Source organism: Aeromonas sp. ASNIH5 (assembly GCF_002902865.1).
Taxonomy (GTDB): domain Bacteria; phylum Pseudomonadota; class Gammaproteobacteria; order Enterobacterales; family Aeromonadaceae; genus Aeromonas; species Aeromonas caviae.
This window is the reverse complement of record NZ_CP026122.1, coordinates 3,825,001-3,937,996: the sequence shown is the minus strand read 5'-3', so window position 1 is coordinate 3,937,996 and position 112,996 is coordinate 3,825,001. Positions and strand designations below refer to the sequence as shown.

Genomic DNA, 112,996 nt, shown 5'->3' with positions numbered 1-112,996 from the left:
ACGGCACCGGCCTGTGCATCTGGCAGAACCATGTGCCCACCGGCAAACTCATCATCTTCAACCGCCGCTGGGGCTCCATGCTCGGTTACCAGCCCAAGGAGCTGTCGGCCCACTTCGACGTCTGGCGCGCCCACCTGCACCCGGAGGACAGGGAGCAGGTGCTGCAGTCCTTCTTCGACCATCTGGAGGGCAAGAGCCCGTTTTATCAGGCGATGCACCGCATGATCGGCAAGGATGGCAAGACCACCTGGGTGCTGGACCGGGGCCGGGTGGTGGAGCGGGATGAGCAGGGCAACCCCGTCCGGGTGATGGGCACCCACATCGACATCACCCACGAGAAGGAGTACGAGCAGCAGCTCGCCCAGCTTGCCCACCGGGATCCCCTCACCGGCCTGTTCAACCGCACCGCGCTGCACCGCCACTTTCCCGGGGAGTACCAGGCCATCTGTTTCATCGATCTCGATGACTTCAAGCTGGTGAACGACAACCTGGGCCACCGGGCAGGTGACGAACTGCTGGTCTCCCTCGCCCAGCGCCTTCGCCACTGCTGCGGCGAGGAGGTACGGCTGGGGCGCATCGGCGGGGACGAGTTCGTACTGCTGCTGCCCTGGGCGTGCGACGATCCCCGCACCAGCCACCTCGCCCGCCAGTGCATCGATGCCATCGCCACCCCCTTCGAGCTGCCCAACGGGGACGCCTCGGTGGGACTGAGCATGGGGATTGCGGCCATCCGGCCCCAGGACGATTTCGGCGCGGCGCTGGCCCGGGCGGATCAGGCCATGTACAGGGTCAAGCGCAGCGGCAAGCGGGGTTTTTATATTGCCCAGCCAAGCGGTCAACCGCTGCTGGATCAGGAGCAGGTCAACGAACGGGGCCTCTACCACAGGCCCACTCTCTGAGCCTGAGCACCCTCAATGGCGCTGCCAGCGCCGCAGCAGGCGTCCACGCAGGCCGCAATCGAGCAGCCAGCTGTTGTCGAACACCCGCAAAATGGCCGCCTTGGCGTGACGGGACATGGCGACCGCATGGAAGCGTGTCTGCTGCGCCCGTCGCCGGTTCATCCGCTCGAGCAGGGGGTGGGGCAGGTTCTGGGCGATGAAGTCGGAGATCACCAGCACGTCGGCCTTGGCAAAGGCGGGTTGTTCGAGCTGGGTCAGGGCCTGCTCCAGGCAGGGCACCAGATCGGTCCCCCCGTGAAAACTCATGGAGAGAAAGCGCTCCGCCTTCTCAAGCCCGGTGTCGGCGGTGATCTCCAGGGTCGCCACCTCGGTGGAGAAGAGCATCAGATAGCAGCCCCGCTTCTCCTCCATCGCCCCCTTGAGCAGGGCGAGAAACAGCGCCTTGGCACACTCCTCCGGATAGCCCCCCATGGAACCTGACGTATCGACGCAGACGATGAAAGGGCCACGCGGCTGCACCTCCTGCCCTCCCTGCTCGGGGGAGCGCAGCATCAGACGCTGGCGCGGCAGGGTGCCCCGCGACTGGTAGCTCAGCAGGCGCCGCTCCAGATAACGGCGATAGAACTCCAGCTCCAGCTCCGGCAGCGCCAGCATCACCGCCTCGCTCGGCAGGAGGCGCATCAGATCGCTGGCCGGGTGCACCCCCACCAGATCGTCGGGCACATCGTCACTTTGCACCTCCTCCAGCTCGTGCACAGGCACCGGCGGCAGCGTCCTGTCCTCGCTGCGCCGCTCCCGCTCGCTGCGCCCAAGCAGGGCGGCGATCTCCGCGAGCAGAGGCTCCTGCTGCAACATGCGGGCGTACTGCTTCACCAGCGCCAGGCTGCGCTTGTGCCAGCTCCCCTGGGCCAGATCCCAGAGCCCCCCGGCGGAGATCTGGTGCGGATCCAGGGCATCGGCCAGGGTCCGGTTGGCCAGCAGTTGATCCTCTATCTCCTGGCGCTGCTTCTCCCGCTCCGCCTCCGCTATCTGCTGCTGCAACTGCAACAGGCTGCCCACCAGGCTGGCACGCCACTTCTCGATGAAGAGCTGGCGCAACCCCTCGGTGGGCTGGGCCACTATCTGGCGCACCAGGCTGCGGGCATCCCCCGCAAAAGGGCTGTGCTGCTCAAGGGCTTCCAGCAGGGCGGGCAGGCGCCCCACCAGCTCCGGCAGGGGCAGTTGCCGATGGGCCTGATAGAGCAGGTATTCCCGCTCGAGAGCCACCGGCACCGGCTTGTGACGCATCTCCTCCCCAAGCTGTTCGCTCCAGGTCTGGATGCGCTTTCTGAGCAGCTTGCCCTGCAGGGGCGAGCGCTTGAGGAACTCGGAGATCTTGGGGGTGGAGGCAAGCAGCAGCGCCATCTCCCCCGCCAGCTCCCCCTCCCCCATGAGCAGCCCCAGGTCCATCATGCCGATCTCTAGCATGGGCCACCCCGGATGTTGAGATGTGATGGAATATCATGCTGACGAAACATGTTTTTCATCCTGTTTATTTCACCAACCCCACGTCAGACGCGACGTCACCCCTGTGCATCGAGAAGAGGCAGACGATCCCGCCACTGCTGCAGCTCGGCCCCCAGCCGCTCCAGGTCCCGGCTCAGCACGAAGAAGCTGTCCTCCACCTGACGCAACCAGTTGTCCCCCACGAACAGATGGGGCTGGTGACGGTCGAACAGGTTGCGCTGACCCTTGAGATTTTGCAGCACCCGGTTCACCTGGCCCGTCAGGTCGTCCAGGGCCGACAGCCAGGGGGCCATCACCACCTCGGGGATGGGGGTGCGCTCCACCAGCATCAGGGGCACGGGCTGGCGCTGGATATCCAGCACGTGCAGCCGCAACTGCTCGTCCAGCACCAGCTCGTAGTGCCCCTCCTTGGGGTTGCCGAGGGGCCAGCCCACCAGCGCCTCCCCGGTGGGGTGCCAATGAGAGAGCAGGGTGCGATCGAAGGTGAGGGTGCCGGTGAGGCGCTCGGGATCGCTGCCATCCAGGGGCGCCGGGGTGAGCAGCTGGAAGTGCACCAGCTTGCCGAACAGCCTGGCGTTGGCCAGCGGCAGTTCGGTGCCGCGGGCGCGGCGGCCGAACCACTGCTTGCGCTTGACCGCCTTGCAGCCGATGCGCAGGGCGACCGCCCCCTGCAACTGCTTGAACTGCTCGCGCAGGGAGAGCAGCTCCCGGGTCAGCGCCAGTTGCTGGTAGCCGTAGAGGCGGGAAAACTCGCCGATCATCTCCAGCAGCGCGGTGCGGGAAGCCTCGTCGTGCCAGAGGCAATCCTTGAACAGCAGCAGATCCAGGGGAGCCACCTCGTCGCGGCCATTGAAGAAGGCGCTCGCCTTGATGAGCCGCACCGCCTTCTTCCAGCGCCGATCCGAGACATAGCAGCCGTGCCCGAGCTGACTGTCGAGCTGCTGGCGCAGCTGGTAGATGAGTTCGAAACAGGCGTCCGGCAGGCGCACCTGCTCGATGGCATCCTGCCAGGCGTCGTACTCTTCCCCCCGAATCTGCACCGAGGGGGTCAGGTTCTGATGGGATTGGCCATCGCTCGCCAGCATGGCCTGGAAGTTGGATTTCTCCTGCACCCTGTCCATCCAGACCCGCACCAGCATGCGGTCGTAGAGCGCCTCCAGCCCGCTGTCCGGGGCCGGCAGCTCGTTCGAGGCGGTGACCAGCAGCCGCATGGGAATGGGGTGCTGGCTGTCGCCGTTGCGAAACTGCCGCTCGTTGATGGCGGTGAGCAGGGTGTTGAGGATGGCGGGGCCCGCCTTCCAGATCTCGTCGAGGAAGACCACCTCGGCCTCCGGCAGGTAGCCGCTGGTCAACCGCAGGTACTTGCCATCCTCCTTGAGCGCCTGGATGGAGAGGGGGCCGAACACCTCCTCCGGCGTACTGAAACGGGTCATCAGGTATTCGAAATGGCGGGCATCCTGAAACGCCAGCTTGAGGCGCCGCGCGATCAGGCTCTTGGCGATGCCCGGGGGGCCCAGCAGAAAGACGCTCTCGCCACTCAGGGCCGCCAGCAGGCCGAGCCGCAGGGCATCCTGGCGCTCATACAGTCCCTCACCAAGGGCGGAAAGGAGCCGTGGCAGACGCTCATGAATGGGGGTGGCACGAACAGTATTCTGGGCTAAAGGCGGCATAGGCACAGTTCCGAAGCTAATAGGTCATCCGTGGTGACGGGGTCCGGCCTCTGGCCCCGCCCCACTCTCATTGTCTGTCATCTCTGCCCCCGGGGAGGCGCTCGTTTGCCATCGCCACAGGGCGAAAAGCGCACGTCCGGGGTGCAGCAAATCCCGCGAGAGTGTACTCTGCGCATCATTATTTACCCCAACGCAGATCAAGAGTGAGCCTTCGCCATGCAAGATCCCCTGCTGGACCCGCTGCGCCAGCGCATCCTGGCCCGCATGGGCATCCCCCTCTGGCAACAGAGAGGCCGACTCCTGGCGGGAGGCACCAGCCCCGACGGCGCCGCGCAGCCGGCAAACACGCCCGCCGACGAGGTGCTGGCCCCGCAGGAGACTGCCCCTCTGCCGACCGGCAAGCTCTGGCTGCTGGCAGAGACGCTGCCCGCGCCCTCCCTGCTCGGGGACATCTGCCGCTGGCTCGGCCTTGGCACCGACGAGGTCTCCCTGCTGTCCGAGATGCCTTCCCTGCCCGCGGGGGCCACTTCGCCCCTGCTCTGGCTGACGGCGCCGGACCCTCGCTGGCCCGATGCCCTGGTCTGCCCGCTCAAGCCCGATGGGGCGCACAAGCGCGCCCTCTGGCAGCAGTGCCGGCAGCGCCACACCCCTTGATGCTCACGACCATGGCACGGCCATGGTGTCCATCGCAAGCCTGAATCCCGTCCGGAGTGACCATGTCTGACCTCTTGCCCCACTTTCGCCCCCTGCTCGAATCGGACTTCGAAGCCATCTACCCCATCGAGCAGGCCGCCCACCAGGAGCCCTGGAGCCAGGCCAACCTGCTCTCCTGCTTCGGGCCGCGCTATCTCAACGGCCTGATGCTGGTGGACGGACGACCGGCCGGTTTCTACATCTCGGATCTGGTGGCGGGAGACAGCTCCCTGATGAATCTCTGCGTGCACCCCGATTTTCAGGGCAAGGGGCTGGGGCGAGTGCTGCTCAGGGAGTACCTGGCCCGCAGCAAGGCCGGCAAGGCCGAGGCCTGGTTCCTGGAGGTCAGGGCCGGCAACCGCACCGCCATCAACCTCTACGAGAGCGAGGGGTTTGCCGAGTATTGCCGCCGCGCCGACTACTATGGCACCGGGCAGGAGAGGGAGGATGCCGTGCTGATGTCCCGTCTGTTCGACTTCGGCTGACAACCCGCAGCAGACCGCCGTCAGCGGGCGCCCCCCTCTGACCTCCCAGACTCCCCCGCTTCGCTTCCCCCTCAGGGCAGGGGCGCATTGTCGATGGAGGGGTCTTCCAGGCTCAGGGTCACCCTCAGCACGGCCTCGAAGGCGGCTCCCGAGAGGGGCATGAAGAAGCCGCGGCCGTAGGTGACGCCGGGCATCCAGATCTGTTCGATATCCACCGCGATCTTGATGGGGCGAAGCGGCTCACCCGGTCGCTGGACATAGATGCCAGGGGCCGTCGCAACCTGGGGGAAGCGGCGCAGAATGTGCTCGCTGCCATCCCCCGCATCCGGGTTGAGTCGCACCTTCACCAGCCCCGCCAGGGCGGATTGCATCTCGGGGGCACGCCACAGCCTGGTATTCAGCGCCTTGCAGCGTCGGCACTTGGCGCGCTCGATCACGTAGAGCAAGGGGTATCCTTCCCTCAGCGCCAGCCGCTGCGCCTGCTCATAGCCCTCGGCGCCACTCAGCCAGGGATTATCCTGCTCCCCCGCGCCCCCCAGCAGATACCAGAGGGCGCCTGCCCCCGCCAACAGCAGCAACACGCCGGTGAACAGGCTCTTGATCCCGATATTCATGGTGCAACTCCCTGAATGAATCCGATCCCTGCCCCCTATCATGCCTCACTCTCATCTGGTTGACGACTTTGTGATCCAGGACAAATGGCGCACACTTGTAAGCTGTAATGTTAGAGTTTAAACTCCAGCCCCGATTTTGGTGCCCCTGCGGGCGCACAACTGTTACTTGAGGATGCGTGAGATGTCGCAGTTTCATCTGGTTAGAGTGATGCGCGAGCGTATTGCCCGCCTTGGCAACAAGGCCGCCCTGCGCGTCCAGCAGGATGGCCAGTGGCGCGCCATCGGCTGGCGAACCCTGGGTCAGGCCATGGATTATTGCGCCCAGGGACTGATCCGGGCGGGCCACCAGTCCGGCGAGATGGTCGGCATCTATGCCCGCAACATGCCCGAGTGGACCCAGGCCGACCTCGGCATCCTGGCCGCCCGCGGCGTCAGCGTGCCCATCTACCCCACCAGCACCCTCGATCAGCTGCGCTACATCGTCAAGGATGCCGGCATCAGGATGCTGTTCGTGGGGGAGCAGCCCCAGTTCGATCAGGCGCTGCACCTCATCGACAGCGGCGAGATAAGCCACATCGTCGCCCTGGACGGCACCGTCGATCTGCGCGGCTGCGCCTCGGCCAGCCACTTCCAGACCTTCCTCGTCTCCGGCAACCACCAACCCAGCGAGCAGGTGCTGCGCGAGCGCGAGCGCCACTACCGCATGGACGACCTGCTGACCCTCATCTACACCTCGGGCACCACGGGCGAACCCAAGGGGGTCATGCTCGATTTCGCCAACATGGCCGCCTGCTTCGAGATGCATGACGCTCGCCTCGACCTCAGCGAGCAGGATGTCTCCCTCTGCATGCTGCCGCTGAGTCATGTGTTCGAGCGTGCCTGGAGCTACTACGTGCTCTATTGCGGCGCCGAGAACGTCTACATTCGCGACCCGCAGAAGGTGATGGATGTCATCGGCGAGGTGAAGCCCACCGTGATGTGCGCCGTGCCCCGCCTCTACGAGAAGGCCTACGCCATGATCCAGGCCAAGGTCGCCCAGGCGCCGCGCCTGCGCCGCGCCCTGTTCGGCTGGGCCACCCGGGTGGGCAAGCAGATGGTCGCCACCCGTCAGGCGGGCAAGTCCGCCTCTCCCCTGCTCTATGGCCAGCTCTGGCTTGCCGAGCGCCTGGTGTTTCGCAAGCTGCGCGCCCGTTTCGGCGGCCGCACCCGCTTCCTGCCGGTTGCGGGCGCCCGTCTCGCGGACGAGGTGAATCTCTTCTTCCAGGCCATGGGGCTCAACCTCAAGTACGGCTACGGCATGACCGAGACCACCGCCACCGTTTGCTGCTATGAAGACACCCAGTTCAGGCTGGGCTCCATCGGCACGGCGCTAAACGGCATCGAGGTGAAACTCGGCGAGAACAATGAACTGCTGGTGCGCGCCCCCACCGTGATGCGTGGCTACTACAACAAGCCGGAGGCCACCGCCGAGGTGATGACCGAGGATGGCTTCCTGCGCACCGGCGATGCAGGCGAGCTGGATGACGAGGGCAACATCTACTTCACCGAGCGCTTGAAGGAGCTGATGAAGACCTCCAACGGCAAGTACGTGGCGCCGCAACTGGTGGAGGGGACCCTCGGCAAGGATCGTTTCATCGAGCAGATTGCCATCGTCGCCGATGCCCGCCACTTCGTGTCGGCGCTCATCGTGCCCTGCTTCGAGTCCCTGGAGGAGTACGCCCGCTCCATCAACCTGCAGTACCAGTGCAAGACCGAGCTGCTGCGCCACTCCCGGGTAATGGAGTTCTTCGAGGCCCGCATTCAGGATCTGCAAAAGGAGCTGGCCAAGTTCGAGCAGGTGAAGAAGTTCACCCTGCTGCCGAGCGCCTTCTCCATGGAGCTCGGGGAGATCACCCCCACCATGAAGCTGCGCCGCAAGATCATCGAGGCCAAATACCAGCGCGAGATAGAAGCCATGTACAGCCACGTCTGATCGACGGGCCTGATATGAAAAAGCCGCTCATGGAGCGGCTTTTTGCTGGGCGTCTCTCCCTTATGGCAGCTTGACCAGGGGTTGCTCGCGCAGCTCGGTGGCCCGACCGCCCTGGATCTTCTCCACCTGGGCCAGGGCCTGCTTCACCTCGTCGGCATTTTGCAGCAGGCGATAGGTCAGATCGAAGGTCTTGGTCTCCCCCGGCTGGATCTTGGGGACCAGCCCGAGCGGGCGCTGGTACTTGGTGCTGTAGGCATAGCTGGTACCGGGTTCGATGCCGGTCACATAGCCCTGGGCCCGGGTGTCGGTGTTCTTCCACAGGGTCAGCACCGGCAGCTGTCGGGTGTTGTAGCCCACCGCCACTCCGGCGTTGCCGGCCCGGTTGTTCAGCACTGCCAGGGTATTGCCGTCGGCGTCGCTGTAGGGCACCAGGTTGAACACCATCTCGTCGAAGCCCTTGGTGGGCCCCAGATAGGTTTGCCAGCCCTTGAGTCCGGCCTTGGCGTAGTCATTGAACGGGGAGATCTGCTTCACCGGCGTGCTCACCCTGGCTCCCTCCTCCAGAATGGGGGCCCCGAAGTTGCCGTGATAGATGATCTGGTACTCGTTCTCGTAGTCCGCGTGGTTGGTCAGCTTGTCCTGCAGGGCAAACTCCGCCTGACCGGGCACCACGCTCAGCTGGGTCCAGGTGACCAGTTCGCTCATCTTGAAGGTGCGCTCGTCCACCCGGCCCAGCACGTGGATGGCATAGGGCGGCTCGTCGTCCACGGTCACGCTGACCACAGAGGCGGGAATGTTCTGCACCCGGCCATGCAGGCTCTTGAGGCGGCCGTCGTCATCCACTCCGGGATGACCCGTCCACTCGTAGCCGCAGCGCACCAGCATCTCGTTGAAGCCGTCGAGCCAGCCGAGGCCGCCACGGCTCTCGAGATCAATGAAGGCGGGATTGACCACCTCCTTGACCGGTGAATCCCAGCCTAGGCGCAGATCCGCCGCCTTGACCTCCTTGATCCCCATGCCGCGGGTCGGCACCAGGGTGATCTTCATGACGCCGTTGTCGACGATGAGCAGATCCACCCCTTCCTGGCGGCCGCCGTGCAGGCGTTTCTTCTCGATGGTGAAGGGAACCGGACTCTTGATGCCGAGCTTCTCGCTGGTGATCTTCCAGTCGCCCACATCCAGCCCTTGCTGGGAGTCGGTCAGCAGAAATTCAGCGGCGTGACCCGCGGTGGCGCCCAGGGCGAGCAGCACGGCAATGGAGAGTTTCTTCAACATGGATTTATCCTCGTGTCTCTTGTTTTTGTGAAAGCTGAATCGTTTCAGTGATCGAAAACTAGGCGTCTGACGCCCCGGACTCAAGAGACAAAAAGAGGAAATGTGAGCCGATTGACAATAAAAACGGCTTCAGCCCTGCTGAAATGAAGGCTGACTCACAGTTATGAAAGGAGGAAAAAACAGGCGGGCGCCGAGAGGGGCGCCCCCCTCACCCCGCCCGCACCACATCAGGCAAGTGCCAGCGTCACCGCGGCTTCGGCGTGGATGGCGGTGGTGTCATAGAGAGGCACGGCGGCCTGGCACGCCCCCACCAGCAGGGCGATTTCGGTGCAACCCAGGATCACCGCCTGGGCACCGGCCTGTGCCAGATCGGCGATGATGGCCAGATACTCGGCCTGAGACGACTCGCGAATATCGCCGAGGCAGAGCTCGTCATAGATGATGCGGTGCACCCGCTCCCGTGCAGCGTCATCAGGCACCAGCACCTCCAGCCCGAAGCGCTCCTGGAGCCGCCCCTTGTAGAAATCCTGCTCCATGGTGAAGCGGGTGCCGAGCAAGCCTACCCGGGTCACCCCGTCGGCCTGGAGGCGATGGGCCGTGGCATCGGCGATGTGGAGCAGGGGAATGTCGATGGCGGCCTCGATCTCCGGCGCCACCTTGTGCATGGTGTTGGTCCCGATCAGCAGAAAATCGGCGCCACCGGCCTGGATGGCCCTGGCCTCGGCTGCCAGCAGACGGGCGGTGGCGGGCCAGTCACCGGCGTGCTGCAACCGCTCTATCCCGGCAAAATCCACGCTGCTCAGCAGCACCCGCGCCGAGTGCAGACCGCCGAGCCGCTCGCGTACCCCCCGGTTGAGGGCCTGGTAATAGCTGACGGTGGACTCCCAGCTCATGCCACCCAGCAGACCGATACATTTCATGGGATCTCCTTATGTAACCCGATGGTGCAAACCAATGCTGCAATCCCTCAGGGGGCGCGTTTGATCGCACCGCCCCGGCAATAAAAAAGGCCCCGAAGGGCCAACAAGACAGCCGGTAAAGGCTCAGGCCGAGGCCTAAACCCAGATCATCAGCACGCAGGCCGCCGTGGCGAGCCCCATGCCCAGATTGAAACGACGCCAGCCGGTGGCGGTGCGGATGAGGCGGCGCACCTGGGCACCGAACAGCACCCAGAAGGCACCGGTATAGAGGCCGGTCACGAAGAAAATGCCGAGCACCCAGCCCGCGGACGGCCAGTAAGCCTCCCCCGCCAGGGTGAAGCCGCTGATGGCGGAGAGCGCCATCATCCAGGCTTTGGGATTGAGCAGTTGCAGCATGGCCCCCTGATGGGCCGGGATGAGCGGCCGGTTCCCCTCCGCCGGGCCACTGGCGTTGGCCACCTTCCAGGCCAGCCAGAGCAGGTAGGCCGACCCCACCAGCTTGAGGCCGTCGTGCAGCAGGGGCAGACGCTCGAACACCACCCCAAGCCCCAGGGCCGTGGCCAGGATCATCAGGTTGATGCCCCCCACCACCCCCACCAGCAGAGGCACGGAGCGGCGAAACCCCTGGGCGGCCCCGGCACTGGTGAGCAGCATGTTGTTGGGGCCCGGCGTGCCACAGGTGATAAGGGCAAAGCCCGCCAGGGGGAGCAACCAGTTCAGATCCATCTCAACCTCGTTCAGATACGGCAAGCCTCCTAATATGCAGAGCCGACGCCCTGACGACAAGGTCAGCAATGCATTTTCTTTGCATGAATAATCAAGACGCTGTTAATACCAGAGCATCACCACGCACAGGGCGGTCAAGGCACCCAGGCTGCCGTTGAGACGACGCCACCCCTTGTCCGAGTTGATCCAGCGGCTGAGCTGATGGCCAAACATCACCCAGGCGAAGCAGACCGGGAACCCCGCCATGGGGAAGACACTCATGATGCCCCACATACTCGGCCAGTAGTCGCTCCCCGGCAGGCTGAACAGACTGATGGCCGAGATCCCCATCATCCACGCCTTGGGATTGAGGAACTGGAAGCCCAGCCCTTCAAGCAGGGTCAAGGGGCGGGCACGGCTGGCGGGATCTCCGGGGGCGCCTGCCACCGCGATGCGCCACGCCAGCCACAGCAGGTAAAGGCTGCCCAGCACCTGCAGGCTCAGCTTGAGCAGGGGCCAGCGCTCGAACAGCGGATAAAAGCCGAGCGCCAGCACCAGTTGCAACACAGGCTGGCCCACCGCCACCCCGATGAGATGGGGCAGGGTGCGCCGCACGCCGAAGTTGGCGCCGGACGCCGTCAACATCAGGTTGTTCGGCCCTGGCGTGCCGCAGGTGAGCAGGGCGAAGCCAAACAGGGTGGCATACCATTCGATGGTCATGGGGAGACTCCTTTCTCGCCACATTGTACCGATACAATGTGTGCTTGTTGGTTGTTTAAAGACTGATAATCACGCTATATTGCGGACAATCTTGGATCAATGGATTTATTGTCACCATGACAATCTGGACGCCCGACCTCACCCCTTTCGAGGGGCCCCTCTACCTCAAACTGGTCAAGGCCATCGAGCAGGCCATCGCCACCGGCATCCTCTCACCCGAGACCCGGCTGCCGACCCACAGGGCCCTGGCAGATAAGCTGGGGGTCACCGTGGGCACCGTCACCCGCGCCTACACCGAGGCGGAGCGACGGGGCCTGCTGGCGGCCCGGGTCGGGCACGGCACCTGGGTCAGGGGAGCGGCGGATCCCGCCAACGAATGGGTGATCCGCAATGAAGACAGCCAGCGCATCGAGCTGTGGCAGAACCTCCCGGTCCAGCTGGACAGGGGCGCCATCATCAGGCCCCTGCTCACCGAGCTGGCGCAGGGGGATCTCAACGGCCTGCTCGGCTATGACAAGGAGGCCGGACGCCCCGCACAACGCCAGCTGTTCGTCGACTGGCTCGCCGAGCAGGGCATCACGGCGAGCGAAGATCGCCTGCTATTCAGCCATGGGGCCCAGCACGGCATCATGCTGGCCCTGCTGGCCACCGGCTGCGTGGGAGAGACCCTGTTTTGCGAGGGCCTGAGCTACCCCGGCATGCTGGGCAATGCACGCCAGCTCAAGAATCAGGTGGTGGGACTGGCGATGGATGAGGAGGGACTGCTGCCGGAGGCGCTGGATGCCGCGTGCCGTACCCGCCGGGCCAAGCTGCTCTACCTCACCCCCACCCTGCAAAACCCCACCACGGCCACCATGAGCCTGGCGCGGCGCGACGCCATCGTCGCCATCGCCCGTCGCCACGATCTGCTGATCGTCGAGGATGACGTCAACGGCCTGCTGCCCGAAAGTGCGATCCCTCCCCTGGTCAACCTGGCACCGGAGCGGGTCATCTACCTTGGCAGTCTCGCCAAGATCGCCTGCGGCGGCCTGCGGGTCGGCTTCGTGTTGTCCCCTCCCGCCCTTCGCAGCGGCTTCGCCCAGGCGATGCGGCTGTCGAGCTGGATGGTGAGTCCGCTGCTCATCGAACTGGCCTGCAAGCTGGTGAGCCAGCGCCAAATCATGCCGCTCATCGAACACCAGCGAAAAATCCTGGCGCGCCGGGGTGAGCTACTGCGCCACCTGCTGCCGGGAGCGCGCTGGCAGGCGGGGTCCATGCACGCCTGGCTGCCGCTGCCCGAGCCCTGGCGCAGCCAGGAGTTTGCGGAGGCCGCCAACGCCCTTGACGTGGGGGTCGCCAGCGGAGAACACTTCGCCGCCGGCCAGTTTGCCGCCCCGCAGGGAGTACGCCTCAGCCTGAGCCAGCCCGCCACCGACGCCCGCGTCGCCGAAGGGCTGGAGCGCCTCGCCGGGCTGCTGAGGGGCTCGCCGCCCACCAATCCCCTGCTATAGTCATTGACCCTGGCACCCGAGGAGCCTTCATGTCTGCCGTCCGTCCCGCCCTGCTGATCGCAACCCTGCTGCTGGGAGGCTGCGCCTCCCCGGCCCATCAACAGCTTGGCGCCGCCCTGAGCGGACTGGAGGGGGAGCTGACGCGGCTGGAGGAGGAGTTGGCAGCCATGAACGGCCTTCACTATCAAAAAGCCATCGACGCCCCGGTGGCGCTGCGCCGCTATCTCAAGGCCCCCGCACCGACGGCGGAGGGACTGGTGCCCGTGCAGAGCCGGCTGCAAGATGGCCCCCTGCTGCGCTACGACTACCGGCTGCCCGCCGGAATGACGCAGCTGCCCACCGACAACCCCTGCCTGCGCTACGAGTTCGAGCTGCGCCGCCTCGGGCGCCTGGGCCAGCTCGAGCTCGCCTGGCAGGGAGAGTCGGGAGCCGGGGAGCTGCGTGTCCCCGAGCGGGACTGCCCCTTCTCGGCCAGGGGGCCCGGCCTTCAGTGATGCTATCTTTGCCCCGCCCAAGGCTGGCACTGAGCCATTCCTGACCCAGGTGGGGTATTGACCCCCTCTGGTTCTCGCGGGAGAGTGGAGGCTAACTTTGAATCCAACCTCGCCCCCCCCGACCGGCGAAGGAGCGTCAAAGATGCAGATCCTCCTCATCGAAGACGATGCCATGATGGGCTCGACCCTCACCCAGGGACTGAGTGATCTGGGGCTGCCCCCCACCGAGCTGTTCCACTGCAAAGAGATTGCAAGCCTGCCCGCCCTGCTGCGCCAGCACGCCTTCGATGCCATTCTTTGCCGCCAGTATCACCACCAGGCCCACGAGGGAGTCAGGCTGCTGCATGAAGCACACCACCTGGGCCTGCTCGCGCCCGGCTGCGTGCTCCTGCTGCTGGAGCAGGACGAGGACACCGGTCAGTTCCCCCCCTCCGACCTCTATTTCGCCCTGCGTCTGGCCGTGCCCTTCACCACGGAGCAGCTGGCGCACAGCCTGCAAGCGCTGCTGGCACTGACCACGGTGACCCGCCCCCTGGCCACCCCCATGGCGCTCAGGGAGTGGCGCAGCGCCTGCGCCCAGTGCGAGGATCTGCTTTACCGGCACGCCAGCCACAAGGGGCTGGAAGCACAGATGGACAGGGTAAAGGGCTACATGCTGCTGCAAGCCGGGGAACGGGTGCAGGCCGCCCAGCACTACGCCATCTGCACCACGGAGCACGATGCCTGGTGGCCACGCCAGGGACTGAACCAGGCTCTGCTCGGGCTGAACCGGGTGGAGAGCGCCCACAAGGATCTGGCCCGCAACCGGGAGCGACTGCCCCCCGTCATCCATCAGGCGCTGGTTCTCGCCTGCCAACTGCACGAGGCGCAGTGGGATCCTGCCTGGGAAACCTTGTCAGGCTTGCTCCAACGCTGCCCCTGGCAGCCGCAGTGGCGCCAGGTGGCCATTTTGCTGGCCTTGCTGCGAAGGGATGAAGGTCAGGTGCTGGCGCAGGCCACCGATTTCATCCTGCGCTACTTCCCCAAACAGACGTTTCGCCACTCCGTCGAACGCTGCCTGCTGGATGCGACCCTGGCGGTGCTCTGGCATCCACCGGGAGAGGCCAGAGTTCATGGGCTGCAGCAAGCGCTGGAGGAGCTCGGCCAGCAGGCAGTGACCCTGCGAGCCCACGAGGAGGGGCTGCTGCGCGCCCTGATGCTGGGTCTGGATTATCGATTCGATGACGCCTTGATGCTGCTGGCCAAGCACCCGCCGGAGGCGGCGCGGGACAATCACCTCAACCAGTTGCTCGGGGTGGCCGTCAGCCAGTTCTGCGGGCTTCCCCACCATGCCCAGCGTTATCTGGCCCAGCTCGGCCAGTATCAGGGGCCGGTGGCACAGACCCCGCTGTTGCAGGGGCTCATTTTGCAGGTGGTCGACGATCTGGCGCGGCAACTGGCGCAGCGGGAGCAGCAGCTGACCCAGCTGCGCGAGGAGCGGCAACGGGCCATGACCACGGGTCAGCTCCAGCTCGCCGTGCAGAGTGCTCTGACCCTGCAGGAGCGATTCCCGGCCCAGGCGGGGGATGCCTGGCAACTGCTGGTATTGCTGACCCAGTGCTGGCCCGCCGGCATGGCGGCCCCGGCGGTGGCCCGCCTGGTGGACAGGCTGGAGCAGCGTCTCAACCACAGTGCCGCCTTCCTGGAACACCATGGGAACGCCTATCGGGAGACCCTGCAACAGGTGAGATCCCACCTGGCCCCCAAACTGCCGCCCCTCGGTCCCCATCAGGGCCTATAGCCATCCAGGGCGGTGCATGCCGCCCTGGCAGGTGCGTTACAATAAGCCCCGCACCAGGATCCCCGCGATCAGCAGGGGGGCGACCAGCCGCCAGCACCAGAGCAGCGCACCACGCATCAGCGGCGAGAGATCCGCAGGCACAATACTGTCCCCCAGCTTCCAGCCAAGCAGCAGGGTCAGCACCAGACCGAACAGGGGCATCATCAGGTTGGAGGTGAGGTAATCCAGCAGATCGAACAGGGTCTTGCCAAACAGGGTGTAGTCCGCCCAGGGCCCGAATGACAGACTGACCGGAATGCCGCAGGCCATGATGAGCAGGGTCAGGACCCGGCAGGCATTGCGGCGCGACCAGCCCCACTCCTCGGTGGTGAAGCGCACCAGGTGCTCCAGCATGGAGATGGAGGAGGAGAGCGCCGCCACCAGCAGCAGCAGGAAGAAGATCACCGCCAGCCCCTGACCGAACGGCAGGTGGTTGAACACCGCCGGCATGGTCATGAAGGTGAGGCCGGGGCCGGCGGCAGGATCGATGCCGGTGGAGGCCAGCACCGGGAAGATCATCAGCCCCGCCAGCACCGAGATGCAGCTCGCCAGGGTGACCACCCAGACCCCGGAGCGCAGCGCCCCGTCACTGCTCGGCAGGTAGGCGCCATAGGTGGTGTGTACCCCGAGGCCAATGGAGAGGGAGAAGAACGCCAGCCCCAGGGCGTCGAGCACCCCCTGCCCCGTCAGGTGGGAGAAGTCGGGCATCAGGAACTGGCGTACCCCGGCCATGGCCCCCGGCATGGAGAGCCCGGTCACCACCAGGAGCAGCATCATCACGAACAGGGCCGGCATCATCCAGCGCAGCGCCCGCTCCACCCCCTGTTGCAGCCCTCCCTGCACGAACCACCAGGTGAGCCCGGCGAAGACGAGATGGGTGAGGGCCGGCCAAAGGGGATCGCTCACATAACCGGTAAAGAGTGCGGTGAGGGTGCTCGCCTCACTCAGGTTGAGCTCGCCGCCCACGGCCAGGGCTGCATAGCCCACGGTCCAGCCCCCCACCACGCTGTAGAAGCTGTAGATGAAGAAGCCACACAGGATCCCCATGTAACCCATCCAGCGCCAGTTCGGCCCCACCAGCTTGTGGAAGGCGCCGAGCACGCCGCGCTGGCTGCGGCTGCCGAGCAGGGTCTCCCCCACCAGCACCGCGACCCCCAGGGTGAAGCTGAAGAGCAGGAACACCAGCAGGAAGGCACCGCCCCCGTTGGTGGCTGTCACATAGGGGAATTTCCAGATGGCGCCAAGGCCGATCGCCGAGCCGGCGGCCGCCAGCACATGACCAATACGGGAAGACCACTGAACCTGGCTCATACAACCTCCGGGCAAGACAACATCAGTTCGATACTCCATGGCTAGACGCGGTGTGCGCCGCAACAAAAAAGGCCGCCTGAGGGCGACCTTTGCAATGAACAGTCAGACAAACGACACCTGCAAGGTCACCTCTCCAGGAAGGGGCTAAATCGGCCACAGAGAGCGATAAGGGGTGACATGGGAGGGCGACGCCTGCACGGTAAAAAGGAGCCACAGCCTAAACCATGGCAAGAGAAGTTGACAGGAAATAGTCTAAAACAGAACCAAAAACAGATTTAACCAAAACAAAATATCGAAATTGCAGACCGTTACTCTATTTATTTTTAATTAACAGATTTTTATAAAGAGTCAATCCTGCCACACCACTCCCCGGCCAGCCCGGCCGGGGAGTGGCAGAGATGACCAAGCCTCCCTACACCAGGCCGCGCACCAGAATGCCACCAATGAGCAGGGGAGCCAGCCAGCGCCAGCAGCCCATCAGCAGGGCCCGCCAGTGGGGAGCCAGCCCTTCGGGCAGCGCCTGGCGACCGAGCCGCCAGCCCAGCAGCAGCGTCAGGGCCAGCCCGAACAGGGGCATCATCAGGTTGGAGGTGATGAAGTCCAGCAACTCGAAGATGTTCTTGCCAAACAGGGTCAGGGTGGCCCAGGGTCCGAACGACAGGCTCACCGGGATGCCACCCGCCATCACCAGGGCAATGACCAGGTTGCACGCCGCGCGGCGGGACCAGCCCAGGCTCTCGGACAGGAAGCACTGCAAATGCTCCAGCAGGGAGATGGAGGAGGAGAGCGCCGCCACCACCAGCAGAGAGAAGAACACCACCGCCAGCCCCTGGCCGAAGGGCAGTTGCTGGAACACCGCTGGCATGGTCATGAAGGTGAGGCCCGGGCCCGAGGCCGGGTCAATACCGGTCGCCGCCAGTACCGGGAAGATCATCAGGCCCGCCAGCACGGCGATGACGCTCGCCAGCAGCACCACCCAGAGGCTGGAGCGGCCGACCCCTTCGCTGGAAGGCAGGTAGGCGCCATAGGTGGTGTGGATGCCAAGGCCGATGGAGAGGGAGAAAAAGGCCAGCCCCATGGCGTCCAGCACACCCGACATGCCGAGCTTGCTGAAATCGGGCATCAGGAAGTGGCGCACCCCGGCCATGGCGCCCGGCAGGGTGAGGCCGAAGGCCACCAGCAGCAGGATCATGATGAAGAGGGCCGGCATCATCCAGCGCAGGGTGCGCTCCACCCCTTGTTGCACACCGCCCCGCACGAACCACCAGGTCAAGCCGGCAAACAGCAGGTGGGTCAGCACCGGCCAGAGCGGATCACCGACGTAGTCGTTGAAACGGGCGGTCAGTGCCGCGCCGTCCCCCTGTTGCAGCTCCCCCGCCAGGGCCATGCCCGTGTACCCCAGGGTCCAGCCGCCCACCACGCTGTAGAAACAGAAGATGAGCAGGCTGCACAGCAAACCCATGGCACCGACCCAGCGCCAGCGCCTGCCCATCAGTTCACCAAAGGCTCCCACCACCCCGCGCCGGGTCAGGCTGCCGATCAGGGTCTCCCCCATCAGCACCGCCACCCCCAGGGTGAAGCTGAACAGCAGAAAGACCAGCAGGAAGGCGCCGCCACCGTTGGCGGCGGTGACATAGGGGAACTTCCAGATGGCGCCGAGACCGACCGCGGAACCTGCGGCGGCCAGGATGTAACCGAGCCGGGATGACCATTGGGACTGCTTCATAAGAACTCCACGCGAAGGGCCTGCCAGCGAGGCCCGAAATGGCGCTCAGAGTACGCCCGCGGGCGCGCAATCACTCGGCGTATATCCGATATAAAACTCAGTTTTTAGCATCATTAACCAATAAAATTCGGATAACCAATCAATCGTGCCACAAAATAAAAACCGGAGCGGGGATGCTCCGGTTTGTTGTCTGCCCGGGTCTGGCGGGATTAGATGACCCCCAGCTCCCGCAACCGCTCCATCAGATAGCTGTGGGCGGTGTGACGCTCCGAGAGCACCACGTCCGGACGGGGGTGCAGGAAGAGCGGCAAGGAGATGCGGGACTTGGCGGCACTGCCCCCGGTCGGGTTGATGACCCTGTGGGTGGTGGAGGGGTAGTAGCCGCGGGAGGCCTCCTGCAGCATGTCACCGATGTTGATGATGAGGGTGCCGAAATCGCAGGGCACATCCATCCACTCCCCGTCTGAACCTTTCACCTGCAGGCCCGGCTCGTTGGAGGCGGGCAGAATGGTCAGCAGGTTGATGTCTTCATGGGCGGCGGCGCGGATGGCACCCGGCTCCTCGGTGCCGTCGAAGGGCGGGTAGTGCAGCACCCGCAGCAAGGTCTTGTGGCTCTCTTCAATCATGGAGGAGAGCGGGCAGCTGTAGTGGGCGGCGATGTCCCCCGGGGTGTGTTGCTCCACCCAGCCCAGCAGCTCGGCGGCCAGATCGTTGGCGAGGCGGTAGTACTCCATCGCCTGCTCTTTCAGCTCTGCCGGCATCTGGCCCCAGGGATAGATGTGGAAGTACTCCTTGATGTCCTTCTGGCTGTGGCCCTTGGCCACCTCGGACACCGAGGGCGGGAAATAGCCGTCCTGGGTCTCGCGATTGAACAGGAAATCCTGCTTCTGTTCGCTCATGAAGAAGCGATACCAGTTGTCATAGATGGACTGCACCAGCTCCTTCGGGATGGGGTGGTGAGTCAGCACCCCGAAGCCGGTGGTGCGCAGGGATTCGGTGAAGCGCTCGGCCGCATCGGGGGAGCGATAATCGACGGTCAGGACTTTCATTGTTTTTATGTTACATGCCAGTTAAAAGTAGGCGCAGTTTACCCTGCCTCCCCCGGCAAGAAAAGGCTGCCGGAAGCCCGTCTACAATGGCTTGAAAATACTGATAAAAACATCATGATACGGCCCCCTCGCCCGGTGCTTGTCCCGGACGGGCCTCCTCTTCTAGAATGCCCCACCCCCTTTGCTGTCGGAGCCCCCTCATGTCCCCCAAGATCCTGTTGTTGACCCTTCCCTTCCTGCTCGCCGGGTGCAGTTCCCTCTCGGAGGAGGAGTGCCGTGCCATGAGCTGGTACAACCAGGGCTATCAGGACGGGGAGCAGGGCAAGACCCGGAGCGCCACCCGCGACTATCAGAAGACCTGCGGGGAGTACGGCCTCAAGGTGGATGAGGCGGAGTGGCAGCGCGGCTACGCCAAGGGGCTGGAGCTCTATTGCATCCCCGAGCTTGCCTACAGCAAGGGACGGGAGGGGAGCGAATACCTGGGGGTCTGCCCCAACGACACCAGCTTCCTCACCCAGTTCGAGCGCGGCCGCAAGGAGTACCTGCTGGAGCAGCGCCTCGGCGAATTGCAGCAGGAGCTGGAGCGCACCGAGCGGAGCATCCACCAGCTGGATCAGCAGATCCGGGGCGAGAGCGACAGCCGCCAGCGCGACTACTACCGTGCCCAGCGCGAGCGCGCCATCCGTCACTACGAAGGAGTATACCGGGACTACAACCGGCTGCGCTTCCCGGATCGGGTGATCCAGTTCTCCTTCGGGAGCTGACAAAAAGGGGCCGACATGGCCCCTTTCTGTTTATGCCGCCGTCTGTTTTTCCCCTCAGGCGGGCAGGACCCAGCGCTGCAACGCCAGGGCGATGCCATCCTCGTTGTGATCCGCGGTGACCCGGTCTGCATGGGCCTGGATCTGGGGCGCCGCATTGCCCATGGCCACCGCCAGCCCCACCTGCTCGAACATGCTGATGTCGTTGTTGTTGTCGCCAAAGGCCACCAGGTTCTCCATGGCGATCCCCTCCCTCGCCGCCCACTGGGCCAGCCGGTTGCCCTTGCTGCAACCTGGCTGCACCAGCTCCACCGCATAGGGGGCCGCCCAGTCACGGGTGAAGGGCAGTCTCTCCACCACCTCCCCGACGAAACGGTGCAACCGGCCGGGATCCTGGTTGAACAACTCCAGCTTCCAGATGGGGGACTGCAACCAGGACTCGATATCCTCGGCGGGCAGCAGGGAGACCTTGAGGTGATCCGGCTGGGTTGCCGACCAGCGCCGCATCCGGCCCACGTGCTCCTCGCAGCCCAGGTAGCCGATGCCGTCCCCCAGGTGGAACAGCGCCCCCATCTGCTGGGCTTGCACCTCCTCCAGCAGGGTGGTGAGAGGCGCCACGGCCAGGGGATCCCCGGCGAGGATCCTCTCCTGCACCGGATCATAGAGGTAGGCACCGTTGCTGCAGATGATGGGGGTGTCGAGGGCCAGCTCGTGGTGGAAGGGACGGGCCGTCATGAAGTGGCGACCCGTCACCAGCAGCACCTTGATGCCGTGGGCCCGGGCCTGGGCAAGGGCCGCCCGGGTAGCGGACGAGATCTTGTGATCCCGGTTCAGCAGGGTACCGTCCATGTCCAATGCAATGGCCTGATAACGACTCATATCACCTCCAGGAATGTCGAGACGGGTGCGGCGCCATCCCTCCCGTTTCCAGTGCCATGACGACACATCTCACCGCCGGGAATGCGGACTGGGCATCGCAAGGCCCATGATGGGAGACGCGCTCGCCGGGGGGCGGGAACAGCGGAGTAAAGAGCCATACCGTCCCAGACTCGGCGCCGCGATGCAAGTCCGGCCCGCCATCCCGTCGCCGAACTGTGATCCCCGCGCCCTTCGTCAGCCCGCCTCGGCGCACCCGGCCACGGCGTTTCGCCTGTCCGCCCGTCTGCGCAATCCGTAGAAACCGAGGGCACAGATCACGCCGCAGAGGCCGGCCAGGTAGAAGGGCCACTCGGTCCCCGCCAGCAGCACCAGGCTGCCCAGCACCACCGCCAGGATCTCGCTGCCCACCGCCAGACCGCGGTAGAGCCCCATCGCCTGCCCCTGCTGGCTGGCATGGCTGCGGTTGGAGACCGCCACCGAGGTGGCCAGCTCCCCCAGACTCATGCCGATACCGGCCGGGATGAAGGTGAGCGCGAGCCCCCACCACTGGGTCGGCAGGATGAACATCAGCATGCCCGCCGCCATCACCAGGTGGCCGACGATGCCAAGGGAGCTGCCGCGCCAGTGCCGTGCCAGCTGCTCACCGATCCAGGAACCCAACATCATGGGCACGCTCACCAGCACGGCGGCTTGGGCCAGTTGCACCGGATCCCATGCCAGCCGCTCCACCAGCCAGACATTGAAGTAGGTGAAGTAGAGCTGCACCGCCCCGTAGCTTGCCAGGGTCAGGGCAAAGTAGGGCAGGAGACGAGGTTGCAGCAGCAGTTGGCGGGTCGAGAGGGGAGCCTCATCCCGGGTCGCCGGCACCGGGGGACGATTGGGCAGCAGCCAGAGCACCAGCAGCAGGTTGATCACCGTCATCCCCACCGCCAGCCAGGCCGCCAGGCTGTAATCCCCCGAGACCACGGCCGCATAGCCCCCGATCATGGGGCCCACCACCCAGCCCAGGTTCATGCCGATGTTGATGCGGGCGAAGTTGCGGGCCTTGGTCCTGGCCGTGCTCATGTCCGCCGCCATCGCCTGCACGATGGCGATGTCGCCGTTGAAGAAGCCCTCCACCACCCGGCTCAGCAGCAAGAGCGGCAGGGAACGCCAGGCGATGCCGAGGGCCATCAGCACATACCCTGCCAGCACCCCCACCAGACAGAGAGTCAGCACCGGCTTGCGCCCATGGCGATCGGAGAGACGGCCAAGCAAGGGGGCCCCCAGCAGTTGAAACAACGGATAGAGCCCCATGATGACGCCAAGCCACACCTTGCGGCTCCAGTCCGACGCCTGTGGCGTCAACATGCCCTGGGCCGGATCCAGCAGCAGCGGCGCCAGGACGGGGGAAGGCAGGCTGAACCCCGCCACCGCCAGCGTCACCGTCATCACCAATACCCAGAGGGTCGCCTGTCCCTTGATCCCTTCCATCTTCGCCTCATTAAATAAAGTTATCGGTTTATTTATATTGTGAGGGGTCGTCCATTAAGTAAAGCAGATTGTTGATTTAAATCTCCCTGCTACCCATAATGACCTCATCCAGGCGGTCACCGCACCGATACCCACCACCGGAGCCCCCATGAACGCCAGTACCGACAAGATCCTCTATCTGCTGAAAACCCGCGGCCCCCAGAGCGCCGCCGAACTCGGCGACCAGTTGCAGATGACGTCCATGGGGGCGCGCCAGCACCTGATGGCCCTGGAGTCAGAGGGCTGGGTGGGGTTTAGCGACGAGGCCCGCGGCCGCGGTCGCCCGGTGCGCCTGTGGCACCTCACCGACCAGGCCTGGCAGCGCTTCCCAGACACCCATGGCGATCTGACCCTGCAGCTGATCGACGATATCCGGCAGGTGTTTGGCGACGCGGGCATGGAGCAGCTCATCACGCAGCGGGAGCAGCAGATGCAGGCACGCTATGAATCCAGGCTGACCCAGCCGGCGCTGGCAGACAGGCTGATGACGCTCAAGGCGCTGCGCACCCAGGAGGGGTATATGGCGGACATGTCGCAGGAGGAGGACGGCAGCTGGCTGTGGTGGGAGAGTCACTGCCCCATCTGCAGTGCGGCCAGAGCCTGTCGGGGCTTTTGCCGCAGCGAGCTGGCGCTGTTTCGCCGGTTGCTGGCGCCGGCCGAGGTGGAGCGGGAGCAGTATCTGCTGGAGGGGGACAGCCGCTGCCTCTATCGCATCCGGCCGCCCCGCCCCTGAGCGGGCGGAACGCAAAAACAACAAAGCAGGCGCCGGGATGCCTGCTTTGTTGCCTTCGGGGAGGGGGTGCTCTCGTTCCAGCCCGTTGTTTCCCGATAAGGTCGAACGGCTGATGGGGCTCTTGACCCGGTAAGGTCCTTCACCACAGGTGCCTGGTCGGGCGCCTGTCTTGCCACCGGAAGATGTAACCATGGTACTCCCCGCGATGCGGTGAGTGGTTGTGAAGTAGCAGGTATTTTCAGTTGTTTTTGCAATAGTTCACCCTTAATCTAGGAAAAGTGGATTAGTAATTGCGAAGAGGTACGGAGAATGCTGAAACTTGATCGTATAGACAGGCATATTCTGGAGCTGATGCAGGAAAATGGCCGCATCAGCAACCTGGAGCTGGCCGAGCTGGTCGGGCTCTCCCCCTCCCCCTGCTCGCGCCGGGTCAAGGCGCTGGAGGATGCCGGTCTCATCGATACCCATGTCACCCTGCTCAATGCCCGCCAGCTGGGGCTGACCCTCACCGCCTACATTCACATTTCCATGGACAGGCACACTCCGGAGCGGTTCGAGAACTTCGATCGCGCCGTCAAGGATCTGCCCGAAGTGCTGGAGTGCGACCTCATCACCGGCAACGATGCGGATTACCAGCTCAAGGTGGTGGTGCGGGACATGGAGCACTACCAGCACTTCCTGCTGGACAAGCTGACCCACATCTCCGGCGTGACCGGGGTGCGTTCGAGCTTCGTGCTGCGCCGCATCAAGCACAAGACCGCCCTGCCCCTCAACCACCTGGGCTGACAACCCACCCCGCATCCGGGGAGCACCAAAAGCAAGAGGAGGCCCGGGCCTCCTCTTCTTGTCTCTGTTATCAAGGGCATTCGCGGTCAACACAGCCCCCGGGCGCCCTCGCGCCGCCAGGTGGTGGACGCCTCGTCATGCCTCGACCTGGCTGACGTCCTGCACCTGCAGCAACCAGCCGCTCTGCTCCTGCAGGGGTTCGCCGCGCAGCCGCAGCCGCTCACCGGTCGACACCCACTGCCCTTTGGGCAGAGATATTTCCAGGCTCTCGCTGCCGTTGTCGAACACCCAGCGATCGGCGCCCAACGACTCCATCAAGTACCCTTCCATCTCCACTCTGGACTCGGCCTGCCAAGAGGGGGAGGCGGTATCACGGCTCTCGATGAAATCCCCCTGAACACCAAAGCTGGCCAGCCCCCACAGAATGGAGAGCCCGACGATGGATGATTGCATCTCTCTCTCCTGTTGGTTTGCTACCTTGAGGGCCAGTATGGGAAGAGAAAAATGAGTGCACCATGAACAAGGTGCCAAAGTGCTGGCAAGATCGCGAAAAAAACCGGCCCCATGGCCGGTCATGTCATTTTATGTCGTACAGGTCACACTACTTGGCCGCTTCTTCTGCCATCCGTGCAGCCCTTGGTTTATTTGTCCACATGGCCACCCCGCGGTGATCCGCACAGATCCCCTCGTCGGTGACCGCCCTCACCCGGACCCCGTCCTTGCAGATGGCCTGCCAGGCATCGGCATCGTCGATCTGCAGCTCGGAACGGGGATAGGAGGTATCGGCGCAGGCGCACAGCAGGATGGCAAACAGAGGCAGCAGGGATTGCATGGGTTTCATCGGGTCACTCCTGACGGGAAAAGGGATCAGCGCCCCAGCTGCGCCGCCACGCGATCGCAAAGCTGCTTGAGCTGGGCCAACTCAGCATCGGCCAGATCCACCTGATTGCGCAAGCTGTCCGCCAGACAGCACTCCCTTACCTCCTGCTGCAACTGGCGTCCCGCCTCGGTCAGACTGATGCACTTTTGCCGCTCATCCTCGTGGGAGACGGTGCGGGTCAGCCACCCCTTGCTCTCCAGCCGCTTGACGATGGGGGTCAGGGTGCCCGCATCCAGTCCGGTCTCCTGCCCTATCTCCTTGAGGCTGACCTCGTCCCGGGCCCAGAGCGAGAGCATCACCAGGTACTGGGTATAGGTGAGATCCAGCTTGTCCAGCAGCGGCCGATAGGCACGCATCACCGCATTGGAGGCGCTGTAGAGGGCAAAACAGACCTGCTTTTTCAATTCGCTCATGGAGGACCTCGCTGACGACAAGGAGGCAGTATACCCCATCAACTTCGGGGCTGAATAGTTTGCACACAAAACAGTTGCCAGCCCCCGCGTTCAGGACTACCCTGATTTTAGTTTGCACACAAACAAAAATACCAGGCCGCCGCCCAACGCGCGGCCCCACTGCCGGAGAATGCCCATGAATGCCATCAGCCATCAAATCCAACTGCTGCGTCGCCCCACCGGTCTCCCCACCCTGGAGGACTTCGCCCTCCGGGACGTGCCCCTGCCCGCCCTGCAGGAGGGAGAGGTGCAGGTCGCCAACCAGTGGCTGTCGGTGGACCCCTACATGCGCGGCCGCATGAGCGAGGCAAAAAGCTACGTTCCCCCCTTCCCCCTCAACGGTCCCCTCGACGGCGGCGCTATCGGCACGGTACAGGCATCGCGCCATCCCGATTTCAAGGTGGGGGACAAGGTGAGCAGCATGCTGGGCTGGCGGGATGCCTTCGTGGCAAACGCCGCCCAGCTCACCCGCCTGCCCGACACCATCCTGCCGCCCCAGCGCTTCCTCGGCGCCCTCGGCATGCCGGGCATGACCGCCTGGGCGGGCCTGCACAAGGTGGCGCACCTGAAGGCCGGTGAAACCCTGCTGGTCTCGGCGGCCTCCGGGGCGGTCGGCACCATGGCGGTCCAGCTCGCCAAGCAGGCGGGAGCCAGGGTCATCGGCTCCACCGGCTCGGCCGACAAGGTCGCCTACCTCAAGACCCTGGGAGCCGATGCGGTGATCAATTACCGGGAGACCCCGGATCTCGACGCCGAGCTGGCCCGCCTCGCCCCCGAAGGCATTCACGTCTACTTCGAGAACGTGGGGGGCGCCATGCTGGATGCCGCCCTCAACCACCTGGTGGTGCACGGGCGCATCGTGCTGTGCGGCCTCATCGAGCAGTACAACAGCAACGGCCAGGCCAGCGGCCCGCGCAACCTCTCCCAGGTGATCCGCAAGCGCATCCTGATGCAGGGGCTGCTGGTCTCCGATCACTGGCAACACTACGGGGCGTTCCTGGCCGAGGCCATGCCGGCCTTCGAAGCGGGCACCCTCCAGGCCGAGGAGACCGTCAGCGACGGGCTGGCCAGCATGCCGCAAGCCTTTATCGGACTGTTCTAGGGCCGCAATACCGGCAAAATGCTGGTCAGACTGCCCTGAACCGGGGGCCTTTACCATCTATTTAACAGATAGAATGTCGCCAGACCCATCCATTTAAGCGATGGAAAATCGGCATCCGATCCCCCTTGAACAGGCGGCTTGCGCAACGGGCCCATCCCCCCTAAGGTGGGCCCGTTTTCCCTGGCGCACCCCGCCATCTCAGCAAGGAGCCTCCCCTATGTCTACCCCCTATCCCCGCGTCGGTGTCGGCGTCATTCTCACCAATGGCCAGGGCCAGGTACTGCTTGGCAAGCGCAAGGGCAGCCATGCCCCCTACTGGTCCATCGCAGGCGGTCATCTGGAATTGGGGGAGACCTTCGAGTCGGCAGCCATCCGGGAGGTGGCGGAGGAGACCGGCTTCGTCATCCGCCAGCCTCGCGTCATCGCCGTCACCAACAACCTGGAGACCTGGCGCGAGAGCGGCCTGCACTACATCTCGGTCACCCTGCTGGCAGAGGTGGACGGGGAGCCGCAACTGCTGGAGCCGGAAAAATGCGAGGGCTGGATCTGGTGCGACCCGCACAATCTGCCCGAGCCTCACTTCGATGCCAGTCGCCAGTCCATCGCCTGCTGGCTGGCGGGACAATGCTACCTGCCCCAGCCACAACCTGCCCCCTGACCCTCACCGGCAGGCTGCCGCGCGTCATCCCGGCACCTCTCGTCAGCTGGCGGAGGCGACCAGCCCCCCGCCAGCCCCTGTTGATGGCAGGCAGCGCGGGAGGGAGTACCGTCACCAAACTGTCACTTTTTTGTCATATTATCCGGGCCAGGATGATGACGAGGAAGGGAAGATGGGACAGGTATTCATGCAGTTCTTGTGGCTGGGATGCATCAGTGTTGGCGGGCCGGCCGCCCATATCGGCTATTTTCAGCGCACCTTTGTCCAGCGGCTGGGCTGGCTGAACCAGGGGGAGTTCGCCCAGTTGCTGGCCCTGTGCCAACTGCTGCCGGGTCCGGCCTCCAGCCAGCTCGGCTTTGCCATCGGCCGCTACCGCGCCGGCATCGGCGGCGCCCTGGCCGCCTTCGTCGGCTTTACCCTCCCCTCCTTCCTGCTGTTGCTGGCGGCCGCCGTCGGTCTGGGTCAGCTTGCGGGCAACCTCTGGCTGGACGCCGCCCTGCACGGCCTCAAGCTGCTGGCGCTCGTCGTGGTGGCGGATGCCGTGCTCACCATGAGCCGCCAGTTCTGCAAGACGGCGCTGCAACAGGGGGTCATGGTGGCCACCGCCGCCGCCCTCTGGTGCGCCCCCGGTCTTCTGACCCAGGTCGCCATGCTGCTCGGCGCGGCCCTGCTCTGTGCCTTGCGCAAGCCGCACCCGGGGAGTCAGGACCTCGCGTCCACTCCGGCTCGCCAGCCTCACTGGCCGACCCTGCTGCTGTTCGCCCTGCTGTTCGTCGGCCTGCCCCTGGTGGCGAGCGGCCCCGTCAGCCAGTTGCTGGCCGACTTTTACCGGGCAGGCAGCCTGGTGTTTGGCGGTGGTCACGTGGTGCTGCCCCTGTTGCAGGAGAGCCTGGGTCACCACCTGAGCGAGCAGCAGTTCCTGACCGGCTACGGCCTGGCCCAGCTGGTACCCGGCCCCATGTTCACCCTGGCCACCTACCTGGGCGCCGTGCTGCTGCCCGCCACTCCCCTCATCGGGGCGCTGCTGGCGACCCTGGCGCTCTTCCTGCCGGGTTTCTTGCTGCTCTGGGCGCTGGGCCCCTGCTGGCAGCACTGGCTGGCCCGCCCCCGTCTGGCGGGGGCCGTGGCCGGCATCAACGCCGCCGTGGTGGGGCTGCTGCTGGCGGCCCTCTATCAGCCGGTGTGGCAGAGCGCCGTGCTCTCCCCCACCGATCTGGCGCTGGCCGCCGTCGGCTTCTACCTGCTGCGGGTGCCACGGCTCCCCGTTCTGCCCCTCGCAGCCCTGCTGACGGGGGCAGCCCTGCTGCTGGCCTGACGAACCCGCGACAAGTCAGGCAGCGCCCGCCGGGCTGGCGGTCATGGCTCTTATCCCCGAGGGGAACCAAAGAGAGCAAGATCCGTCAGGACAGCTCGGGCCCGTTGGCCGATAGTGGGCGGCACAGAGGAGAGACCATGGATCACAACCAGACAGAGTCCTACCGCCGACGCTTTCAAACGGTGACAGAGCACATCGAGCGCCATCTCGACGACGACCTGTCGCTGGAGCGGCTCAGCGCCGTGGCGCACTTTTCGCCCTTTCACTTTCATCGGCAATTTGCCGCTTACTGCGGCGTGCCGCTGGGGCGTTACATCCAGCTGCTGCGGCTGAAGCGGGCCTCTTACCGGTTGGCATTCGCGCCTCTGGACAAGGTGACTGATATCGCCCTCGATGCCGGCTTCCAGCATGGCGAATCTTTCAGTCGCGCCTTCAAGCAGACGTTCGGCCTGACGCCCAGCCAGTTCAGGCAGCACCCGGACTGGGCCAGCTGGCATCGCTGCCTGCCACGGCCCCCCACCAAGAGGATTGATCCCATGCGAGTCGACATCATCCAGTTCCCGCAGACCGCCGTCGCCGCCCTGACCCATCAGGGCCTGCCCGAGCGCATCAACGACACCGCGGCGCGCTTCATCCAGTGGCGCAAGGCCACGGGCGGCTCCCCGGTCGCCACCAGCCGGACCTATGGCCTGGCGCCGGACGACCCCGCCACGACGGAGGGTGCGGCGTTTCGCTTTACCCTCTGTGGCAGCGTCGAGGCCCCCGTCGCCGAGGACAATGAGTGGGGGGTGAAGAATGCCCTCATCCCGGCCGGGCGCTGCGCCGTGGTACGCCACCACGGCTCCCACGACCTCCTGGCCGACTGTGCCCGGGCGCTCTACCGCGACTGGCTGCCCGCCAGCGGCGAAGAGCTGCGGGATTTTCCGCTCTTCTTCCACTACCACAACTTTGTACACGAGGTGCCCACCCATGAGCTGGTCACCGACATCTACCTGCCGCTGGCATAGCCCGGCACCTGACAGGGGGAGATAAAAAAGCGGCGCCTCCGAAGGGAGGCGCCGCTGGTCATGTCGGGGATCAGGCGTCGGGCTCGAAATCCAGGCTCAGGCTGTTGACGCAGTAGCGCTGGCCGGTCTCGGTCGGCCCGTCGGGGAAGACGTGGCCGAGGTGGGAGCCGCACTGACTGCAGGTGATCTCCACCCGTTTCATGCCGTGGCTGTTGTCCTCGGTGTAGGTCACCGTCCCCTCGATGGCCCGGTCGAACGAGGGCCAGCCGCAGCCCGCGTCGAACTTGGCTGCTGAGTGGAACAGCACCTGCTTGCAGCAGACGCAGTGGTAATCGCCGCTCTTGCGGTTGTGCAGCAGGGCACCGCTGTAGGGACGCTCGGTCCCTTTCTCCCAGCAGACGTGGAACTGCTCTGCACTCAGCTTGTCGCGCCACTGTTCAGGGTTGTTACTGCTCATTCCGGCTCCTCACCACTGATAACGGTGCCCAGCATACCCAGTCAGGGTGCCTGGCTCTACCCCGCCAGCGGGAACTGTGATCCCGTTGGCAACACGGCGACAACATCCGCTGCCACCACCCCTTCGCTCGCCAGCACCGCCGCCGGCAGGGCGACCCGCTCCAGCAGCTTGAGGGAGTGGGCACGCCCCACCGCCACCAGCCGCTTGATGTCGTCCGGCAGGAAGGGCAGGCCGTCATTGGTGGCGGTGTCGATGGTCTGGATCCACTCCATGCCCTCCCCCGGCGGCGGCAGGCGGAACTGGATGTCATAGTCGCTGGCGTTGAACAGCACGTACCAGCGCTCCCCGGTGCAGCCGATCATGCCGATGTCCATGGCAAACGCCTGCCCCATGGGGGCGTGCCAGTCCTGATCGGTGAGCTGATGGCCGTCCGGGTGATACCAGTTCACCTGGTGGCAGCTGGTCGCCTTGCCGTTCCAGCCGTCGTCGCTCAGTTGCAGGTTGGAGAAGACCCCGGACTCCGCCCGCAGCGCCATCATCTGGCGGGTGAAGGCGAGCAGCCGCTCGTCCTCCGGGCGCAGTTGCCAGTTCACCCAGCTTATCTGGTTGTCCTGACAGTAGGCGTTGTTGTTGCCGAGCTGGCTGCGGCCCATCTCGTCCCCGGCCAGGAAGTGGGGCGTCCCCTGTGACAGCAGCAGGGTGGCGATGAGGTTGCGCTTCTGCTGCTGGCGCAGGTTGTTGATGCGCGGGTCCAGGGTCGGCCCCTCCACCCCGTGGTTGCTGGAGAGGTTGTTGCCGTGACCGTCCCGGTTGTCCTCGCCGTTGGCCTGGTTGTGGCGCTGGTTGTAGGAGACCAGGTCCTCGAGGGTGAAGCCGTCGTGATAGCAGAGGTAGTTGACGCTGGTGTGGGGGGAGCGCCAGTTCTTCGGGAAGAGATCCCGCGAGCCCACCAGACGGGTGGCAAAATCCCCCATCTTGCCCGCATCCCCGCGCCAGAAGGCGCGCACCGTGTCGCGGTAACGATCGTTGATCTCCAGCCATTGGCTCGGAAACTGGCCGAGACGATAGCCGAAGGGGCCGATGTCCCAGGGTTCGGCGATGAGCCTGACCCGCGCCAGCACGGGATCCGCCATCATGGCCTTGAAGAAGGCGCTCATGGGATCGAACTCCCCCGCTTCCCGCGCCAGGGTGACCGCCAGATCGAAGCGGAAACCGTCCACCTGCATCTCGGTGACCCAGTAGCGCAGGGCATCGAGCACCAGTCGCAGGGTATTGGGGTGATCCAGATTGACGCTGTTGCCGCAGCCGGTGACGTTGGCGTGGCGATGGTAATCCGGACCGTGGGCCCCCGACTCGAAGGCGTAGTAGCCCGCGTTGTCAAACCCCTTGAGGGAGAGCATGGGGCCGTCGAAGCCCGACTCCGCGGTGTGGTTGTAGACCACGTCCAGGATCACCTCGAGCCCCGCCCGGTGCAGCTCGCGCACCATGGTCTTGAACTCGGTCACCGCATCCTTCGCCCCGTAGCGCGGTTCGGGCGCGAAGAAGGCGATGGGGTTGTAGCCCCAGTAGTTGGTGAGCCCCAGCTGCTCGAGCCTGGGCTCGGACATGAAGGCCGCCACCGGCATCAGCTGGACCGAGGTCACCCCCAGCCCCTGCAGATGCTCGATCATCAGCGGGTGGCTGATGCCCAGATAGGTGCCCTGCAACGCCTTGGGGATGCCGGGGTGCTGGCGGGTGAACCCCTTGACGTGGGTCTCGTAGAGCACGACCCGCTCCGGCGGGATGCCGGGCTTGCCGACCCCCTGCCAGTCGAAGGCATCGTCCACCACCACCGACTTGCCCACCATGGCCGCGCTGTCCCCCTCGTAGAGGGCATCGTCCCAGTGGGTGGCACGGCTGAGCGCCCGGGCGTAGGGGTCTATCAGCAGCTTGTCCGGGTCGAACAGCAACCCCTCCTGGGGAGAGCCATGCACCCGGTAGCCATAGCGCTGACCGGCCTTGACCCCGCGCACGTGGCCGAACCAGTACTGGCCGCGCCGACCGGGCAAGGGGAGACGCGCCAGCTCCTGCTCCTCGTCGTCGAACAGGCAGAGCTCCACCTTGTCCGATTGGGGAGCCCAGACACAGAAGTGGCAGCCCGTCTCGTCCAGACGGGCGCCAAGCGGGTGATCTACCCCGTTTTCCATTTCAAACATCAGGACTCCTGTTTGATGAACAAGGTCGCGAGCGGCGGCAAGTCCAGCACCAGGCTGTGTGCCATCCCCTGCCAGGGGGTCGCCTCGGCGACGAAGACCAGACCCACATCATAGTTGCTGCCCCAGTAATGCTCGCTGTCGGTGTTGAGCACCACTCGATAGCGACCAGCAGCCGGCACCCCGAGACGGTAACCGATGCGCGGCACCGGGGTGAAGTTGCAGGCCACCACCAGCGGATGGGCCCCCAGCTTGTCGGCCCGCAGCCAGGCGAAGATGCTGTTGTCGGCATCGTTGTGATCAAGCCAGCGGAAACCTGCCTGTTCATAATCCGCCTGATACAAGGCAGGTTCATGACGATAGAGGTGGTTGAGATCCCGGATCAGCCGCTGCTGGCCGCCGTGCCTGGGGTACTGCAACAGGTGCCAGGGCAGCTGGGCATCATGATTCCACTCGTTGCTCTGGGCGATCTCGGTGCCCATGAAGTTGAGCTTCTTGCCGGGGTGGGCATACATGAAGCCCATGTAGGCGCGCAGGTTGGCGGCCTGCTGCCACTCGTCCCCCGGCATCTTGTAGAGCAGGGAGTGCTTGCCGTGGACCACCTCGTCGTGGGAGAGGGACAGAATGAAGTTCTCGTCATAGTGGTACACCATGGAGAAGGTCATGTCGTTGTGGTGGTAACGACGGTGAATGGGCTCTTTTTGCATGTAGCTGAGGGTGTCGTGCATCCAGCCCATATTCCACTTGAAGCCAAACCCCAGGCCGCCAAGGAAGGTGGGACGGGAGACCCCGGCAAAGGCGGTGGACTCCTCGGCGATGGTCATGGCGTGGGGGTACTTGCCGTACACCTCCTCGTTGGTCCACTTCAAGAGGCTGATCGCCTCGTAGTTGTGGTTGCCGCCATCGACGTTGGGCACCCACTCACCGGCGTTGCGGGAGTAATCCAGATAGAGCATGGAGGCGACCGCATCCACCCGCAGGCCGTCGATGTGGAACTTGTCGAGCCAGAACAGGGCGCTGGCCACCAGGAACTGGCGCACGGTATCGCGACCGAAGTCATAGATGTAGGAGTTCCAGTCCGGGTGCCAGCCACGGCGCGGATCTTCGTACTCGTAGAGCGGCGTGCCGTCGAAGCGGGCCAGGCCGTGGGCATCGGACGGGAAGTGGGCGGGCACCCAATCCAGAATCACGCCGATCCCCGCCTGGTGGCACTGATCCACGAAGTATTTGAAATCGTCGGCCGTGCCGTAGCGGCTGGTGGGGGAGAACATGCCCACCGGCTGGTAGCCCCAGGAGCCGCTGAAGGGGTGCTCGGAGACTGGCAGCAGCTCGATGTGGGTGTACTCCATCTCCTTGATGTAATCCACCAGTTCCACCGCCAGCTCGCGCCAGCTCAGGCTGTCGCCGTTGGAGTGGCGCTTCCAGGAACCCACGTGCAGCTCGTAGATGGAAAGGGGCTGTTCGCGCTTGTCATTGAGCTGACTCTCGCGCCAGGCGGCGTCCTGCCACTGGTACTGGCCGTGGTCATAGACCACGGAGGCGAACGAGGGGTACTGCTCGCAGTAGAAGCCCACCGGGTCGCTCTTGTGGGGCAGGCGATTGCCCGCCGGGTCTTTCAGTTCGAACTTGTAGCGATCCCCGGCCTTGAGCCCCGGCACGAACAGCACCCAGTGGCCGCACTGGCTGCGCTGCATGGGGTGACGGCGGCCATCCCAGAAGTTGAAATCCCCGATGAGGCTCACCGCCGTGGCGCTCGGCGCGTAGACGGCAAAGCGTACCCCTTCCACCTGCTGGCCGAGGTGCGTCACGGTGCGCAACTGGGCGCCGAGGGTGTGGTAGAGGTTTTCCGGTTGCCAGGTGAGTTCCGCCAGCCCCTCCCAGGCGGCAGCCTGGAACTGATAGGGATCGATGATGTCGGCACTGGCGTCGGCGTAGGTCGCGATGAGCTGGTAGGGGAAGGGATTCTTGCGGCGGGTGAAAACAGTTTCAAAGAGGCCCGCTTCGTCAGCGGCGGTCAGGGTGACAACTATCTTGCCTGACTTGAGATCCCTGACCCGGACCTCGAGTGCATCGGGCAACCAGGCGGTGAGTTTCAGGCCTGGCCCATCCGGATTGGCCAGCAGGCCTAGATGGGAGAAGGGATCGGCACAGCGGGCGGCAACCAAACGTTCAACGGGCATCGACATTTCCTTTGATGGCTGAACATCCGCTTCGGCCGAAGCCGAAGCGGATGAAAGTGAGTCACATGTTGGCGTTCAAGGCTCAACGGCTGGCCTCGTCACGGGCCCGGCTCATCTTGCCCGCCAGATTCTTGAGCGCCTCGTCGGCGAAGATATCCTCCAGATCCCGGGAGAGCTTGCGACGCCAGTTGGGGTACTCGTAGCTGGTACCCGGCACATTGACCGGCTTGTCCATCTCCAGCCAGTCTTCGAGCTGGGTGCTGAACAGGGCACAGCTGCCGCGGGACATGTGCAGTTGCAGACCGTGGTTGAGCTCGGTATTCATGCCGACCCAGTTCACGTCGTGACTGATATTGCCAGAGATGACCCCATGAGCATGCAGGCTGTCAAGGATCCGCTGCTTGGCCTGGTGGCGATCAGCATACAGGGTCTTGAGTACCTCTTCATCCGGGTACAGGCCCAGTTCGCGTCCCAGCGCCAGATCGTCGCAGTGCCAGAAGCCTTTGAGGGTCGGCATGTCGTGGGTGGTCAGGGCGGACATCGCCTGCTCGGCGTAGTGCGCCGGGGAGATGAAGCCACCATCGTCCTTGGAGCGCTCGAAGAAGAACACCTTGTAGGAGTGGACGCCGTTCTCTTTCAGGGTCACGTCGATCCCCTCCGGCACGGTCCCCAGATCCTCGCCGATCAGCAGGCACTGGTTGCGATGAGACTCGAGGGCCAGGATCCCCAGCAGATCGTTCACCGGATAATAGATGTAGGCCCCCTTGGCGGCCGACTCTCCGGGCGGCACCCACCACAGGCGCAGCAAGGCCATCACGTGGTCGATGCGCAGGGCGCCGCAGGAGCGCATGTTGGCGCGGAACAGATCCACCATGGGCTGGTAGGCGGCCTCGAACAGCTGGTTCGGGTTCATGGGGGGCAGGCCCCAGTTCTGGCCGAGGGGGCCGAGAATGTCGGGCGGCGCACCGACCGAGGCTTTCGGGCAGTAGAGATCCCGGTTTGCCCAGATCTCGGTGGAACCTTCGGAGACGCCGACCGCCAGATCCCGGTAGATCCCCATCACCATGCCGGCGGCCTTGGCGCGGGCATCGGCCCGGGCCAGCTGCTCGTCAGCCAGGAACTGCAGATAGAGATAGAAGGCCACATCCTGCTGGTGCTCGGCCATCCAGGCCGCCACTTCGGGGTTGTGGTAATCGCGCAGCGCCTCGGGCCAGACCGGCCAGCCCCAGGCATTCTCGCCTTTGGCATAGAAATGGGCCTGCAGGGCGTCAAACGCTGCCTGCTGTTGCAGGCTGTCGCCACCGGCGGCCACGAAGGCATCGAACGCAGCCTGACGCTCGGCACTGAAGCTGGCCTGGTCGAACACCTGGCGCAGCATGCCGATCTTGGTCTGGATGACGCCGGTGTAGTCCACGTTGTCCTTGACCCGCAGGGAGGTGAGGTGCTGCTGGAAGGCCGGGCTCGCCACCTCCGCTTTCAGGCGATCGTTGCCCAGGAATTCGGGCACCGCTTCCACATCGATATAGGCGACGTTGAGCCAGCGACGGGAAGAGGGGCTGTAGGGGCTGGCACTCTCCGGGTTCGCCGGATAGAGGGCGTGGATGGGGTTGAGACCGACGAAGTGGGCTCCCCAGGCGGCGGCATTCTCAACCAGCTGGCCGAGATCGCTGAAATCGCCGATGCCCCAGTTGTGGCGGCTGCGCAGGCAGTAGAGCTGGACGCTCGGGCCCCACACCTTGCGACCATTGGCGATAGGCGCCTGCTTGTAGCAGGACTTGGGGGCGACGATGAGACGCATGGTGGCCAGCGGCTCGTCATTGCCCTCTTCCAGCAGGATGAGCTGGTGATAACCCAGCGCAGGCTGCACATCCAGGGTGACGCGATAGGCCTGGCACTCCATCTCTTCGAACTCGGCCACCCCGACCAGCTCACCCTCGATGGGGGTGAGTTGACCGGACAGCACTGCACCCTGCTCCTGCTGGAGCTGCCAGGTGAGGGCATCGTTGACGAATTCGATGGGGAGGCGAACCTCAAGAGTAACGGCGTCGCCGCTGCGTACCACCATCACGGGATCCAGCGCGCGCAGCCAGTGCTGGCGGTGCTCCTGCTCAAGCTGTTCGGACAGGGCGGCCTCGTCGTCGACGCGGTAGCCCATGGCGCCCAGCATGGCGGCCTTGCTCTCTTCCGATACCAAGGCCGGCTGGCCCCAGGCATCAACATACTCACTGGCAATGCCTTTGGCGGCAGCCAGCTGTTCAATCAGGGTGGTCATAGTTTGAGAATTCCCGCTGTGGATTCTGTCTACGCTATTTTGTGATTAATTTTTATGGTTGGTACTTGAACAGTGGCTCTTTGGCCATGCTAAACCGCGCACATTTTTACATATCTCCCCGGCTGGATGTGTGACCGGGCAGGCACTATTGTTGTTCTCTGCCACCGACTTTGCTGATGATGCATTCAACAAAAGTTGGTAGCCAGTTACATAAACCGAAAATAAATTTCACAGTTTTTCATGATATAGCGCAATTTCGCGCAGATTGTTGGTTGACTCGCGAGGGAGTTCTAGTAAATTTACAAACGGAATTTTCTTTGACTACTGAACAGTTAGGTAACCAATTATGACTATCAAAGTAGGTATTAACGGTTTTGGCCGTATCGGTCGTTTCGTTTTCCGTCTGGCCGCTGAGCGTGCTGACATCGAAGTGGTTGGTATCAACGACCTGATCGACGTTGACTACATGGCTTACATGCTGAAGTACGACTCCACTCACGGTCGCTTCAAGGGCACTGTTGAAGTCAAAGACGGCAACCTGATCGTCAACGGCAAAACCGTACGTGTTACCGCTGAACGTGACCCGGCCAACCTGAAATGGGGCGAAATCGGTGTTGACGTTGTTGCCGAAGCAACCGGTCTGTTCCTGACCGACGAAACCGCTCGCAAGCACATCGCTGCCGGTGCCAAGAAAGTCGTACTGACCGGTCCGTCCAAAGACGCCACCCCGATGTTCGTCATGGGCGTCAACCAGGATTCCTACGCTGGCCAGGACATCGTTTCCAACGCTTCCTGCACCACCAACTGCCTGGCCCCCATCGCCAAGGTTCTGAACGATACCTTCGGTATCGAATCCGGCCTGATGACCACCGTTCACGCTACCACTGCTACCCAGAAGACCGTTGATGGTCCGTCTGCCAAAGACTGGCGCGGTGGCCGCGGTGCTGCTCAGAACATCATCCCGTCCTCTACCGGTGCTGCCAAGGCTGTTGGCGTGGTCATCCCGGAACTGAACGGCAAGCTGACCGGCATGGCCTTCCGCGTGCCGACTCCGGACGTGTCCGTTGTTGACCTGACCGTCAACCTGAAGAAAGAAGCGTCCTACGCTGAAATCTGCCAGGCCATGAAGGCTGCCTCCGAAGGCGCCATGAAGGGCGTGCTGGGCTACACCGAAGACGAAGTGGTTTCCACCGACTTCCTGGGTGAGCGTCAGACTTCCGTGTTCGATGCCAAGGCTGGTATCCAGCTGAACAAGACCTTCGTGAAAGTCGTCTCCTGGTACGACAACGAAATGGGCTACTCCAGCAAGGTTCTGGACCTGATCGCTCACATCTCCAAGTAATTTGGGATGCGCAATCGCGTAGCTTGAAAAAAGGCGGCCAATGGCCGCCTTTTTGTATTCTGAATCACGGACCCTTTCTGAATGTCCCCGAGCACTGGAGCCTTTATGACACCGACACGTACGCTGACTGCCCACTGCACCCTGAGCCAGGATGGCCTGCCCCTGCTGACCATAGACAATGAGCACGCCAGGGCCGAGATAAGCCTGTTTGGCGCCCATGTGCTGCGTTACCAACGCCATGGTGTGCCGGCCTCTCTCTGGCTCAGCGACAAGGCGATACTGGATGGCAGCAAGCCCATTCGCGGCGGCATTCCCCTCTGCTGGCCCTGGTTCGGCCCCTCCCCCGCTCGCGTTGGCAGCGGCAAGCCGGCTCATGGCTTCGCACGCAACTGCCTGTGGACGCTGGATGGGGTCTCCGATCACGGGGATGGCACACTCGTCCACCTCTCCCTGCGTGACAACGATGCCAGCAGGACGCTCTGGCCTCATGCCTTCGAGCTGGAGCTGGACGTACTGGTCGGCAAGGAGCTTTCCCTGGTGCTGACCACCCGCAACACCGGCAAGTCAGCGCTCACCTACAATGCCGCCCTGCACACCTACCTGCAGATCAGTGCGCCGGAAGCGGTAACCGTGACTGGCCTCGGCGAACCCTATCTGGACAAGCTGACCGGCCGAAACGAACTGCAACAGGGAGCGCTGACCGTCACCGCAGCCATGGATCGCATCTACCGCCAGCCCGACCCCATGGTCAGCGTGCAGGATGGTGAGCGCACCACCCGGGTGGTCAACGGCAACCACGACAGCGTGGTCGTCTGGACCCCCTGGCAGGAAGGGGCCAGCGCCATGGCCGACATGAGTGACGACGGTTATCGCACCATGCTCTGTGTCGAGGCGGCCATCACCGCCGAGGACGGGATCACCGTCCCGCCCGACGAGGAGCACAGCTTCTCCACCGTCATCATCTGACGATACAGATGACGGATAAATAAAGAGGGCTCCCGCGGGAGCCCTCTTTGCATCTTGCCATCAGAGTCAGTCAGGCGTTGCCCTGGGTCTTGAGCTTGAGCTCGGCGGCGAAATCCAGCATGCGATCGAGCGGGACAAGCGCTTTGAGACGCAGTGCCTCATCCACATGGATCTCGTGACGCTCGGCACCGTCGGTCAGGGCTTCCTTGATGGCCACCAGGCCGTTCATCGCCATCCAGGGGCAGTGGGCGCAGCTGCGGCAGGTGGCACCATCACCGCCGGTGGGCGCTTCCACCATCTCTTTCTCCGGGCAGGCCTGCTGCATCTTGTAGAAGATGCCGCGATCGGTCGCCACGATCAGTTTCTGCTGGGGCAGCTCTTTGGCGGCCTTGATGAGCTGGCTGGTGGAACCCACCGCATCCGCCAGCTCGATGACGGAGGCCGGGGACTCCGGGTGCACCAGCACGGCGGCATCCGGGTTCTGGGCCTTGAGCTCGCGCAGCGCCTTGGCCTTGAACTCGTCGTGCACGATGCAGTGACCCTGCCAGCGCAGCATCTCGGCCCCTGTCTTCTTCTCGATGTAGGCGCCGAGGTGTCTGTCCGGGCCCCAGATGATCTTGTGACCCTGACTGTCCAGATGTTCGACGATCTCCAGCGCAATGCTGGAGGTGACCACCCAGTCGGCACGTGCTTTCACCGCTGCCGAGGTATTGGCATAGACCACCACGATGTGATCGGGGTGGGCATCGCAGAAGGCAGAGAATTGGTCGATGGGACAACCCAGATCAAGCGAGCACTCTGCCTCCAGCGTCGGCATCAGCACCCGCTTGTGGGGGCTCAGGATCTTGGAGGTCTCTCCCATGAAGCGCACACCGGCCACGATCAGGGTCTGGGCCGCATGGTCGCGACCGAAGCGGGCCATCTCCAGGGAGTCACCCACGAAGCCACCGGTGGCTTCTGCCAGGGCCTGGATCTCGGGATCCGTGTAGTAGTGGGCAACCAGCACGGCCTGGCGCGCCTGCAGCAGCACCTTGATCTCGGCGATCAGGGTCGCCTTCTGCTCGGGAGTCAGGGGCTGTGGTTTGGCCGGGAAGGGGTAGTCCATCTCGACTACCGGCGGAATACTGCTCAGTGCATTGCTCATTGCGACTGTTCCATCAACGCTCGGGAAGGCCAAAATTATAACCAGAAGCCGTGCACAAACCCATCAACAAATCCAGTACAGTACAACTGTCAGGACCCGCTCCGACCATATCGTTGTCATTCTTGCCAAAAGGAGTTGTCGAATGAAACAACGTTCGCTCAAGACCAAGTTGTTGTTGCTCACGCTGGGACTTTTTCTCGCCAGTGGCGTCGCCATGACATGGATACAGTCCTCCTCGCTGAACGGCCTGCGCGATGACATCATGGCGCAGACCCGTGGCGCCCTGGAGCAGGAGGTTTCCCGTTCCCTGCAATTCCAGGCAGAGCGGTATGCCGTGCAGATCGAAGACCAGTTGCAGCAGGCCTATCAGATACCGCTCGGCATGGCGGCGCAGCTTGAAGGAAGCATGGCCCAGCCGGACCAGCGGCTGAGTCGCCCGCAAGTGGAGCTGCTGCTTGGCAGCCGCCTGCGCCAGGCAAACGGGATCAGTTCCATCTACGCCCAGTTCGAACCCAACGGTTACGACGGACAGGACGCCGACTGGCAGACGGGCGCCAGCCATTCGGTTGCCGGTAAGGGCAGTCTCGAGGTCTACTTCACCCGGGAACAGAACGGAAACATCGCGCAGCAGACCATAGATGCCGCCACCAGTGATGCCAAGTTCGACACCTCGCGCAATGAATTCGGCATTCGCAACAGCGAGTGGTATCTCTGCGGTCGCGAGACTCGTCGCCCCTGCCTGATGGAACCCTACCTCTACGAGATAAGCCCTGGCCAGAAGATGCTGATGACCAGCCTGACAGTGCCCGTCCTCAAGGATGGCAAGTTTGCCGGGATCACCGGGGTCGACATGAACCTGCCCATCTTCCAGCAACTGGCCGAGCACCTTGGCAAGAGCCTCTATGACAACCAGGCCGAGGTCACCCTGGTCAGCAAGGCGGGCTTCATCGTCGGCAGCAACCGCCATTCGGACAAACTGGGGCGTCCCCTGACAGAGGCCGGACTGGTTGCCCCGAATGGACGCCCCGCCGATACCGACAGCGATTTCATCTTGCAGCAGCCCATACGGATCGATGCCGCCGACAACCAGTGGTGGCTGATGATCAAGGTGCCCAAGGCCCTCGCCCTCAGCCAGGCCAACACCATCAGCCAGCAGCTCGGCAGCCTGTTGCAGGCGACCCAGCAGCAGCAGCTGGTTGCCATCGTTGTCATCACCCTGGTGGCCCTGGGCCTGCTTGTCTGGTTCATCCAGACCATCACGGCGCCCCTCTCCCTCATCAGCCGCCACGTCTCCCACCTCGCCAGCAATGAAGGCGACCTGACCCAGCAGATCCGTATCGACACCCACCAGGAGCTCATCGAGCTGGGCAGGCATCTCAATGCCTTCCTCGGCAAGCTGAGGGCCATGGTGCAGGGCAGCAAGCAGATTGGGCAACAGGTGCATCAGCAGGCCAGGGGCATGAAGCAGACGGCCGATGCCATGCGCAGCAGCCTGGATGATCAGAGCCTGGAGCTGGAGAGCGTGGTCAGCGCCATGCACGAGATGAGCACCACGGCAGTCAGCGTGGCGGGCTATGCGGAACAGGCGGCGCAGGAGTCGGAAGCGGCGACCCACCATGTCAGCACGGCCCAGCAGACCTTGAGCAGGGCCCGCAGCGAGATCCATACCCTGGTCGAGGACATGCATCAGGCCGACAAGGCGGTCGCCCAGGTCGCCCAGCGCAGCACCAATATCAGCCACATTCTCGATGTGATCCGGGCCATTGCCGAACAGACCAATCTGCTGGCCCTCAACGCAGCCATCGAGGCGGCTCGGGCCGGCGACATGGGCAGGGGCTTTGCCGTCGTGGCGGACGAGGTGAGGGCGCTGGCCAACAAGACCCGCTCATCCACCGATGAGATAGGGCAGCTCATCGGCAGCCTGCAAACCGAGGTCACCAGCAGCCAGCAGCTGATGAGCACAGGGATCGCCCGCTCGGTGAGCACGGTTGAAGGCACGGAGCAGGCCTTCGAGGCACTCAATCAGGTGGTCACCCAGATCCAGCAGATCCATGATCACATCAGCCAGGTGGCGACCGCCGCCGAGCAGCAGAGTGCCGTGAGCGACACCATCAACCAGAACCTGATGCGCATCGGTGACGCCGCCACCACCCTGGGACAAGAGGCCAATGCCAGCCAGCGCCTGAGCGAGGCACTGGAACAGGCGGCCACCACCCTGGCAAGCGAGCTGGATCGACTGCGAACCTGATGGGAGACGGAAACGAAAAAGCCCGCATCGCTGCGGGCTTTTCAATATGGTGGTCGTTACTGGGCTCGAACCAGTGACCCCCTCCTTGTAAGGGAGGTGCTCTCCCAGCTGAGCTAAACGACCTGGGATATGACTGAAATGATGGTGGGTCGTGCTGGATTCGAACCAGCGACCAATTGATTAAAAGTCAACTGCTCTACCGACTGAGCTAACGACCCATCGAAATCATTTTTAAAACATGGTGGTCGTTACTGGGCTCGAACCAGTGACCCCCTCCTTGTAAGGGAGGTGCTCTCCCAGCTGAGCTAAACGACCTGGGATATGACTGAAATGATGGTGGGTCGTGCTGGATTCGAACCAGCGACCAATTGATTAAAAGTCAACTGCTCTACCGACTGAGCTAACGACCCATCGAAATCATTTTTAAAACATGGTGGTCGTTACTGGGCTCGAACCAGTGACCCCCTCCTTGTAAGGGAGGTGCTCTCCCAGCTGAGCTAAACGACCTGGGATATGACTGAAATGATGGTGGGTCGTGCTGGATTCGAACCAGCGACCAATTGATTAAAAGTCAACTGCTCTACCGACTGAGCTAACGACCCATCGAAATCATTTTTAAAACATGGTGGTCGTTACTGGGCTCGAACCAGTGACCCCCTCCTTGTAAGGGAGGTGCTCTCCCAGCTGAGCTAAACGACCTGGGATATGACTGAAATGATGGTGGGTCGTGCTGGATTCGAACCAGCGACCAATTGATTAAAAGTCAACTGCTCTACCGACTGAGCTAACGACCCATCGAAATCATTTTTTAAAGCATGGTGGTCGTTACTGGGCTCGAACCAGTGACCCCCTCCTTGTAAGGGAGGTGCTCTCCCAGCTGAGCTAAACGACCTGGGATTCTGTGTTCAGAGTGGTGGGTCGTGTAGGGTTCGAACCTACGACCAATTGATTAAGAGTCAACTGCTCTACCGACTGAGCTAACGACCCACATCCTGAACCTTTCACCAGCCGCATGTGCGGCCAGCGTTACAACATGGTGGTCGTTACTGGGCTCGAACCAGTGACCCCCTCCTTGTAAGGGAGGTGCTCTCCCAGCTGAGCTAAACGACCTGGGATTCAATATTCAGAGTGGTGGGTCGTGTAGGGTTCGAACCTACGACCAATTGATTAAGAGTCAACTGCTCTACCGACTGAGCTAACGACCCACATCCTGAACTTTTCACCAACCGCATGTGGCGGCCAGCGTTACAACATGGTGGTCGTTACTGGGCTCGAACCAGTGACCCCCTCCTTGTAAGGGAGGTGCTCTCCCAGCTGAGCTAAACGACCTGGGAATATTGTCTTCACCTGCTGTGAAGAAATGGTGGGTCGTGCTGGATTCGAACCAGCGACCAATTGATTAAAAGTCAACTGCTCTACCGACTGAGCTAACGACCCTCACCACGACCAGTGCCGACTGCATTACTGCTCCGGCTCTGACGGCGGCCTATATTACGGATTTATCATCCTGGCGCAATAGAAAAATCTTAAATTAAATCTGATTGTTCACTGCGCATACAAAGCAGAGAGTTCTTTACAAGAGTGTTACGAAAACAGTGACATGCAGCAATGTCACAGCTTGGCCAGACTCTGTTTGGCCAGCTGGGCCGGCGAGGTGTTGGGGTAACCCTTGATCACCTGCTCATAGAAGGCCTTGGCCTCTGTTTTTTTGCCGTCAAGCTGGGCGAGCATGCCGAGTTTCAGCAGGGCATCGGCCCGCTTGGGTGACTTGCTGTATTTGTTCGCCACCGTGGAGAACTGGCTCGCGGCCCCCGCCCTGTCCCCCTTGTTGAACATCAGCTGGCCGAGCCAGTAGTGGGCATTGGGAACATAGCTGGAGTTCGGGAACTGCTTGATGAACCCTTCGAAGGCAGGAATGGCCTTGTCGTAGTTCTTCTCCTTGAGCACCATGTTCACGGCCGCGTCGTAGGCCTGGTTCTCATCCTGGTTGGTGGAGTAGTTGGCAGCCGCGGCAGGAGGCGTTGCAGCACCTGCAGCACCTGCAGCAGGTGTTGCGGGCGTGGCGGCAGGCTGGCTGTTGGCCACCTTGTCGAGCTCTTGGTAGAGTTGGCGCTGGCGCTCCTGGGACTGCTCCATCTGGTAGGTCTGCTGTTCCAGCTGACCACGCAGCTCGGAGACCTCCCCTTGCAGGGAGTCGACCTGTTGCTGCAGTTCGGCCTGCAGACGCAGACGGGCGTTGAGGGTACGCTCCAGCAGAGCAACCCGGTCTTCCAGGCTGCCGGTCGGTACGATGGCACCATTGTTGCCGCTCAGCACCACGCCGCTGCTGCCAGAATCCCCGCTCAGATCGCTCACGGGTGCTGCCGCTTGCGCATTCAAAGCAACCAACACGGCCAGCGCAACACCAGCTTGCTTGTACACAGATTTCATTCGGATCAAACCTTAGCGTTTAGTGCAAATAAAACGGCCAGCGCATAGTCGCTCGCTGATACAGATTTCATTCGGATCAAACCTTGACGTTTAGTGCAAATAAAACGGCCATCGAAATGGCCGCTTGCATATAAACGAACTTCGTTCGACTCAAACCTTAGTAAACCAGGACCGCACGGCGGTTCTTGGCAAAGGCTTCCTCGGTGTGGGACAGATCCAGCGGCTTCTCTTCGCCATAGCTGACGATGGAGAGCTGCTCGGCCTGCACACCCAGGGTTTGCAGATACTTGGCAACAGCCTTGGCACGACGCTCACCCAGCGCGATGTTGTATTCCGGCGTACCGCGCTCGTCGGCGTGGCCTTCGATCAGTACCTTGACGCTCGGACGTTCACGCAGGTAGCTGGCGTGGGCATCCAGCAGGTCGGCGTACTGACCCTGAATGTCGTAACCATCGTACGGGAAGTAGATCACGTTGTCGCGTTGCAGCGCTTCGAACTTCTGACGCATCTGCTCTTCCGGGGACAACATGCCGTTGGCGCCGCCGGTTTGTACACCGCCCATGCCGTCGGTCATGCCGGACTCGGCGCCAGCGGCGTCGGAGTCGGAAGAGGAGCTACAGGCAGCCAGGGTGAACAGTGGCAGTGCGATGGCCAGACCCTTGAGCAGTTTATTGAGTTGCATGCTATTTCCTTAAACCTTTATAACAAAACAAAAAACAATCGATTTTTATCAATTCAAGAAGGGCGACCAAGCTGGTGCACGAATTTCACCGCTACTGGTCGGAAGCACTGCCTTGAAGCGACCGTCGGTCGACACCAATGCGAGACTCTTACGACCCTGATAGATGGTGGCATAAATGATCATGCTGCCATTGGGAGCCACACTTGGCGATTCATCCAGAGCACTCTGGGTCAGTACCAGCATGGCTCCATTTTCCATATCCTGGCGAGCGATGCGATATTGTCCCTGAACCCGGGTCACCATCACCATGGACTTGCCGTCCGGTGTGATGGATGCCCCCTGGTTGGAATCCCCTTCCCAGGTCATCCGGCGAGTCATGCCAGTCGCCAAATTTACGCTATAAATCTGGGGTTTGCCACCACGTTCAGAGGTGAACAGCAAAGTTTGACCGTCCGGCATCCAGGAGGGTTCGGTGTCGATGGTGCGGTTATTTGTGACTCGAGTGAGTTGCTTGCTAGCAACATCAACGACATAGATGTCAGGCTGCCCATCTTTGGACAGAACAATAGCCAAACGACGACCATCTGGAGACCACTCCGGCGCACCGTTGATGCCACGGAAGCTGGTGATCAGACTGCGCTGCTGGGTGTAGATGTCCTGCACATAGATCTCGGACTTCTGGTTCTCGAAGCTCACGTAAGCCAGCTTGCTGCCATCCGGCGACCAGGCCGGGGACATCAGGGGTTCACGGGAGCGCAGCAGAGTCTTCTCGTTGTAGCCGTCGTAGTCGGAGATCCGCAGCTGATACGGGAACTGGGTGCCCTGCTGCACGGAGACATAGGCCAGACGAGTCAGGAAGGCACCACGCTCACCGGTCAGACGCTCGTAGACGATGTCGGAGATGCGGTGGGCAAACTGGCGCATCTGGGCACCCGGGATGGTCGCCATGCGGCTGTCCAGGATGTAACCGTTCGCTTCACCGCCCTGGGTCTTGGCCAGCTGGCCTTTCAGGACGTCGACCAGCTCGAAGTTGATCTTGTAGGTGCCATCACCCACGGCGGCGATGGAGCCGACCACCACGGCCTCGACCCCTTGCGAAGCCCAGGGTGCGAAGTTGATCTCGCCGCTGGTGCTCGGCGTCTGCGGCATCTGGCCACGGGCCAGCGGCTTGAACTTGCCGCTACGCATCAGGTCGTTGGAGACCACTTCCGCGATGTCCTGCGGCAACTGGCCATTGCCCTCCCACTTGAAGGGGGCGATGGCGATGGGGCGCGCACTGTCGATACCGCCGGTGATGACGATGTCCAAGGCCGCCTGAGCGCTCTGGCCTAGCAGAAGGCAGCCAACCAAAGCAAAAAACACTTTTCTTATCATGGCTTAAATACTCTGTTCCAAAAAAATGAGAGGTGAAATCCCTTTATCAGCAGATGCTGCCAACCACGGTCATTGACCCCGTTCTATCACGCTTAGATGCTCGGTTCTAACTTGAGGTTAAACTCCTTCAACATCTCGAATGCCGCCGGATCCTTCGGCACCGGCAACTGGTTGGCCTTCAGAACCGCCGCCTTGCCGGAGCGGCAGACCGCCGGATCACCCTGACCGTTGTCCACCGAGATGACGAAGCCGCTACTGGCCAACTTGACACCGATAGTACATGTTTTGCCCCGCATGGTGGGATCCAAAATCATGTAGCGCTCGACCGTGGCCTTGATGAGGGCGGCATACTTGTCGACTTCGCCCTTGGCGGCTGCCGATGCTGCCTGACTGCGCGCATTGGCCTCGGCGGCCAGCTGCTGCTCCATCATGGCTTCCATCTCTTTTTGCAACTTGGCCTCTTCGGCCGCCTTGCGCTTGCGCTCCGCCTCAATCTTGGCCTTTCTGTCGGCCTCGGCCTTCGCCTTCTTCTCTGCGTCAGCTTTTGCCTTCTTGTCAGCCTCTTCCTTCGCCTTCTTCTCGGCCTCGGCCTTGGCTTTCTTCTCGGCTTCCGCCTTCGCCTTTTTCTCGGCTTCGGCCTTGGCCTTCTTCTCGGCTTCCGCTTTCTTGGCCTTGGCCTCTTCCGCCTTGGCCTTCTCTTCAGCCTGCTTCTTCTCCAGCTCTTCTTTTTTCTTCTTGAGCGCCAGCGCCTTGGCCTCTTCCGCCGCCTTGCGTTCGGCTTCGGCCTTCTTGGTCTTCTGCTCTTCCAGCTTGCGGGCTTCCTCGGCTTTCTGGGCCTTCTCTTCGGCCTGCTTCTGTTCAGCCTCTTTCTTCTGCTTGTCGGCTTCGGCCTTGCGGGTCGCCTCTTCGGCCTGCTTGCGCTTGGTCTCGGCGATACGCAGACGCTCCTGCTCCTGTGCCAGCTCGCGTTTGACGCGCTCAGCGTCTTCCTTGTCCTTCTGCTGCTGTGCAGCCTTGGGCTGGGCCTGCTTCTGCTGCTGGACCTGCTGCATCTGCTGCTCCAGCATTTCGCTGTCCATCATGACCGCATTGACGATCTGTCCCTTGGACTCGGGGCGCTTGGGTTTGCTGAAGTCGACACCGACCAGCAGGATGATGCCGATGATCAGATGCAGCAGCAGCGACGCGACGAGATAACCGGAAATACCACGCTTCACATCCATCTCCGTCAGTTCACCGGATCCGTCATCAGACCAACCTGAGGCACACCGGCTTTCTTGAGGGCCACCATCAGCAGGATCACCTCCTCGTAGCGCACGGACTTGTCACCGGCGACCACCACGGGCGCGTTCTGGTTGATGGCCAGATAGCCCATGGCCTTCTCGGTGATGTACTGCTGCATCGCCTCTGGTGTGCCGCTCGGTACGGGTTCGTCATCCGCCTCGCCGGCCTTGATGACGTACTCACCCTCGGTATTGACGCTGACGATGAAAGGCGGCTTGGAGTCTTCCGGCAACTGCTCGGACTCCGCCTGGGGCAGGTCGACCTTGACCCCCTGCGTGATCACGGGCGTGACCGCCATGAAGATGATGAGCAGCACCAGCATGACGTCGATATAGGGCACCACGTTGATCTCGGCGACCTTCTTGCGTTTGAGCCGCTGATAGGTTTGCATTACTTCTCACCCTGCTGTGCGATTTGGCGGTTCAGAATGGTGGTGAACTCGTCCATGAAGTTGGCGTAGGCGTTTTCCAGCCGTTCGACCTTGTTGGTGAAGCGGTTGTAGAAGATAACGGCCGGGATGGCGGCAAACAGACCCATGGCGGTGGCGATCAGCGCCTCCGCGATACCCGGTGCCACCATCTGCAGGGTCGCCTGCTGAACCTGGCCCAGAGCGATAAAGGCGTTCATGATCCCCCAGACGGTACCGAACAGACCGATATAGGGGCTGATGGAACCGATGGTCGCCAAGACCGGCAGGTTGGACTCGAGATCGTCCACTGCACGGGACAGGGAAACGCGCATGGCGCGATAGGTACCGTCCATCACCGCATCCTGACCGCGGGCACCGGCCTTGAGCAGGCGAGCATACTCCTTGAAGCCGGAGTAGAAGATGTCTTCCATGCCTTCGATGTCGTCACGACGGGAGGAGGACTCCTGGTAGAGACGATTGAGGTCGACCCCGGACCAGAATCTGTCTTCAAACTGCTCCGAGGCGAGGTTGGCCGCCTTGATGGCCTTGGAGCGCTGGATGATCAGCGCCCAGGAGACGACCGACATGCCCATCAGGGTCATCATGACCAGTTTCACCAACAGACTGGCTTGCCAGAACAGGCCAATAAACGAAATTTCAGCGTGCACTTAACAGCACTCCCTTGATTTTTTCAGGTATTGCAACAGGTTTCATTTGCGGATGACTGACACAGGCGATCTGTACCATGGCCTGAGTGATCAGCCGTCCATCAGCCGCCAGGATCTGCTGTGAAAAACGCATGGAAGCGCGTTTCACTTCAGTTACTTGCGTCATTACGGTCAGCAGTTCATTGAAGCGGGCAGCCGCGCGGAAGTCGATTTCGGTGCGACTCACCACAAACGCGATCCCCGCCTGCAGCAGGACATCCTGTTCGATGCCGCCTGCGCGCAGGAATTCGGTGCGGGCCCGTTCCATAAACTTGAGATAATTGGCGTTGTAGACGATGCCTCCGGCATCCGTGTCTTCGTAGTAGACACGCACCGGAAACTCAGAGACTTCCCCCATAAAAATCTGTGATCCATTCGACAGTCAGATGGGGGGCTATCATAGCGCAGGGCTGAATAGGAAAGAAGCAGGGGGAGACAGGGAAATCCCCTCTCCCCCTGTTTTTTATGGCGTGCTGCGGCGCCGACAGGCCGAAGACCACAGGGCTGTCAGCATCACAAGAAAAGCGGACAAGAGAAGTGGCTGCGAGCGGCGTGACAAGCGAGGTTCTGTCGCTCTGACCGGGCGGCGGCACGCCCCTCAAAAAAAAAGAAGGAGGTGGGCTCATGCCGACCTCCTTCATCATTTATGGCAGGTAGTAGCTGCTGGTCAGCCAGAGCCCGCAGAGCAGGCTGGGCAGGGCGAGCCAGGGGAGGAACAGCACGCGACCCACCAGGCTGCGCGGGTGAAACCCCAGTCCATGCATGACACCGCAACAGACCGCCCACATCAGCCAGGGCGCGAGCCAGAGGCCGTGCTCACTGGTGTTGGCCGCGACCAGGTTGGGCGCCTGCAAGATGGCGACAGCCAGCAGGGCCGCCGCCAGCAGCATCAGACCTTGCCATGGCTGGCGCTCCAGAGGAGCGGCCAGCCGGGCGAGCCTGTCACTTGTCTTCATCAATCTGACGATCCAGGTTCTCGGTGTGCTCCAGCCAGAGCGCATTGATAATCCCAAACGCACAGGCCAGCAGCAGCCCCAGGATCCAGGTGAAATACCACATATCAGGGCACCTTCTTAGTAGAGCGATTGTTGGTTGTCTTCGATGTGCTTGTTACTCACCCGGCCGAACATCTTGATGTAGGTCCAGATGGTGTAAGCCAGCACGGTCGGCACGAAGACGACTGCGACTACCGTCATCACCTTGAGGGTGTTGAAGGAGGCGGTGGAATCCCACATGGTCAGGCTCTGGGACGGCTCGAGGCTCGAGGGCATCACGAACGGGAACATGGAGAAGCCCGCGGTCAGGATGATGCCGGCGATGGCCAGGGAGGAGAACAGGAACGCCACCCAACCCTTGTCCAGCTTGGCCGCCACGGCGGTCAGCAGACACATCACCAGACCCAGCACGGGTGCGGCAATCATCCAGGGATAGAGGTTGTAGTTCTGCATCCAGGCACCGGCCTGCACCACCACTTCCTTGTGAAGGGGGTTGGTGACGGCGTCGGTGGCGACGGAGCCCACAATCACATAACCATCCATGCCGCTCACCCAGACACCGGCCAGGGCAAACAGCACCAGGGTCAGCAGGGAGAAGATCATGGCGGCGGTGCGAGAGCGCGCCAGCACTTCACCTTCGGTCTTCATCATCAGCCAGGTTGCACCCTGGGTGATGATCATGAAGAGGCTCACCAGACCGGCCAGCAGGCCGAACGGATTGAGCAGACCGAAGAAGTTGCCGTGATAGGTCATCATCAGGAACTGGTTGAAGCTGAACGGTACGCCCTGCAGCAGGTTGCCGAACGCCACCCCGAAGATGACAGGGGGAATGGCGCTACCGGCAAACAGAGCCCAGTCCCAGTTGGAGCGCCACTTGGCATCTTCCTGCAGGGAGCGGTACTTGAAGCCGACCGGACGGAAGAACAGCGCCATCAGGGTCAGGATCATGGCGATGTAGAAGCCGGAGAAGGCCGCCGCATAGACCATGGGCCAGGCGGCGAACAGGGCGCCACCGGCGGTCACCAGCCAGACCTGGTTGCCTTCCCAGTGCGGCCCCATGGTGTTGAGCATCACGCGACGCTCCACATCCTTCTTGCCGACGAAGGGGAGCAGGGCGCCCACCCCCATATCGAAACCGTCGGTGATGGCAAACCCGATCAGCAGCACGCCGACCAGCACCCACCAGACCAGACGCAACAGTTCGTAATCAAACATGGGTCACTCTCCTTATGCCTTGCTCTGTTCGAAGTGGTACTTGCCCGTCTTCAGGCTGCTTGGGCCCAGGCGCGCATACTTGAACATCAGGTACATCTCGATGATCAGCAGTACTGTGTAGAACAGGAAGATCCCGATCAGAGAGAACCAGATCTCGGACGCAGGAATGTTGGATGCAGAGACATAAGTCGGCAGCATCTCGGCGATGGTCCAGGGTTGACGACCATACTCAGCGACAAACCAGCCAGCCTCGATGGCGATCCAGGGCAGCGGAATGCCGTACAGCAGCGCCTTGAGCAGCCACTTGCGCTCGCCGATCTTGTGGCGGGTGCTGTCATAGAAAGCCAGACCGATCAGCACCAGCATCAGAATGCCGCAAGCGACCATGATGCGGAAGGCGAAGAACAGCGGCAGTACCTGCGGGATGGAGTCATCCACGGCGGCCTTGATCTGCTCGTCGGTGGCGTCGGTCACGTTGGGGGTGTAACGCTTGAGCAGGAGACCATAGCCCAGATCCTGCTTCACTTCGTCGAAGCGGGCGCGGGTATCGTCGGACTTGTCACCGGATTGCAGCTTGGTCAGCAGGTCGTAGGCGGTCATGCCGTTGCGCACGCGCAGCTCATGCTCGCTCTTGAGATCCTTGAGACCAGTCACCTGACCGTCGAGGGAACGGGTGGCGATGATGCCGAGGGCATAGGGGATCTTGATGGCGTAGTCGGTGCGCATCTCCTCCTGATTCGGGATCCCGAACAGGGTGAAGGATGCCGGAGCCGGCTCCGTGTTCCACTCGGCCTCGATGGCCGCCAGTTTCACCTTCTGCACTTCCCCGGTCTCGTAGCCGGACTCGTCACCCAGCACCAGCACGGAGAGGATGGAGGCCATGCCGAACGCGGCCGCGATGGCGAAGGAGCGACGAGCGAACGCCACATCACGATTCTTCAGCAGGTAATAGGAGGAGATCCCGAGCACGAACATGGCACCCGTGGTATAGCCTGCCGCCACGGTGTGGACGAACTTGACCTGTGCAACCGGGTTGAACACCAGGTCGGCGAAGCTCACCATCTCCATGCGCATGGATTCGAAGTTGAACTCGGCACCCACCGGGTTCTGCATCCAGCCGTTGGCGACCAGGATCCACAGTGCGGAGAGGTTGGTCCCGAGCGCCATCAGCCAGGTAGCCGCCAGGTGCTGGCGCTTGCTGAGACGATCCCAACCGAAGAAGAACATACCGACGAAGGTGGACTCCAGGAAGAAGGCCATCAAGCCTTCGATGGCCAGCGGGGCCCCGAAGATGTCGCCGACATAGTGGGAGTAGTAAGCCCAGTTGGTACCGAACTGAAACTCCATGGTGAGCCCGGTGGTAACCCCGAGGGCAAAGTTGATACCAAACAACTTGCCCCAGAACTTGGTCATGTCCCGGTACACTGTGTTGTTGGTCATCACATAGACAGACTCCATGATCGCCAGGATGAAGGCCATCCCCAGCGTCAAGGGTACAAACAGGAAGTGATAAAGGGCCGTCGCAGCAAATTGGAACCGCGATAGGTCTACCACATGCTCAGCAATCATGATGTTTCCTCACCGATTATTGGCACGGCTATTTTAAGTTTTAAGGACAAAGCTTCCATTGGAAGTCCCCGAACGGTCGGTCACCCCTCGCGGACTGACCGGATTCGACTGCCACCACATTAACAACAAGGCAATATACAGGAACAAAAAAAGCTAATGTTTAACATCTAATAAACAATAACCAGGGTTCTATTCCCGCCTATAATGATCGCTGTTTTATATCACCTTTATTTGATTGAAATCAATGTAAAACCACCCTCAATACATGTTTTTTCAAGGTAACTTATAGGGCTTTCCCCATTAATTATGGGAGCTTCATCACAAAAAACGATAAGTCGTAAATAATTGATTTAAATCAATTTTATGACCAACCAAAATAGTTTCAATTCTGTTAAACAAATACGCAACCCCGGAAATAAAGCCTTCGCATCTCGATTATTTCAATAAATGGCCAGGCTCATCCAAAAATCAATTTAAACCCAGTAAAAACACATGTTTATGCGGATTGACACCCCCACCAAAATCATTAGTTTATCTAATCAAAAGCCCATAGATTTTCTTGTTTGCCCCACCCGGAAAGAGCTCCTACAATGCGCCTCGCAGTGAGGGCATACCTCTGAATACAGGCCGGTCATTCCGGGTTCCCGGTACGTATTCGATGAACATTTCGAACCTGTTTGTTGGGATTAATGATGAAAAAGTTTGTTGCCAAGACCATCCGTTACTACAAGCTTTCTTTCGTTCAACTCTATCAAATGAACCGACTCTGAAGCCTCGCGACGGCTCCTCTGTTTTTTCCCGACCGGTCTGCAGACGCTCTCACTGTCTGTGAACATCCATCCTGAATTGTCTTTGCCCACCGCCTGTGCCGTGGGCTTTTTTTTGCCCGCAAAACAAAAAGCCGCCTCAAGGGCGGCTTTTTGGTTCATATCGCAACGTCTACTGATCTGCCGGTCGTTCCAGACCAAAGTGTACGTAGGCTCTCTGAGTTGCGATCCGCCCTCTGGGTGTACGTTGCAGATAGCCTTGCTGGATCAGATAAGGTTCCAGCACGTCTTCTATGGTGTCCTTCTCCTCACCGATGGCGGCGGCCAGGTTGTCGAGCCCGACGGGCCCCCCCATAAACTTGTCGATGACGGCCAACAATAGCTTGCGATCCATGAAGTCGAAACCTTCATTGTCCACGTCCAGCATGTCCATGGCACGGGCCGCAATGGGTCCGTCAATTCGCCCGTCAGACTTCACCTGGGCAAAATCTCGTACCCGCCTTAACAAACGGTTAGCAATGCGCGGTGTCCCCCGGGAGCGACGGGCTACCTCGAGAGCGCCGTCTTCCGTCATGTCGAGCCCGAGGCAGCGGGCGCTGCGAGAGACGATGTCGGTCAGGTCCTTGACGTTGTAAAACTCGAGGCGCTGCACGATGCCAAACCGGTCACGCAGGGGGCTGGTGAGGGAGCCGGCCCGGGTGGTGGCACCGATCAGGGTGAAGGGAGGGAGATCGAGCTTGATGGAGCGGGCCGCTGGCCCCTCCCCTATCATGATGTCGAGCTGATAATCCTCCATCGCCGGGTAGAGCACCTCCTCCACCACCGGACTAAGGCGGTGGATCTCGTCGATGAACAACACGTCGTTCGGTTCGAGGTTGGTGAGCAGTGCCGCCAGATCGCCGGCCTTCTCCAGCACGGGGCCCGAGGTGGTCTTGATGTTGACCCCCATCTCGTTGGCAACGATGTTGGCCAGCGTGGTCTTGCCAAGGCCGGGAGGCCCGAAGATCAGCAGATGATCGAGGGCCTCCCCGCGCTGGCGGGCGGCCTCGATGAAGATCTCCATCTGATCGCAGACGTGATCCTGTCCGGTGTAATCGGCCAGCTTTCTGGGCCGGATGGCCCGATCGATGATCTCGTCCTCACGGGCGGCACCGGCCGAGATGAGGCGATCCGCTTCAATCATTGTCTACCTCACACCAGGCTGCGCAGGGATTCACGAATGATCTCCTCTACCGACATGCCGTCGGCGGCCACCTTGCTGACGATCTGGCTGGCCTGCTGCGGCTTGTAGCCGAGGGCCACCAGTGCACTGGCCGCCTCCTCGCTCGCATCCGGGGCACGCAGCGGGCTCTCTTTCGCGGGCAGGGTGATTTCGGCCGGGGAGAAGAGATCGTGGCTGACCCAGCCCTTGAGGCGGTCTTTCATCTCCACCACCAGGCGCTCGGCGGTCTTCTTGCCCACACCGGGCAACTTGACCAGGGAGCTTATCTCCTCGCGCTCGACGCTCATCACAAACTGGGTGGCCGTCATGCCGGAGAGAATGGCCAGGGCCAGCTTGGGGCCGACCCCGTTGGTCTTGATCAGCTCGCGAAACAGCGCCCGCTCCTGCTTGTGGTTGAAGCCGTAGAGCAGCTGGGCATCTTCACGCACCACGAAGTGGGTGTGAATGACGGCCTCCTTCCCGAGTTCGGGCAGATCATAGAAGCAGCTCATGGGCATATGAACCTCATATCCCACCCCTCCGACTTCCAGCAACACCTCGGGGGGTTGCTTCTCGATGATGACGCCTCTCAAGCGACCGATCATGTTCTTTTCCTCGCCACGCAGACTCTCGCAAATTGGGTCATAGCATAAAGAATAACTGGATAAGTATCCAGCATAGGTCCATGCAGAACATGGGATGACCAGCTCTTCATACCCGGCCATTTCCCTCGTTCAGAACACAGTCTGTCACTTTATTTTCCATCGGGGATGGCACATCTTCGTCATTGATTGAACACTGAAATGGTCTTGTTCGGCACCAGGGAAGGCTTGAATCATGAAAATCGTCACCACATCCAACCTCGGACTCACCATTCTGCTCGGCTGCACCCTGGGCATGGGGGCGATCGGCTGGTATGGCAGCCAGCGGCTGGCTGATCTGCTCTCCTACGTCCTGGGTGCCGCCTGGCAGACGGCAGATGGTGCCATGGAGGGCTCCATCGAACTCGGCAACCAGTCGCTCTATATCCAGAAGATGCTCTCGGGGATCCCCCTCGACGCACCGGAGCTGCAACGGGCAAAAGAGGCGGCCAGCGACGCTTTGCGCCGGGTGGAGCAAGGCGGGCTCATCGATGCGGCGGCCATTACCACGCTGAAGCAGCATGAGCAGACCTATCAGCAAGAGCAGGCACAGCTGCTGACCCTCTATCGCACCTTCACGAGCGCCGATGAGGCGCTGCGTGCCAGTTCGGAACGCATGTCACGCCTCTCGACCAGGCTGGAGGTGATCGGTGACGAGGCCGTCGAGAGCCTCACCCGCTCACCGGATCAGGCCATCAGCTGGAACGGCGGCCTCGCGACCCGCTGGCAGGCGGCCGATGGCGGCATGGAGGCCAACATCGGATTCCTGCGCCAGCTCTATGCGCTGGAGAAGATGCAGGGCGAAGGCCTCACTCCTGCCATCCAGGCCGAGCTGGCACAAGCCACCCGCTTCTATCAGGACGCGGTTGACGGCATGCTGGCAACCGGCCAGTTCGATGTGCCCGGCGACGGGGAGTTTGCAGGCCAAATGCTCTCCACCCAGTATCGTGCCCTGCAAGCCGACAATGCCCGCCTGATCCGTGAATGGACCACAGCCCTGAGCGCTTATCAGAACCAGCTGGCCCGTTACGAACACAGTGCCGACCAGCTCAGGCTGGCTCTGGTCGAGGTCGAGGCCCAGGGGGACGCCACCGTCGAGGATCAGGTTCACCAGCTCAACGCCATCATCGACTACACCAGGGGACTCATCCTGGGGGGCTTGCTGCTCAGCCTGCTGATCGTCACCTGCTGCGGCTTCTGGCTGGTACGCACCATTGTTCGCCCGCTACTCCAGGTCGACAAGCGCATGCAGGACATCGCCGCCGGGGAGGGAGATCTCAATGCCCGCATCAACCTCTCACGCGACGACGAGATTGGCTCCCTGGCCGGCAGCGTGGATCGCTTCATCGAGAAGCTGCAGAAGATGATCAGCGCCACCATGGACAACAACCAGCACATCAACCAGCACGTGCACACCTCGGTCAACCGGGTCCAGGCCATCAGCCAGAGCAGCCGCCAGACCGCAGCGCATGCCCAGGCGCTGCACCACGACAGCGAGCAGATGGTGCAGGTGGCCACCACCATCTCGGACAACTGCAACCTGGCGGCACACAACGCCAACGAGGTGCGCCAGCTCACCACGCAAAGCAGCCAGTATGTCTCCTCCGCCACCGCCGGCATGCAGCGGGTGGTCATGGAGGTGGGCGAATGTGCCACCGCCATCAACGCCCTCAAGGAGCAGGCAGGGCAGATTGGCCAGATCATCTCCACCATCAGCAATATCTCGGAGCAGACCAACCTGCTGGCACTCAATGCCGCCATCGAAGCCGCCCGGGCGGGCGAGATGGGGCGCGGTTTTGCCGTGGTGGCCGACGAGGTGCGCACCCTGGCCAATCGCACCGCCACCTCCAGCGCCGAGATAACGGATGTGATCAACAGCATCCAGCAGCAGACAGAGCAGGCCTATCTGATGATGCAACGCAACCTGAAAACCGTGGAATCGGGTATGGCGGACTCCGACAACACCAAACAGATCCTGTTCAAGGTAGAAGAGGCCATCGATCAGCTCGCCGACATGGTGCAACAGGTGGCAGAGGCGACCAGCCAGCTCTCCCACACCCTGGGACACACCACGGGCAAGGTTTCGGATATCAGCCTGCAGGCCCAGACGGGCGAACAGGAAGCCCAGGAGTGCCTGCAACTGGCCTCCTCCCTCCATCAGGCCAGCCAGCAGCAACAGCAGTTGCTGTCGCAATTTCGGGTCTAGTGCGGGCGGGGCAAGGCCCCGCCCTCCCCCCCAGCGCCGCTGAATTTAGCCCTTGGGCCGGGGGACTTCGCCTGTTAAAATTCCGCACTTGAAATTTTCCAGGGCCAAGCCGCCCGAACTAGCGAAGGTCTACCGCGATGCGTACCAGCCAATATCTGCTTTCCACTCTCAAGGAAACCCCCTCCGACGCTGAAGTTGTCAGCCACCAGCTGATGCTGCGCGCCGGGATGATCCGCAAACTCGCTTCCGGCATGTACGCCTGGCTGCCGACCGGCCTGCGGGTCCTGAAGAAGATTGAAAACATCGTCCGCGAAGAGATGAACAATGCGGGTGCCGTCGAAGTATCCATGCCGGTGGTACAGCCCGCCGAGCTGTGGCAGGAGTCCGGCCGCTGGGATGACTACGGCCCCGAGCTGTGCCGCCTGACCGACCGTCACAACCGCCCCTTCGTGCTGGGTCCAACCCACGAAGAGGTGATCACCGCGCTGGTCCGTTACGAAGTGAACAGCTACAAGCAACTGCCGCTGAACCTCTACCAGATCCAGACCAAGTTCCGCGATGAAGTGCGCCCCCGTTTCGGCGTGATGCGTGGCCGCGAATTCCTGATGAAGGATGCCTACTCCTTCCACATCGACAAGGCCTCCCTGGTCGATACCTATGAGAAGATGCATGCGGCCTACTGCACCGCCTTCACTCGCATGGGTCTGAACTTCCGCCCGGTGCAGGCCGATACCGGCTCCATCGGGGGCACCGGCTCCCACGAATTCCAGGTGCTGGCCGAGAGCGGTGAAGACTTGATCGCCTTCTCCGATACATCCGATTACGCCGCCAACATCGAGATGGCCGAAGCCCTGGCACCGGCTGGCGAGCGCGCTGCCGCAACCAAAGCCCTGACCAAGGTGGCCACCCCGGCCGTCCACACCATCGACGAAGTGGCCGCTTTCCTGAACGTGGCGCCGACCGCCATCGCCAAGACCCTGCTGGTACTGGCCGAGGAAGATGAGCACGGAAAACAGGCCGTCATCGCCCTGGTACTGCGTGGCGACCACGAGCTGAACGAAATCAAGGCCGAGAAGCTTTCTGGCGTGGCTAACCCACTGACCTTCGCCAATGACGAGCAGATCAAGGCTGCCGCCGGTTGCGACGCAGGCTCCATCGGCCCGGTCGGCTTTGCCGGTCGCATCATCGTCGATCGCAGCGCCGCCCATCTGAGCGATTTTGTTTGCGGCGCCAACGAGACCGGTTTCCACCTGACCGGTGCCAACTGGGATCGCGACATCGCCTCTTTTGAGGTTGCCGACCTGCGCAACGTGGTGGAAGGTGACCCGAGCCCGTGCGGCCAGGGCAAGCTGCTGCTCAAGCGCGGTATCGAAGTGGGCCACATCTTCCAGCTGGGTACCAAGTACTCCGAAGCGATGAAGGCGAGCGTGCTGAACGAAGGCGGCAAGTCCGTCACCATGGAGATGGGTTGCTACGGTATCGGGGTTTCCCGTCTGGTGGCTGCCGCCATCGAGCAGAACAACGACCAGTACGGCATCATCTGGCCGGACGCCATCGCCCCGTTCGAAGTGGCCATCGTGCCGATGAACATGCACAAGTCCGAGCGCGTGGCCGAGCAGGCACAACAGTTCTACGCCGAGCTCAAAGCCGCCGGTGTGGACGTGCTGTTTGACGACCGCAAGGAGCGCCCGGGTGTGATGTTCGCCGACATGGAGCTGATCGGTGTGCCCCACGCCATCGTCATCGGTGACCGTGGTCTCGACAACGGCGTGGTGGAGTACAAGTGCCGCCGCTCCGGCGAGAAGCAGGAAGTGGCGATCAAAGAGATCGTTGCCCTGCTCAAGGCCAAGCTGGGTCGCTGATAACGCGACACCGCCTTTCGCTTTTCATAGGAAAGCCCCGAGTGCCACGGCACTCGGGGCTTTTTATATGGCTCTCAGCCATGATGCACAAAAATGCGTCTCCAGCGTGAACCAATGAGATAACTGCATTGCCCTGTACACGGCACGGCTGATTTCCTAGACTGGCGCTCTTTACCCAGCTTGCCCGAGAAGTTATGTCCATCGCCTCAGCCAATACCGTTGTCGTGCTCGACTTCGAGACCACAGGGCTTTCACCCGGACAAGGGGATAGAGCCATCGAGATCGGTGCCGTCAGAATCAAGGATGGCCATATCAGTGAGCGTTTCTCGGCATTGATGAATCCGGGCTTCAACGTGAGCAGCTTCATCGAGCAATATACCGGGATCAACAATGCCATGCTGAAACAGGCTCCCCCCTGTAACGAGGTGATGGCGGATTTCGTCGACTTTATCGGTGATGACAATCTGGTCGCCCACAACGCCTCCTTCGACAAGCGCTTTCTGGATGCGGAAATAGAGCGATTGCCGGCGCAATACCGCGGCCAGTTCGCCTGTTCCCTGCTGCTATCGAGGCGCCTGTTTCCCGATGCCCCGGATCACAAGCTGGGTACCCTGGTGCAATACCGGAGTCTGCCCAATGATGGGGTGTTTCACCGTGCCTTGGCGGATGCAGAGGTGACGGCCCACCTCTGGCTTGCCTTGTTGGAAGAGCTGGCGTGTCGACATGGCATTATCGACCCGGACTTTGCATTGCTGCTGACCCTTGGCAAGAAGCCAAAACAGGTGATTCCATCCTTCCTGCGGGAATATGCGACTCGGAAATAATATGTGCCGATATGCATCATCAATCATCCATGCCATGTCGGCACTGAATTTCCCCGCCTTCACATCCATGATGGCCCGGCGTAAAGAGAGGCAGGCAAGCAGATAATTTAGCACTGCACATCAATGAAAAAGCGCGCCAAATGGCGCGCTTTTTTTCCTTGTCATCTGGCGACGGGGCCGGTTCACGGCGCTTCAGGCATTGCGACCGATAAAGAGATCGGTCACATGGCAGCTGCTTCTCGCGGCCAGCGCATCCAGCATGTAGGCTGCCGCGTCTTCCGGCGTCATGAAACCACTCGAATCCACGTGATCCGAATTCTCCCAGAACTCGCTGCGGATCCCGCTCGGATAGAGGTTCACCAGTCGCAGGGGAGCACTCTTCAGCTCGGCCCGCAAAGATTCGAGAAAGCCGCGCATCCCCCATTTGGAGGCGCAATAGAGGCTCTCGTTGGCCTTGCCGGTCTGGGCGGCGGAGGAGAGCACATTCGCCAGCACCCCGCCCTGGTCGCCGATGAGGCGCACCGTCTGCTGGGCCACCAGTATGGTGGAGATGAGATTGCTCTCCACCACCCGGCGGATCTGCTCGGCGGTGTAGACACCCACCGGGCCGAACTCGCCGACACCGGCACAGTGGATCACCATGTCGGGCAGGCCGCCCCACTCCACCGCAGCGGCAAAGGCGACATCCACCTCTTCGTGGTGTGCGAGATCGGCGGCAATGCCGATCACCGCCTTGCCGAGCAGCTCTTCCTGCTCCTGCAGTTTCTGGTAACGGCGACCCATCATGGAAACCTGATGGCCGCGTTCAACCAGCCCTATGGTCAGGGCGCGGCCCAGTCCGGACCCCGCGCCAGTCACTATGATGTGGCCCATGTGTGCTCCTCAGGGAGATCAGAAGGTGAATTCACCACCGATGAACCAGCCGTCGATGGTCTGATCGACGCGATCGAAGTCCATCTCGGCCTCACGCCAGCCGGCGCGGATCTTGAGCGGCACGGAAGAGAACTTGTAGGAGCCGCCCAGACGGTAGTCGTAGTTGTCGGCATCCTGCACGCGGGCATCGCCGAAGGCGGCAAAGCCGGTCCCCGGGATGCGCGCTTCGGCGCCGGTATAGGCCATCAGCACATCCTTGTCATAGGAGTAGTGCTGGGTGTTGAAATCACCGTCGTAGCGACGACCGGTCAGACCCAGGTCGATCTGGAACAGGTCGTTGTTGAACAGGCGATAGTAGAGGCTCAGGTCGTAAGCCAGCAGATCGTTGTTGAAGCTGCCGCCGCTGCTGCTGAAGTCGGACATTTCGAACTTGGCGTTGGGCAGCAGCAGGATGCCGTGCTCCAGTTGCAGGTAGCCGCTCCAGTTGTAGTTCTCGTCGTAGCTGCCATCGGCACCCACGCTGCTGACCTGGCCACTTCCCTGGGCATTCCACAGATCGGCACCCGCCGCAAAACGCCAGTCATTGGCGGCCATGGCCCCATGGCTGAGCAGAGCCATCACAGTGCCGGCAATCAGGGTCTTCTTCATCACTTCGCTCCATTTTGGACTGGAAAGGCCATCATTTTACCCGCTGGGCAAGGAATACCTAGAGTAAAAAGCTGAACAAGCGTCCATAAATGTCAGTGCTTCATCCCTTTCATGGGTTCGACCGGCTTCACGGGCAGACTCAGTGACAGCGTCTGGCCATCGTCCAGGGTCAGGGTCAGCGGGAAGGGCGTGCCCTGGGCCAGGGTATGGATGTCGAACAACATGATGTGCAGGCTGCCGGGCTTGAGCACGGCCTCCCCCTTGGCCGGGATCTCGATGCTCTCCACCTGGCGCATCTTCATGACGCCGTTCTCGTGCAAATGGGTGTGCAGCTCGACACGGCCCGCCTCAGGGGACGCTCCCGCCACCAGTTTCACCGGTTTGTCCCCATCGTTCCTGAGCACCATGAACGCCGCCGTGTTCGGCGAGCCAGGGGGCAGCAGGCGCACATAACCATCGACTGCGTCGACCTTGGCCAGGGCCGGGGTGGCCAGAAGCAGTGCCATGGTGGAATAAAACGCACGTTTAAACATGGTTGAAATCCTTTTATGATGTTGTTAAACGAGACAAAGCTTACCCCTGTGGCAAGCTTTTGACAGCCCCCGACAACAAGGATTCAGACATGGCCCTCACAATTCTGGCCGAACAGCAGGACGGCTTGCTCACCCTGACCTTCAATCGACCGGAAAAGCGCAATGCCCTCAACACGGAAACGTATCTGGCGCTGACCGACGCACTGCGCCAGGCCGCCCGGGACGAAGAGGTCCATGTGCTGCTGTTGCAGGGCCAGGCGGAGTGCTTCACCGCCGGCAACGATCTGGCCGACTTTGTTGGCAAGCACGCCCTTGAGCCGGACGACCCCATCCTGCAATTTCTGCACACCCTGGCCGACTTCCCCAAACCGGTGATCGCCGCCGTGGGCGGCCCGGCAGTCGGCATCGGCACTACCCTGCTGCTGCACTGCGACCTGGTCTATCTGGGTGACAACGCCCGGCTGCAACTGCCTTTCGTCGAGCTGGGGCTGGTACCGGAGTTTGCCGCCAGCTTGCTGCTGCCACGCGCCGTCGGTCACCTCAAGGCGGCGGAGCTGTTGCTGCTGGCAGAGGCCATCGATGGGGAAGAGGCGCTGCGTCTCGGGCTCGCCAACCGGGTGCTGGCCCCGGCGGACCTGCTCCCCTTCGCTCGGGAGCAGGGACTGAAACTGGCGGCCAAGCCGCCGATGGCGCTTCAGAAGAGCAAGGCGCTGCTCAAGCAGGAGCTCAAACAGGCGGTGCATTTCGTCATCGACCTGGAAGCGTGCGCCTTCGCCCAGGCCCTGCAAGGGGAAGAGGCGCAAAGCCGCATCGCCAGCAAGCTGCAAAAACGGCGCTGAACTCAGTTGAGACGGAACCGGCCTATCAACTCGCAGCCCTGCACCCTGTCCTGCACCTGGATAAGCCGGGCAATCTCCGGATTGGGGTGGCGCTTCAAGAAGGAGAGCAGGGCGGCGCGACAGCAGCCCAGCTCACTGATGAGGGATTCGCACTCCCGGTTGGGGCACTGGGGCACCAGGGCGGTGACCAGCTCGGAGGCGAGCTTGAGGTAACGCAGTTCATAGGCGGGCTCTTCCATGGCACGCCAGAAGTCAGCCATGCGGTGACAGGTGGCGACCCGCATGCTGGCCAGTTCGTCCAGATCCCCGGAGGCCAGCTCATAGACTTCCCCCAGGGCCTGCTGATAGAGGCAGATCGCCGTGCCCAGAGCCCCCATGCCAAGGGCATTCTCCGCCTCCAGCATGTAACGTTGCCAGTTCTGATGTTCCATGTTCCTCTCCTTTGCCGACACGAGTGGAGTCTGTATCATGGCCAATCGAGAACAAATATCAACCAGACCCTTTGTGCTGGTTTTTATAGCACTTGGCAACCTGGGGGCGTCTCGATTACGATCCTCACCCTCGATATTCAACTGCATGCATCACTCATGACGCCTCGTCTCCCTCAAATGCTGGGCTGCTCCCTGCTCTGCATCCCCCGCATGCTGGTCTGGATCTATTAGCTGCGCTCTATCGAACGCCACTAACCAGATCCATCAACAAGAGGGAATACCAAGATGAAACCCTGCAAGCACTGGTCTCAGGTCGAATATCTGCACCTGACTGTGACCAATCCCAACATCTGTCTCAAGGGGAAGCACAGCTACTACTCCGGCGCCTGGGACGGTCCGTTCGAAGACGCCGCCGTACGCTATCTACATGGCGACAGCTTTAGCCGCCATCCCGACACTGGCTGGGAACCGCTATGGCATATCGACAGACTTCACATCGGCGACTACGTGCAGATCGCCGCAGGTGTGAAGATCCTGATGGGGGGCAACCATACCCACAATACCGACTTCATCAGTACTTATCCGTTTCTGGAGATGGAGGCACTCAAGCGCAGTTATCGACCGGCTGGCGATACCCGCATAGGCAATGATGTCTGGATCGGCATGGACACGATGATTATGCCCGGAGTCAGTATTGGTGATGGTGCCATCATTGCAGCGCGCTCGCTGGTCAATCAGGATGTCCCCCCCTACGCCATGGTCGCAGGGACGCCCGCCAAAGTCCTGCGAATGCGTTTCGGCGATGACGACATCGTGCGACTGCAGGCGCTGGCCTGGTGGGACTGGCCCGATGAAAAGGTACAGGCGCTGCTCCCCTGGATCCAGCAAGGGGAAGTGTCCCTGCTAGAGCAAGCGGCCAAGCAGTGGCAAGAGCATTCGAGCCCACTCACTGGGCGCTGAATACAAAAAAGGGCGACCCGGTGTCGCCCTCTCTTGTGAATATATTTGCTCATTTCGCAATTTGTGACGGATTGACGCGACACTGCTTGCCGGGGTAACCAGGCAGATCCGACGCCTTGCTGCTGCACGCCAGCCGTTTGGCTTCGGCGAGGCGATCTGCGAGGTTGACCTCATCGATCGGCTGCCAGGCCATCTGCTGGCCGAGCCAGCTGGCCCAGGCAAACTCGACGAAGTAGACCTGATCCTTCTTGCTGAAGTAGCCCGCATCCTGCAACAGCCCCGCCAGGGTGCGGTAGGGGTAATCCGGCAATTCACCGATATGGCCGGGCAACAGCTCGGGAGTCAGGGGTTGACCCCGTTCATCCTTGAGCCAGGCCCAGTGGTTGTTCTGCATCTGGCTCCAGAAATTGGCCCTGTCCTGCAACCGTGCAATCACCTTGACCCTGACCTGCTTCACCCCCTGCTGCCACAGCGCCTTGGTCAGGTGGTGCCTGTCCACCAGCCAGTAACCCCCATCCGGCGCGATGACGATAGGGATCTCTTTCTTTTTCATCAGCTTGTCGAGCTGCTTCTCGCTCTTGTCCGCCAGCTCCCGGGCTGTGGTATCCACCTGCAACTGACCGACGCCGCCCTGGGTGGGGTGCAGCGCCTCTATGTTCACTTCGCACCAGCTTCCCACCGGGCTGCTCTTCTCGCACGGGGACAACGCCCAGGCGCCCTGGCTCAGCACGCAGGCCAACAAGATCCATGCTCTCATCACTCTCTCCTTTTCCTGGCGCTCACGGCGCCCCCTCGTTGACAGCCGCATCGGATATCAATGGGACTCATACTGGCGGTCTGACCAGCAAAGGGGATATCATGATTTCCCATCTGCCGGCGATGCATTCTCGCCGAGTTTTCTCCCCGCTTCACACATTTTGAAGGATTCACCATGAAAGGATGGAGCCCCCTGCTGGCCCTGCTGGGCTGTGCCTGCATCCAGGCTGCCGATGTGCCGCCCGGTACCCCACTCGCCGCCGAGCAGGCTGTCGTCCGTCATCTCAAGGATGAACCGGCGAGCCTGAGCCCTCTCAAGCTGGTGGGACTGCCGGAGCTGCAGGTCCTCAGAGACCTTTACGAGGGGCTGCTGACCCAGGGGCCGGACGGCAAGGTGCTGCCCGGGGTGGCATCCCGCTGGGACAACGAGGGGAACCAGACATTCACCTTCCACCTGAGGCCGGATGCCCGCTGGTCCAACGGCGACCCCGTGCGCGCCGCCGACTTCGTCTATGGCTGGCGCAAGCTGGTTGACCCCAGGGAAGCCGCCACTTTCGCCTGGTTTGCCCAGCTTGCCCGCTTCGACAAGGTGGACGACATAGTGGCAGGCAAGCTGGCCCCCGATGCGCTCGGGGTGGAGGCCGTCGATGACCATACCCTGAAGGTGACCCTCTCCCAGCCGGTGCCCTATTTCCTGAGCCTGCTGACCCATCCCAGCCTGTCGCCCCTGCACCGGGCCAGCATGGAACAATATGGCAACCAGTGGACCCAGCCCGGCAAGCTGGTGGGCAACGGCGCCTTCGTGCTGAGTCACCGGGTGGTGAACGAGAAACTGGAGCTGACGCCCAATCCCTACTACTGGGATCGCGCCCACACGGTGCTGACCCGCGTCACCTTCGTGCCCATCAACCAGGAGAGCGCGGCCACCCACCGCTATCTGGCCGGGGATCTGCATATCACCGAATCCTTCCCCAAGGAGCAGTACCAGAGCCTGATGGCCCAGATCCCGGGGGAGGTCTATACCCCGGAACAGCTCGGCACCTACTACTACGCCTTCAACACCCAGCGCCCGCCCCTCAATGATGTGCGGGTGCGCCAGGCGCTCTCCTACACCATCGACAGGGGCCTGATTGCCGACAAGGTGCTGGGCACCGGGGAGAAACCGGCCTACCACTTCACCCCGGACGTGACCGCCGACTTCGACCCCAAGCCCAATCTGCTCTCCACCAGCAGTCAGCAGGCGCTGGACGAGCGTGCCAGAGCCCTGCTGAAAGAAGCGGGCTACGGCCCAAGCAATCCTCTCAAGCTGACCCTGCTCTACAACACGGCAGAAATTCACAAGAAGATGGCGCTGGCCATCGCCAACCTGTGGAAACAGAAGCTGGGGGCCCGGGTCGAGCTCACCAATCAGGAGTGGAAGACCTATCTCGACAGCCGTCAAAGCGGCCAGTTCGAGGTGATCCGCTCCTCCTGGGTCGCCGATTACAACGACCCCTCCGCCTTCCTCGGGCTCTGGGGATCGGGCCACAGCGGCAACATGGCCCGGTTCGCCAACCCGGCTTACGACAAGCTGCTGGCGCAGGCGGCCAACAGTCAGGATCCCGCAGAACGGGCCCGCCTGTTCGATGAGGCCGAGGCCATCTTGCAGAAGGAGGCCCCCATCGCCCCCATCTACCAGTACACCAATGCCCGGCTCATCAAGCCCTGGCTCAAGGGGTATCCCATCAACAACCCGGAAGACGTGGCCTACAGCCGTCAGCTCTACCTCGTCAAACACTGAGTCCGGGGAGGGGTCGGGACACCTGACCCCTCCTGGCACTGTTCCTGTTCAAGTTCCCGGCATAAAATGCCGCCTCTTTTCATTCATCAACCCCGTGATCCGATCCTGCCATGCGTGCTCTGCTCCTGATTGCCCTGTTTGTTGCCCTTCCCGCCAAGGCCGCCGATGAAACCGAATGCCGCCAGGCCTTCCTCGAATGGATGTTGAGCCAGCAGAAGCAGTTCAGCGACCGCAAGGCCAGCAAGATGGAGCGGCGCAATGCCGAACGAGCCATCGATCAGGCCCGGGATGCCTTCGCCAAGCAGGAGAGTTTCTGCCAGGCCATGGCCTGGGTCGCCAGCGCAGAAGACAATGACCCCCGCTTCAAGCCGAGGACGGGGGAGATCCACGACTTCACTCCCCGCGGCTGAGCCGCCATCTACGACTTTTTTCAGCCTTTCCCGTGTTGATTTATTGACCCAAGCAAAGGTGGTGCAACAGTCCGCATCTACAATGACGCCGTAACAATCACAAAAATAAAAAATAACTTTATCAGTTACTTGGCTCATTCAGGATGCGCACATGACCACAACCAGGCACGAAGGGGAGATCCGTTTCCCCGATCACATATCACTGATCTCGACCACGGATCCCGCCAGTCACATCACTTATGCCAACCAGCACTTTTGCGATGTGGCGGGCTACAGCGCGACCGAAATGGAAGGGGAGCCCCACAATCTGGTCCGCCACCCCGACATGCCCAAGGCCGCGTTCGCCGACATGTGGCGCCGCCTGCAACAAGGCAAGAGCTGGATGGGGCTGGTAAAGAACCGCGCCAAGAGTGGTCAGTTCTACTGGGTCAACGCCTACGTCACGCCGATTCTCAACAATCAGCAGCAGATCATCGAATACCAGTCTGTCCGCACCCGTCCCCAGGATCACGACATCGCCTGGGCAGAGCAGCTCTATACCCGGATCCGTGACGGCAAGGCACTGCCCTGGCTGACCCGGCTGACCCTGGAGCCGGGGCAGCTGTGTCTGCTGCTCTCTGGCACCGCCCTGCTCGGCATGGGGGCCAGTCTGGTCACCGGCCAGCCGGGGTGGGGAGTCATCACCCTGCTCTGCTTGCTGGCCCAGATGGGGCATGGCTGGCATCTGCAACGGCGGCTGGCCAGGCTGCTGGCCATGGCGGGCGAGGAGCAGGGCAGCGCCCTTTGCCAGGTACTCTATGCCAGGCGTCAGGACAGCCTGGCCGCCCTTGAACTGCTGCTGCGCATGAAGAAGGCGGAGCTGCGCGCCGTGGTGGGTCGCAGCGCGGACGCCAACCAGCAGATCCTGCAGGCGGCGGAGGATGACAGGGGGCATATCCAGACCATAGACACTCACCTGCAACAGCAGCGGGCCCAGAGCGAGCAACTGGCGGCGGCCATCACCCAGATGAGCCAGTCCATCCGCGATGTGGCTGACAATGCCCACCAGGCCAATGCGCTGGTGGGCGAGGTCCAGCAGGTGTCCGCCAGTGGCCAGCAGGCGCTGGCCACCACCCGGGATTCGGTCGACAGGCTTCATCAGGAGCTGGACGCCAGCCAGGGCGTGCTGGCGCGCCTGACCCAGGACAGCCAGAAGATCAACGGCATTCTGGAGGTGATCGGGCAGATTGCGGATCAGACCAACCTGCTCTCCCTCAATGCGGCCATCGAGGCGGCACGGGCCGGTGAACAGGGGCGCGGCTTTGCGGTGGTGGCCGACGAGATACGGGCCCTGGCCCAGAAGACCCGCAGCTCCACCGGCGAGATAAGCGACATGATAGGGGCGCTGCAACAGAGCACCCGGCAACTGTCCGATGGCATGGAGCAGGGGGCCCAGACATCAGTGCTCTGCCAGCAGCACATGGGGGCCACCGCCGAGGTGCTCGACCAGATCAACCGGATGCTGGCCCGGGTGACCCACACCAGCGACGAGATAGCCCAGGCGGTGAGCCAGCAGGCGGATGTCACCAGCACCCTGGATCAGGGGATCCACCAGATCCACCAACTGGCGAGCCACACCGCGGACAACAGCCGTCAGGCCCTCGATGGCATCACCCTGCTGGTGGAGCGGTTGCAAAACCTCTCCCGCCTGATCAACCAGTTCCACGACTGACCCCCTTGCCGTGTAGTTTGGCGCGCCCCCGGGCGCGCTGCCGATCTCTCCTCTCCTTCACGACGACAGGCTCCCGCCGGGGGCAAGAAGTCCGTCTCAGGATTTGCCCTTGAACTGCTTGATGCTGCGCTTGCCCTGGGTGCGACGGTTCGCCTGCTTGTCTCTTGGCGCCCGTTTGCTCTCCCCGCTGGCGGGTTTGTCGGTCACCGGGAAACCTGCCAGCGCCGCCAGGGGCAGGGGCCGACCGGTCAGGGCCCGGATCCCCTCGAGCGCCTCCCCATCCCCGTGGCAGGTAAGGGAGATGGCCAGACCGCTCTGCCCGGCACGGGCGGTACGACCGATACGATGCACGTAGACGGGCGCATGCTCCGGCAGATCCAGATTGATCACCACCGGCAATGCCTCCACGTGGATGCCGCGCGCCATCAGATCCGTGGCCACCAGCACCCGCACCCTGCCCTCCTTGAAATCCGCCAGCGCCTGCTCCCGCGTGGCCTGATCCTTGTTTCCGTGCAGGGCTGCCACCGTCATGCCAGCCCTGGCGAGTTTCTTGGCCACCCCGTCCGCGCCGTCCCTGGCACTGATGAAGACCAGCACCTGGGGCCACTCTCCGGCCTCCAGCAGGGCGATCAGCGCAGGCACCTTGCTGCTCCTGTTGACCAGATAGAGCCGCTCCTTGATGTCGTTCACCAGGCTGTTGAGCGGCTCGGCCTCGATGCGCACCGGATCCTGCAGCAGGCCCGAGGCCAGGCTCTCCAGTTCGATCGGCAAGGTGGCGGAGAAGAGCATCTGCTGCCGCACCTCCGGCATTGCCTTCATCAGCCATTGGATATCGGGCCAGAACCCCATCTCCAGCAGGCGATCCGCCTCATCCAGCACCAGCATGCGCAGGGCACCCAGTCCCAGCGTCTGCTGGGCCAGCAAGTCCCGCAACCGTCCGGGGGTCGCCACCAGCAGTTGGGGGCCGAGAGCCAGTTCCTGCTCCTGCCACTCCTGGGCCACCCCGCCACACAAGGTCAGAAGGCGCACCCCCAACCCGTCGGCAATCTCCTGCAGGGCGGCGCTCACCTGGCTTGCCAGCTCCCGGGTGGGGACCAGTACCAATCCCTGTACCCGGTCACTGGCTGCGTCCAGCCTCTGCAGCAACGGCAGGCCGAATGCCAGGGTCTTGCCACTGCCGGTCCTGGCCAGGGCAAGCAGATCCCGTCCTGACAAGGCAGCAGGAATGGCTAGCTGCTGAATGGGGGTCGGTTTTTCCAGCGCTGCGGGCAGCAGGGGCAACAGGGCGGGGTCAAGGGCGAGTTCGTCAAACGTCATGGGGATCGCAGATACAGGCTGAACGAGGATGTGGAGGCGAAGTCTAGCCAGACCCACCCCATAAGTAAAAGGTTCGGGAGCGCAATAAAAACGGCCTGCCCCGTGTGAACGGGGCAGGCCGTCAGGCAATCAGCCTGTGGCGCGACTTACAGAACGGCCAGGGCGGCGGCGTAGTTCGGCTCGTCGGCGACTTCGGCCACCAGCTCGCTGTGCAGCACCTTGTCGTGCTCATCCAGTACCACGATGGCACGGGCAGCCAGACCCACCAGCGGGCCGGAGGAGAAGGCCACGCCGTAGTCCTGCAGGAAGGAGACGCCACGCAGGGTGGAGAGGTTCACCACCTTGTCCAGACCCTCGGCGCCGCAGAAACGGGCCTGGGCGAACGGCAGGTCGGCAGAGATGCACAGCACGACGGTGTTGTTCAGGGCGCTTGCCTGCTCGTTGAACTTGCGCACGGAAGTGGCGCAGGTCGGGGTGTCGACGCTCGGGAAGATGTTCAGGATCTTGCGCTTGCCGGCGAAGGTCGCCAGGGTCGCATCGGACAGATCGCCAGCAACCAGGGAGAAGGGCTTGGCCTGCTCACCGGCAACGGGGAAGTGACCGGAGACGGAGACGGGGTTGCCTTGCAGGGTGACGGTATTGCTCATGTTAGGTCCTTGATGATTGATGTGGGATCCAGGGTCCCCAGTATAGGCCCGCCACGGGATGACAAACACCCGCTAATGAAAGGGATTTGGCATCCCTTTGCGTCCCCCCTGCTCCAGGGGCAGATCAGCGGCCACTGGCATGGACCCGGACAAAGAGGAGAAGAGGGCTTGACCTTGGACTTTACACCAAGGTTTACACTCGGCTCAGTCATCCAGGATCCCGCAGGGGCGGGATCCCTCAAGAGGAACGCATCATGAGCAAATCCTGCTGCAGCCATCAACACGCCGCCGCCCCCATCAAGGCCGTCAGCAAGGCCGCCACCCCACAGGCCGGGCACAGCCACACCAGCCACTGCTGCGACAACGGGGCACAGGCCAGTGGTGTCGCCAACCCGACCCGCCACGATCATCAGGGGCAAAGTGGCGCAGACAGCCCGGGTGATGAAGAGCCCCCCAGAGGCACTTGCGCCACCGACACAGCCAACGGCCACGAACACGACCACGATCACGATCATCATGAGCAGGGGCACGAGCACGCCCACACGGGCGCCGCGACCGAGCCGCCGCTGGCTAGCCCCGAGCAGAACAGCCGCCGCCATAGCTGGCAGGTGCTGGGCATGGATTGTCCCAGCTGTGCCCGCAAGATAGAGACCGCCGTCAGCCGGGTGGAGGGCGTACAGCAGGCCCGCGTGCTGTTTGCCACCGAGAAGCTGGTGGTGGATCTGGCCCCCGGCCTCTCCCCCGACCCCGTCACCGCCGCCGTGCTGGCCGCCGGATTCCAGCTCAAAGGGGGAGCTCAGAACACGGCTCGCAGCGAACCGGGCCGCAGCCCGCTGATGCAGAGAGTCAGCAACCTGCTCGGCAAATACTGGCAGCCCCTGTCGCTCGCCGGCTTGATGGGGATGGCGGCCCTGCTGCCGAACCAGCTCGGTCAGCCGCTCTTTACCCTGGCCACCCTCTGGGGGCTGTGGCCCGTCGCCCGCAAGGCGTGGGCACTGACCAGAAGCGGCTCTCCCTTCGCCATCGAGACCCTGATGACGGTCGCCGCCGTGGGGGCCCTGTTCCTCGGCGAAACCGCCGAAGCGGCCATGGTGCTGCTGCTGTTCATGCTTGGGGAACATCTGGAAGCCTATGCCGCCGGCCGCGCCCGCGCCGGGGTCACCGCCCTGATGGCGCTGGTGCCCGACAAGGCGCTGCGCATCCGCACCACTGCCGAGGGCGAGGTGCGGGAAGAGGTCGCTGCCGACCAGCTGCGCCCCGGTGACATCATCGAAATCGCCCCGGGTGCCCGCCTGGCCGCCGATGCCCGCCTGCTCGACCCCCTCGGCGCCTTTGACGAGAGCGCCCTGACCGGCGAATCCATCCCGGTGGAGCGCCGCCGGGGTGACAAGGTCCCCGCCGGCAGTCTGGCGGCGGACCGGGTGCTGCGCCTCGAGGTGGTGTCCGAACCCGGCAACAACGCCATCGACCGCATCCTGCATCTCATTGAGGAGGCCGAGACCCAGCGCGCCCCCATCGAGCGCTTCATCGACCGCTTCAGTCGCTGGTATACCCCGGCCATGATGCTGGTCGCCCTGCTGGTGGTGCTGGTACCGCCGCTCGCCTTCGGCCAGAGCTGGGACGAGTGGATCTACCGCGCCCTGGCGCTGCTGCTGATCGGCTGCCCCTGCGCCCTGGTCATCTCCACCCCGGCGGCGGTCACCTCGGCACTGGCGGCAGCCACCCGGCAGGGTGCCCTCATCAAGGGGGGCGCCGCGCTGGAGCGGTTGGCCCACATCGATACCCTGGCCTTCGACAAGACCGGCACCCTGACCCTGGGCAAGCCGCAGCTGACCGAACTGGTGAGCCTCGATGGCCAGCCGGAGGCCGAACTGCTGGCGCTGGCGGCCGCCATCGAGCAGGGCTCCCACCACCCGCTGGCCCGCGCCGTGGTGACGGCGGCAGGGAAGCGGGGTCTTGCCCTGGCGGCGGCCCAGGATCTGCGCGCCCTGCCCGGCATGGGGGTAGAGGGTCGCATCGACGGCGCTCTCTGGCAATTGCTGGCGCCGAGTCGGGTCGCCTCCCTCGATGACGCAACACGGGGCCGGGTCGCCGCCCTGGAGCTGCAAGGCAAGACAGTGGTGGTGCTCGGTCAGCCCGACGCCGCCCCGGCCGCCCTGCTGGCCCTGCGCGACCAGATCCGGCCGGAAGCGGCTGCGGCGCTGCAAGAGCTCAACCAGCTCGGCCTGCAGAGCATCATGCTGACCGGGGACAACCCCCGCGCCGCCGAGGCGATCGCCACCGAGCTCGGCATGGGCTGGCGCGCCGGCCTGCTGCCGGAAGGCAAGGTAGAGGAGATAAGCCAGCTCGCCAGCACCCGCAAGGTGGCCATGATCGGCGACGGCATCAACGATGCACCGGCCATGAAGCGGGCCAGCATCGGCATCGCCATGGGAGGCGGCACCGACGTGGCGCTGGAAACCGCCGATGCGGCGCTGACCCACAACCAGCTCGGCGGGGTCGCCGCCATGATCCGGCTCTCCCGCGCGGCGCTGGCCAACATCCACCAGAACATCGCGCTGGCGCTGGGGCTCAAGGCCATCTTCCTGGTCACCAGCCTGCTCGGCATCACCGGCCTGTGGATTGCGGTGCTGGCCGACACCGGCGCCACCGCCCTGGTCACCGCCAACGCCCTGCGCCTGCTGCGCAAGCGCTAAGTCGGCCGTAAATGGCACAACTTACAGCCGCCCCAACGGGCGGCTTTTTTATTGCCTCGCCCACGAGCAAAGAAAAAGCGCGGCTGCCGGTCGGCAGTCGCGCTTTGCTTACTCTCTCGGAGTTATCCCACCCTTGGCGAGGTGGAATTCAACCCTGGGGTGCCGAGCCAGCCCCGGGCTCAATGGGAAAGACTTACTTGGCGCTGCACTCCTGGATGATGACGCTGCCCACCTCGCCGGAAGTCTGGGTCGGGTCAACCTTCACCAGGAAGCTCCACAGACCCTGTTCCAGCGTGATGCTGTTGTTGCCCATGCCACCGTCGCCGTGCTGGAGCGGGTAAACCTGCTCGGGCTCCAGTGCGATCAGGGTGCCACCGGCATCCTTCACGAAGAACTGCTTGCTCCAGTTGCCATCGTCGTTGGCAAACTTGAAGTCAAAGCTGCCCGCGTAGTTGAAGGCGGCCTGATAGATGGCGAGGTTGCCTTCCATCCCCTTGTAGCTCAGCTGGTAGGCCGGCTGGGCGTTCCAGTCGCTCAGACTGCCGCGCACATAGAGCGGGAAGCCGAGCGGATTGCCCGCGACGGTATCCAGCACCTTGCAGCTCTGCGCCGGTTCGGTGTAGCTGACACTCAGGGTGGGCTTGTCCTTGTTCATGGCGGTGAAGACAAACTTGTAGGTGCCAGCCTTCTCCACGTTGAACGGCAGATCCCCGCCATTGGCACAGAGCGTATTGACCTGGCCGGTCGCAAGCTGGTCGGTATCGCTGCACTTGCCGTAATTGACGGGGCCGCTCCACTCGTTGCCAGCGATCTTCACCTGGGTCGACCCCAGCTGATCCGCCGTCACCTCGGTGGTGAACTCATAGGTGAAGTTGCCACTGAAGTTCATCTTGTTGACCGGATCCCACTGATTCAGGAAACCGCGCACGAACACCTCGGTGTCACCGAAGGGAGGCAAGGTGCTCAGATCCGTCTTCTTGCTCACCGGCAGCCCCGCGCCCTGGGCACCGCTCTGCGGCTTGACGAACACCGCCGCCGACCAGGCGCCAAGGGTCAGCTGACCGCTGTCATTGGCCGCACCGCTGGCGATGCTGTCGGAGTCACGGTGGGCACCGCTCAGGACCATGCCGGTCAGATCGATGGGCTGATCCTTGCCGTCACGGAAATCGCCGATGCTCTGGGGCTGATTGGTGGCGTTGATCATCACCACCAGGCCGTCGATGGCTGGATCCAGATCCGCACCGGCGCCCACCCCGTCATCCACGCTCATCACGATGAGACCCGGGATCTGCTCAGGGCCGGTGTTGCGGAAGTCGACCCGCTTGATCACCTCGGCGCCGCTGCCAAGACGCAGCAGACGAGAAGATTGACGCAGTTCGGAGAGCTCCTGGTAGAAGTTCACCATCTGATGCATCTCGGCCGAACCCGGCTTGGCGTGCTGGCCGAGCACCTGCTCGATCAGCTCGTAGTTGGCCTCGTCCTTGTCCTTGCGCGGCAGCCCTTTGTCAAAATTATTGTCACTTAAGCCGTAGTCGACCCGGTTGTACCAGTCACCGGAGTCGTAGCTGTCCCGCTCCATGGACTTGGAACGCAGCAGCTCGACACCCGCGTGGGTGAAGGGAATGCCCTGACCCAGCATGGCGGTCGCCAGAGAGACCCCCTGCATCCGCACCAGGTCGGCCCCGGCGGGTGCCTTGTACACCAGGTTGTCGAACAGAGTCTGGTTGTCGTGCTTGTCGACATAGTTCTGGATTTCGGTCGGATCCTGGGCATAGCCCGCCGGTTGACCGTTGTAGTCGATGTCGGAGCCTTTCTTCGGTATGCCGTCCTTGTCGGTCAGCACGAACTCCTTGAGGTTGCCCGCCATGCCGAGGCGCACCAGATCGGACTGATGCAGGGCGGTGGCGAGATCGACGCCGTCCAGCTCGTTGGCATCCACCAGGGCGCCGTTGCCAAAGCCCTGGGTCTTGCGAATGGCTTCGCCGCCGTCGAACGGGCTGCCGCCGCGCACCGCATCACGCAGCCGGTCGGAGAAGGAGCCGATGCCGGTACCGGCCAGGTGCTTCTGGGTCGCCTGCACGAAGCGCTTGTCATCCTGTACCTCGCCGAAGTTCCACCCCTCGCCGTAGAAGTACATGTCCGGATTGACCTTCTTCACCTCGGCCAGGGCCTGCACCATCTGATCTTTCGGGTGATGGCCCATGAGGTCGAAGCGGAAGGCATCGATTTTGTAGTCCCGCGCCCAGGTGACCAGAGAGTCATCCATCAGCTTGGCGAACATGGCGTGTTCCGGCGCCGTGTTGGAGCAGCAGGTGGAGTTTTCCACCGAACCGGTCTCCGGATTGAGGCGCTGGTAGTACCAGGGCACAATCTTGTCGAGCACGGATTTGGAACCGAGACCCGCTTCGTTGGTGTGGTTGTAGACCACGTCCATCACCACGTTCATGCCGATGTTCTGCTTGATGGCCTGCACCATCTCGCGGAACTCCTTGATCCGGGTCGTCCCCTCCGCATTGGTGGCGTAGGAGCCTTCCGGGGTGGTGTAGTGGTAGGGGTCATAGCCCCAGTTGAAGGAGTCCACCCCGCGCAGGTAGCCGTACAGCTCCTGCACCACGGGGTTTTCCTTGCTGTCGCTGGCTTGCAGATCACCGAGCACGGCTTCGATGGTCTCGCCGCCACCACAGTGGCTGGCAAACCTGGAGTTCTTGACCTCGGGATTGACCTCGCACAGCTTGCTGAAGTCATCGCCGATGTTGGCCACCTTGGCCGGATCCTCGTTGACGGTGGCGATGTCGAACACCGGCAGCAGGTGCAGGTGGCTGACGCCGCTCTTGGCCAGGGATTTCAGGTGGGTGACGGGCACGCTGTCGCTGTCGGTCAGCCCGAGGAACTTGCCGCGGTGATCCACCGGCGTCGACTCGTCGTTGCCGGTCAGATCCCGGACGTGGGCCTCATAGATGGTGATGTCGGCGGGGTTCTTCTGGCTGTGGGGCGCCTTGAGGCCGTCCCAGCCTTCCGGCTTGAGGGCCGGATCGTCGAGATCCACCACCTGGCTGAACTCGGAGTTCATCGCCAGGCTCAGGGAGTAGGGGTCGGTCACCTGATAGGATTCCAGCTTGCGGCTGACCGGGTGATAGACCTGGATATCGTAGCGGTAGTATTTGCCGACCAGATCGCTGCCCCCCTGCACGCTCCAGCTGCCGCTGGCCTCGTCCAGGGTCATGGCGCGCTCGCCAAGCGACTTGTGCTGCTCGTCGAACAGCGCCAGCTTGACCGACTTGGCGGTCGGTGCCCAGAGCCGGAAGGTGACATTGCCCCCCTCCACCACGGCGCCGTAGGCCAGCTTGGTGGCCGCTTCGCTGTAAAGGGCATCGAGGGCACCGGCACTCTGCACCAGGGTCGCCCCCTGCAGGATGCCGTCCGCATCGGTCCCGATGGCGACCAGCTCACCCTTGAGCAGGGGCTTGAGATCTTTCCCCGCAGGCAGGGCGAAGGCGGCGGCATCCTTGAGGTGCGGGTATTTGGCCTGTTGCTCTTCGGTCAGGCTGGTCGGGGTCAGCTTGAGGTAGGGGAAATCGAATACACCCTCGCTGTTTGCGGTGATGGTGCCTGACTCTGTGTAGTAGAGGCGCACATAGGGCTTGTCCTTGCCCCCTTGCCAAATCAGGGTGTTGTCGTCGATGAGGTGGGCACTGGCCCCCGCCACGCCGAAGGCGGCGGTGAAGGCTTCCGCCCGGCTGCCGAAGATCTCGTTCTTGCCGGCGACGATGGCCACTGTGCGATCCGGGTGATCGCTGAAGACCACCTTCATGTCGCTGCCGGTCAGGTTCGCGAGATCGCCGTTGCGGGCGATGAAGTTGATGCAGCCTTCCATCTTGGAGAGCGGCACGACCCAGGCCGGACCAAAACTGTCCGCCGCGGACGGCGTCTTGCTCTTGTCATCCCAACCGGTGTTGAGGCCGCCCTCCGAGGTCGAGTTGCAGGCGTCGTTGTTCCACAGGTGCAGGCTGTGGCTGGCGAACGGGCCGGTGACACCGCGCGCCGCGCTGGTCTGGGTATCCACCAGGGCGATGACCGCTTCGTCGGGGCCGGCCGTCAGCAGTTCGGCCGGGGGCTGGACGTTGGGAAGACGAGCGACGGGCCCATCCTGGGTGCCGGGAGGAAGGGTCACATCCGGGTTGGTTGGCACATCAGGGGCAGTAGGGATCTCGGGGTTGGTAGGCAGATCAGGGACAGTAGAACTGTTGTCGTTACAGCCTGACAAAAGCGCGAGCAGTGAGGCTGTTACCAGCGCCACTTTGGTCTTTTTCATATCCATTTTTTTATAATTCCCGCTGTAGTTAGTCTCGATATCCGAGTACCCGGTCATTGCCGAGCGGTGTCATATTAATCAGCGGGAATTGCCGTAAATGTGAGCGGATGGGCAAAAAAAACCAATCCGCATCAACAAGATAACGTTTTCATAACGAAAACTCGATCGCGCTCACAGACCTGGCAACGCTTTCGGCCCATACCAGCGGAAAGAGGGGAGCGAGTGACGAAATCAATGTCCAATCAAATGGATAGAGGGGACTGGGTGATGAAACGGATTGAGGAGCAGGCCAGGCGGCTGGACCAGGAGTATCAGGGCATTGCCCAGTTGTTCGATCAGTTCTGCCAGCAGGCCGGCGTGCTCGCCGAACGCTATCACTTATTCAACTGGCCGGATTATGAAGAGAGCCCGCCCCTCGCCCGCGCCTTCACCCTGCTGGGGGAACCACGGGAGCTGCGGCTGCGCTGTCAACCCGGCGAGGGGGGTTCCCTGAACGGCCTCCTCCAGGTGTGTGGCGAGGAAGGCAAGGTTCACGCCAGCCTGGGCTTTCATGCCGACGGGCACCTGCTGCTGGAGCCGGGCCGCCTGCTCGACGACCCGCCGGGACTGCTGCTGAGGCTGATGCTGGGCTCCCTCTGGCAGGATCAGGGGAGCGAGCCTCCCCGCTGACGCCCGCCAGGGGCGTCAGTCGGCAGACACTTCGATGGTCAGGTGCACCAGCTCCTCGTGGATGGCGAGGCGCTCGCGGATCGCCTGTGCCGGGACCGGGGTCGCCATCTGCAACGACATCGCGGCGGCATACTGCGTCTGCCCCACCCGCCAGACGTGAAGATCGCGGATCTCGGCGCCAGGCAGCTCGGCGATCACCTCGCGGATCTCGTCCACCAGGGGCGCATCCATCTCCGCATCCAGCAAGACGCGCCCGGTATCACGCAGCAGCCCCCTGGCCCACACCGCCACCAGCACGGCCCCGGCGATGCCCATCAAGGGATCCAGCCAGTCCGCCCCCCACACCATGCCTCCCACCAGCGCCACAATCGCCAGCACCGAGGTGGCCGCGTCCGCCAGCACGTGGAGGTAGGCGGCCCGCAGGTTGAGATCCTGATGGCCGTGGTGGTGATCGTGCGAGTGGTCGTGATGACCGTGATGGTGGTCGTGACCATGGTGATGGCCGTGATCGTCCCTGAGCAGCCAGGCACAGGCCAGATTCACCAGCAGGCCCAGCAGGGCAATGCCGATCGCCTGCTGATAATGGATGGGGCTGGAGTCCAGCAACCTGGCCACCGACTCGAACAGCATCAATCCCGCCACCCCCACCAGCAGCAGGGCGCTGCTGAAGCCCCCCAGCACCTCTATCTTCCAGGTACCGAAGCTGAACCTGTGATCCCGCGCGAAGTGGCGGGCAGCGCGATAGGCCAGCACCGAGAGGTCGAGGGCCAGGGCATGGGAGCTCATGTGCCAGCCATCGGCCAGCAGCGCCATGGAGTTGTAGAACCAGCCCCCACCGATCTCCGCCACCATCATGACGACGGTGAGCAGCACGGCCCAGCGGGTCTTCTGTTCGGCCAGGGGATTCCCTTCGTGGACGACGGGGTGGTGGCAGTGGGATGAGGCGAGGGATGGCATGGATTTCTCCTGAAAACGAGGATGCTATATACTATACCCCAGTATAGTTTTATTGATCGAGAGGATCCTGGATGTCACACACGGTTCACGACAAGAAGAAGCTGCTGGCACGGGTCAGGCGCATCAAGGGGCAGACCTGTGCCCTGGAGAGCGCTCTGGAACAGGAAACAGACTGCGCCGCCATCCTGCAGCAGATCGCCGCCATCCGCGGCGCCGTCAACGGCCTGATGCTGGAGGTACTGGAGGGGCACATGCGCGAGCATCTTGGCGCCGAGGAGGCGACCCATGCCGAGCGGCTGGAGGATCTGGATCAGGTGGTGAGGGTACTGCGTTCCTATCTGAAATAAGGGCGCCCGGTGATGACGGGCGCCTCTGTCAGTCGAAGTCCGCGTAGGGGGTGAGAGGCCTTGGCGGCATGTCGAGATCCCCTTGCCAGGGCTTGAAGGTGTAGCGCAGGAACAGGGTGACATGGCTGGGGGCATAGTCATCCGCCTGCTGGATGTCCACCCGGCCACCGATGCGCCAGTGCTCCGTCAGCCTGTGCTCCACCACGCCATTCAGGGTGTAGCCGAATCCACTGCTACTGCCCCCTTTCACAGGCGCATTTCTGTCTGGCAAACCGCTTGGCAACAGGCCTTCCAGCGGGTAGCGACGGCTGTCGTCGGTACGGGCGTAGGACCAGGATCCCGATCCCCCCAGCTCCCACGACCAGTCCGGGGTACGCTGCCGGTAGCTGACCGGCACCGAGAGCGAGAAGTACCCTTGCGGGCTGTAATACCCCCCCTGCCCCAGGGTATAGCCCCCCAGATCCTGCTGGTAGTGCCACAGCATGGTGCTGAGCCCCACGCTGGCACGGCGATGGGTCTCGTTGACGAACTTGTAATAGCCCCCTCCCATGAGCCGGGTGCGCCAGTTGTCGGGCACGTTCTTGCCGGTCAGCAGGTGCTGCTGGGCGCTGCCCCAGAACCCGACGGCCCCTCCCAGATCCCGGCTGAGATCGAGGCGGATCCCGTTCGCCCGCACCCCGCCCCAGCTGATGCCCGTGCCCGGATCCACCGTTCCCCCATAGGAGAGCAGCGAGCTGCTGACGGGCCGACGCGAGAGGGTCATCCCCCACCCCAGCGTGTGCCAGTCACCGGTCAAGGTGGCGCCTCCGACCCAGTCCACCACCTCGAAACCCAGGGGCGTGGTCCCCAGATCGAACGCCCAGGCCCCCCGCTGCCAGCCTGCCGCCAGGGTGGTCCCCCGGCTCTGCTGGTGCGCGTCCCCGCGGCAGTCCCTGGCCGCACAGGTACCGAACTGCGCCCGGTAAGGGGAGTCCGGCAGATCTCCGGCATCCATGTCGACGAGTTCAAGGCGGCCGAAGGCGGTACCACCGGCCAGCGGCGTATCCAGTTGCGCCATCTGGGTCAGCGCCCGCAAATCCGAGTAGCCCCCGGTACCGCTGGAGCCCCAGTAATCGCTGTCGAGGGAGAAGGTGGTCTGGCTCTGCCGGTAATGCCTGTCGAGATCGCTGCGCAGGCCGGATGCCAGCCACCCCTCCCCATCCTGACTGCGAGCCAGCCGGGTCAGCTCGCCCCCCTCCAGATCCTCGCGGGGGCCAGACCTGCGGCCACCAGCCCCTTGCGATCCCGCACCAGTGCCTCCTCCACATCATGCTCGGCAACGCGCTGGCGGGCGGCATCGCGCCAGAACAGCGCCGTCTGCTGGGAGGCCGGTTGCATCGCCACCAGGGGTTCGTAGTCGGTGAAAATGGCGCGGGCTGTTTCGCCCTCTCCCAGCGCCTGATAGAGATTGGCTACCCGGCGGTAGTAGCTGGCCCCCTCCGGGGGCAGCGGGCTGACCGGCCAGGCGGGCAGCCAGTGACGGGCCTTTGCCAGATCGCCCCTGGCCTGGGCCAGTTCGGCCATGCCAAGCCTGGCCTCGGGCTGCTGCGGCGTGCGGGCAAGCACCTCCTGATAGCGCTGCTCCGCCAGTGCATAGGCCCCCCGATCCGTGGCCCACTCCGCCAGCATCAGGCTCGCCTCTTCATCCGGCTGCAACGGCTGAAGCAGGCGTTCGGCCCCCTCATCATCCCCGGCCTCGTGACGCGCCCTCGCCCTGGCGAGCACCTCGTCACGGGCGAGGCGCTGATCCAGCGCATCCATGTCCTGTGTCCAGACGGACCTATGGATGGCGGCCAGCACCCCTCTCGCCTCCACCGTCTTGTCCTGCCCCGAGAGATAGAGGGCGGTAGCGTAGCGCAGAGTGGCGTCCTGGGGCCGCGCCGCCAGACGTTCCCGCAAGAGCCGCTCCCCGCTACCGGCTTCCCCGAGGCGGGCCCGGGTATCGGCTACTCGATAGGCCAGCCACACCTCTTCCGGGGTCAGCGCGAGTGTCTGCTCGCGAAGGCGCAGCGCCGCCGCCACCTTGCCGGTCCGATCGAGCTGATCGGCCTCCTCCTGCAACAGCCCGGCCTTGAGCCGCCGCCCTTCGGCCTGCATCCCGGGGGGGCCCTGCTGCTCCAGCAGGGCCAGGGCACGCGCCGGATCCTGCTCCTTGTAGAGATCGAACAGGCGGGCCAGGGCCCGCTCCCGCGCGCTCCCCATGGCGAGCGCCTTGCGATAGGCGGACTCCGCGTCGGCATCGCGATGACGGCCACGCTCGCTGTCTCCGAGCCCCAGCCAGGCTTCGGGTTCACGCCCATCCTGGGCGATGGCACGGCGATACAGGGTCGCCGCCTCATCCCACTGCTCCCGTTCCAGGGCGCTGCGCCCCTGGCTCACCAGCAGCCAGTAGCGGTTGGTGGCCAGCAGGCTGCGCCATTTGTCCTTGTCGGTCACCTCGGGGTGTGCCAGCACCCGTTCAAACTGGGCGATGGCCAGCGCTCGCTGATCGTTGCGGGAGTAGGCCTGCCCGAGGGCCCCCATGAGTTCGGGATCCCCCGGGTTGGCAGCCAGGGCACGCTGCAAGCGGGAGATGGAGGCACCACCTCCCGCCGTGCTTGCGAGCGCCGACTGGCGTGCACGATAGGCAGGCGAGGCCCACTTCTCCTCCTGGGCCGCGAGTAGCTGTTCCGCCTTGGTGGTATCCCCTTCGCCAAAGAGCACCATGTACTCCTGCAAGGCAGCGATGCTCCCGGGACCGATGGGCAGGGATTCGATGTCCGCGAGCCAGATCTCGGCGGCCTCGTCCCGCTGATAGGGGTCTCGCGCCATCTCGCGCAACAGGTTCTGCGCCCCCTGACGCCGACCCTCCGCCAGATAGAGGCGAGCCAGCCCGCCCCGCACTCTGGGCTCACCCGGATATTGCCGGTTGAGTGCCTCCAGGGCCGCCAGCCCCTTTGCCTTCATGGCCGGGATCCGTGTCTGCAACAGGGCATAATCCACCGCCACGTCGAGATTGGGGGGCAAATCACCGGAGAACAGGGAGCGATAGAGACGCTCGGCCTCCTCCAGCCTGCCGGCGCTGGTCAGCAGCCTGGCTTGTTGCAGTTGCTGGCGCCTGGCCGGTTCGTTCAGGGCCAGGTTGGCCATGCCCTGACGATAGAGCGCAGAGTCGGGGTCTTGCTTGCCAAGGCGGGCCAGCAGTGCCCCGGCCTCCTTGACCTTGCCCTGGCGCAGGGCCTGACGGGCCTGGGCTGCCAGCAGCTCCGGATGATCGGGCTCCACCAGGGAGAGGGAATAGAGGCTGTTGCTGACGAGATCTTCCCGCCCACGGGCCTCGCCAATCCTGACCTGCTCCAGCAGCCAGGCCACCGGCTGTACCGTCCCTTGCGCCAGGGCTCCGCTCATCAGGCAGGCGAGCAGGCACCCCAGGGTCACTCTGCCTGACATGACTCGCTCCAATCCGGCTGCAGGGTACCGTCGGCGGCAAGGCGATAACGCCCCTGATCCCAGCCTGCGCCGAACAGGGTCAGCACGCTGCCGTAGTAGGCATCCGCATCCAGCCCGTGATCGGAGACCTGCTTGCGCAAGGTGACCTGCGCCGGCAAGCCCCGTGACAGGGGCAGAAGGGCGGCGGCAAAGCCGCTCGGCCCCTTGCCCTGAACCTGTCCACTTTGGCTGGAGACCCGCTCGGGAAGATGACCCGATTCGGTCAACTGCGCCAGCATGGGGGCAAAATGGGCCACCAGGGAAGCCCTGGCGGGATCCTCCTCGCTCAACATGCCGAGCCAGAGATAGACGCGGATGGCGTCATAGCCACCGGTGTCGCCCTTGTCCGCCGTCACCTGCCATCCCTTGTCGGCCTGCCAGTCCACCCAGTCCGGGGCAAAGCCACGGGGCCGAGACCCGGCAGCGTGGCGACCTCCTCCCGGGCGATACGCCGCAGCAACAGGGTGCCGAGGGCAGAGTAGCTGTGGTTCTCCCACAGGCGACCCGCCTCCAGCAGGCTGTAGGCTATCCAGAGATCCGAATCGGACGCGCTGTTCGCATCCAGCACACCCCAACTGCCGTCCTGCTGCCTGCCCCAGAGCCAGGATGGCAGGAAGCCGGTCAGATCCCCGCGGGCGAGCTGCCGCTCCGTCCAGTCGAGCAGGCGGGCAAAGGTCTCCCTGTCATCGTTGACCAGGGCGAAGAAGAGGGCATAGCTCTGGCCTTCCGAGGTGGTGATGCGGCGCCCGTCGGCAGGGTCGATGACCCTGCCCTCTTCGCTGATGTAGTGCTGGCGAAAGTGATCCCACTCCGGCCAGTGACAGACGGCCTGCGCCGGGAGGGAACAAAGGGCCCAGAGGAGCAGGGCACCACAGACATTTTTCATCTGAGTCATCTCTTAATCTTCCTTCAGACGGCGGCGACTGGCACTGGCAAGCAGCACCCGCAGGCCCCAGCCCAGTACCAGCATGCAGAGCAGGGTCAGCCCGGCAAGACGCACCGGATAACGGGCAAACAGTTGCCAGAGACGCTCCCACCACGGCAGGTAGCCCACCTCGTAGCGATCCCCCACCACCAGGCTCTTCACCCCGGATTCCCGGATGATGGCCACCGAGCCTGCCACCTGATCGCGCAGGGTCCGGGTCTGCAGGGCATCATTGAGCAATGTGACCCCCGCCGGTCCATCCGCCAGCAGTGCGACCAGGCTGCGCTGATCATGGGTCGGCGATTGCAGCCCCAGGATGACGTCGATGGCCCGGTTGCCCGTCATGCCCACCCGGGCCTGGGGCTGGCGATCGGCCATGGTGTGCAGCAGATCCCCCTTGTGCTGGCGGGTTGGCTCGTTGACCCAGCTGCGCGTGGATTGCAGCAGGGCGTCGGGAGCCAGATCCCCTCGAAACTCCTCCGGCAGGGTGCCGATGAGCAGGGTATCCCGATCCTCGGTGCGCGCTCGCTCCCAGTCGTCCAGAACCTGCAGGGAGAGCGCCGGATACCCGGTCTCGGCCCCGATGGCACCGACGGCATCGAGCAAGGTGGTGATCTGCCCGGGATGGGGTCTGGCCGGCATGACAATCTGGGTGTCGGCGAGATCCGCCATCCGGCTGAACGGGAAGCCGGCATAGGCGAACGCCTTGAGGTCGGGCATCTCGATGAAGTGGCGATAGCCGGTGAAGTCGATGGTGGAGCCCTCGTCAATGCGCACCTGATGGGCAGGCGGCATCACCAGGTCGCAACGGCCATCCTCCGTCCCTCCCATGTATTGCTGGGCATACTCGAACGAGAAGCTCAGGCTGTTGGCCTGGGTGGTCTTGAGCCCGGGCATGCGCAGCGCCATGGTGTCGCCGTCGTAGGCAAACCAGAGCGGCAGGGTCAGCAACCGCTCACTCTTGACCTCGCCGGGCTCGAGCGTGAACGACTTCATGAGCTGGCCGTTGACCCCCACATCCAGCCGGGAACCGTCGCGCAGGGTGGGCGAGGTGTGGTGATACTTCAGCTCCGTCCTGATGCCGTTCTCCCCCAGCAGATAGAGATCCGGCGGCAGGCGCAGCGTCAGGCTCATGGGCCACAGCGTGCGCCCCGTTGCCTGCAACTGGCCCGGGTACTCCGTGAGCTCGTCAAAGCGCATCTTGCGATCCAGTCGCACCCAGTTCGGGGCGTCGTAGGGTTGACGCGGGGAGAGCGGCTTCACCTCGTCCACCATGACGCTCTGGCCACGCAGCATGACATCGCCTCGCGCCAGCCCCTGCACCGCCGTCAGCAGATCCTGCTGATCCCGCCCCAGGATCAGCAGCAGCTTCACATAGGGGTTGTCGGGGGAGCTGATCATGTCGATGGTGGGCCCCTTCACCTCGGGATAGTCCACCAGGAAATCGGGGCGCGCGTCATTGGTGGCAAAGATCACGGCGTTGCGATCCGGCAACTGGTTGATGAGCACAGGGAAGTGCTGGCCTCGCCACTGGGCCTTGGTGCCGAACCAGGAGGCCAGCACCGCCGCCGCCTGCTGCTGCTCCGGGGGCACTGAGCCCGTGAACACCATGGGCAGAGTCAGCTTGCCATTGTCCCGCACATCGAGGAACGGCATGGGGAAGAAGGAGAGCTCGTTGCGCACCGGCAGGGTCTGCAACTGCAGGGTCAGCTTGCTGTCCCGGTTGACGTTGAGCCAGAGGGTGTCGCTCGCCGGGTTCTCGCACACTTTCTGATAGTGGCCGACGAAGCTCACCTTGAGGCGGTTGAAATCCTTGGCATAGCGGGGATCCAGCTCGATGCTGGCATGGGTCATCGTCCCCATCTGATCCTGGTTGAGGGCCGTCACCCCCATCAGCTCGTCATTGAGATAGACCTTGACCTGGGAGATGAGCGGCAGCAGGGAGGGCGATGGCGTGAAGTTCAGATCCAGGGTGGCCCGGGTCACCACCTCGTCCCGCCGCACGGTGAAGTCGGCCAGTCCGTCTGGCGCATTGCCACGCAGGGAGAGGGTGCCTGGCGATGACGCCATCTGTTCGAAGCTCATCCCCTGGGTGCGCACCGGAGCGGGAACGGGCGGCAGGGGGCCGACGGCCTCGGCGGCGGTCGCACTCTGCGCCATCAGCAGGAGAGGAATAAGGTAGCGTTGTGGTTTCATCATCCTTTCACTGTCTGTGAGGTCGGAGTCCCGGCCCGGAAATCTGGGGAGACGCGACGGGGAACGAAGGAGAGGAGCCAGCGAGCCAGCTTCTCGAGGAGGATACAAACAAAGCCGATGGGTGAGGTACGGGCCAGACGCCAGTAAGCCCCCCAGCCGAGCAGGGTAATGTCGATCAGGCTGTGGAGGGGGCGATCCTTGCCCAGACGCTGCTGCCACAGGGACCAGGTATCGGCCCGGGCGAAGGTGCACTGGATGAACTCGACATGCTGTGCCTGCGCCATGGGCTCCAGCTCCAGCCCCAGCCCCAGCTTGCAGCCGAACACCCGCTGCACCTTGGCGGCGAACGCCTGCTCCCGCTGGTCATGGCGCAGCAGCAACCAGACCCTCTCCTTGTCGGCCAGGGGCAGGGGCGCCTCGAGCAGCACCCCGCCCCCCCCGTTGGAGTAATCCCTGACGGTACAGGGGTAGAGGTGACCGTTCGCCAGCCTGATGACCGCCGGCATCACCATCTCCACCCTGGGGTTGGCACGGACCTGGCGCGACTCGAAGGCCACCGCCAGGGCGCCGCCCAGTATGGTCATGTTGTAGAGGGTCCAGATCATGCTGAGGATCAGGGTCGGCACCTCGTCGGCAGGGCCGGTGCCGATGCGCCAGAGGCCGAACCCCAGCCCGCACAGATTGAGCAGGATCAGCAGCAGATAGGGGCGGGAGACCGACAGATCGAGGAACACCTCCTCCGTCATCCCCCCCTTGGCAGTCACGTTGAACGTCCCCTTGTGAGGTGCAAAGAGCGCCACCGTGGTCGGCCTGGCGATGTACCAGGCCAGCACCGTCTCATAGACCTCGCCCCAGAAGGAGTGGCGCACCTTGCCCTGCAACCGGGAGTTGGTCAGGGCGCTGTGGAAGATGTGCGGCAACATGTAGAGGGCGATGGCCGCCGCCGGGGCATAGATGATGTAGGCGTGCAGGATCAGGAAGGCGAGCGGCGCCGTCAGGAAGATGAGCCTCGGTATGCCCGAGAGAAAGTGCAGCATGGCATTGAAGTAGCACAGCCGCTGCCCCAGCTTGAGCCCCTTGCCGAAGAGGGGGTTGTCCAGACGCAGGATCTGCACCATGCCGCGCGCCCACCGGATGCGCTGACCGATGTGGGCAGAGAGGCTTTCGGTGGCCAGCCCCGCCGCCAGCGGGATCCGGATATAGGCCGAGGTGTAGCCGAGGCGGTGCAGCCGCAGGGAGGTGTGGGCATCCTCGGTGACCGTCTCCACCGCGATGCCGCCGATCTCGTCAAGGGCGGTGCGCTTGATGACGGCGCAGGAGCCGCAGAAGAAGCTGGCATCCCACATGTCGTTGCCATCCTGCACCAGGCCGTAGAAGAGGGCCCCCTCGTTCGGCATCTTGCGAAACCGTTGCAGGTTGTGTTCGAACGGATCGGCGGAGAAGAAGTGGTGGGGGGTCTGGACCACGCCCAGACGGGGATCCCGGTAGAACCAGCCCACCGTCATCTGCAGGAAGGAGCGGGTCGGCAGGTGGTCACAGTCGAAGATGGCGACCAGATCCCCGGTGGCCATCTTGAGGGCGTGATTGATGTTGCCCGCCTTGGCGTGCTCATGGGTCGACCGGGCCACATAGCGGATCCCGGCCTCCTCGGCGAAGTCGCGAAACGCTGCCCGCCCCCCGTCGTCAAGCAGCCAGATGGTCAGCTTGTCGGCGGGCCAGTCGAGCCCCATGGCGGCGTAGACAGTCCCCTTCACGATGGCGAGATCCTCGTTGTAGGTGGGGATCATCAGATCCACGCTGGGCCACTGGGCCGGATCCGCCGGCAGTTGTGCCGGAGGGCGGTGCAGGGGCCATGCGGTCTGCCAGTAGCCGAGCAGCAGCACCAGCCAGGCATAGGTCTCGGCGGCCAGCAGCAGCAGGCCGCAGGCCAGGCTGACGGGATCGAACCAGTCGAGGGTCGAGGTGTAGCGCCACCAGATGTAACGGCAGGAGATGGTGAGGGAGAGCACCATCATCATCAGCATGGGATAACGGCCCGGCACGGCCCGCAGGATGAAGGCCATGGCCGCCAGCAGGAGGACGAACACCAGCTGCGCCTGCAGGGTGAACGGCTGGGTGACGCAGAGCAGGGAGAGGCTCCCGGCCACCACGCAGAGCAGCACGCTCTTCCAGCGTGCCTCGCGGGGCGTGGCCCTGGCGGCGGCCAGCCCTTTCTCCTCCTGGCGGGCCAGGAAGGCGCCGAGAGTTTGTGTGCCCCTATGCCAGACCCGCTGCCAGGAGGCAGGCCAGCGCAGGGGGATGGGCTGTGGGCGACGCACTATCATCCAGAGGCTCTGCAACAGAACGCGCAGGGGATCCCCCACCCGGGGGTGCGTCAGCTGGGGATAGAGCCCCCGGGCATGGCCCAGCACCCATTGCCAGCCATGACGCTCGAGGGGGAAGAGAGCCCAGGCCAGCAGCCAGCCCAGGGTCAATGCGGCCGCCCCCGGGCGGGAAGCCCCCCGCTCGCGCAGTGCGCGATAGCGCAGCGAGCACCAGAGGCCCGCAGCCGGCGTCAGCAGCCGCACTCTCATCGGGGCGCCTCCCCCTCTGCCAGACACCAGGTCGCCAGGGCGGCCAGCTCGTGGGCAACCAGACTGGTGGGCGCATAGCGGCCGACCGGCAGCTTGGCGGCCATGGCCTCCGCCATGGCTTCATCCCTGTGCAGATGAAGATTGAGCAGAGGGAGCCCCCCTGCCAGCCAGAGATCCAGCAACCCCTGCTGCAGGGCCCGCTGGCTGGAGAACTGGGTCACCAGCAGACGCTCATCGGCCGCCCAGGAGTGGCGGTGAAGCCGCACATGGCAGTTGGCATCCGCATTGACCACCAGCAAGCGCCTGCAGGGGATGACGGGGGCCATACCCCGGGGCAGATCCAGCAGCACCAGATCATAGCCATCGATCCCCGCCAGCCACTCGGCCGACGCCCCCTCCCCCCCGCCATGGGAGAGCAGATCCAGTCCCTCCTCCCGGCGGTGAAGCGCTCCTCGCCACTCCCGCGCCGGCTGGGTCAGCCGGCTCCAGCCTCCCGGATCGTCATGGGGCAGGCCAAGGTGGATGCCAAGCTGGTTGTCCGGGCAGAGATCCACCGCCAGCACCCTTGCCCCCTGCTCATGGGCAGCCTGGGCCAGTCCGGCCACGATGGCGGTGGTCCCCACGCCTCCCCGGATCCCCTGCAGGGCGATCACCTTCATGCAGACCTCCCCTCGCCAGTCCCCTCGTGCCCTTTCACTGCCACCTCCGCCAGCAGGGGGAAGCGTGCGCACAAGGCGGCGAGCCGCTCCCTGGCGGCAATATCCTGGTAGGAGAGGCTGACACCAAAGGCCTGCTGGACCATGGCCACGTCATTGATTACCGTGCCCTCCACCGGGACGCCGAAGGGGGTCTGCATGTCTGATTGCCGTTCGCTGCGCATCGTCACCTCCGGTCTCATTGGGGATAGGGGACCCAGTCCCCCTGCCCCAGCTTGATGTGGTACTTGCCCTGATATTCGATCACCACCGAGCCCTGGTTCTCGGACACCGACGGGGTCTGCGGCAGGTCGCCCAGCAGGGCATCCCAATCGATGGTCTCGCTCCCGAACACATCCTTCCCCACCAGCCTGGAGACCAGTTCTGATACCGCCAGGAAGCTGCTGGGGGTGTCCACGTTGCGGGTCGCCTCGTGGGGCGCCTTGGTACCGAGCAGGGCAACCCCCACCGGCACCTGGGTGATGCTCGGGCTGGGAATGTCCCGCAGCCCGGCCATCTGCATCTTGTCGCCGGTGAGAGCGGCGCCGTGCTCAGGCACCATCACCACGGCCACCTTGCGGCCGGATTGCTCCAGCGTCGTCATGAAGTCGTCCAGCTGATCCAGCAGGGTCTTGAGCCTCGCCTTGTAGGGCGCTATCTGGCGGCTCGCCACATAGCGGTTGCCATCGTGCAGGGCGATGAGGTTGAAGAAGGTGACGTTGCGTGCCGCCTGACTCTGTGTCCGCTCGTTCAGCCAGCGGCCGAACAGGGCATCCCCGCGATAGATGGGTTCGCCATCGAAGGAGGCGAGGTCATGGGCCAGCCCCTTCTTGTCCATGGGGGTCACATCCAGCCCGGCATACTGCTGCAGGCCGGTCAGGTAGTTGCCAAAATCCCCCGAGTGATCCATGGCCACCTGTTTGGCAAAGCCGAGCTGGGCCAGGTTCTCAAACAGCAGGCATTGCTTCGGCGCCGTCACATAGAGCCCCTGGTGGCTGGTCTGCCCGCAACTGGCCCGCAGCAGGCGAATGGAGCTCGGGCCGCTGTAGGAGGTGGCGGAGTTGAAGCGGTTGAAGCGAATGTCGAAGTGGGACCAGACCGGGTGCCCGGTCAGGCCGCTCGCCTCCACGTCACGCCAGGCCAGGGAGCAGACATTGATGATGAGCACATCGAAGGGGGTCGCCTGGGCTGGCAGGCTCTCCGGGAAGTGCACCAGTCTCTCCTGCTCCTCCCGATAGAAGTCATCGAGATAGGCGTTGAGGTTCTCGTTGGTCGGCGGGGCACTCTGGTCAAGCTGCTCCTCCATGGGCAGCACTGAGGGGCGGGTCTCCTCCCGGGACGTGTTCACGACGTGCTCGCTCGCCCCCTTGCTGCTCGCGAAGGGATTGCTCACCTGGGGCGAGACCCAGAGCCAGAGCAGCGCCAGCAGGATCCAGGGGGTGAAGCGCAACCACTGGGCGATGAACAGATAGAGCGTCAGCAGCACGAACCCCGCGCCGACCATCTCCCAATTGATGAAACGCCCGAGCAGCTCAGCCCAGTAATCCAGGGTGAAGGAGAAGACCTGGCTGCCCTGGGCACGAATGCTCTCTATCCCCGGCAACCAGGTATCGTGATAGAAGATCCCCGCCCCCACCGGCAACGCCAGCCAGTGCCGCGCACGGCGCCACCCGGCCCTTGGCAGGGGAAAGATCAGGAAGGCGGCAAACACCAGGTTGATCAGGGGGTGGAAGTTGAGATATCCCCCCCAGAGCAGGGCGAACTTGGCAAGAAAATAGACATTCCAGCCACCCAGGCCATGCCAGTCCAGCCAGGGAGAATCGGCATCAGAAACGTGTCGGGTCATCGGCGATGAGTCACCTGTTATCGTGGGCCCCCCGAAGGGGCCGGGCACACTGCAATGGTTGTCAAAAGAATAGCCTGACTATTATGCAACTATTAATTTGTCTCAGGTGGCGCTGAACCTGACTCCCCCGGATGGGTGTAAGGGGAATGAGAGGGGCCGTATGTATCCATATATTATCCAAACGATCCCGATAAGGCAGCCTTCTCTGACAAAATGGGGGGAACGTGCAGACGGGATGCAGGATCCTGGCAAGGGCCCCGCGCTTACCACTGCGACAGACTTTGTCAGCCCTGTCGCCATCTCGAACAACTTGAGGCCACCTCTGGATTGCGCCATCATATCGGCCCGGCTGATGGCCGGCCGAATTGGACAGTCAACTTCAAGGACCCCCCATGTTTGAACACGTCGATGCCTATGCTGGCGACCCCATACTGACGCTAGTCGAGACCTTCCATAAAGATACCCGCGAGCAGAAGGTGAACCTGGGGATTGGCCTCTATTACGACGAGCAGGGACGCATTCCGCTGCTGCCGTCGGTGCAGCAGGCCGAAGCGCAGCGCGCCGCTGCCCCGGCCCCGCGCCCCTACCAGCCGATGGAAGGCGCCGCCAACTACCGCACCGCGGTGCAGCACCTGCTGTTTGGCGCCGAGCATGAAGCGGTCAAGGCGGGTCGCATCGCCACCATCCAGACCATCGGCGGCTCCGGCGCCCTGAAGATCGGTGCCGATCTGCTCAAGCGCTACTTCCCGACCTCCGAGGTGTGGGTCAGCAATCCCACCTGGGACAACCACAAGGCGATGTTCGAGGGGGCCGGCATCAAGGTGCACGACTACCCCTATTACGATGCGGCCACCGGCGGCGTGCAGTTCGACGCCATGATCGACTGCCTGAGCAGCCTGCCTGCGAAAAGCATCGTGCTGCTGCACCCCTGCTGCCACAACCCGACCGGGGTGGATCTCTCCCGTGCCCAGTGGGACCAGGTGATCGCCCTGGTGGTCGAGAAGAACCTGATCCCCTTCATGGACATCGCCTATCAGGGCTTCGGTGACGGGCTGGAAGAGGACGCCTATGCCATCCGCGCCATGGTGGCCGCCGGTGTCAGCTTCTTCGTCAGCAACTCCTTCTCCAAGAACCTCTCCTTCTATGGCGAGCGCTGCGGCGGCCTGTCGGTCATCTGCCAGGATGCCGAAGAGGCGAGCCGGGTGCTCGGCCAGATGAAGGCCACCGTGCGCCGCAACTACTCCAGCCCCCCCACCCACGGCGGCCAGATCACCGCGGCGGTGATGAACGACGCCAGCCTGCACGCCATGTGGGTCGGTGAGGTGACCGAGATGCGCACCCGCATCAAGGCCATGCGCCAGAAGCTGTTCGAGGTGCTGAGTGCCAAGGTGCCGGGCCGTGATTTTGGCTACTTCATCAACCAGCGCGGCATGTTCAGCTACACCGGCTTCACGCCGGAGCAGGTGGACCGTCTTCGGGAAGAGTTCGCCGTCTACCTGGTGCGCTCCGGTCGCATGTGCGTGGCGGGCCTCAACAGCCGCAACGTCGACTACGTGGCCGACGCCATGGCCGCCGTGCTCAAGGGCTAAGCCCGCAAGCCCCGCTCAGGCGGGGCTTTTCATTTGTCCCCTTGCCCGTGGAACCGTGATGGATCTCATTGCCCTCTCCCGCCTCGGCGGTCGCCACCTGGTGACCCTGCATCTGCTGCTCGACACCCGCAGTGTCACCCGCAGCGCCGAGCGCCTCTGCACCACCCCCTCCACCGTCAGCAAGACCCTCAACCAGTTGCGCGAACTGCTGGGGGATCAACTGCTCTACCGCCAGGGCAACCAGTTGCTGCTGACCCCGTTTGCCGAACGCCTCGGCCCGACGCTGCGCCGCCTGCTGGGGGAGCTCAACGGCCTCACCAGCCAGGAAGGATTTGCCCCTGCCAACTGGCAGGGGGAGCTGAACCTGGCGATGCGGGAGAGCAGCATGATCTGGCCCATGGGGGCCGTACTGGGTCAGTTGATGCAGGAGGTGCCGGGGCTGATGCCCGTCGTGCGTAACAAGGACGAGCAGGGACTGGCTGCTCTGGCGGCGGGCAAGCTCGACTTCGTGATCCTGCCCCACGATCAGAGCCAGCCCGGGGTCAATCAGCCCGGCCTCGTCTGGGAAACCTTGCGGGAGGACGAGCTGGTCTGCCTGATGCGCGCGGATCATCCGGCGTTGATGCGCCCCTGGGATCTCGATGCCTACCTGAGCTGGCGCCATATCGCCATTCGCGATCAGGAGCTGGCCGATCCCTTCTTCGAGCAGAGTCTGGCCCAGCGCCAGGTACGGCGCAGACTGGGGGCCACCCTGCCGGATTTTGGCAGCGCCTCCGCCCTGCTGCGCCAGAGCGATCTCATTCTCACGGCCGTGAAGGGCTGGGCTACCCGGGCTTGTACCCAGGGGTTGGTGAGCCGCCCTGTCCCCTTCGATTACGGCGCCGTGACCCACAGCCTGGTGTGGTATGGCCCCCTGGGGGAAGATCCCGCCCTGCGCTGGTTCCGTCAGCGCATCCTGCAACTGGCCCGGGAGCTGGACGCCCCACAATGATGCCTGGCGGCAGGACTCAGGGCTTCTTGGTATAGATGGGGCCTGGGAAAGAGGTGACGTTGTTGCCCAGTTCGGTGATGCGGGCGGCCCCCTGCTTGCGCACCTGATCGACCCGCAGCACGTGGTGCATGGGAATAAGGGTGCGGGTGACGTCGGCAAATTCGCTCTTCAGCTTCTCGTGGCTGGGGTCGACGATGAGCGCCGTGTGGTTGTCCCACACGAAGTGGGCGATCTCGATGAAGCCGAACAGCTGGCCCTGATTCACCTCTCTTACATAGACTTCGTAACGCTCGCTGTGACAAATGAACTGCACTCGATAAAGGGCGTTGGATTCACTCATGGGTATCTGTTGGTGATGGACGGTTGACCCATTCTAGCCGTCCCCTCGGACAGCCCCTATAGACAGAGTTCACAGTTGCGTCATATCGGGTCACAGCCTCCCGACGTGCCGCAGAGCTCAGATCGCAGGCAGCATCACGGCCCCAAACCCCTTGACCTTCAATGCGTTGGCCAGCACTGTCAGATCAGCCGACCCGGCTTCTGGCCATAACAGTGCCTCCCCTCGCACCCCGTGGTGGCGAAAGCCGTTGAGGCGGATGGGCACGGGCCCCAGCGACAGCAAGAAGGTCGTCAACGCCTCCTCCAGCGCGCCGGTGGCATCGAGAAAATCGCTCCGCCCCGGCACCAGCAACAGCCGCACCTCCGCCAACTTGCCCGCCTGCGCCAGCAGTTGCAGCGATGCCAGCACCCGCTCGCGGCCCCACCCGGTCAGGGCCAGATGCACGGGCTCGTGCCACCCCTTGAGGTCTATCATGGCGCCGTCCAGCACCGGCAACAGCCGCTGCCAACCCGTTTCACCCAGGGATCCGTTGCTGTCGAGCAGGCAGGTGAGACGGGCCAGATCCGGCGCAGCCTTGATGGCCGTGAACAGGGCGATCACGAAGGACAACTGGGTGGTAGCCTCCCCGCCGGAGACGGTGACGCCGGTGAGCAGCGGGCCATAGCGGCGCAGCAGGGCCAGCACCTCGGCCACCGACATCTGGCGCGTCTTGGGGTTGGCGTGGCGAGGGCAGACATCTAGGCAACGGTCGCAGTGGGTACAAAGCTCGGCTTGCCAGCTCACCCGCCCCTCCTGCATCGCCAGGGCTCCGCCCGGGCAACCGGGCACGCAGTCACCGCAGTGATCGCACAACCCCATGGTGTGGGGGTTGTGGCAGCCGGGGCAGCGGAAGTTGCAGCCCTGCAAAAACAGCACCAGCCGGTTGCCGGGGCCGTCCACGCAGGAGAAGGGCAGCCAGCGGCTCACCGTCGCCCTGAACTCGGCCCCCTTCTGCCTGCCGTTCTCAGTGCTCATTCAAGAGGGTCTCGATAGCCACCACCCGCGGTGCCCGCTGGCGGATCCCGGTCAGCTCGCTCGCCTCGGCGCCGAGGCAGGTGGTCTGCAGCCGCGAGCCTTCTGCCGCGAAGCGGGCCACATCGCGCTTGCGGATCATGTAGCCGGTCACCCGCACCAGATCGCTGTCCGCCACGTTGGCACTGAATTCGCGCATGCCGAGGGCGAAGGCCCCCTTGCAGAGTTGCAGCAGCGCCTGCGGGTTCTGGCGTATGGTGGGATCCAGGGTCAGGATCTCGCTGATCCCGGAGTGATAAAAGCCGTGGTGGGGCGCCAGGGCCAGCAGGTGACTGGCGGGATCCGGCTCCTCGCCATAGGGGATCCGTACCCCCGGAGTCACGCCCCTGTCCACGCTGAGTCCCCCCTGGGCGTGGAGCAGGGCGCGGCTGCCCCAGGCATGGGTCTGGCTCCTCCTGGCCACCCACTCGGAGAGGCGGGCCGAGATGCGATAGCCAAGCTGGTTGGCCTCATCGTCATGGCCATAGCGCCACGGCAAGCCTCCCTTCTCCATCAGCAGGTTCACCGCCTCCGCCATGCCAAAGATGCCGAACATGGGGACGAAGCGCGTCTCCTCGATCAGCCCCTCCTCCACCAGGAAGCTGTCGAAGAAACCCGACTCCCGGTGCAGGAAGGCGGCACGCACCTCGATGAGTCGCGAGGCCTGCTCGCAGTAGTGAGGCAGTGTGCGCGCCATGAAATCCTCAACCCCTGCGCTCTGCCCGGCCACGCCCTTGAGGGAAAGGCGCACCAGGGTATTGGCACCGCCCCCCAGGGGCAGGGCATTGTAGCAACTGACGATGCCAAAGCCGCGTTCGTCGAAGGTGTCCCTGTGCAGCGGATAGTTGACGATGTGGGGCTTGCTGCAGGCCGAGATGTTCTCGACCCCTTGCAGCAACAGGTTGTCCGGGGTCTGCACCGGGTCGTGGAACAGACTGAGATTCGGCGCCACCTGCTGGAGTTCCCTGTCGATGCGCAGGATCAGCCGGCAGATCCGGTTGTCGTCGGGGCCGATGTTGACGTGCATGAAGGCATCCGGCAGCACCCGATCCAGATAGATCCAGAAGGCCTTCAGCTTGCGATGGAGCGTTTCATCATCCAGCTCACCGGCGAAGGGCAGCAGCAGGTGATCGAGGCGCCCCAGCCATACCGGCATGCCGGTGACGGAGGGCACGTGGTGGTAGAGGATGCGCAGGGCATCGAGGGCCTCGTCGAAGTCCAGGGGGGGCGCCAGCTCCAGCCAGGCCGAGCCCTGGCGCAGAAACCGCTCGTAATCCGGCAGCACATAGCGCGGTTTGTGGGGAGCGTGTCCCTCGAACATGTCGCACAGCACCCCTTGTGCCATGGCATCCTGCACGGCGGCAGGCAACTCGGGGTAAGGCAACGCGTTTTCGGCGGCGAGCGCCAGGGCGTGGCTCTTCTGGGCCGGTGACAGCAGGGGGTCGCGCACGATGCGCTGGCAGGTTTCGGTGAAGGACATGGTTCACTCCGTGGCGGGTGGAACCAAAATCCTCACACTTGGGAGGTCTTTTTTGAAGTGACATTCCCAACAGGGCGGATATCCCATCAAGACATCCGCCATGCCGGATCACGGCACATCCTTCACCAGGGCCAGAACAGGGCCACGCCCCCCAGCCAGCGCAGCAGGAAGAAGCCCCCCATGCCGACGACCACCACCACCAGGGTAGGCAGGCGCAGCAGGGTCAGCACCGTAACCAGCAGGGTGGCGGCCAGGTAGTCCGGATCCCAGTCCAGCCCGTGGCCGGGCTCATAGCTGAAGACGATGGGCAGCCAGATGGCGGTCAGCACCGACTGGGCCGAGAAGCTGAGGAAAGCCCCCATCTCGGCCCCCGGCTGATAGCGGGTCAACCGCGAGAAGAAGGCAAAACGGTTGAAGAAAGTGATCAGGGCCAGCAGCCCTATCATCAGCCAGCCCATGATCACCTCCTCATCCGGTGCAATACATAGCCCACCACCATGCCGGCCAGGGCCGAGACGATGATATGGATCTCCGCCAGCAGCGGCTTGGTGACGAGCGCCGTCCCGCCGCTCACCAGAGTGGCCGCCACCATGGGCAGGTTCTTCATGGCGGGGAGCGTCATGGCGATAAAGGTGGCGGCGATGGCAAAGTCGAGCCCCATCTTGTCCAACCCGTCAATGTACTGGCCAGCGGCGATGCCGAGCAGGGTCGCCAGGTTCCAGAACAGATAGAAGACAAAGCCCGCGATGAGCGCATAGGCGGGATTGAAGGCACCGCTGCGCTCCCTGTCTTTCAGCGCCACCGCAAACATCTCGTCGGTCAGGAAGAAGGCGAGGCTGGCCCGCCAGCGCAGGGAGAGCGGCAGCACGTCGCGCCGGAAGGTGAAGCCATAGAGCAGATGCTGGGAGGTGATCACCATGGTGGAGCCCATGATGGGCAGCAGCGGCGTCCCCGCCCCGAACAAGGTGGTGGCCGAGAGCTGGGCCGCCCCCGCATAGACCAGCAGCGACATCAGCTGTGCCTGGAGCGGGCTCATACCCGCCTGAAGCGCCAGGGCGCCGCACAGTATCCCCCAGGGGATGACGGAAATGGAGAGCGGGAGCATATCCAGAGTGGCGCGCCACCAGAGTGCCCCCGTGCGCTCGGGCGCAGGGAGGCGGGTTTCCGACATCATGGGATCATCCTTGTCACAGCCAATGCGAACCGGGAAAACTAGCACGGCGCAGGAGGCAGTGTCACGCCATGGTCTGCAACAAATGCAACGCCCGCATGAGAGCGGGCGTTGGCAGGCGGGATCAGGGCTCGATGATGATGGGGGTGCCGGGCTCGATGGCGTTCCAGATCTCGTCCATCTCATGGTTCAGCACCGCAATGCAGCCATTGGTCCAGTTGGACGGCTGCACCCTGCGATCCCCCAGGCTGTTGCGCTGGCCGTGGATCATGATCATGCCGCCCGGGTTCACACCCAGCTCGTTGGCGCGCTTGATGTCGTCCAGATTCGGGTAGTTGATGTGAATGGCCTTGTAGAAACCAGAGTTGCTCTTCTTGTAGTCCAGGGTATAGCGACCTTCCGGGGTACGCTGATCCCCCTCACGCTGCTTGTGTCCTTTGGGAGCCGGGCCCAAGGCAATCCAGTAGCGCTTCACTTCCTTGCCATCCTTCATCAGGGTCAGGCTGTAACTCGACTTCTTCACCACCACCATATCGGCGGACAGAGTGGCAAAACTCAACGCGGGCCACAGCCCCAGCAAACACAGCAATACGGCTCTCACTATCCATCCCTCTGCGAGCCTTCTGGGCTCTCTTGTTAGCAAATCATCTGAATGCTGCCACCCTCTGGTGGCGAGCGAGCGCCATGATATGGGATCGCCGTGAATACTCAATATATCGGGAGAAACATATCTGTGGCCAGCAGGGGGAAATGGCCGTCAGCCCGCCATGCAGACTCCCTGCCAAGGGCAGGGCGTCGCCTCTTGCCTGCAACCGGGCACCTCAGCGCAGATCGTCAAGGCCAGGAAGATGGCGCATGAAGAAAAACCAGCGGGCAGCGCCGCCGCCAGTGACACTTGAGCCTGTCCACCAGCCAATCCCCGGCTGGCACCATGGGGTCAGGCCATCTCAACGCACAAGAAAAGAGCCCCTGATGGGGCTCTTTGACGGTGCAACACCGGGCTCAGGCCTGGGTCACTGGTTCGGCGGTCTCAAGGCGCCGGATCCAGGCCTCGAAGTCTGCCAGCATGCGCGCCTCGGACTCGCTGTTGTCGGCGATGAGCTCGGCCCCGTGTACCACCCGGATATGGGCGTCGAGGGGCGTCCCCTCCCCTGCCGGTGGGCGCTGCCGCGCCGCCGCCATGCACGTCTGTGCCTGTTGCCACGCCTCGGCGGCACTCCGGTTGCACGCCTCTGCCAGCGGCACCGCACTGAACCCCTCGCCGGTGAGGCTCTGCAGCGTCTCGTCATGGGTCATGCCGTTGCCCGGTCCCCAGTAGTGGGCGGCCAGATCCGGCCCGATGCGCGGGTTGTCGGTGAGGTAGCCGTCGCGTTTCAAGAAGTAGGCGCGGGTCTGCTCCACCGCCATCAGCGCCAGCAGATAGCCGTGATAGGCACAGGCCGACTCCTGGTTCAGAAGGTGCGGGATGGCCAGCAGTGGGCGTGGGCTCTCCACCCCCAGGATCTTGCGCTCCCACTTGCGGGCCAGGGCCAGCACGGCGGCCGGGGTGCGCTCGCTCTCTGCCATGGCGTAGAGATCCCGCTCGAAGTAGGCCACCAGCGCAATCTGGCGCTCGTTGAAGGCGCGAAATGGCTGGCGCGCTTCAATCATGGCCTGGATAAGCGCATCGGGGATGGGTTCTCCCGCCACGTTTCTGGCATAGCGCTTGAGCCAGTCCGCATCGTCCAGCAGGCTGTCGCAGAACATGGACTGGGTCTCGGCATAGGCCATGGAGGTGGGCGGAAACTCCTGGGAGAAGCAGGGGGCGTTGCCGGTGACGTTGGCAAAGTGCGCCGCGTGGCCGCCCTCGTGGAACAGGGTGTTGAGCCCGCTCCAGCCGCTGCCCACCTGAGCCGGATTGGCCAGGCTGGTGAAGTTGACCACCGCCGGCACCCACTCCCCCTCCTGCCAGAAGCTCGGCACCGGGCCGTGGCAGAAGCCGTTCTCGTATTTTCCCTCCCGGGTCAGCAGATCCAGGGTGAGGGTGGCACCGCGGTACTGGATGCCGAGGCGGCGGAAGCTCTCGACCCAATCCTTCAGCGCCCGGGAGAAGGGCACGTAAGGGTCGAGCTGGCGGGTCACGTCACCGCTCACGCTGTAGCGCAGGTTGTGGGGCAGCAGGGCTGCTTCCCCCTTGGCCGCTTTCAGCTCCGCCAGACTCTGGTGCAAGCGGGCATCGGTGCGGGCGATGAAGTCGTCAAGAATGGCAAACAGCTGCTCCGGGCTCATCTGCTCGTTCTTGTGCACCTTGTAATCGAAGTAGTCGCGATAGCCCATGGCACGGGCGAAGCGGTTGCGCAGCGCGACGATGTCAAGATAGCCGTTGTCGACCACCCACTGCTCCAGGGTGTGGAACATGGCGAGCGCGCTCTGGCGCACCGCCTCGTCGCTGCTGGCGGCCAGCGCCGTGCTGGCGGCGGGCAGACTGCCGGGCACCTGGCGGCCCTGCTCATCCAGCAAGGTGAGCTTCAGCCCCTTGCGACGGGCGAAGAGATCCGCCTCGGCGGCCACCAGCTCGTCCATCAGGGCGGAGGCACCGGGATCTTCGATGACGTTGCACTCGAAGAAGGCGATCCAGCCCCCCAGACCACGCCTGAGATCCGCCTCTTCGGCCTGGGCCTGCATCTCCCGCAACACCGGCAGGCGGGCAGGATCGGCACAGAACGCCTTGTAGGCCTGTTCGGCCGCGGTGAAGCCTGCCTGATCGTCGCTGGTGCCCATGTAGGTGGACCAGAACAGGTCCTCCTTGCGTCTGTGCACCTGCAGGTAATCGGCATTGAGCTGGTTGAGATAATTCCTGGCAATGGAACTCATAACTTCCCTCTTGTTATGGGGCGACCACGGGGGCGCCCACTCCTTTTTGGTGAAATGCCAACCCATTCACACTTCTTGCAAATGGAGCAGACAAATTGTGCGCCGGGATGCGCGCCATCACGCTATCAAAAGCGAGGGTTTCTGTCTGCTGGCTATACTGGTTGTCAAACTGCTCAATTGGCTGTTTTCCATCGCAACCCATTGAAAGTTAATGATATGTTAAAAATAACAACAATCAGGTCCGGTCGGTAGTTCGGCTACAATCAGACCCGCATGGGAAAGTAAGGATAAGACTATGTTCAAGCTCGGTGATATTGCCGTGAGTCGCAAACTGATGCTGCTGCTCTCACTGGCCCTGGTCGGCTTCATCGCACTGCTGCTCATCTCGGCCAGTGCCCTGCACCGCAATCTGATGAGTGAACGGGAAGCCAGGCTGCAGGCGGTGCTGGATCTGGCCATGAGCCGGATCCAGGCCCTGGCCGCCACCCTCCCCCCGGAGCAGGCCAAGGCACAGGCCAAGGCCATGCTCGACAGCATGCGCTTTGACGGGGACAACTACCTGTTCGTGCTGGATGAAGATCGTCGGGTGGTGGTGCATCCCGCCAAACCCGAGCTGGTCGGCCAGCAGATGGGCAACAACCCTGCCGAGTCCCACTGGCAGCACATGGTGGATCTCGGCAAGGGCGGCCACCAGGGCAGGCTGGAGTATCAGTGGGTCTCCCCGTCCGGCGAGGCGGCCCAGAAGATGTCGCTGGTGACGGGCTACCAGCCCTGGGGCTGGATCCTGGGCTCCGGTGTGTTGTTGCAGGACATTGAGGCCACCATGTGGTCGCAATATGAGTGGATGGGTGGCGCCACCTTGCTGGTGATCCTGTTGATGGGGCTGCTGGGACTCGCCATCAGCCGCTCCATCGTCAATCCCCTGGCCGAGATCAACAAGGCCATGGCCCGGGTCGCGGCCGGCGATCTGGTGGTCAGCATCCCGGTGCTGGGCAGGGATGAGCTCGGCGCCGTCGCCAGCTCCACCAACCAGGGGCTGGATGCCATCCGCCGCGCCCTGCTTGAAGCGAGCCAGGGGGCCCGCAACGTGGCGGATGCCGCCCTGCGCATCGCAGCCTCCGCCGAACAGACCAACCAGGCGGTCAACAGTCAGCGGGATCAGCTCGCCCAGCTCGCCACCGCCATGAACGAGATGAGCGCCACCATCGCCGATGTGGCGGGTCACGCCGAAAACACGGCCCGTGACACCCAGGATGCCACCAGCGAGGCCGGGCTCGGCAACCAGGATGTCCATGCCAGCGTGCACGGCATCCAGGCGCTGGCCACCGAGGTGGACCAGGCCACCTCGCAGGTCAACCAGCTCAAGGAGGGAGTGATGCAGATAAGCGAGGTGACGGCGGTCATCAGCGCCATCTCGGAGCAGACCAACCTGCTGGCCCTCAACGCCGCCATCGAGGCGGCCCGGGCCGGCGAGCAGGGCCGTGGCTTCGCCGTGGTGGCCGACGAGGTGCGCCAGCTGGCAAGTCGCACCCGCCACTCCACCGAGGAGATCCAGAGTACCATCACCCAGTTGCAGCAACGGGCTGTCACCGCCGCCAACGCCATGGACGCCAGCCGCAAGCTGGCGGAGAGCAGCGTCAACCAGTCCGAGAAGGCGGGGCAGGATCTCTCCCTCATCGTCAATCACATCCAGCACGTGAGTGACATGGCGACCCAGATCGCCACGGCGGCGGAGCAGCAGAGCATGGTGGCGGAAGACATGAACCGCAACGTCAGCGGCATCAACGACTCGGCGCTAGAGATGTCCCAGGCGGCCTCCCAGTTGGCCCAGGAGAGCGAACTGCTGGCCGGTCTCTCCCGAAGCCTCGACGAGCGACTGGCGGTGTTCAAGCTGGACAACGCCCAAGCCCAGGACAGGATGATGCGACCGAACCAGGCGCCCTCTTCCCGAGCAGGCATGCAACCCCGCCACTGAGTGGCCCCATGAGCCCCTGCCAGGCTTGCAGGGGCTCCTTTCCTGTCATGGCCACGGGAGCCTCTCCCGGGCCACCCTCTCGCACTGAACCAGCGCGCAGATCCCGATGGCGTGATCTGCCGCTGATGCGCTGCTCCGATGAGATGGCACTGTCAATTTTTACACTTAATTTTTTAACAAAATATAGTCATGATGAGTGGTCGCCACAGGCGGCACCATGACCCTTTCTGTAGTCATTTGGCAAACTGGTTGAAAGGCCAGGACGCAAAGCCTCCGGTCTAAAGACAAGCTGTCCAGGATAGCGGGGTTGCAGCACCGTGTTTCGGGGAACTCCCCTGCCAACGTGACTGCCCACATCACCGAACAGAGGAATGTATGGCAGCAAATATCCGACTCACCCATCTCGCGGCAGCGCTGGCGCTGCTGGCCAGTGGCGGCGTACTCGCTCACGGCTACATCAGCCAGCCAGAAGGGCGCAACTACCTGTGCAAGACAGGGGGCAACAGCCAGTGTGGCGCCATCCAGTGGGAACCCCAGAGCCTGGAAGCCCCCTCCGGCTTCCCCGATGGCGGCCCCGCCGACGGCCAGATAGCCTCGGCCGGTCACCCCCAATTCGGCGAGCTCAACACCCAGACCCTCGATCGCTGGACCAAGCGTGAGGTGCAGGCCGGTCCCTTCGCCATCAGCTGGACCTTCACTGCCAACCACGTGACCCGCAACTGGCGCTACTACCTCACCAAGCAGGACTGGAACCCGAACCAGCCCCTCACCCGGGATGCGTTCGATCTCAATCCCTTCTGCGTCATCGATGGCAACATGGTGCAGCCCCCCAAACAGGTGACCCATCAGTGCACCCTGCCCCCGCGTACCGGTTATCAGGTCATTCTCGGGGTGTGGGAGGTAGGGGATACCGCCAACAGCTTCTACAACCTGATCGACGCCCGGTTCAAGGATGGCACCCAGCCACCGCTGACCTGGAGCCAGGGAGGGACCATCTATCCCTCCATCGACCTGGTGGCGGGTGACAAAGCGAGAACCCGGGTGTTCGATGCCAATGGCGAGCGCACCGATCTCCAGACCGAGCTGATTATCGCCAGCGCCGGGCAGGGCCAGAAGAACAACTGGGCCCACGCCCTGGCGAGCAAGATCAACGCCGAGCAGAGCCAGATCCGTGCAGGCCAGCAAGGTACGGATGGCCAGTTCAACCCCGTCTACGGCCAGAACCCGGTCTACCTCAAGGCTGGCAGCAACCTGCAACGGGTCGAGATCCAGCTTGAGCAACAGCAGCCCCCGGTTGAGAACGGGATCAGCGTGAGCGGTCTGGCGAGCGACTACACGCTCGACAACGGCAAGCTCACCCTGACTTTCACCGTCACGGCCCAGGGGGATCTCGCCATCACCAACACCCTCTATGACCACGGCGGTGTCGCCAGGGGACAGAACAGTGCCGACATCAAGGACGGCAGCCAGAGTTTCTCCATGGCGCTGACCGGCTTGAGTGCAGGCCACCATCAGCTGGTGATCGAGGGCAAGCCCAAGGCCGGTGGTGACGCGGTGCAGCAGACCCTGGACCTCATGTTCAAGGATCCGGCAAGCGGGGGCGATTACCAGTTCACCTTCCCGGACGGCCTCAAGTCCTACACCGCCGGAACCCGGGTGCTGCAGCCGAAGAACGGCAAGGTCTATCAGTGCAAACCCTTCCCCTACAGCGGCTGGTGCAGCCAGTGGGCGAGCACGGCCACCCAGTATGAACCGGGCATAGGCTCCCACTGGCAGGAGGCCTGGACAGCGCAGTGATGGGACGTCTCCGACCTGGCGAGAACCCGCTCGGCGTTTCCCGTGCCAGATCAGGTCAACATCAAACAAACGGGGAGCCCATGGCTCCCCGTTTTTCATCCCCCCCCTCGGTTCAAATCTGGTAATCGATCAGGGGCTCGTTGCTCATGGCGCGGGCCTGGATCTCCGCCAGCGCCAGCTCGGGGTTGCAGAGCTGGATGAACTGCCAGGCAAAGTTGTGCTGGAACTGTCCCTGCTTGAGGCCGATCCAGGCGGTGTGCGGCGCAAACAACCGACTGCCGTCCAGTTGCACCAGTCCCTTGTCCCGCAGGGAATCGAACGCCATGTCCGCCAGTATGCCCACCCCCATCTCCAACTCGACATAGGTCTTGATGACGTCGGAGTCCTGGGCGGTCAGCAGGATCTGCGGCACTATGCCCGCCTCGGCAAAGGCATCATCCACCCGTGCCCGACCGGTGAGGCCGGCCTGATAGGTGACGATGGGCCAGTGGGCCAGAGCGGCCAGGGTCAGCTCCCGCTCGGCGGTGAGAGGGTGCTGCTCCGGCACGACGATATTGTGGTGCCAGCGGTAGTAGGGAAAGGCCACCACCCCTTCGCTCTTGTCGAGCTGCTCGCTGCTGATGCCGATGTCCACCTCGCCGGTCTGCACCAGCCGCACTATCTCCTCCGGGCTCCCCTGACGCAGCTCCAGCTGTACCAGAGGAAATTGCTCCCGAAACGCCTTCACTACCCGCGGCAGGGCATAACGGGCCTGGGTATGAGTGGTCGCGATGAGCAGCCGGCCTGAGTCGCGATTGGCAAAGGTGCTCGCCAGTTTGCGGATGTTGTCGGCATCCCCCAGGATACGCTCGGCGATCACCAGCAACTCCTTGCCCGGCTCGGTCATGCCGAGCAGACGCTTGCCATAGCGAATGAAGAGGCCGAGCCCCAGCTCCTCCTCCAACTCGCGAATGTGGCGGCTGACCCCGGACTGGGACGTAAAGAGGGCATTGGCCACGTCGGTCAGGTTGTAATCCCGCCGTGCCGCCTCCCGAATGATTCGCAATTGCTGAAAGTTCACCTCATCGCCTCCTGCGCTGAGTGGCGGTGGCTCGTGCCACCGTCCTCTTGTTATGGATTGCCGGGATCATAGCCCGGCAGCAAGCCTGAAAGAGGGCCGCACCTCGCGGCTTGCCCTCAGATCTGGTAGTCGGGATAGAGCTGTGCCTGCCTGGCCACCAGACGCACCCCCTGGCCGGGGGCAAAGGCCCGGGCGGCCTCCTTGCTCAGTTCGGCCTCGTAGTGGGCGCCTCCCGTCTCCCCATCGCCACGCAGTTCCACCCGGATGCGCGGCCCCATGGGCAGCAGGCGGGTAATGGTGGCGCGAATGCCACCGGGGGCATCCGAGGGCAGGATCTCCAGCTCGTGGGGGCGCACATAGGCGATGGCCGCACTCCCTTCTGCCAGATGGGAGGGGATGGGGCCACCCAGTTGCTGTTCACCGATGCCGAGCCCCTGCCCGGCCACCCTGCCACGAAACAGGTTCACGCTGCCAAGGAAGCTGTGCACGAAGGCACTGGCGGGCTGATCATACACTTCGGCAGGGGTGCCAATCTGCTCTACCTTGCCGGCGTTCATCAGCACCACCCGATCCGCCACCTCCAGGGCCTCTTCCTGATCGTGGGTCACGAACAGACTGGTGACATGCAGCTCGTCGTGAAGCTCACGCAGCCAGCGGCGCAGCTCCTTGCGCACCTGGGCATCGAGGGCGCCGAAAGGCTCGTCCAGCAGCAGCACCTTGGGCTGCACCGCCAGGGCCCGGGCCAGGGCGACCCGTTGGCGCTGACCACCGGAGAGCTGGGTCGGGTAGCGTGCCGCGACGTGGCTGAGCTGCACCAGATCCAGCAGCTCCTTGACCCGGGTGCGGATGGCCGCCTCGTCCGGGCGTTCGCTACGCGGCTTGACCCTCAGACCAAAGGCCACGTTCTCGAATACCGTCATGTGGCGAAACAGGGCGTAGTGCTGGAACACGAAGCCAACGTTGCGCTCGCGCACATGGAGATCCGAGGCATCCTCGCCGCGGATGATGACGCTGCCACTGTCCGCCTGCTCCAGCCCGGCAATGATCCGCAGCAAGGTGGTCTTGCCGCAGCCGGAGGGGCCGAGCAGGGCGACCAGCTCACCGTCGTGAAAATCGAGGTTGATGTCGGCCAGCGCCGCGTACTGATTGAAATGCTTGTTGAGCCCTTGAACCTGAATGCTCATGAATGCCTCTCCTATAACCGTTAATTCGGGATCAATGGGACTGGGTCGGTTGGCCGCGCAGCCTGGCCAGCAGGGTCTCACCCAGCAGGGTGAAGATCCCGAACAGCGCCAGCAGGCTGGCCACCGCGAAGGCGGCACCGGTCTGGTACTCGTTGTAAAGGATCTCGATGTGCAGCGGCAGCGTGTTGGTCTGGCCGCGAATGTGGCCGGAAACCACGGAGACAGCGCCAAACTCCCCCACCGCCCGGGCGGTACAGAGCAGCAGGCCATACATCAGGCTCCAGCGAATGCCGGGCAGGGTCACCCGCCAGAACATCTGCAACCCGCTCGCCCCCAGCATGATGGCGGCCTCCTCTTCCTCCGGGCCCCGCGCCTCCATCTGGGGCAGCAGCTCGCGTACCACGAAGGGCACAGTGATGAAGGTGGTCGCCAGGATGATCCCCGGGGTAGCGAAAATGATCTTGATGTCGTGCTCGCTGAGCCACTCGCCGAACCAGCCGCGACTGCCGAACAGCAGCACGAACATCAAGCCCGCGATGACCGGCGAGACCGAGAACGGCAGATCGATGAGGGTGATAAGCAGTTGCCGGCCAGGGAAGCGGAACCGGGCGATGGCCCAGGCAGCGGCCAGCCCGAACAGCAAGTTCAGGGGCACCGAGCAGAGCGTCACCAGGGCGGTCAGCCCCAGGGCGCTCAGGGCATCCGGCTCGCTGATGGCGTGCCAGAAGAAGGCCAGACCCGGGCTCAGCGCCTGGATGAAGACGGTGGCCAGCGGCAACAGCAGCAAGGCGGCAAACCAGCCCAGACCGACGGTGACCAGCAGCCATTTGACCCAGACCGGTTCATGGGTCACCGGGGGATGACGCGCCGGGGTGGCCGGAGCGGACTCCTGGGCCTGATCGAGATGTGCAGTAGAGACGTTCATATACGGCTTCCTCCGATGCGAGCCCAGCTCCAGGCTTGCAACTTGTTGATGAGCAACAGCAGCACAAAGGAAATGAGCAGCATGACGGACGCAATGGCCGATGCACCGGCGTAGTCATACTCCTCCAGGTGACTCATGATCATCAGGGGGGCAATCTCGGACACCATGGGGAGGTTGCCGGCAATGAAGATGACAGAGCCGTACTCCCCCACGCCGCGAGCAAACGCCAGGGCAAAACCGGTGAGCAGCGCAGGTACCAGGGTCGGCCACAGTACCCGGATGAAGGTCTGCCAGCGGTTGGCACCCAGGCTCGCGGCCGCCTCCTCTTGCTCGCTCTCCGCTTCCCGCAGCACCGGCTGCAGGGTACGCACCACAAAGGGCAGCCCGATAAAGGTCAGGGCAATGACCACCCCTATGGGGTTGTAGGCAAGCTCGATGCCCAGCGGAGCGACCCATTGGCCAATCCAGCCGTTGGGGGCAAAGATGGCGCACAGGGCGATGCCGGAGACGGCAGTCGGCATGGCAAAGGGCAGGTCGATCAGCGCATCCACCAGTCTGCGGCCGGGAAAGGTATAGCGCACCAGTACCCAGGCCAGTATCAGACCGAACAGACTGTTGAGCAGGGCGGCAATGAAGGCGGCGCCAAAGCTCAGGCGAAAGGAGGCGAGCACCCGGGGGGAGCCGATCACCTGCCAGAACTCGGCGGCGCTCAGGTTGTTCACCGCAAACAGCACCAGTGCCGAGAGCGGCAGCAGCACCAATATGCCCAGATAGAGCAGACTGAAGCCCAGCGTTGGCCCCAAGCCTGGCAGGACGGAATAAGAACTTAATCGCATAACACATCCGTTTGTTATAAATACTTTGGATGTGACGATTTTGCTCACGGCGGCCAGGGACAACAAACACCAATAATGCCTTTGCTAAGCACTTTTTTATCTAACAATGGTGGAACAAGGCTTTTAGAGCGATAAGCATAAAAAAAGGTCTTTTATATAAATAAAAGACCTAAAAGACGGAGCGGTAAAACCGGGAACATGCAAAGTCAGTCACGCTGGCCAAGTTGCCAGCCCGTCTGGAAATCGTGCCGAGACAATCCGAGGGTCCCTCATCTAAAACTGAGTGCGGCCTGCTTGCCCCACTCGGCAGGAGCAGGCTCCACCACCATTTCGGCACGGCGGTATAGGGTGCCGAGCAAAGCGAGCCCCTGGTGCCACTCCCCATGGCCGGACTGGGCATTGATATGGCCCACCTCCCCCGCATCGAACAAGGGCACCTGCCACTGCCGGCTCCAGAACTCTGCCCGCTCGAAACTCATCCAGGGGTCATTGCGGCTGGCGATCAACTGGGCAGAGACCTTGATGGACCCCGCCAACACCTCATCCGGGATACCGAAACGGGCAGGATCGGCAGGGGCAACGATGAAGATGGAAGAAACCTTGTCTGGTTGCAGTCTGGCGGCAGCGATGGCCGTCAGAGCGCCGAAGGAGTGGGCGACCAGGTGGACCCGGCTGCGCCGGCTCCTGAGCTTGCTCGCCAGCTTGGCGCTCCAGACCGTGAGATCCGGCTTGTCCCAGGGCAGACCCATCATTCTCTGCCACTGGGGAAATTGCTGGTGCCAGCGGCTCTGCCAGTGATCCGGCCCACTGTTGTGCAGACCGGGAACCAGAAGGATCTTGTTCATCGTGGTACTCCTATCTGTTGTCACAGGGGCCTGCGTCTCTTAGCGGCCCGGTTGGTAAATCTGGTCAAACGATCCGCCCTGGGCGAAGTGCTTCTTCTGTGCCTTTTCCCAATCTCCTTCCAGATCCTTGACAGTGAAGAGCGTCAGGTTGGGGAACTGGGCCGCTGTCTCCTTCAGGATCGCCGGATTGCTCGGACGATAGTGGTATTTGGCGATGATGCGCTGCCCTTCGTCAGAGTAGAGATACTCGAGGTAAGCCTTGGAGACGGCCTCGGTACCATGCTTCTTGGCTACCTTGTCCACCACGGCTACCGGCGGCTCGGCCAGGATGGAGACCGAGGGCACCACCAGTTCGAACTTGTCGCTGGTGCCCGGCTGATTGAGCACCAGCAACGCTTCATTTTCCCAGGCCAGCAACACATCCCCGAGCCCGCGTTCGATGAAGCTGGTGGTGGCGCCACGTGCCCCGGAGTCCAGCACCTTCACATTCTTGAACAGATCGCTGACAAACTGTTTGGCGCCCTCTTCAGTGCCGCTTTTCTTCAGGGCATAGCCCCAGGCAGCCAGATAATTCCAGCGCGCACCGCCGGAGGTCTTGGGGTTGGGGGTGATGATGGCGACATCCTTGCGCACCAGGTCGCCCCAATCCTTGATCTGCTTGGGATTCCCCTTGCGCACCAGGAAGACGATGGTGGAGGTGTAGGGAGAGGCATTGTTGGCCAAACGCCCTTCCCAGTCGCTGGCGGTGAGACCTGCCTTGGCCACCGCATCCACGTCATAGGCCAGCGCCAGGGAGACCACGTCAGCCTCCAGTCCGTCCACCACGGCACGAGCCTGTTTGCCTGAGCCACCGTGTGACTGGCTCACCACCACATCGTCGCCGGTTTTGGCCTTCCACTCTTTGGCAAAGGCACTGTTGTACTCCTGGAACAGCTCCCGCGTCGGGTCATAGGAGACATTCAGCAGCCGCACCTCGGCGGCATTGGCCTGGCCAAGCGCCAGCAGGGAAAGGACGGTCAAAGCGGTCATTCGCAGTTTCATGGTGATACTCCATATCGTTGGGTTGAGTACAGCATGCTCGCTTATCCATATTCCATGAAGAAAGAAAAAGCGCTTTGCTTATCTCTTCTCCGCATATGAGCTCCCGATGGTCCTCTGGCACTCTCGGTCAGAGCGTATTCGCGTGCTTGCGATGCTCATCTCCAGACACGACAAAGCCCGGTCGATTAGCCGGGTTGGGAAAAGATGGAGGAACAAAGGCAAACCAGAGCGAAGGGTAAGCCCTGGGTAAAGGGACAATGCCAGGCACGCAGGCACCACAGGGGGGAAGAAGCGGGTTGTCAGTAACAGGCGGCAGACCCGTCGGTTGCCTCTTGTTTCCTGAGCTCTTATCCAGACGCCAGAAAGCAAAAAGGCCTTCCCGATAGGGAAGGCCTTTCAAATTAGTGGCGGAGCGGACGGGACTCGAACCCGCGACCCCCGGCGTGACAGGCCGGTATTCTAACCGACTGAACTACCGCTCCGCATTCGGTTAGCTTTCGCTAAATCATTTGCCGCTTCTTAATGAGGTGTCATCCTCGCAGCCAGTAACGTGATTTTTCACGTCACCGTTTAATTGGGTGCCTGGCAGTGTCCTACTCTCGCATGGCGAATGCCACACTACCATCGGCGCTACAGCGTTTCACTTCTGAGTTCGGCATGGGGTCAGGTGGTTCCACTGCGCTATTGCCGCCAGGCAAAATCTTAATCCAGAAAGCTGACGTGAATAACGACTTCGCTAGTGTGCGTTGTCATTACCACTGAATTTGAGTAGTTCGCTCATTCGCTACAAGGCCAGAAACACTTCTTGGGTGTTGTATGGTTAAGCCTCACGGGTAATTAGTATGGGTTAGCTCAACGTATCGCTACGCTTACACACCCCACCTATCAACGTTGTGGTCTCCAACGGCCCTTTAGGACCCTCAAGGGGTCAGGGATGACTCATCTCAGGGCTCGCTTCCCGCTTAGATGCTTTCAGCGGTTATCGATTCCGAACTTAGCTACCGGGCAGTGCCACTGGCGTGACAACCCGAACACCAGAGGTTCGTTCACTCCGGTCCTCTCGTACTAGGAGCAACTCCCTTCAATCATCCAACGCCCACGGCAGATAGGGACCGAACTGTCTCACGACGTTCTGAACCCAGCTCGCGTACCACTTTAAATGGCGAACAGCCATACCCTTGGGACCGACTTCAGCCCCAGGATGTGATGAGCCGACATCGAGGTGCCAAACACCGCCGTCGATATGAACTCTTGGGCGGTATCAGCCTGTTATCCCCGGAGTACCTTTTATCCGTTGAGCGATGGCCCTTCCATTCAGAACCACCGGATCACTATGACCTACTTTCGTACCTGCTCGACCTGTCCGTCTCGCAGTTAAGCTGGCTTATGCCATTGCACTAACCTCCTGATGTCCGACCAGGATTAGCCAACCTTCGTGCTCCTCCGTTACTCTTTGGGAGGAGACCGCCCCAGTCAAACTACCCACCAGGCACTGTCCGCGAGCCCGATTCAGGGCCCTGCGTTAGAACATCAAACATACAAGGGTGGTATTTCAAGGACGGCTCCAGCGCAACTGGCGTCACGCCTTCAAAGCCTCCCACCTATCCTACACATGTAGGTTCAATGTTCAGTGCCAAGCTGTAGTAAAGGTTCACGGGGTCTTTCCGTCTAGCCGCGGGTACACCGCATCTTCACGGCGAATTCGATTTCACTGAGTCTCGGGTGGAGACAGCATGGCCATGGTTACACCATTCGTGCAGGTCGGAACTTACCCGACAAGGAATTTCGCTACCTTAGGACCGTTATAGTTACGGCCGCCGTTTACCGGGGC

97 protein-coding genes, 15 tRNA genes, 2 rRNA genes and 1 riboswitch (2 of these 115 running past the window's edge) are annotated in these 112,996 nt (G+C 63.0%); of the genes, 32 read left to right on the top strand and 82 right to left on the bottom strand.

Annotated features, from left to right (window positions below):
* Nucleotides 1-899, top strand: partial view of a sensor domain-containing diguanylate cyclase gene (locus C2U30_RS18595; RefSeq protein WP_103244261.1) — the 3' portion only. It extends 106 nt beyond the left edge of the window; only the last 899 of its 1,005 coding nucleotides appear in the window; its start codon lies off the left edge, out of view; its stop codon occupies nt 897-899.
* 12 nt (nt 900-911) lie between these two features.
* On the opposite strand, the gene viaA is transcribed toward C2U30_RS18595, so the two are convergent.
* Both viaA and C2U30_RS18585 read right to left on the bottom strand, forming a co-directional pair.
* Nucleotides 912-2,366, bottom strand: a complete 1,455-nt coding sequence (viaA, locus tag C2U30_RS18590) for an ATPase RavA stimulator ViaA (protein ID WP_029313704.1) — start codon at nt 2,364-2,366, stop codon at nt 912-914.
* A 95-nt stretch (nt 2,367-2,461) separates the two neighbouring features.
* The gene (locus C2U30_RS18585; RefSeq protein WP_103244260.1) at nt 2,462-4,075 is read right to left on the bottom strand and encodes an ATPase RavA domain-containing protein; all 1,614 of its coding nucleotides are present in this window, start codon (nt 4,073-4,075) and stop codon (nt 2,462-2,464) included.
* Nucleotides 4,076-4,291: 216 nt separating this feature from the next.
* On the opposite strand from C2U30_RS18585, the gene C2U30_RS18580 reads away from it, so the two are divergent.
* Both C2U30_RS18580 and rimI read left to right on the top strand, forming a co-directional pair.
* Nucleotides 4,292-4,729, top strand: a complete 438-nt coding sequence (locus C2U30_RS18580) for a DNA polymerase III subunit psi (RefSeq protein ID WP_049635924.1) — start codon at nt 4,292-4,294, stop codon at nt 4,727-4,729.
* Between the two features lie 74 nt (nt 4,730-4,803).
* A complete protein-coding gene (gene rimI, locus C2U30_RS18575) occupies nt 4,804-5,253 on the top strand; it encodes a ribosomal protein S18-alanine N-acetyltransferase (RefSeq protein WP_103244728.1) in 450 nt (149 codons plus the stop codon).
* 71 nt (nt 5,254-5,324) lie between these two features.
* Here the strand turns inward: rimI and C2U30_RS18570 are convergent, their stop codons facing one another.
* A complete protein-coding gene (locus C2U30_RS18570; RefSeq protein WP_042016521.1) occupies nt 5,325-5,867 on the bottom strand; it encodes a hypothetical protein in 543 nt (180 codons plus the stop codon).
* A 181-nt stretch (nt 5,868-6,048) separates the two neighbouring features.
* On the opposite strand from C2U30_RS18570, the gene C2U30_RS18565 reads away from it, so the two are divergent.
* Nucleotides 6,049-7,839, top strand: a complete 1,791-nt coding sequence (locus tag C2U30_RS18565; RefSeq protein ID WP_103244259.1) for an AMP-dependent synthetase/ligase — start codon at nt 6,049-6,051, stop codon at nt 7,837-7,839.
* Nucleotides 7,840-7,899: 60 nt separating this feature from the next.
* Here the strand turns inward: C2U30_RS18565 and C2U30_RS18560 are convergent, their stop codons facing one another.
* From C2U30_RS18560 to C2U30_RS18545, 4 genes are all read right to left on the bottom strand, one after another.
* On the bottom strand, nt 7,900-9,114 hold the full coding sequence (locus tag C2U30_RS18560) for an aldose 1-epimerase family protein (protein ID WP_010672908.1): 1,215 nt from the start codon (nt 9,112-9,114) through the stop codon (nt 7,900-7,902).
* A 227-nt stretch (nt 9,115-9,341) separates the two neighbouring features.
* Nucleotides 9,342-10,034: an aspartate/glutamate racemase family protein gene (locus tag C2U30_RS18555; RefSeq protein ID WP_041214542.1), complete on the bottom strand. Its 693-nt coding sequence runs from the start codon at nt 10,032-10,034 to the stop codon at nt 9,342-9,344.
* 135 nt (nt 10,035-10,169) lie between these two features.
* Nucleotides 10,170-10,760 (bottom strand): LysE family translocator, encoded by a 591-nt coding sequence (locus C2U30_RS18550; protein WP_010672906.1) that lies wholly within the window; start codon nt 10,758-10,760, stop codon nt 10,170-10,172.
* Nucleotides 10,761-10,862: 102 nt separating this feature from the next.
* Nucleotides 10,863-11,459 carry a LysE family translocator gene (locus C2U30_RS18545; protein WP_039039402.1) on the bottom strand — a complete coding sequence of 199 codons (597 nt, stop codon included), beginning with the start codon at nt 11,457-11,459 and terminating at the stop codon, nt 10,863-10,865.
* Between the two features lie 116 nt (nt 11,460-11,575).
* On the opposite strand from C2U30_RS18545, the gene C2U30_RS18540 reads away from it, so the two are divergent.
* The 3 genes from C2U30_RS18540 to C2U30_RS18530 all read left to right on the top strand — a co-directional run bounded on the left by C2U30_RS18540 (nt 11,576) and on the right by C2U30_RS18530 (nt 15,223).
* Nucleotides 11,576-12,949 carry an aminotransferase-like domain-containing protein gene (locus C2U30_RS18540; RefSeq protein WP_103244258.1) on the top strand — a complete coding sequence of 458 codons (1,374 nt, stop codon included), beginning with the start codon at nt 11,576-11,578 and terminating at the stop codon, nt 12,947-12,949.
* 29 nt (nt 12,950-12,978) lie between these two features.
* Nucleotides 12,979-13,443, top strand: coding sequence for a hypothetical protein (locus C2U30_RS18535; protein WP_103244257.1), 465 nt, complete (start codon nt 12,979-12,981; stop codon nt 13,441-13,443).
* A 142-nt stretch (nt 13,444-13,585) separates the two neighbouring features.
* On the top strand, nt 13,586-15,223 hold the full coding sequence (locus C2U30_RS18530) for a hypothetical protein (RefSeq protein WP_103244256.1): 1,638 nt from the start codon (nt 13,586-13,588) through the stop codon (nt 15,221-15,223).
* 36 nt (nt 15,224-15,259) lie between these two features.
* Here C2U30_RS18530 and C2U30_RS18525 read toward each other — a convergent pair whose 3' ends face one another.
* The 3 genes from C2U30_RS18525 to C2U30_RS18515 form a co-directional block, all read right to left on the bottom strand.
* Nucleotides 15,260-16,573, bottom strand: a complete 1,314-nt coding sequence (locus tag C2U30_RS18525) for a sodium-dependent transporter (RefSeq protein ID WP_041211033.1) — start codon at nt 16,571-16,573, stop codon at nt 15,260-15,262.
* 412 nt (nt 16,574-16,985) lie between these two features.
* On the bottom strand, nt 16,986-18,299 hold the full coding sequence (locus C2U30_RS18520) for a sodium-dependent transporter (RefSeq protein WP_103244255.1): 1,314 nt from the start codon (nt 18,297-18,299) through the stop codon (nt 16,986-16,988).
* A 209-nt stretch (nt 18,300-18,508) separates the two neighbouring features.
* The gene (locus C2U30_RS18515; RefSeq protein ID WP_010672899.1) at nt 18,509-19,348 is read right to left on the bottom strand and encodes an isopenicillin N synthase family dioxygenase; all 840 of its coding nucleotides are present in this window, start codon (nt 19,346-19,348) and stop codon (nt 18,509-18,511) included.
* A gap of 200 nt (nt 19,349-19,548) precedes the next feature.
* On the opposite strand from C2U30_RS18515, the gene C2U30_RS18510 reads away from it, so the two are divergent.
* Nucleotides 19,549-20,112: a DUF2799 domain-containing protein gene (locus tag C2U30_RS18510; protein WP_010672898.1), complete on the top strand. Its 564-nt coding sequence runs from the start codon at nt 19,549-19,551 to the stop codon at nt 20,110-20,112.
* Nucleotides 20,113-20,166: 54 nt separating this feature from the next.
* Here C2U30_RS18510 and C2U30_RS18505 read toward each other — a convergent pair whose 3' ends face one another.
* Together C2U30_RS18505 and C2U30_RS18500 are read right to left on the bottom strand one after the other, a co-directional pair.
* Nucleotides 20,167-20,988 carry a Cof-type HAD-IIB family hydrolase gene (locus tag C2U30_RS18505; RefSeq protein ID WP_103244254.1) on the bottom strand — a complete coding sequence of 274 codons (822 nt, stop codon included), beginning with the start codon at nt 20,986-20,988 and terminating at the stop codon, nt 20,167-20,169.
* Nucleotides 20,989-21,222: 234 nt separating this feature from the next.
* Nucleotides 21,223-22,461: an MFS transporter gene (locus C2U30_RS18500; RefSeq protein ID WP_042864400.1), complete on the bottom strand. Its 1,239-nt coding sequence runs from the start codon at nt 22,459-22,461 to the stop codon at nt 21,223-21,225.
* A 148-nt stretch (nt 22,462-22,609) separates the two neighbouring features.
* Between C2U30_RS18500 and C2U30_RS18495 the strand changes: the two genes are divergently transcribed.
* A complete protein-coding gene (locus tag C2U30_RS18495) occupies nt 22,610-23,233 on the top strand; it encodes a helix-turn-helix transcriptional regulator (RefSeq protein ID WP_103244253.1) in 624 nt (207 codons plus the stop codon).
* 309 nt (nt 23,234-23,542) lie between these two features.
* Nucleotides 23,543-24,019: an Lrp/AsnC family transcriptional regulator gene (locus C2U30_RS18490; protein ID WP_010672894.1), complete on the top strand. Its 477-nt coding sequence runs from the start codon at nt 23,543-23,545 to the stop codon at nt 24,017-24,019.
* A 135-nt stretch (nt 24,020-24,154) separates the two neighbouring features.
* On the opposite strand, the gene C2U30_RS18485 is transcribed toward C2U30_RS18490, so the two are convergent.
* From C2U30_RS18485 to C2U30_RS18475, 3 genes are all read right to left on the bottom strand, one after another.
* Nucleotides 24,155-24,472: a hypothetical protein gene (locus C2U30_RS18485; RefSeq protein ID WP_041211026.1), complete on the bottom strand. Its 318-nt coding sequence runs from the start codon at nt 24,470-24,472 to the stop codon at nt 24,155-24,157.
* Nucleotides 24,473-24,620: 148 nt separating this feature from the next.
* Complete coding sequence (locus C2U30_RS18480) at nt 24,621-24,851, bottom strand: hypothetical protein (RefSeq protein WP_029313696.1); 231 nt, start codon at nt 24,849-24,851, stop codon at nt 24,621-24,623.
* Nucleotides 24,852-24,886: 35 nt separating this feature from the next.
* Nucleotides 24,887-25,312 carry a MarR family winged helix-turn-helix transcriptional regulator gene (locus tag C2U30_RS18475; RefSeq protein ID WP_029313694.1) on the bottom strand — a complete coding sequence of 142 codons (426 nt, stop codon included), beginning with the start codon at nt 25,310-25,312 and terminating at the stop codon, nt 24,887-24,889.
* Between the two features lie 175 nt (nt 25,313-25,487).
* On the opposite strand from C2U30_RS18475, the gene C2U30_RS18470 reads away from it, so the two are divergent.
* The 4 genes from C2U30_RS18470 to C2U30_RS18455 all read left to right on the top strand — a co-directional run bounded on the left by C2U30_RS18470 (nt 25,488) and on the right by C2U30_RS18455 (nt 29,433).
* Nucleotides 25,488-26,453, top strand: coding sequence for an NADP-dependent oxidoreductase (locus C2U30_RS18470; RefSeq protein ID WP_103244252.1), 966 nt, complete (start codon nt 25,488-25,490; stop codon nt 26,451-26,453).
* A 217-nt stretch (nt 26,454-26,670) separates the two neighbouring features.
* A complete protein-coding gene (locus C2U30_RS18465; protein WP_103244251.1) occupies nt 26,671-27,111 on the top strand; it encodes a nucleotide triphosphate diphosphatase NUDT15 in 441 nt (146 codons plus the stop codon).
* A gap of 172 nt (nt 27,112-27,283) precedes the next feature.
* On the top strand, nt 27,284-28,426 hold the full coding sequence (gene chrA / locus C2U30_RS18460; protein WP_103244250.1) for a chromate efflux transporter: 1,143 nt from the start codon (nt 27,284-27,286) through the stop codon (nt 28,424-28,426).
* Between the two features lie 137 nt (nt 28,427-28,563).
* The gene (locus tag C2U30_RS18455) at nt 28,564-29,433 is read left to right on the top strand and encodes an AraC family transcriptional regulator (RefSeq protein ID WP_103244249.1); all 870 of its coding nucleotides are present in this window, start codon (nt 28,564-28,566) and stop codon (nt 29,431-29,433) included.
* A 70-nt stretch (nt 29,434-29,503) separates the two neighbouring features.
* On the opposite strand, the gene msrB is transcribed toward C2U30_RS18455, so the two are convergent.
* The 4 genes from msrB to malQ all read right to left on the bottom strand — a co-directional run bounded on the left by msrB (nt 29,504) and on the right by malQ (nt 36,534).
* A complete protein-coding gene (msrB, locus tag C2U30_RS18450) occupies nt 29,504-29,890 on the bottom strand; it encodes a peptide-methionine (R)-S-oxide reductase MsrB (protein WP_041211021.1) in 387 nt (128 codons plus the stop codon).
* 56 nt (nt 29,891-29,946) lie between these two features.
* The gene (gene glgX, locus C2U30_RS18445; RefSeq protein ID WP_103244248.1) at nt 29,947-32,085 is read right to left on the bottom strand and encodes a glycogen debranching protein GlgX; all 2,139 of its coding nucleotides are present in this window, start codon (nt 32,083-32,085) and stop codon (nt 29,947-29,949) included.
* Nucleotides 32,085-34,262, bottom strand: a complete 2,178-nt coding sequence (glgB, locus tag C2U30_RS18440) for a 1,4-alpha-glucan branching protein GlgB (RefSeq protein WP_103244247.1) — start codon at nt 34,260-34,262, stop codon at nt 32,085-32,087. The genes glgX and glgB overlap by 1 nt, the downstream gene beginning before the upstream one ends.
* Before the next feature lie 82 nt (nt 34,263-34,344).
* Nucleotides 34,345-36,534 (bottom strand): 4-alpha-glucanotransferase, encoded by a 2,190-nt coding sequence (gene malQ, locus C2U30_RS18435; protein ID WP_103244246.1) that lies wholly within the window; start codon nt 36,532-36,534, stop codon nt 34,345-34,347.
* A gap of 346 nt (nt 36,535-36,880) precedes the next feature.
* On the opposite strand from malQ, the gene gap reads away from it, so the two are divergent.
* Both gap and C2U30_RS18425 read left to right on the top strand, forming a co-directional pair.
* Nucleotides 36,881-37,876, top strand: a complete 996-nt coding sequence (gene gap, locus C2U30_RS18430; RefSeq protein ID WP_010672882.1) for a type I glyceraldehyde-3-phosphate dehydrogenase — start codon at nt 36,881-36,883, stop codon at nt 37,874-37,876.
* Between the two features lie 105 nt (nt 37,877-37,981).
* Nucleotides 37,982-38,842 (top strand): D-hexose-6-phosphate mutarotase, encoded by an 861-nt coding sequence (locus C2U30_RS18425; RefSeq protein WP_103244245.1) that lies wholly within the window; start codon nt 37,982-37,984, stop codon nt 38,840-38,842.
* Nucleotides 38,843-38,912: 70 nt separating this feature from the next.
* Here the strand turns inward: C2U30_RS18425 and nadA are convergent, their stop codons facing one another.
* On the bottom strand, nt 38,913-39,986 hold the full coding sequence (gene nadA / locus C2U30_RS18420) for a quinolinate synthase NadA (RefSeq protein WP_010672880.1): 1,074 nt from the start codon (nt 39,984-39,986) through the stop codon (nt 38,913-38,915).
* A gap of 142 nt (nt 39,987-40,128) precedes the next feature.
* Between nadA and C2U30_RS18415 the strand changes: the two genes are divergently transcribed.
* Nucleotides 40,129-42,234, top strand: coding sequence for a methyl-accepting chemotaxis protein (locus C2U30_RS18415; RefSeq protein WP_103244244.1), 2,106 nt, complete (start codon nt 40,129-40,131; stop codon nt 42,232-42,234).
* A gap of 47 nt (nt 42,235-42,281) precedes the next feature.
* On the opposite strand, the gene C2U30_RS18410 is transcribed toward C2U30_RS18415, so the two are convergent.
* The 28 genes from C2U30_RS18410 to ruvA all read right to left on the bottom strand — a co-directional run bounded on the left by C2U30_RS18410 (nt 42,282) and on the right by ruvA (nt 55,472).
* A tRNA-Val gene (locus C2U30_RS18410) sits at nt 42,282-42,357 on the bottom strand.
* A 19-nt stretch (nt 42,358-42,376) separates the two neighbouring features.
* Nucleotides 42,377-42,452 (bottom strand) — tRNA-Lys (locus C2U30_RS18405).
* A 21-nt stretch (nt 42,453-42,473) separates the two neighbouring features.
* A tRNA-Val gene (locus C2U30_RS18400) sits at nt 42,474-42,549 on the bottom strand.
* Nucleotides 42,550-42,568: 19 nt separating this feature from the next.
* Nucleotides 42,569-42,644, bottom strand: a tRNA-Lys gene (locus C2U30_RS18395).
* Between the two features lie 21 nt (nt 42,645-42,665).
* Nucleotides 42,666-42,741 (bottom strand) — tRNA-Val (locus C2U30_RS18390).
* Nucleotides 42,742-42,760: 19 nt separating this feature from the next.
* Nucleotides 42,761-42,836 (bottom strand) — tRNA-Lys (locus C2U30_RS18385).
* Between the two features lie 21 nt (nt 42,837-42,857).
* Nucleotides 42,858-42,933: transfer RNA gene (locus C2U30_RS18380), tRNA-Val, on the bottom strand.
* A gap of 19 nt (nt 42,934-42,952) precedes the next feature.
* Nucleotides 42,953-43,028 (bottom strand) — tRNA-Lys (locus tag C2U30_RS18375).
* A 22-nt stretch (nt 43,029-43,050) separates the two neighbouring features.
* A tRNA-Val gene (locus tag C2U30_RS18370) sits at nt 43,051-43,126 on the bottom strand.
* Nucleotides 43,127-43,145: 19 nt separating this feature from the next.
* Nucleotides 43,146-43,221 (bottom strand) — tRNA-Lys (locus tag C2U30_RS18365).
* A 47-nt stretch (nt 43,222-43,268) separates the two neighbouring features.
* A tRNA-Val gene (locus C2U30_RS18360) sits at nt 43,269-43,344 on the bottom strand.
* A 19-nt stretch (nt 43,345-43,363) separates the two neighbouring features.
* Nucleotides 43,364-43,439 (bottom strand) — tRNA-Lys (locus C2U30_RS18355).
* A 48-nt stretch (nt 43,440-43,487) separates the two neighbouring features.
* Nucleotides 43,488-43,563: transfer RNA gene (locus tag C2U30_RS18350), tRNA-Val, on the bottom strand.
* 32 nt (nt 43,564-43,595) lie between these two features.
* Nucleotides 43,596-43,671, bottom strand: a tRNA-Lys gene (locus tag C2U30_RS18345).
* 174 nt (nt 43,672-43,845) lie between these two features.
* Entirely contained in the window at nt 43,846-44,664 is an 819-nt protein-coding gene (gene ybgF / locus C2U30_RS18340; RefSeq protein WP_199767294.1) for a tol-pal system protein YbgF, read from the bottom strand.
* A 157-nt stretch (nt 44,665-44,821) separates the two neighbouring features.
* Nucleotides 44,822-45,346: a peptidoglycan-associated lipoprotein Pal gene (gene pal / locus C2U30_RS18335; RefSeq protein WP_010672877.1), complete on the bottom strand. Its 525-nt coding sequence runs from the start codon at nt 45,344-45,346 to the stop codon at nt 44,822-44,824.
* Nucleotides 45,347-45,394: 48 nt separating this feature from the next.
* Nucleotides 45,395-46,720, bottom strand: coding sequence for a Tol-Pal system beta propeller repeat protein TolB (gene tolB / locus C2U30_RS18330; RefSeq protein WP_010672876.1), 1,326 nt, complete (start codon nt 46,718-46,720; stop codon nt 45,395-45,397).
* A gap of 92 nt (nt 46,721-46,812) precedes the next feature.
* Nucleotides 46,813-47,943 carry a cell envelope integrity protein TolA gene (tolA, locus tag C2U30_RS18325; RefSeq protein WP_042014603.1) on the bottom strand — a complete coding sequence of 377 codons (1,131 nt, stop codon included), beginning with the start codon at nt 47,941-47,943 and terminating at the stop codon, nt 46,813-46,815.
* 5 nt (nt 47,944-47,948) lie between these two features.
* A complete protein-coding gene (gene tolR, locus C2U30_RS18320) occupies nt 47,949-48,395 on the bottom strand; it encodes a protein TolR (RefSeq protein ID WP_010672874.1) in 447 nt (148 codons plus the stop codon).
* On the bottom strand, nt 48,395-49,081 hold the full coding sequence (gene tolQ / locus C2U30_RS18315) for a protein TolQ (RefSeq protein WP_010672873.1): 687 nt from the start codon (nt 49,079-49,081) through the stop codon (nt 48,395-48,397). The genes tolR and tolQ overlap by 1 nt, the downstream gene beginning before the upstream one ends.
* Nucleotides 49,071-49,478 (bottom strand): tol-pal system-associated acyl-CoA thioesterase, encoded by a 408-nt coding sequence (gene ybgC / locus C2U30_RS18310; RefSeq protein WP_010672872.1) that lies wholly within the window; start codon nt 49,476-49,478, stop codon nt 49,071-49,073. Before ybgC ends, tolQ begins: the two co-directional genes overlap by 11 nt.
* A gap of 286 nt (nt 49,479-49,764) precedes the next feature.
* Nucleotides 49,765-50,076 (bottom strand): cyd operon YbgE family protein, encoded by a 312-nt coding sequence (locus C2U30_RS18305; RefSeq protein ID WP_103244242.1) that lies wholly within the window; start codon nt 50,074-50,076, stop codon nt 49,765-49,767.
* Complete coding sequence (gene cydX, locus C2U30_RS18300) at nt 50,063-50,179, bottom strand: cytochrome bd-I oxidase subunit CydX (RefSeq protein WP_005331536.1); 117 nt, start codon at nt 50,177-50,179, stop codon at nt 50,063-50,065. The genes C2U30_RS18305 and cydX overlap by 14 nt, the downstream gene beginning before the upstream one ends.
* A 14-nt stretch (nt 50,180-50,193) precedes the next feature.
* Entirely contained in the window at nt 50,194-51,330 is a 1,137-nt protein-coding gene (cydB, locus tag C2U30_RS18295; RefSeq protein WP_010672870.1) for a cytochrome d ubiquinol oxidase subunit II, read from the bottom strand.
* A gap of 12 nt (nt 51,331-51,342) precedes the next feature.
* Entirely contained in the window at nt 51,343-52,899 is a 1,557-nt protein-coding gene (locus C2U30_RS18290) for a cytochrome ubiquinol oxidase subunit I (protein ID WP_010672869.1), read from the bottom strand.
* Nucleotides 52,900-53,585: 686 nt separating this feature from the next.
* A complete protein-coding gene (locus C2U30_RS22685) occupies nt 53,586-53,828 on the bottom strand; it encodes a hypothetical protein (protein ID WP_113979080.1) in 243 nt (80 codons plus the stop codon).
* Between the two features lie 10 nt (nt 53,829-53,838).
* Nucleotides 53,839-54,849, bottom strand: coding sequence for a Holliday junction branch migration DNA helicase RuvB (gene ruvB / locus C2U30_RS18285; protein ID WP_045523367.1), 1,011 nt, complete (start codon nt 54,847-54,849; stop codon nt 53,839-53,841).
* A gap of 8 nt (nt 54,850-54,857) precedes the next feature.
* On the bottom strand, nt 54,858-55,472 hold the full coding sequence (gene ruvA, locus C2U30_RS18280) for a Holliday junction branch migration protein RuvA (protein WP_010672867.1): 615 nt from the start codon (nt 55,470-55,472) through the stop codon (nt 54,858-54,860).
* Between the two features lie 232 nt (nt 55,473-55,704).
* Here ruvA and C2U30_RS18275 point away from each other — a divergent pair, with 232 nt between their 5' ends.
* The 3 genes from C2U30_RS18275 (at nt 55,705) to C2U30_RS18265 (ending at nt 60,400) form a co-directional block, all read left to right on the top strand.
* Nucleotides 55,705-57,714: a methyl-accepting chemotaxis protein gene (locus C2U30_RS18275; RefSeq protein WP_103244241.1), complete on the top strand. Its 2,010-nt coding sequence runs from the start codon at nt 55,705-55,707 to the stop codon at nt 57,712-57,714.
* 137 nt (nt 57,715-57,851) lie between these two features.
* On the top strand, nt 57,852-59,576 hold the full coding sequence (locus tag C2U30_RS18270; RefSeq protein ID WP_010672865.1) for a proline--tRNA ligase: 1,725 nt from the start codon (nt 57,852-57,854) through the stop codon (nt 59,574-59,576).
* Between the two features lie 194 nt (nt 59,577-59,770).
* Nucleotides 59,771-60,400 (top strand): 3'-5' exonuclease, encoded by a 630-nt coding sequence (locus C2U30_RS18265; RefSeq protein WP_103244240.1) that lies wholly within the window; start codon nt 59,771-59,773, stop codon nt 60,398-60,400.
* Between the two features lie 192 nt (nt 60,401-60,592).
* Here the strand turns inward: C2U30_RS18265 and C2U30_RS18260 are convergent, their stop codons facing one another.
* The 3 genes from C2U30_RS18260 to C2U30_RS18250 all read right to left on the bottom strand — a co-directional run bounded on the left by C2U30_RS18260 (nt 60,593) and on the right by C2U30_RS18250 (nt 62,454).
* Nucleotides 60,593-61,273 (bottom strand): SDR family oxidoreductase, encoded by a 681-nt coding sequence (locus C2U30_RS18260; protein ID WP_103244239.1) that lies wholly within the window; start codon nt 61,271-61,273, stop codon nt 60,593-60,595.
* Nucleotides 61,274-61,291: 18 nt separating this feature from the next.
* Nucleotides 61,292-61,921: a TIGR04219 family outer membrane beta-barrel protein gene (locus C2U30_RS18255; RefSeq protein WP_103244238.1), complete on the bottom strand. Its 630-nt coding sequence runs from the start codon at nt 61,919-61,921 to the stop codon at nt 61,292-61,294.
* A gap of 92 nt (nt 61,922-62,013) precedes the next feature.
* Nucleotides 62,014-62,454: a copper chaperone PCu(A)C gene (locus tag C2U30_RS18250; protein WP_052814961.1), complete on the bottom strand. Its 441-nt coding sequence runs from the start codon at nt 62,452-62,454 to the stop codon at nt 62,014-62,016.
* Nucleotides 62,455-62,543: 89 nt separating this feature from the next.
* Between C2U30_RS18250 and C2U30_RS18245 the strand changes: the two genes are divergently transcribed.
* Nucleotides 62,544-63,293 (top strand): enoyl-CoA hydratase-related protein, encoded by a 750-nt coding sequence (locus C2U30_RS18245; protein ID WP_199767293.1) that lies wholly within the window; start codon nt 62,544-62,546, stop codon nt 63,291-63,293.
* Between the two features lie 2 nt (nt 63,294-63,295).
* On the opposite strand, the gene C2U30_RS18240 is transcribed toward C2U30_RS18245, so the two are convergent.
* Nucleotides 63,296-63,724 (bottom strand): DUF2753 family protein, encoded by a 429-nt coding sequence (locus C2U30_RS18240; RefSeq protein WP_010672859.1) that lies wholly within the window; start codon nt 63,722-63,724, stop codon nt 63,296-63,298.
* A 285-nt stretch (nt 63,725-64,009) separates the two neighbouring features.
* Here C2U30_RS18240 and C2U30_RS18235 point away from each other — a divergent pair, with 285 nt between their 5' ends.
* Entirely contained in the window at nt 64,010-64,684 is a 675-nt protein-coding gene (locus tag C2U30_RS18235) for a CatB-related O-acetyltransferase (protein ID WP_043155848.1), read from the top strand.
* A gap of 49 nt (nt 64,685-64,733) precedes the next feature.
* On the opposite strand, the gene C2U30_RS18230 is transcribed toward C2U30_RS18235, so the two are convergent.
* The gene (locus C2U30_RS18230) at nt 64,734-65,441 is read right to left on the bottom strand and encodes a ParB-like protein (RefSeq protein WP_103244236.1); all 708 of its coding nucleotides are present in this window, start codon (nt 65,439-65,441) and stop codon (nt 64,734-64,736) included.
* Between the two features lie 174 nt (nt 65,442-65,615).
* Here C2U30_RS18230 and C2U30_RS18225 point away from each other — a divergent pair, with 174 nt between their 5' ends.
* The 3 genes from C2U30_RS18225 (at nt 65,616) to C2U30_RS18215 (ending at nt 69,341) form a co-directional block, all read left to right on the top strand.
* Nucleotides 65,616-67,220: a peptide ABC transporter substrate-binding protein gene (locus C2U30_RS18225; protein ID WP_103244235.1), complete on the top strand. Its 1,605-nt coding sequence runs from the start codon at nt 65,616-65,618 to the stop codon at nt 67,218-67,220.
* Between the two features lie 110 nt (nt 67,221-67,330).
* Nucleotides 67,331-67,630, top strand: coding sequence for a hypothetical protein (locus C2U30_RS18220; RefSeq protein ID WP_010672856.1), 300 nt, complete (start codon nt 67,331-67,333; stop codon nt 67,628-67,630).
* 151 nt (nt 67,631-67,781) lie between these two features.
* The gene (locus C2U30_RS18215) at nt 67,782-69,341 is read left to right on the top strand and encodes a methyl-accepting chemotaxis protein (protein WP_103244234.1); all 1,560 of its coding nucleotides are present in this window, start codon (nt 67,782-67,784) and stop codon (nt 69,339-69,341) included.
* A 96-nt stretch (nt 69,342-69,437) separates the two neighbouring features.
* Here the strand turns inward: C2U30_RS18215 and C2U30_RS18210 are convergent, their stop codons facing one another.
* Together C2U30_RS18210 and tpx are read right to left on the bottom strand one after the other, a co-directional pair.
* Nucleotides 69,438-70,658, bottom strand: a complete 1,221-nt coding sequence (locus tag C2U30_RS18210; protein ID WP_103244233.1) for a DEAD/DEAH box helicase — start codon at nt 70,656-70,658, stop codon at nt 69,438-69,440.
* A gap of 146 nt (nt 70,659-70,804) precedes the next feature.
* Complete coding sequence (tpx, locus tag C2U30_RS18205) at nt 70,805-71,305, bottom strand: thiol peroxidase (protein WP_010672853.1); 501 nt, start codon at nt 71,303-71,305, stop codon at nt 70,805-70,807.
* A gap of 254 nt (nt 71,306-71,559) precedes the next feature.
* Here tpx and C2U30_RS18200 point away from each other — a divergent pair, with 254 nt between their 5' ends.
* Nucleotides 71,560-74,001 (top strand): zinc/cadmium/mercury/lead-transporting ATPase, encoded by a 2,442-nt coding sequence (locus C2U30_RS18200; protein WP_103244232.1) that lies wholly within the window; start codon nt 71,560-71,562, stop codon nt 73,999-74,001.
* A gap of 193 nt (nt 74,002-74,194) precedes the next feature.
* On the opposite strand, the gene pulA is transcribed toward C2U30_RS18200, so the two are convergent.
* Nucleotides 74,195-78,319 carry a pullulanase-type alpha-1,6-glucosidase gene (pulA, locus tag C2U30_RS18195; RefSeq protein ID WP_103244231.1) on the bottom strand — a complete coding sequence of 1,375 codons (4,125 nt, stop codon included), beginning with the start codon at nt 78,317-78,319 and terminating at the stop codon, nt 74,195-74,197.
* A 261-nt stretch (nt 78,320-78,580) separates the two neighbouring features.
* Here pulA and C2U30_RS18190 point away from each other — a divergent pair, with 261 nt between their 5' ends.
* Nucleotides 78,581-78,982 (top strand): hypothetical protein, encoded by a 402-nt coding sequence (locus C2U30_RS18190; protein ID WP_103244230.1) that lies wholly within the window; start codon nt 78,581-78,583, stop codon nt 78,980-78,982.
* Between the two features lie 15 nt (nt 78,983-78,997).
* Here the strand turns inward: C2U30_RS18190 and dmeF are convergent, their stop codons facing one another.
* Complete coding sequence (dmeF, locus tag C2U30_RS18185) at nt 78,998-79,939, bottom strand: CDF family Co(II)/Ni(II) efflux transporter DmeF (RefSeq protein ID WP_103244229.1); 942 nt, start codon at nt 79,937-79,939, stop codon at nt 78,998-79,000.
* A 71-nt stretch (nt 79,940-80,010) separates the two neighbouring features.
* On the opposite strand from dmeF, the gene C2U30_RS18180 reads away from it, so the two are divergent.
* Complete coding sequence (locus C2U30_RS18180; protein ID WP_103244228.1) at nt 80,011-80,286, top strand: metal/formaldehyde-sensitive transcriptional repressor; 276 nt, start codon at nt 80,011-80,013, stop codon at nt 80,284-80,286.
* Nucleotides 80,287-80,314: 28 nt separating this feature from the next.
* Here the strand turns inward: C2U30_RS18180 and C2U30_RS18175 are convergent, their stop codons facing one another.
* The 9 genes from C2U30_RS18175 to bcsG form a co-directional block, all read right to left on the bottom strand.
* Nucleotides 80,315-81,343, bottom strand: coding sequence for a cellulose synthase subunit BcsC-related outer membrane protein (locus C2U30_RS18175; protein ID WP_199767292.1), 1,029 nt, complete (start codon nt 81,341-81,343; stop codon nt 80,315-80,317).
* Nucleotides 81,344-81,507: 164 nt separating this feature from the next.
* On the bottom strand, nt 81,508-83,754 hold the full coding sequence (locus C2U30_RS18170; protein WP_103244226.1) for a tetratricopeptide repeat protein: 2,247 nt from the start codon (nt 83,752-83,754) through the stop codon (nt 81,508-81,510).
* Nucleotides 83,739-84,149 carry a glycosyl hydrolase family 8 gene (locus C2U30_RS22985; RefSeq protein ID WP_233720963.1) on the bottom strand — a complete coding sequence of 137 codons (411 nt, stop codon included), beginning with the start codon at nt 84,147-84,149 and terminating at the stop codon, nt 83,739-83,741. Before C2U30_RS22985 ends, C2U30_RS18170 begins: the two co-directional genes overlap by 16 nt.
* Complete coding sequence (locus tag C2U30_RS22980) at nt 84,146-84,688, bottom strand: glycosyl hydrolase family 8 (protein WP_233720961.1); 543 nt, start codon at nt 84,686-84,688, stop codon at nt 84,146-84,148. Before C2U30_RS22980 ends, C2U30_RS22985 begins: the two co-directional genes overlap by 4 nt.
* A gap of 3 nt (nt 84,689-84,691) precedes the next feature.
* Nucleotides 84,692-86,917, bottom strand: a complete 2,226-nt coding sequence (gene bcsB / locus C2U30_RS18160; RefSeq protein WP_103244225.1) for a cellulose biosynthesis cyclic di-GMP-binding regulatory protein BcsB — start codon at nt 86,915-86,917, stop codon at nt 84,692-84,694.
* Nucleotides 86,914-89,487, bottom strand: coding sequence for a UDP-forming cellulose synthase catalytic subunit (bcsA, locus tag C2U30_RS18155; RefSeq protein WP_103244224.1), 2,574 nt, complete (start codon nt 89,485-89,487; stop codon nt 86,914-86,916). The genes bcsB and bcsA overlap by 4 nt, the downstream gene beginning before the upstream one ends.
* Complete coding sequence (gene bcsQ / locus C2U30_RS18150) at nt 89,484-90,146, bottom strand: cellulose biosynthesis protein BcsQ (protein WP_103244223.1); 663 nt, start codon at nt 90,144-90,146, stop codon at nt 89,484-89,486. Before bcsQ ends, bcsA begins: the two co-directional genes overlap by 4 nt.
* Complete coding sequence (gene bcsR, locus C2U30_RS18145; protein WP_103244727.1) at nt 90,143-90,367, bottom strand: cellulose biosynthesis protein BcsR; 225 nt, start codon at nt 90,365-90,367, stop codon at nt 90,143-90,145. The genes bcsQ and bcsR overlap by 4 nt, the downstream gene beginning before the upstream one ends.
* Nucleotides 90,368-90,381: 14 nt before the next feature.
* On the bottom strand, nt 90,382-92,028 hold the full coding sequence (gene bcsG / locus C2U30_RS18140; protein WP_041214509.1) for a cellulose biosynthesis protein BcsG: 1,647 nt from the start codon (nt 92,026-92,028) through the stop codon (nt 90,382-90,384).
* Between the two features lie 392 nt (nt 92,029-92,420).
* Here bcsG and C2U30_RS18135 point away from each other — a divergent pair, with 392 nt between their 5' ends.
* Nucleotides 92,421-93,617: an amino acid aminotransferase gene (locus C2U30_RS18135; protein WP_043156135.1), complete on the top strand. Its 1,197-nt coding sequence runs from the start codon at nt 92,421-92,423 to the stop codon at nt 93,615-93,617.
* Nucleotides 93,618-93,675: 58 nt separating this feature from the next.
* Nucleotides 93,676-94,608: a LysR family transcriptional regulator gene (locus C2U30_RS18130; protein ID WP_103244222.1), complete on the top strand. Its 933-nt coding sequence runs from the start codon at nt 93,676-93,678 to the stop codon at nt 94,606-94,608.
* 16 nt (nt 94,609-94,624) lie between these two features.
* Here C2U30_RS18130 and C2U30_RS18125 read toward each other — a convergent pair whose 3' ends face one another.
* The 7 genes from C2U30_RS18125 to C2U30_RS18095 all read right to left on the bottom strand — a co-directional run bounded on the left by C2U30_RS18125 (nt 94,625) and on the right by C2U30_RS18095 (nt 101,502).
* Nucleotides 94,625-94,948: a DUF1820 family protein gene (locus C2U30_RS18125; RefSeq protein ID WP_010672837.1), complete on the bottom strand. Its 324-nt coding sequence runs from the start codon at nt 94,946-94,948 to the stop codon at nt 94,625-94,627.
* Between the two features lie 117 nt (nt 94,949-95,065).
* On the bottom strand, nt 95,066-95,914 hold the full coding sequence (locus C2U30_RS18120) for a YjjW family glycine radical enzyme activase (protein ID WP_103244726.1): 849 nt from the start codon (nt 95,912-95,914) through the stop codon (nt 95,066-95,068).
* A 37-nt stretch (nt 95,915-95,951) separates the two neighbouring features.
* On the bottom strand, nt 95,952-97,478 hold the full coding sequence (locus tag C2U30_RS18115; RefSeq protein WP_103244221.1) for a YjjI family glycine radical enzyme: 1,527 nt from the start codon (nt 97,476-97,478) through the stop codon (nt 95,952-95,954).
* 122 nt (nt 97,479-97,600) lie between these two features.
* On the bottom strand, nt 97,601-97,936 hold the full coding sequence (locus tag C2U30_RS18110) for an AzlD domain-containing protein (protein ID WP_010672834.1): 336 nt from the start codon (nt 97,934-97,936) through the stop codon (nt 97,601-97,603).
* Nucleotides 97,937-97,938: 2 nt separating this feature from the next.
* Nucleotides 97,939-98,652, bottom strand: a complete 714-nt coding sequence (locus C2U30_RS18105; protein ID WP_103244220.1) for an AzlC family ABC transporter permease — start codon at nt 98,650-98,652, stop codon at nt 97,939-97,941.
* A gap of 121 nt (nt 98,653-98,773) precedes the next feature.
* Nucleotides 98,774-99,250, bottom strand: coding sequence for a L,D-transpeptidase family protein (locus C2U30_RS18100; protein ID WP_029313677.1), 477 nt, complete (start codon nt 99,248-99,250; stop codon nt 98,774-98,776).
* 401 nt (nt 99,251-99,651) lie between these two features.
* Nucleotides 99,652-101,502, bottom strand: coding sequence for a M3 family metallopeptidase (locus C2U30_RS18095; RefSeq protein WP_103244219.1), 1,851 nt, complete (start codon nt 101,500-101,502; stop codon nt 99,652-99,654).
* 295 nt (nt 101,503-101,797) lie between these two features.
* Here C2U30_RS18095 and C2U30_RS18090 point away from each other — a divergent pair, with 295 nt between their 5' ends.
* On the top strand, nt 101,798-103,477 hold the full coding sequence (locus C2U30_RS18090) for a methyl-accepting chemotaxis protein (protein WP_103244218.1): 1,680 nt from the start codon (nt 101,798-101,800) through the stop codon (nt 103,475-103,477).
* Nucleotides 103,478-103,706: 229 nt separating this feature from the next.
* A riboswitch (cyclic di-GMP riboswitch) is annotated at nt 103,707-103,792 on the top strand.
* A gap of 60 nt (nt 103,793-103,852) precedes the next feature.
* Nucleotides 103,853-105,274: an N-acetylglucosamine-binding protein GbpA gene (gene gbpA, locus C2U30_RS18085; protein ID WP_103244217.1), complete on the top strand. Its 1,422-nt coding sequence runs from the start codon at nt 103,853-103,855 to the stop codon at nt 105,272-105,274.
* Between the two features lie 112 nt (nt 105,275-105,386).
* On the opposite strand, the gene cbl is transcribed toward gbpA, so the two are convergent.
* From cbl to C2U30_RS18040, 9 genes are all read right to left on the bottom strand, one after another.
* Nucleotides 105,387-106,334 carry an HTH-type transcriptional regulator Cbl gene (cbl, locus tag C2U30_RS18080; RefSeq protein ID WP_041210987.1) on the bottom strand — a complete coding sequence of 316 codons (948 nt, stop codon included), beginning with the start codon at nt 106,332-106,334 and terminating at the stop codon, nt 105,387-105,389.
* 116 nt (nt 106,335-106,450) lie between these two features.
* Nucleotides 106,451-107,518, bottom strand: a complete 1,068-nt coding sequence (locus tag C2U30_RS18075; protein ID WP_010672827.1) for a sulfate/molybdate ABC transporter ATP-binding protein — start codon at nt 107,516-107,518, stop codon at nt 106,451-106,453.
* 31 nt (nt 107,519-107,549) lie between these two features.
* Nucleotides 107,550-108,443 (bottom strand): sulfate ABC transporter permease subunit CysW, encoded by an 894-nt coding sequence (gene cysW, locus C2U30_RS18070; RefSeq protein WP_103244216.1) that lies wholly within the window; start codon nt 108,441-108,443, stop codon nt 107,550-107,552.
* Complete coding sequence (gene cysT / locus C2U30_RS18065; RefSeq protein ID WP_039039454.1) at nt 108,440-109,279, bottom strand: sulfate ABC transporter permease subunit CysT; 840 nt, start codon at nt 109,277-109,279, stop codon at nt 108,440-108,442. The genes cysW and cysT overlap by 4 nt, the downstream gene beginning before the upstream one ends.
* A gap of 269 nt (nt 109,280-109,548) precedes the next feature.
* The gene (locus C2U30_RS18060) at nt 109,549-110,124 is read right to left on the bottom strand and encodes an RBBP9/YdeN family alpha/beta hydrolase (RefSeq protein ID WP_039039453.1); all 576 of its coding nucleotides are present in this window, start codon (nt 110,122-110,124) and stop codon (nt 109,549-109,551) included.
* Nucleotides 110,125-110,163: 39 nt separating this feature from the next.
* On the bottom strand, nt 110,164-111,165 hold the full coding sequence (locus tag C2U30_RS18055) for a sulfate ABC transporter substrate-binding protein (RefSeq protein ID WP_103244215.1): 1,002 nt from the start codon (nt 111,163-111,165) through the stop codon (nt 110,164-110,166).
* 405 nt (nt 111,166-111,570) lie between these two features.
* A tRNA-Asp gene (locus tag C2U30_RS18050) sits at nt 111,571-111,647 on the bottom strand.
* A gap of 98 nt (nt 111,648-111,745) precedes the next feature.
* Nucleotides 111,746-111,860 (bottom strand): 5S ribosomal RNA (rrf, locus tag C2U30_RS18045).
* 121 nt (nt 111,861-111,981) lie between these two features.
* Nucleotides 111,982-112,996, bottom strand: a 23S ribosomal RNA gene (locus C2U30_RS18040); it runs 1,874 nt beyond the window's last position.

Bases quoted from the DNA above. Each gene is read 5' to 3' on its own strand.
- viaA (WP_029313704.1), bottom strand. From the start codon at position 2,366: ATGCTAGAGATCGGCATGATGGACCTGGGGCTGCTCATGGGGGAGGGG.
- C2U30_RS18585 (WP_103244260.1), bottom strand. From the start codon at position 4,075: ATGCCGCCTTTAGCCCAGAATACTGTTCGTGCCACCCCCATTCATGAG.
- C2U30_RS18580 (WP_049635924.1), top strand. From the start codon at position 4,292: ATGCAAGATCCCCTGCTGGACCCGCTGCGCCAGCGCATCCTGGCCCGC.
- C2U30_RS18570 (WP_042016521.1), bottom strand. From the start codon at position 5,867: ATGAATATCGGGATCAAGAGCCTGTTCACCGGCGTGTTGCTGCTGTTG.
- C2U30_RS18565 (WP_103244259.1), top strand. From the start codon at position 6,049: ATGTCGCAGTTTCATCTGGTTAGAGTGATGCGCGAGCGTATTGCCCGC.
- C2U30_RS18560 (WP_010672908.1), bottom strand. From the start codon at position 9,114: ATGTTGAAGAAACTCTCCATTGCCGTGCTGCTCGCCCTGGGCGCCACC.
- C2U30_RS18555 (WP_041214542.1), bottom strand. From the start codon at position 10,034: ATGAAATGTATCGGTCTGCTGGGTGGCATGAGCTGGGAGTCCACCGTC.
- C2U30_RS18550 (WP_010672906.1), bottom strand. From the start codon at position 10,760: ATGGATCTGAACTGGTTGCTCCCCCTGGCGGGCTTTGCCCTTATCACC.
- C2U30_RS18545 (WP_039039402.1), bottom strand. From the start codon at position 11,459: ATGACCATCGAATGGTATGCCACCCTGTTTGGCTTCGCCCTGCTCACC.
- C2U30_RS18540 (WP_103244258.1), top strand. From the start codon at position 11,576: ATGACAATCTGGACGCCCGACCTCACCCCTTTCGAGGGGCCCCTCTAC.
- C2U30_RS18535 (WP_103244257.1), top strand. From the start codon at position 12,979: ATGTCTGCCGTCCGTCCCGCCCTGCTGATCGCAACCCTGCTGCTGGGA.
- C2U30_RS18530 (WP_103244256.1), top strand. From the start codon at position 13,586: ATGCAGATCCTCCTCATCGAAGACGATGCCATGATGGGCTCGACCCTC.
- C2U30_RS18525 (WP_041211033.1), bottom strand. From the start codon at position 16,573: ATGAGCCAGGTTCAGTGGTCTTCCCGTATTGGTCATGTGCTGGCGGCC.
- C2U30_RS18520 (WP_103244255.1), bottom strand. From the start codon at position 18,299: ATGAAGCAGTCCCAATGGTCATCCCGGCTCGGTTACATCCTGGCCGCC.
- C2U30_RS18515 (WP_010672899.1), bottom strand. From the start codon at position 19,348: ATGAAAGTCCTGACCGTCGATTATCGCTCCCCCGATGCGGCCGAGCGC.
- C2U30_RS18510 (WP_010672898.1), top strand. From the start codon at position 19,549: ATGTCCCCCAAGATCCTGTTGTTGACCCTTCCCTTCCTGCTCGCCGGG.
- C2U30_RS18505 (WP_103244254.1), bottom strand. From the start codon at position 20,988: ATGAGTCGTTATCAGGCCATTGCATTGGACATGGACGGTACCCTGCTG.
- C2U30_RS18500 (WP_042864400.1), bottom strand. From the start codon at position 22,461: ATGGAAGGGATCAAGGGACAGGCGACCCTCTGGGTATTGGTGATGACG.
- C2U30_RS18495 (WP_103244253.1), top strand. From the start codon at position 22,610: ATGAACGCCAGTACCGACAAGATCCTCTATCTGCTGAAAACCCGCGGC.
- C2U30_RS18490 (WP_010672894.1), top strand. From the start codon at position 23,543: ATGCTGAAACTTGATCGTATAGACAGGCATATTCTGGAGCTGATGCAG.
- C2U30_RS18485 (WP_041211026.1), bottom strand. From the start codon at position 24,472: ATGCAATCATCCATCGTCGGGCTCTCCATTCTGTGGGGGCTGGCCAGC.
- C2U30_RS18480 (WP_029313696.1), bottom strand. From the start codon at position 24,851: ATGCAATCCCTGCTGCCTCTGTTTGCCATCCTGCTGTGCGCCTGCGCC.
- C2U30_RS18475 (WP_029313694.1), bottom strand. From the start codon at position 25,312: ATGAGCGAATTGAAAAAGCAGGTCTGTTTTGCCCTCTACAGCGCCTCC.
- C2U30_RS18470 (WP_103244252.1), top strand. From the start codon at position 25,488: ATGAATGCCATCAGCCATCAAATCCAACTGCTGCGTCGCCCCACCGGT.
- C2U30_RS18465 (WP_103244251.1), top strand. From the start codon at position 26,671: ATGTCTACCCCCTATCCCCGCGTCGGTGTCGGCGTCATTCTCACCAAT.
- chrA (WP_103244250.1), top strand. From the start codon at position 27,284: ATGGGACAGGTATTCATGCAGTTCTTGTGGCTGGGATGCATCAGTGTT.
- C2U30_RS18455 (WP_103244249.1), top strand. From the start codon at position 28,564: ATGGATCACAACCAGACAGAGTCCTACCGCCGACGCTTTCAAACGGTG.
- msrB (WP_041211021.1), bottom strand. From the start codon at position 29,890: ATGAGCAGTAACAACCCTGAACAGTGGCGCGACAAGCTGAGTGCAGAG.
- glgX (WP_103244248.1), bottom strand. From the start codon at position 32,085: ATGTTTGAAATGGAAAACGGGGTAGATCACCCGCTTGGCGCCCGTCTG.
- glgB (WP_103244247.1), bottom strand. From the start codon at position 34,262: ATGCCCGTTGAACGTTTGGTTGCCGCCCGCTGTGCCGATCCCTTCTCC.
- malQ (WP_103244246.1), bottom strand. From the start codon at position 36,534: ATGACCACCCTGATTGAACAGCTGGCTGCCGCCAAAGGCATTGCCAGT.
- gap (WP_010672882.1), top strand. From the start codon at position 36,881: ATGACTATCAAAGTAGGTATTAACGGTTTTGGCCGTATCGGTCGTTTC.
- C2U30_RS18425 (WP_103244245.1), top strand. From the start codon at position 37,982: ATGACACCGACACGTACGCTGACTGCCCACTGCACCCTGAGCCAGGAT.
- nadA (WP_010672880.1), bottom strand. From the start codon at position 39,986: ATGAGCAATGCACTGAGCAGTATTCCGCCGGTAGTCGAGATGGACTAC.
- C2U30_RS18415 (WP_103244244.1), top strand. From the start codon at position 40,129: ATGAAACAACGTTCGCTCAAGACCAAGTTGTTGTTGCTCACGCTGGGA.
- ybgF (WP_199767294.1), bottom strand. From the start codon at position 44,664: ATGAAATCTGTGTACAAGCAAGCTGGTGTTGCGCTGGCCGTGTTGGTT.
- pal (WP_010672877.1), bottom strand. From the start codon at position 45,346: ATGCAACTCAATAAACTGCTCAAGGGTCTGGCCATCGCACTGCCACTG.
- tolB (WP_010672876.1), bottom strand. From the start codon at position 46,720: ATGATAAGAAAAGTGTTTTTTGCTTTGGTTGGCTGCCTTCTGCTAGGC.
- tolA (WP_042014603.1), bottom strand. From the start codon at position 47,943: ATGGATGTGAAGCGTGGTATTTCCGGTTATCTCGTCGCGTCGCTGCTG.
- tolR (WP_010672874.1), bottom strand. From the start codon at position 48,395: ATGCAAACCTATCAGCGGCTCAAACGCAAGAAGGTCGCCGAGATCAAC.
- ybgC (WP_010672872.1), bottom strand. From the start codon at position 49,478: ATGGGGGAAGTCTCTGAGTTTCCGGTGCGTGTCTACTACGAAGACACG.
- C2U30_RS18305 (WP_103244242.1), bottom strand. From the start codon at position 50,076: ATGAAGACAAGTGACAGGCTCGCCCGGCTGGCCGCTCCTCTGGAGCGC.
- cydX (WP_005331536.1), bottom strand. From the start codon at position 50,179: ATGTGGTATTTCACCTGGATCCTGGGGCTGCTGCTGGCCTGTGCGTTT.
- cydB (WP_010672870.1), bottom strand. From the start codon at position 51,330: ATGTTTGATTACGAACTGTTGCGTCTGGTCTGGTGGGTGCTGGTCGGC.
- C2U30_RS18290 (WP_010672869.1), bottom strand. From the start codon at position 52,899: ATGATTGCTGAGCATGTGGTAGACCTATCGCGGTTCCAATTTGCTGCG.
- C2U30_RS22685 (WP_113979080.1), bottom strand. From the start codon at position 53,828: ATGAACCAAAAAGCCGCCCTTGAGGCGGCTTTTTGTTTTGCGGGCAAA.
- ruvB (WP_045523367.1), bottom strand. From the start codon at position 54,849: ATGATTGAAGCGGATCGCCTCATCTCGGCCGGTGCCGCCCGTGAGGAC.
- ruvA (WP_010672867.1), bottom strand. From the start codon at position 55,472: ATGATCGGTCGCTTGAGAGGCGTCATCATCGAGAAGCAACCCCCCGAG.
- C2U30_RS18275 (WP_103244241.1), top strand. From the start codon at position 55,705: ATGAAAATCGTCACCACATCCAACCTCGGACTCACCATTCTGCTCGGC.
- C2U30_RS18270 (WP_010672865.1), top strand. From the start codon at position 57,852: ATGCGTACCAGCCAATATCTGCTTTCCACTCTCAAGGAAACCCCCTCC.
- C2U30_RS18265 (WP_103244240.1), top strand. From the start codon at position 59,771: ATGTCCATCGCCTCAGCCAATACCGTTGTCGTGCTCGACTTCGAGACC.
- C2U30_RS18260 (WP_103244239.1), bottom strand. From the start codon at position 61,273: ATGGGCCACATCATAGTGACTGGCGCGGGGTCCGGACTGGGCCGCGCC.
- C2U30_RS18255 (WP_103244238.1), bottom strand. From the start codon at position 61,921: ATGAAGAAGACCCTGATTGCCGGCACTGTGATGGCTCTGCTCAGCCAT.
- C2U30_RS18250 (WP_052814961.1), bottom strand. From the start codon at position 62,454: ATGTTTAAACGTGCGTTTTATTCCACCATGGCACTGCTTCTGGCCACC.
- C2U30_RS18245 (WP_199767293.1), top strand. From the start codon at position 62,544: ATGGCCCTCACAATTCTGGCCGAACAGCAGGACGGCTTGCTCACCCTG.
- C2U30_RS18240 (WP_010672859.1), bottom strand. From the start codon at position 63,724: ATGGAACATCAGAACTGGCAACGTTACATGCTGGAGGCGGAGAATGCC.
- C2U30_RS18235 (WP_043155848.1), top strand. From the start codon at position 64,010: ATGAAACCCTGCAAGCACTGGTCTCAGGTCGAATATCTGCACCTGACT.
- C2U30_RS18230 (WP_103244236.1), bottom strand. From the start codon at position 65,441: ATGAGAGCATGGATCTTGTTGGCCTGCGTGCTGAGCCAGGGCGCCTGG.
- C2U30_RS18225 (WP_103244235.1), top strand. From the start codon at position 65,616: ATGAAAGGATGGAGCCCCCTGCTGGCCCTGCTGGGCTGTGCCTGCATC.
- C2U30_RS18220 (WP_010672856.1), top strand. From the start codon at position 67,331: ATGCGTGCTCTGCTCCTGATTGCCCTGTTTGTTGCCCTTCCCGCCAAG.
- C2U30_RS18215 (WP_103244234.1), top strand. From the start codon at position 67,782: ATGACCACAACCAGGCACGAAGGGGAGATCCGTTTCCCCGATCACATA.
- C2U30_RS18210 (WP_103244233.1), bottom strand. From the start codon at position 70,658: ATGACGTTTGACGAACTCGCCCTTGACCCCGCCCTGTTGCCCCTGCTG.
- tpx (WP_010672853.1), bottom strand. From the start codon at position 71,305: ATGAGCAATACCGTCACCCTGCAAGGCAACCCCGTCTCCGTCTCCGGT.
- C2U30_RS18200 (WP_103244232.1), top strand. From the start codon at position 71,560: ATGAGCAAATCCTGCTGCAGCCATCAACACGCCGCCGCCCCCATCAAG.
- pulA (WP_103244231.1), bottom strand. From the start codon at position 78,319: ATGGATATGAAAAAGACCAAAGTGGCGCTGGTAACAGCCTCACTGCTC.
- C2U30_RS18190 (WP_103244230.1), top strand. From the start codon at position 78,581: ATGAAACGGATTGAGGAGCAGGCCAGGCGGCTGGACCAGGAGTATCAG.
- dmeF (WP_103244229.1), bottom strand. From the start codon at position 79,939: ATGCCATCCCTCGCCTCATCCCACTGCCACCACCCCGTCGTCCACGAA.
- C2U30_RS18180 (WP_103244228.1), top strand. From the start codon at position 80,011: ATGTCACACACGGTTCACGACAAGAAGAAGCTGCTGGCACGGGTCAGG.
- C2U30_RS18175 (WP_199767292.1), bottom strand. From the start codon at position 81,343: ATGGCGCAACTGGATACGCCGCTGGCCGGTGGTACCGCCTTCGGCCGC.
- C2U30_RS18170 (WP_103244226.1), bottom strand. From the start codon at position 83,754: ATGTCAGGCAGAGTGACCCTGGGGTGCCTGCTCGCCTGCCTGATGAGC.
- C2U30_RS22980 (WP_233720961.1), bottom strand. From the start codon at position 84,688: ATGACTCAGATGAAAAATGTCTGTGGTGCCCTGCTCCTCTGGGCCCTT.
- bcsB (WP_103244225.1), bottom strand. From the start codon at position 86,917: ATGATGAAACCACAACGCTACCTTATTCCTCTCCTGCTGATGGCGCAG.
- bcsA (WP_103244224.1), bottom strand. From the start codon at position 89,487: ATGAGAGTGCGGCTGCTGACGCCGGCTGCGGGCCTCTGGTGCTCGCTG.
- bcsQ (WP_103244223.1), bottom strand. From the start codon at position 90,146: ATGAAGGTGATCGCCCTGCAGGGGATCCGGGGAGGCGTGGGGACCACC.
- bcsR (WP_103244727.1), bottom strand. From the start codon at position 90,367: ATGCGCAGCGAACGGCAATCAGACATGCAGACCCCCTTCGGCGTCCCG.
- bcsG (WP_041214509.1), bottom strand. From the start codon at position 92,028: ATGACCCGACACGTTTCTGATGCCGATTCTCCCTGGCTGGACTGGCAT.
- C2U30_RS18135 (WP_043156135.1), top strand. From the start codon at position 92,421: ATGTTTGAACACGTCGATGCCTATGCTGGCGACCCCATACTGACGCTA.
- C2U30_RS18130 (WP_103244222.1), top strand. From the start codon at position 93,676: ATGGATCTCATTGCCCTCTCCCGCCTCGGCGGTCGCCACCTGGTGACC.
- C2U30_RS18125 (WP_010672837.1), bottom strand. From the start codon at position 94,948: ATGAGTGAATCCAACGCCCTTTATCGAGTGCAGTTCATTTGTCACAGC.
- C2U30_RS18115 (WP_103244221.1), bottom strand. From the start codon at position 97,478: ATGTCCTTCACCGAAACCTGCCAGCGCATCGTGCGCGACCCCCTGCTG.
- C2U30_RS18110 (WP_010672834.1), bottom strand. From the start codon at position 97,936: ATGGGCTGGCTGATGATAGGGCTGCTGGCCCTGATCACTTTCTTCAAC.
- C2U30_RS18105 (WP_103244220.1), bottom strand. From the start codon at position 98,652: ATGATGTCGGAAACCCGCCTCCCTGCGCCCGAGCGCACGGGGGCACTC.
- C2U30_RS18095 (WP_103244219.1), bottom strand. From the start codon at position 101,502: ATGAGTTCCATTGCCAGGAATTATCTCAACCAGCTCAATGCCGATTAC.
- C2U30_RS18090 (WP_103244218.1), top strand. From the start codon at position 101,798: ATGTTCAAGCTCGGTGATATTGCCGTGAGTCGCAAACTGATGCTGCTG.
- gbpA (WP_103244217.1), top strand. From the start codon at position 103,853: ATGGCAGCAAATATCCGACTCACCCATCTCGCGGCAGCGCTGGCGCTG.
- C2U30_RS18075 (WP_010672827.1), bottom strand. From the start codon at position 107,518: ATGAGCATTCAGGTTCAAGGGCTCAACAAGCATTTCAATCAGTACGCG.
- cysW (WP_103244216.1), bottom strand. From the start codon at position 108,443: ATGAACGTCTCTACTGCACATCTCGATCAGGCCCAGGAGTCCGCTCCG.
- cysT (WP_039039454.1), bottom strand. From the start codon at position 109,279: ATGCGATTAAGTTCTTATTCCGTCCTGCCAGGCTTGGGGCCAACGCTG.
- C2U30_RS18060 (WP_039039453.1), bottom strand. From the start codon at position 110,124: ATGAACAAGATCCTTCTGGTTCCCGGTCTGCACAACAGTGGGCCGGAT.
- C2U30_RS18055 (WP_103244215.1), bottom strand. From the start codon at position 111,165: ATGAAACTGCGAATGACCGCTTTGACCGTCCTTTCCCTGCTGGCGCTT.